General features: G+C 66.6%; 93 protein-coding genes, 1 tRNA gene and 2 pseudogenes (1 of these 96 running past the window's edge). 48 read left to right on the forward strand and 48 right to left on the reverse strand.

Annotation, left to right across the window (positions count from 1 at the left end; genetic code table 11):
- Nucleotides 1-747 carry the 3' portion of an SMP-30/gluconolactonase/LRE family protein gene (locus RMCN_RS03155; RefSeq protein ID WP_234787550.1) on the forward strand. Its footprint begins 207 nt before the window's first position, so only the last 747 of its 954 coding nucleotides appear in the window; its start codon lies beyond the left edge, outside the window; the stop codon is at nucleotides 745-747.
- A 7-nt stretch (nucleotides 748-754) separates the two neighbouring features.
- Here the strand turns inward: RMCN_RS03155 and RMCN_RS03160 are convergent, their stop codons facing one another.
- On the reverse strand, nucleotides 755-2,050 hold the full coding sequence (locus tag RMCN_RS03160) for an amidohydrolase family protein (protein ID WP_064403227.1): 1,296 nt from the start codon (nucleotides 2,048-2,050) through the stop codon (nucleotides 755-757).
- 114 nt (nucleotides 2,051-2,164) lie between these two features.
- Between RMCN_RS03160 and RMCN_RS03165 the strand changes: the two genes are divergently transcribed.
- On the forward strand, nucleotides 2,165-2,371 hold the full coding sequence (locus tag RMCN_RS03165; protein WP_064403269.1) for a hypothetical protein: 207 nt from the start codon (nucleotides 2,165-2,167) through the stop codon (nucleotides 2,369-2,371).
- A 1-nt stretch (nucleotide 2,372) separates the two neighbouring features.
- Here the strand turns inward: RMCN_RS03165 and RMCN_RS03170 are convergent, their stop codons facing one another.
- A complete protein-coding gene (locus tag RMCN_RS03170; RefSeq protein ID WP_067387203.1) occupies nucleotides 2,373-3,515 on the reverse strand; it encodes an acyl-CoA dehydrogenase family protein in 1,143 nt (380 codons plus the stop codon).
- 3 nt (nucleotides 3,516-3,518) lie between these two features.
- Nucleotides 3,519-4,565 carry an acyl-CoA dehydrogenase family protein gene (locus RMCN_RS03175; protein ID WP_067387205.1) on the reverse strand — a complete coding sequence of 349 codons (1,047 nt, stop codon included), beginning with the start codon at nucleotides 4,563-4,565 and terminating at the stop codon, nucleotides 3,519-3,521.
- Between the two features lie 167 nt (nucleotides 4,566-4,732).
- Here RMCN_RS03175 and RMCN_RS03180 point away from each other — a divergent pair, with 167 nt between their 5' ends.
- Entirely contained in the window at nucleotides 4,733-5,533 is an 801-nt protein-coding gene (locus RMCN_RS03180; RefSeq protein ID WP_067387207.1) for an SDR family NAD(P)-dependent oxidoreductase, read from the forward strand.
- Here the strand turns inward: RMCN_RS03180 and RMCN_RS03185 are convergent.
- The 4 genes from RMCN_RS03185 to RMCN_RS03200 are packed head-to-tail and all read right to left on the reverse strand — an operon-like array spanning nucleotide 5,526 to nucleotide 9,622.
- Nucleotides 5,526-6,719 (reverse strand): cytochrome P450, encoded by a 1,194-nt coding sequence (locus tag RMCN_RS03185; RefSeq protein ID WP_067387209.1) that lies wholly within the window; start codon nucleotides 6,717-6,719, stop codon nucleotides 5,526-5,528. The two genes, RMCN_RS03180 and RMCN_RS03185, sit on opposite strands and share 8 nt — an antisense overlap.
- Before the next feature lie 10 nt (nucleotides 6,720-6,729).
- A complete protein-coding gene (locus RMCN_RS03190) occupies nucleotides 6,730-7,182 on the reverse strand; it encodes a VOC family protein (RefSeq protein ID WP_067387211.1) in 453 nt (150 codons plus the stop codon).
- Complete coding sequence (locus tag RMCN_RS03195) at nucleotides 7,179-8,423, reverse strand: CoA transferase (protein WP_322788598.1); 1,245 nt, start codon at nucleotides 8,421-8,423, stop codon at nucleotides 7,179-7,181. Before RMCN_RS03195 ends, RMCN_RS03190 begins: the two co-directional genes overlap by 4 nt.
- A complete protein-coding gene (locus tag RMCN_RS03200; protein WP_067387213.1) occupies nucleotides 8,399-9,622 on the reverse strand; it encodes a CaiB/BaiF CoA transferase family protein in 1,224 nt (407 codons plus the stop codon). The genes RMCN_RS03195 and RMCN_RS03200 overlap by 25 nt, the downstream gene beginning before the upstream one ends.
- A gap of 78 nt (nucleotides 9,623-9,700) precedes the next feature.
- Here RMCN_RS03200 and RMCN_RS03205 point away from each other — a divergent pair, with 78 nt between their 5' ends.
- On the forward strand, nucleotides 9,701-10,933 hold the full coding sequence (locus tag RMCN_RS03205; protein WP_228768965.1) for a CaiB/BaiF CoA transferase family protein: 1,233 nt from the start codon (nucleotides 9,701-9,703) through the stop codon (nucleotides 10,931-10,933).
- 2 nt (nucleotides 10,934-10,935) lie between these two features.
- Here RMCN_RS03205 and RMCN_RS03210 read toward each other — a convergent pair whose 3' ends face one another.
- The 3 genes from RMCN_RS03210 to RMCN_RS03220 are packed head-to-tail and all read right to left on the reverse strand — an operon-like array spanning nucleotide 10,936 to nucleotide 14,344.
- Nucleotides 10,936-12,054 carry a thiolase family protein gene (locus RMCN_RS03210; protein WP_067387214.1) on the reverse strand — a complete coding sequence of 373 codons (1,119 nt, stop codon included), beginning with the start codon at nucleotides 12,052-12,054 and terminating at the stop codon, nucleotides 10,936-10,938.
- On the reverse strand, nucleotides 12,051-12,275 hold the full coding sequence (locus RMCN_RS03215) for a hypothetical protein (protein WP_067387216.1): 225 nt from the start codon (nucleotides 12,273-12,275) through the stop codon (nucleotides 12,051-12,053). Before RMCN_RS03215 ends, RMCN_RS03210 begins: the two co-directional genes overlap by 4 nt.
- Before the next feature lie 2 nt (nucleotides 12,276-12,277).
- Nucleotides 12,278-14,344, reverse strand: a complete 2,067-nt coding sequence (locus RMCN_RS03220; RefSeq protein ID WP_234787551.1) for a CoA transferase — start codon at nucleotides 14,342-14,344, stop codon at nucleotides 12,278-12,280.
- Nucleotides 14,345-14,474: 130 nt separating this feature from the next.
- On the opposite strand from RMCN_RS03220, the gene RMCN_RS03225 reads away from it, so the two are divergent.
- Nucleotides 14,475-15,689: a cytochrome P450 gene (locus RMCN_RS03225; protein ID WP_067387218.1), complete on the forward strand. Its 1,215-nt coding sequence runs from the start codon at nucleotides 14,475-14,477 to the stop codon at nucleotides 15,687-15,689.
- A 25-nt stretch (nucleotides 15,690-15,714) separates the two neighbouring features.
- On the opposite strand, the gene RMCN_RS03230 is transcribed toward RMCN_RS03225, so the two are convergent.
- Genes RMCN_RS03230 through RMCN_RS03245 form a run of 4 tightly spaced genes read right to left on the reverse strand, consistent with a single transcriptional unit; the run spans nucleotide 15,715 to nucleotide 19,729 of the window.
- A complete protein-coding gene (locus RMCN_RS03230; RefSeq protein ID WP_067387220.1) occupies nucleotides 15,715-16,770 on the reverse strand; it encodes an acyl-CoA dehydrogenase family protein in 1,056 nt (351 codons plus the stop codon).
- A complete protein-coding gene (locus RMCN_RS03235; RefSeq protein WP_067387222.1) occupies nucleotides 16,760-17,953 on the reverse strand; it encodes an acyl-CoA dehydrogenase family protein in 1,194 nt (397 codons plus the stop codon). Before RMCN_RS03235 ends, RMCN_RS03230 begins: the two co-directional genes overlap by 11 nt.
- A complete protein-coding gene (locus RMCN_RS03240; protein ID WP_084377081.1) occupies nucleotides 17,950-19,260 on the reverse strand; it encodes an amidohydrolase family protein in 1,311 nt (436 codons plus the stop codon). Before RMCN_RS03240 ends, RMCN_RS03235 begins: the two co-directional genes overlap by 4 nt.
- 46 nt (nucleotides 19,261-19,306) lie before the next feature.
- On the reverse strand, nucleotides 19,307-19,729 hold the full coding sequence (locus RMCN_RS03245; protein WP_067387224.1) for an SRPBCC family protein: 423 nt from the start codon (nucleotides 19,727-19,729) through the stop codon (nucleotides 19,307-19,309).
- A gap of 81 nt (nucleotides 19,730-19,810) precedes the next feature.
- On the opposite strand from RMCN_RS03245, the gene RMCN_RS03250 reads away from it, so the two are divergent.
- From RMCN_RS03250 to RMCN_RS03275, 6 genes are all read left to right on the forward strand, one after another.
- On the forward strand, nucleotides 19,811-20,707 hold the full coding sequence (locus tag RMCN_RS03250) for an enoyl-CoA hydratase/isomerase family protein (RefSeq protein WP_067387226.1): 897 nt from the start codon (nucleotides 19,811-19,813) through the stop codon (nucleotides 20,705-20,707).
- A gap of 65 nt (nucleotides 20,708-20,772) precedes the next feature.
- Entirely contained in the window at nucleotides 20,773-21,678 is a 906-nt protein-coding gene (locus RMCN_RS03255) for an SDR family NAD(P)-dependent oxidoreductase (protein ID WP_064403243.1), read from the forward strand.
- Nucleotides 21,679-21,698: 20 nt separating this feature from the next.
- Entirely contained in the window at nucleotides 21,699-23,081 is a 1,383-nt protein-coding gene (locus RMCN_RS03260) for an aromatic ring-hydroxylating oxygenase subunit alpha (RefSeq protein WP_067387228.1), read from the forward strand.
- A 9-nt stretch (nucleotides 23,082-23,090) separates the two neighbouring features.
- Nucleotides 23,091-23,573, forward strand: a complete 483-nt coding sequence (locus RMCN_RS03265; RefSeq protein WP_234787552.1) for a Zn-ribbon domain-containing OB-fold protein — start codon at nucleotides 23,091-23,093, stop codon at nucleotides 23,571-23,573.
- Nucleotides 23,573-24,751, forward strand: a complete 1,179-nt coding sequence (locus RMCN_RS03270; RefSeq protein WP_067387233.1) for a thiolase family protein — start codon at nucleotides 23,573-23,575, stop codon at nucleotides 24,749-24,751. The genes RMCN_RS03265 and RMCN_RS03270 overlap by 1 nt, the downstream gene beginning before the upstream one ends.
- A 67-nt stretch (nucleotides 24,752-24,818) precedes the next feature.
- On the forward strand, nucleotides 24,819-25,229 hold the full coding sequence (locus RMCN_RS03275) for a nuclear transport factor 2 family protein (RefSeq protein WP_234787553.1): 411 nt from the start codon (nucleotides 24,819-24,821) through the stop codon (nucleotides 25,227-25,229).
- Nucleotides 25,230-25,245: 16 nt separating this feature from the next.
- On the opposite strand, the gene RMCN_RS03280 is transcribed toward RMCN_RS03275, so the two are convergent.
- The 7 genes from RMCN_RS03280 to RMCN_RS03310 are packed head-to-tail and all read right to left on the reverse strand — an operon-like array spanning nucleotide 25,246 to nucleotide 34,027.
- Nucleotides 25,246-26,964 (reverse strand): MCE family protein, encoded by a 1,719-nt coding sequence (locus RMCN_RS03280; protein ID WP_067387236.1) that lies wholly within the window; start codon nucleotides 26,962-26,964, stop codon nucleotides 25,246-25,248.
- Nucleotides 26,964-28,154: an MCE family protein gene (locus tag RMCN_RS03285; protein WP_067387238.1), complete on the reverse strand. Its 1,191-nt coding sequence runs from the start codon at nucleotides 28,152-28,154 to the stop codon at nucleotides 26,964-26,966. Before RMCN_RS03285 ends, RMCN_RS03280 begins: the two co-directional genes overlap by 1 nt.
- Nucleotides 28,151-29,482 (reverse strand): MCE family protein, encoded by a 1,332-nt coding sequence (locus tag RMCN_RS03290; RefSeq protein ID WP_064412650.1) that lies wholly within the window; start codon nucleotides 29,480-29,482, stop codon nucleotides 28,151-28,153. Before RMCN_RS03290 ends, RMCN_RS03285 begins: the two co-directional genes overlap by 4 nt.
- On the reverse strand, nucleotides 29,479-30,549 hold the full coding sequence (locus RMCN_RS03295; RefSeq protein ID WP_067387240.1) for an MCE family protein: 1,071 nt from the start codon (nucleotides 30,547-30,549) through the stop codon (nucleotides 29,479-29,481). The genes RMCN_RS03290 and RMCN_RS03295 overlap by 4 nt, the downstream gene beginning before the upstream one ends.
- Complete coding sequence (locus RMCN_RS03300) at nucleotides 30,539-31,570, reverse strand: MCE family protein (RefSeq protein ID WP_067387242.1); 1,032 nt, start codon at nucleotides 31,568-31,570, stop codon at nucleotides 30,539-30,541. The genes RMCN_RS03295 and RMCN_RS03300 overlap by 11 nt, the downstream gene beginning before the upstream one ends.
- On the reverse strand, nucleotides 31,570-32,769 hold the full coding sequence (locus tag RMCN_RS03305; protein ID WP_263987701.1) for an MCE family protein: 1,200 nt from the start codon (nucleotides 32,767-32,769) through the stop codon (nucleotides 31,570-31,572). The genes RMCN_RS03300 and RMCN_RS03305 overlap by 1 nt, the downstream gene beginning before the upstream one ends.
- A 43-nt stretch (nucleotides 32,770-32,812) precedes the next feature.
- Nucleotides 32,813-34,027: a cytochrome P450 gene (locus tag RMCN_RS03310; protein ID WP_067387244.1), complete on the reverse strand. Its 1,215-nt coding sequence runs from the start codon at nucleotides 34,025-34,027 to the stop codon at nucleotides 32,813-32,815.
- A 192-nt stretch (nucleotides 34,028-34,219) separates the two neighbouring features.
- On the opposite strand from RMCN_RS03310, the gene RMCN_RS03315 reads away from it, so the two are divergent.
- From RMCN_RS03315 to RMCN_RS03335, 5 genes are all read left to right on the forward strand, one after another.
- The gene (locus tag RMCN_RS03315; RefSeq protein WP_064412654.1) at nucleotides 34,220-34,783 is read left to right on the forward strand and encodes a TetR/AcrR family transcriptional regulator; all 564 of its coding nucleotides are present in this window, start codon (nucleotides 34,220-34,222) and stop codon (nucleotides 34,781-34,783) included.
- Nucleotides 34,784-35,047: 264 nt separating this feature from the next.
- The gene (locus tag RMCN_RS03320) at nucleotides 35,048-35,821 is read left to right on the forward strand and encodes an SDR family NAD(P)-dependent oxidoreductase (protein ID WP_067387245.1); all 774 of its coding nucleotides are present in this window, start codon (nucleotides 35,048-35,050) and stop codon (nucleotides 35,819-35,821) included.
- A 66-nt stretch (nucleotides 35,822-35,887) separates the two neighbouring features.
- Nucleotides 35,888-36,676: an alpha/beta fold hydrolase gene (locus tag RMCN_RS03325; protein WP_067387247.1), complete on the forward strand. Its 789-nt coding sequence runs from the start codon at nucleotides 35,888-35,890 to the stop codon at nucleotides 36,674-36,676.
- A gap of 114 nt (nucleotides 36,677-36,790) precedes the next feature.
- Nucleotides 36,791-37,294: a DUF2505 domain-containing protein gene (locus RMCN_RS03330; RefSeq protein ID WP_067387249.1), complete on the forward strand. Its 504-nt coding sequence runs from the start codon at nucleotides 36,791-36,793 to the stop codon at nucleotides 37,292-37,294.
- Nucleotides 37,295-37,763: 469 nt separating this feature from the next.
- Nucleotides 37,764-38,030 carry a hypothetical protein gene (locus RMCN_RS03335; RefSeq protein WP_084377083.1) on the forward strand — a complete coding sequence of 89 codons (267 nt, stop codon included), beginning with the start codon at nucleotides 37,764-37,766 and terminating at the stop codon, nucleotides 38,028-38,030.
- Between the two features lie 11 nt (nucleotides 38,031-38,041).
- Here the strand turns inward: RMCN_RS03335 and ponA2 are convergent, their stop codons facing one another.
- Together ponA2 and RMCN_RS03345 are read right to left on the reverse strand one after the other, a co-directional pair.
- A complete protein-coding gene (gene ponA2 / locus RMCN_RS03340; RefSeq protein WP_067387253.1) occupies nucleotides 38,042-40,537 on the reverse strand; it encodes a transglycosylase/D,D-transpeptidase PonA2 in 2,496 nt (831 codons plus the stop codon).
- 90 nt (nucleotides 40,538-40,627) lie between these two features.
- Nucleotides 40,628-41,440: a DUF1906 domain-containing protein gene (locus RMCN_RS03345; protein WP_067387255.1), complete on the reverse strand. Its 813-nt coding sequence runs from the start codon at nucleotides 41,438-41,440 to the stop codon at nucleotides 40,628-40,630.
- A gap of 158 nt (nucleotides 41,441-41,598) precedes the next feature.
- On the opposite strand from RMCN_RS03345, the gene RMCN_RS03350 reads away from it, so the two are divergent.
- Complete coding sequence (locus RMCN_RS03350; RefSeq protein ID WP_067387363.1) at nucleotides 41,599-43,167, forward strand: serine hydrolase domain-containing protein; 1,569 nt, start codon at nucleotides 41,599-41,601, stop codon at nucleotides 43,165-43,167.
- 11 nt (nucleotides 43,168-43,178) lie between these two features.
- Nucleotides 43,179-43,904 carry a YwaF family protein gene (locus RMCN_RS03355; RefSeq protein WP_064415089.1) on the forward strand — a complete coding sequence of 242 codons (726 nt, stop codon included), beginning with the start codon at nucleotides 43,179-43,181 and terminating at the stop codon, nucleotides 43,902-43,904.
- Nucleotides 43,905-43,928: 24 nt separating this feature from the next.
- Here the strand turns inward: RMCN_RS03355 and RMCN_RS30765 are convergent, their stop codons facing one another.
- Nucleotides 43,929-44,219, reverse strand: a complete 291-nt coding sequence (locus tag RMCN_RS30765) for a hypothetical protein (protein ID WP_131808492.1) — start codon at nucleotides 44,217-44,219, stop codon at nucleotides 43,929-43,931.
- Between the two features lie 120 nt (nucleotides 44,220-44,339).
- On the reverse strand, nucleotides 44,340-45,104 hold the full coding sequence (locus tag RMCN_RS03365; protein WP_067387259.1) for an SDR family NAD(P)-dependent oxidoreductase: 765 nt from the start codon (nucleotides 45,102-45,104) through the stop codon (nucleotides 44,340-44,342).
- 164 nt (nucleotides 45,105-45,268) lie between these two features.
- Between RMCN_RS03365 and RMCN_RS03370 the strand changes: the two genes are divergently transcribed.
- A complete protein-coding gene (locus tag RMCN_RS03370; RefSeq protein WP_067387261.1) occupies nucleotides 45,269-46,498 on the forward strand; it encodes a TerC family protein in 1,230 nt (409 codons plus the stop codon).
- A 72-nt stretch (nucleotides 46,499-46,570) separates the two neighbouring features.
- Here RMCN_RS03370 and RMCN_RS03375 read toward each other — a convergent pair whose 3' ends face one another.
- Complete coding sequence (locus RMCN_RS03375) at nucleotides 46,571-46,834, reverse strand: hypothetical protein (RefSeq protein ID WP_064415085.1); 264 nt, start codon at nucleotides 46,832-46,834, stop codon at nucleotides 46,571-46,573.
- Between the two features lie 352 nt (nucleotides 46,835-47,186).
- On the opposite strand from RMCN_RS03375, the gene RMCN_RS03380 reads away from it, so the two are divergent.
- Nucleotides 47,187-48,038 carry an SDR family oxidoreductase gene (locus tag RMCN_RS03380; RefSeq protein WP_067387263.1) on the forward strand — a complete coding sequence of 284 codons (852 nt, stop codon included), beginning with the start codon at nucleotides 47,187-47,189 and terminating at the stop codon, nucleotides 48,036-48,038.
- Nucleotides 48,039-48,050: 12 nt separating this feature from the next.
- Here RMCN_RS03380 and RMCN_RS03385 read toward each other — a convergent pair whose 3' ends face one another.
- The 4 genes from RMCN_RS03385 to RMCN_RS03400 all read right to left on the reverse strand — a co-directional run bounded on the left by RMCN_RS03385 (nucleotide 48,051) and on the right by RMCN_RS03400 (nucleotide 50,676).
- Nucleotides 48,051-48,896 (reverse strand): mycofactocin-coupled SDR family oxidoreductase, encoded by an 846-nt coding sequence (locus tag RMCN_RS03385; protein WP_067387265.1) that lies wholly within the window; start codon nucleotides 48,894-48,896, stop codon nucleotides 48,051-48,053.
- Between the two features lie 67 nt (nucleotides 48,897-48,963).
- Nucleotides 48,964-49,179: a three-helix bundle dimerization domain-containing protein gene (locus RMCN_RS03390; RefSeq protein ID WP_067387267.1), complete on the reverse strand. Its 216-nt coding sequence runs from the start codon at nucleotides 49,177-49,179 to the stop codon at nucleotides 48,964-48,966.
- Between the two features lie 61 nt (nucleotides 49,180-49,240).
- Nucleotides 49,241-50,107, reverse strand: coding sequence for an alpha/beta fold hydrolase (locus tag RMCN_RS03395; RefSeq protein WP_409366031.1), 867 nt, complete (start codon nucleotides 50,105-50,107; stop codon nucleotides 49,241-49,243).
- Nucleotides 50,104-50,676, reverse strand: coding sequence for a TetR/AcrR family transcriptional regulator (locus tag RMCN_RS03400; RefSeq protein WP_067387269.1), 573 nt, complete (start codon nucleotides 50,674-50,676; stop codon nucleotides 50,104-50,106). The genes RMCN_RS03395 and RMCN_RS03400 overlap by 4 nt, the downstream gene beginning before the upstream one ends.
- Before the next feature lie 120 nt (nucleotides 50,677-50,796).
- On the opposite strand from RMCN_RS03400, the gene RMCN_RS03405 reads away from it, so the two are divergent.
- The 4 genes from RMCN_RS03405 to RMCN_RS03420 are packed head-to-tail and all read left to right on the forward strand — an operon-like array spanning nucleotide 50,797 to nucleotide 55,662.
- Entirely contained in the window at nucleotides 50,797-51,804 is a 1,008-nt protein-coding gene (locus RMCN_RS03405; protein WP_067387271.1) for an NAD-dependent epimerase/dehydratase family protein, read from the forward strand.
- The gene (locus RMCN_RS03410) at nucleotides 51,801-54,020 is read left to right on the forward strand and encodes an acyl-CoA dehydrogenase family protein (protein WP_067387273.1); all 2,220 of its coding nucleotides are present in this window, start codon (nucleotides 51,801-51,803) and stop codon (nucleotides 54,018-54,020) included. Before RMCN_RS03405 ends, RMCN_RS03410 begins: the two co-directional genes overlap by 4 nt.
- 19 nt (nucleotides 54,021-54,039) lie before the next feature.
- Nucleotides 54,040-55,248: a thiolase family protein gene (locus RMCN_RS03415; RefSeq protein WP_067387275.1), complete on the forward strand. Its 1,209-nt coding sequence runs from the start codon at nucleotides 54,040-54,042 to the stop codon at nucleotides 55,246-55,248.
- A 3-nt stretch (nucleotides 55,249-55,251) separates the two neighbouring features.
- The gene (locus RMCN_RS03420) at nucleotides 55,252-55,662 is read left to right on the forward strand and encodes a Zn-ribbon domain-containing OB-fold protein (RefSeq protein ID WP_067387277.1); all 411 of its coding nucleotides are present in this window, start codon (nucleotides 55,252-55,254) and stop codon (nucleotides 55,660-55,662) included.
- Nucleotides 55,663-55,675: 13 nt separating this feature from the next.
- Here the strand turns inward: RMCN_RS03420 and RMCN_RS03425 are convergent, their stop codons facing one another.
- Together RMCN_RS03425 and RMCN_RS03430 are read right to left on the reverse strand one after the other, a co-directional pair.
- Entirely contained in the window at nucleotides 55,676-56,308 is a 633-nt protein-coding gene (locus RMCN_RS03425) for a TetR/AcrR family transcriptional regulator (protein ID WP_234787554.1), read from the reverse strand.
- Nucleotides 56,286-57,626 (reverse strand): aromatic ring-hydroxylating oxygenase subunit alpha, encoded by a 1,341-nt coding sequence (locus RMCN_RS03430; protein WP_067387279.1) that lies wholly within the window; start codon nucleotides 57,624-57,626, stop codon nucleotides 56,286-56,288. The genes RMCN_RS03425 and RMCN_RS03430 overlap by 23 nt, the downstream gene beginning before the upstream one ends.
- 92 nt (nucleotides 57,627-57,718) lie before the next feature.
- On the opposite strand from RMCN_RS03430, the gene RMCN_RS03435 reads away from it, so the two are divergent.
- Complete coding sequence (locus RMCN_RS03435) at nucleotides 57,719-59,479, forward strand: N-acyl-D-amino-acid deacylase family protein (protein ID WP_067387281.1); 1,761 nt, start codon at nucleotides 57,719-57,721, stop codon at nucleotides 59,477-59,479.
- Nucleotides 59,480-59,546: 67 nt separating this feature from the next.
- Here the strand turns inward: RMCN_RS03435 and RMCN_RS31805 are convergent, their stop codons facing one another.
- Both RMCN_RS31805 and RMCN_RS30965 read right to left on the reverse strand, forming a co-directional pair.
- Entirely contained in the window at nucleotides 59,547-60,629 is a 1,083-nt protein-coding gene (locus RMCN_RS31805; protein WP_201028787.1) for a hypothetical protein, read from the reverse strand.
- A complete protein-coding gene (locus tag RMCN_RS30965; RefSeq protein WP_165604404.1) occupies nucleotides 60,532-61,140 on the reverse strand; it encodes a hypothetical protein in 609 nt (202 codons plus the stop codon). The genes RMCN_RS31805 and RMCN_RS30965 overlap by 98 nt, the downstream gene beginning before the upstream one ends.
- A 788-nt stretch (nucleotides 61,141-61,928) precedes the next feature.
- Between RMCN_RS30965 and RMCN_RS03450 the strand changes: the two genes are divergently transcribed.
- From RMCN_RS03450 to RMCN_RS03470, 5 genes are all read left to right on the forward strand, one after another.
- A complete protein-coding gene (locus RMCN_RS03450; RefSeq protein WP_067387369.1) occupies nucleotides 61,929-64,814 on the forward strand; it encodes an MMPL/RND family transporter in 2,886 nt (961 codons plus the stop codon).
- A 70-nt stretch (nucleotides 64,815-64,884) separates the two neighbouring features.
- Nucleotides 64,885-65,553 (forward strand): PAS and ANTAR domain-containing protein, encoded by a 669-nt coding sequence (locus tag RMCN_RS03455; protein ID WP_067387287.1) that lies wholly within the window; start codon nucleotides 64,885-64,887, stop codon nucleotides 65,551-65,553.
- Between the two features lie 112 nt (nucleotides 65,554-65,665).
- Nucleotides 65,666-66,016, forward strand: coding sequence for an STAS domain-containing protein (locus RMCN_RS03460; RefSeq protein ID WP_067387290.1), 351 nt, complete (start codon nucleotides 65,666-65,668; stop codon nucleotides 66,014-66,016).
- Nucleotides 66,013-70,179 (forward strand): SpoIIE family protein phosphatase, encoded by a 4,167-nt coding sequence (locus RMCN_RS03465; protein ID WP_067387292.1) that lies wholly within the window; start codon nucleotides 66,013-66,015, stop codon nucleotides 70,177-70,179. The genes RMCN_RS03460 and RMCN_RS03465 overlap by 4 nt, the downstream gene beginning before the upstream one ends.
- The gene (locus RMCN_RS03470) at nucleotides 70,179-70,499 is read left to right on the forward strand and encodes an STAS domain-containing protein (RefSeq protein WP_067387294.1); all 321 of its coding nucleotides are present in this window, start codon (nucleotides 70,179-70,181) and stop codon (nucleotides 70,497-70,499) included. The genes RMCN_RS03465 and RMCN_RS03470 overlap by 1 nt, the downstream gene beginning before the upstream one ends.
- 15 nt (nucleotides 70,500-70,514) lie before the next feature.
- Here the strand turns inward: RMCN_RS03470 and RMCN_RS03475 are convergent, their stop codons facing one another.
- On the reverse strand, nucleotides 70,515-71,948 hold the full coding sequence (locus RMCN_RS03475) for a glycoside hydrolase family 183 protein (protein ID WP_110765740.1): 1,434 nt from the start codon (nucleotides 71,946-71,948) through the stop codon (nucleotides 70,515-70,517).
- 228 nt (nucleotides 71,949-72,176) lie between these two features.
- Here RMCN_RS03475 and RMCN_RS03480 point away from each other — a divergent pair, with 228 nt between their 5' ends.
- The 4 genes from RMCN_RS03480 (at nucleotide 72,177) to RMCN_RS03495 (ending at nucleotide 75,672) form a co-directional block, all read left to right on the forward strand.
- Nucleotides 72,177-73,508: an APC family permease gene (locus RMCN_RS03480; protein WP_067387296.1), complete on the forward strand. Its 1,332-nt coding sequence runs from the start codon at nucleotides 72,177-72,179 to the stop codon at nucleotides 73,506-73,508.
- A gap of 354 nt (nucleotides 73,509-73,862) precedes the next feature.
- Nucleotides 73,863-74,720, forward strand: a complete 858-nt coding sequence (locus RMCN_RS03485; protein WP_084377091.1) for an extracellular catalytic domain type 1 short-chain-length polyhydroxyalkanoate depolymerase — start codon at nucleotides 73,863-73,865, stop codon at nucleotides 74,718-74,720.
- A 69-nt stretch (nucleotides 74,721-74,789) separates the two neighbouring features.
- The gene (locus RMCN_RS03490; protein WP_067387300.1) at nucleotides 74,790-75,218 is read left to right on the forward strand and encodes a VOC family protein; all 429 of its coding nucleotides are present in this window, start codon (nucleotides 74,790-74,792) and stop codon (nucleotides 75,216-75,218) included.
- Nucleotides 75,219-75,288: 70 nt separating this feature from the next.
- Entirely contained in the window at nucleotides 75,289-75,672 is a 384-nt protein-coding gene (locus RMCN_RS03495) for a DUF4267 domain-containing protein (RefSeq protein ID WP_064415067.1), read from the forward strand.
- 2 nt (nucleotides 75,673-75,674) lie between these two features.
- On the opposite strand, the gene RMCN_RS03500 is transcribed toward RMCN_RS03495, so the two are convergent.
- Nucleotides 75,675-76,868, reverse strand: coding sequence for a thiolase family protein (locus tag RMCN_RS03500; protein ID WP_067387302.1), 1,194 nt, complete (start codon nucleotides 76,866-76,868; stop codon nucleotides 75,675-75,677).
- Between the two features lie 128 nt (nucleotides 76,869-76,996).
- Here RMCN_RS03500 and RMCN_RS03505 point away from each other — a divergent pair, with 128 nt between their 5' ends.
- On the forward strand, nucleotides 76,997-77,392 hold the full coding sequence (locus RMCN_RS03505) for a Zn-ribbon domain-containing OB-fold protein (protein WP_067387304.1): 396 nt from the start codon (nucleotides 76,997-76,999) through the stop codon (nucleotides 77,390-77,392).
- A gap of 6 nt (nucleotides 77,393-77,398) precedes the next feature.
- Here RMCN_RS03505 and RMCN_RS03510 read toward each other — a convergent pair whose 3' ends face one another.
- The 4 genes from RMCN_RS03510 to RMCN_RS03525 form a co-directional block, all read right to left on the reverse strand.
- On the reverse strand, nucleotides 77,399-78,262 hold the full coding sequence (locus RMCN_RS03510; RefSeq protein ID WP_084377105.1) for a SigB/SigF/SigG family RNA polymerase sigma factor: 864 nt from the start codon (nucleotides 78,260-78,262) through the stop codon (nucleotides 77,399-77,401).
- A gap of 153 nt (nucleotides 78,263-78,415) precedes the next feature.
- Complete coding sequence (locus tag RMCN_RS03515; RefSeq protein ID WP_131808494.1) at nucleotides 78,416-78,619, reverse strand: hypothetical protein; 204 nt, start codon at nucleotides 78,617-78,619, stop codon at nucleotides 78,416-78,418.
- Nucleotides 78,620-78,667: 48 nt separating this feature from the next.
- Nucleotides 78,668-79,384 carry a Crp/Fnr family transcriptional regulator gene (locus tag RMCN_RS03520; RefSeq protein WP_067387373.1) on the reverse strand — a complete coding sequence of 239 codons (717 nt, stop codon included), beginning with the start codon at nucleotides 79,382-79,384 and terminating at the stop codon, nucleotides 78,668-78,670.
- A gap of 143 nt (nucleotides 79,385-79,527) precedes the next feature.
- Nucleotides 79,528-80,445: a LysR family transcriptional regulator gene (locus RMCN_RS03525; RefSeq protein ID WP_067387308.1), complete on the reverse strand. Its 918-nt coding sequence runs from the start codon at nucleotides 80,443-80,445 to the stop codon at nucleotides 79,528-79,530.
- Nucleotides 80,446-80,580: 135 nt separating this feature from the next.
- Between RMCN_RS03525 and RMCN_RS03530 the strand changes: the two genes are divergently transcribed.
- The 5 genes from RMCN_RS03530 to RMCN_RS03550 are packed head-to-tail and all read left to right on the forward strand — an operon-like array spanning nucleotide 80,581 to nucleotide 84,497.
- A complete protein-coding gene (locus tag RMCN_RS03530) occupies nucleotides 80,581-81,876 on the forward strand; it encodes an aromatic ring-hydroxylating oxygenase subunit alpha (protein WP_067387310.1) in 1,296 nt (431 codons plus the stop codon).
- The gene (locus RMCN_RS03535) at nucleotides 81,873-82,196 is read left to right on the forward strand and encodes a hypothetical protein (protein ID WP_064348968.1); all 324 of its coding nucleotides are present in this window, start codon (nucleotides 81,873-81,875) and stop codon (nucleotides 82,194-82,196) included. The genes RMCN_RS03530 and RMCN_RS03535 overlap by 4 nt, the downstream gene beginning before the upstream one ends.
- Before the next feature lie 6 nt (nucleotides 82,197-82,202).
- Nucleotides 82,203-83,033, forward strand: coding sequence for a TauD/TfdA dioxygenase family protein (locus RMCN_RS03540; protein WP_067387311.1), 831 nt, complete (start codon nucleotides 82,203-82,205; stop codon nucleotides 83,031-83,033).
- Nucleotides 83,030-83,893: a TIGR03619 family F420-dependent LLM class oxidoreductase gene (locus tag RMCN_RS03545; RefSeq protein WP_067387313.1), complete on the forward strand. Its 864-nt coding sequence runs from the start codon at nucleotides 83,030-83,032 to the stop codon at nucleotides 83,891-83,893. The genes RMCN_RS03540 and RMCN_RS03545 overlap by 4 nt, the downstream gene beginning before the upstream one ends.
- Before the next feature lies 1 nt (nucleotide 83,894).
- Nucleotides 83,895-84,497 (forward strand): carboxymuconolactone decarboxylase family protein, encoded by a 603-nt coding sequence (locus RMCN_RS03550; RefSeq protein ID WP_067387315.1) that lies wholly within the window; start codon nucleotides 83,895-83,897, stop codon nucleotides 84,495-84,497.
- Here the strand turns inward: RMCN_RS03550 and RMCN_RS03555 are convergent.
- Nucleotides 84,494-85,210, reverse strand: coding sequence for a TVP38/TMEM64 family protein (locus RMCN_RS03555; RefSeq protein WP_067387316.1), 717 nt, complete (start codon nucleotides 85,208-85,210; stop codon nucleotides 84,494-84,496). The genes RMCN_RS03550 and RMCN_RS03555 overlap by 4 nt on opposite strands.
- Before the next feature lie 71 nt (nucleotides 85,211-85,281).
- On the opposite strand from RMCN_RS03555, the gene RMCN_RS03560 reads away from it, so the two are divergent.
- Together RMCN_RS03560 and RMCN_RS03565 are read left to right on the forward strand one after the other, a co-directional pair.
- Nucleotides 85,282-85,734: an SRPBCC family protein gene (locus RMCN_RS03560; protein ID WP_067387318.1), complete on the forward strand. Its 453-nt coding sequence runs from the start codon at nucleotides 85,282-85,284 to the stop codon at nucleotides 85,732-85,734.
- The gene (locus tag RMCN_RS03565) at nucleotides 85,718-86,251 is read left to right on the forward strand and encodes a TetR/AcrR family transcriptional regulator (RefSeq protein WP_067387319.1); all 534 of its coding nucleotides are present in this window, start codon (nucleotides 85,718-85,720) and stop codon (nucleotides 86,249-86,251) included. Before RMCN_RS03560 ends, RMCN_RS03565 begins: the two co-directional genes overlap by 17 nt.
- A 3-nt stretch (nucleotides 86,252-86,254) precedes the next feature.
- Here the strand turns inward: RMCN_RS03565 and RMCN_RS03570 are convergent, their stop codons facing one another.
- Nucleotides 86,255-86,449 carry a hypothetical protein gene (locus tag RMCN_RS03570; protein WP_064348961.1) on the reverse strand — a complete coding sequence of 65 codons (195 nt, stop codon included), beginning with the start codon at nucleotides 86,447-86,449 and terminating at the stop codon, nucleotides 86,255-86,257.
- A gap of 19 nt (nucleotides 86,450-86,468) precedes the next feature.
- On the opposite strand from RMCN_RS03570, the gene RMCN_RS03575 reads away from it, so the two are divergent.
- Genes RMCN_RS03575 through RMCN_RS03585 form a run of 3 tightly spaced genes read left to right on the forward strand, consistent with a single transcriptional unit; the run spans nucleotide 86,469 to nucleotide 88,248 of the window.
- Nucleotides 86,469-86,837: a DUF488 domain-containing protein gene (locus RMCN_RS03575; RefSeq protein ID WP_067387322.1), complete on the forward strand. Its 369-nt coding sequence runs from the start codon at nucleotides 86,469-86,471 to the stop codon at nucleotides 86,835-86,837.
- Nucleotides 86,838-86,869: 32 nt separating this feature from the next.
- Nucleotides 86,870-87,565 carry a proteasome protein gene (locus RMCN_RS03580; RefSeq protein ID WP_067387324.1) on the forward strand — a complete coding sequence of 232 codons (696 nt, stop codon included), beginning with the start codon at nucleotides 86,870-86,872 and terminating at the stop codon, nucleotides 87,563-87,565.
- A 59-nt stretch (nucleotides 87,566-87,624) separates the two neighbouring features.
- The gene (locus tag RMCN_RS03585) at nucleotides 87,625-88,248 is read left to right on the forward strand and encodes a GNAT family N-acetyltransferase (protein WP_067387326.1); all 624 of its coding nucleotides are present in this window, start codon (nucleotides 87,625-87,627) and stop codon (nucleotides 88,246-88,248) included.
- 10 nt (nucleotides 88,249-88,258) lie between these two features.
- Here RMCN_RS03585 and mbtN read toward each other — a convergent pair.
- The 5 genes and pseudogenes from mbtN to crcB (RMCN_RS03610) all read right to left on the reverse strand — a co-directional run bounded on the left by mbtN (nucleotide 88,259) and on the right by crcB (RMCN_RS03610) (nucleotide 92,075).
- Nucleotides 88,259-89,433 (reverse strand): annotated as a pseudogene (gene mbtN, locus RMCN_RS03590) (mycobactin biosynthesis acyl-ACP dehydrogenase MbtN).
- Nucleotides 89,430-91,001, reverse strand: coding sequence for a long-chain-fatty acid--ACP ligase MbtM (mbtM, locus tag RMCN_RS03595; protein WP_084377107.1), 1,572 nt, complete (start codon nucleotides 90,999-91,001; stop codon nucleotides 89,430-89,432). Before mbtM ends, mbtN begins: the two are co-directional and overlap by 4 nt.
- Before the next feature lie 5 nt (nucleotides 91,002-91,006).
- A complete protein-coding gene (locus tag RMCN_RS03600) occupies nucleotides 91,007-91,276 on the reverse strand; it encodes a mycobactin biosynthesis acyl carrier protein MbtL (protein WP_082680925.1) in 270 nt (89 codons plus the stop codon).
- A gap of 65 nt (nucleotides 91,277-91,341) precedes the next feature.
- Nucleotides 91,342-91,719 carry a fluoride efflux transporter CrcB gene (gene crcB / locus RMCN_RS03605; RefSeq protein WP_234787555.1) on the reverse strand — a complete coding sequence of 126 codons (378 nt, stop codon included), beginning with the start codon at nucleotides 91,717-91,719 and terminating at the stop codon, nucleotides 91,342-91,344.
- Nucleotides 91,704-92,075, reverse strand: coding sequence for a fluoride efflux transporter CrcB (gene crcB / locus RMCN_RS03610; RefSeq protein WP_064348955.1), 372 nt, complete (start codon nucleotides 92,073-92,075; stop codon nucleotides 91,704-91,706). The genes crcB (RMCN_RS03605) and crcB (RMCN_RS03610) overlap by 16 nt, the downstream gene beginning before the upstream one ends.
- Nucleotides 92,076-92,140: 65 nt before the next feature.
- Between crcB (RMCN_RS03610) and pgm the strand changes: the two genes are divergently transcribed.
- From pgm to RMCN_RS03625, 3 genes are all read left to right on the forward strand, one after another.
- A complete protein-coding gene (pgm, locus tag RMCN_RS03615; RefSeq protein WP_067387328.1) occupies nucleotides 92,141-93,787 on the forward strand; it encodes a phosphoglucomutase (alpha-D-glucose-1,6-bisphosphate-dependent) in 1,647 nt (548 codons plus the stop codon).
- The gene (locus RMCN_RS03620) at nucleotides 93,784-95,076 is read left to right on the forward strand and encodes an MFS transporter (RefSeq protein ID WP_067387329.1); all 1,293 of its coding nucleotides are present in this window, start codon (nucleotides 93,784-93,786) and stop codon (nucleotides 95,074-95,076) included. The genes pgm and RMCN_RS03620 overlap by 4 nt, the downstream gene beginning before the upstream one ends.
- A 55-nt stretch (nucleotides 95,077-95,131) precedes the next feature.
- A tRNA-Ala gene (locus tag RMCN_RS03625) sits at nucleotides 95,132-95,204 on the forward strand.
- A 130-nt stretch (nucleotides 95,205-95,334) separates the two neighbouring features.
- Here RMCN_RS03625 and RMCN_RS31345 read toward each other — a convergent pair.
- Nucleotides 95,335-96,124: pseudogene (locus RMCN_RS31345) on the reverse strand (hypothetical protein); the annotation flags it as partial.

Genomic DNA, 96,124 nt, shown 5'->3' on the forward strand with positions numbered 1-96,124 from the left:
CGGCTCGTCGTCTGCCAGAACGGCGGCTCCACGTTCGGAATCGGGCCGTGGCCGTACGATTTCGACGGCTGCGCCATGCTGTTCCGTCCGATCGGAGCCGCGGCTGCACCGCTGACACCGGCGATCCAGATCGTCGACCCAGACGGTCGGGTTGGCACGCTGACCACCGAATTCATCGCCCGCGATGGCCAACGGTCACCGCTGGTCCGTCCAAGCGACGTGTGCGTCGACTCCTCTGGTGGCTTCTACGTCACCGATGGCGGGACGATCAGGGGTCGCACTCGCGATGTCACCGGACTCCTGTACGGCACCGTCGACGGCGGATTGCGCGAGGTGGTTTACCCGCTGGAGATGCCGAACGGGGTTGCGCTCTCGCCGGACGAATCCAAACTGTATGTTGCCGAGACCAGAACGCGCCGGATCTGGGAGTTCGACCTCGCCGCGCCCGGCGTCATCAAGGCGGCGCGCGGATTGGCGACGGTGCCGAGCGGAGGACCGCTGAATGTCGGTGGCGCCGACGGCCTGTGCGTCGACACGGCGGGTCGGATTCTGGTGGCGACGCTCGGCACCGGCGGGGTGACGATCTTCTCGGCGGACGGGGCACTGCTCGGCGCGATTCCCGCGGACGATCCGATGACCACCAACGTCACGCTCAGCGGTAACGAGGCGACGCTCTACATGACCCTCGCGTCGTCCGGGCGGATCCTGGTCGTCGAGGACTGGTTGGCCGCCGCGGGAATTCGGTGAGTTGCGGCTATTCCTTGTTGGTCATCTGGTCGGCGAGATTCTGGATGAAGGCGCCGTACCCGACGCCGCCGTGGTCGGACATCACGGCGTCGTAGTCGTACTCCGGTGGGTTGCCGGCGTTGGGCCGCCAGCCGGAGTCGGCCGTGCACGAGGCGAACCCCTCCTCTGGGAACGCGTACCACCGGCGGGTGTTCAGTTCGACGATCTTGTGCGCTTCTTCGTCGGGAACACCGGCCAGCATCTCCTCGGCGCGAGCCCGGCTCTTCGGCCAGAACGAGTCGGAGTGCGGATAGTCGCATTCCCAGGTGATGTTGTCGATGCCGATCAGGTGGCGCAGCCCGACCCCGACCTCATCCTCGATGAAGCAACCGGTGATGTTGCGGCGGAACAACTCTGACGGCGCGATCGTTGGATGGATGTTCTGGTAATACTTGTGTTTACGCCACACGTAGTCGGCCCGCTCGATGATGTACGGCATCCACCCGATGCCACCTTCGGAGAAGGCGACCTTCAAGTTCGGGTGTTTGTGGAACACCGGGGAGAACATCAGCTCGACCGCCGCCGACATCGACGTCGTGCCCATGAGCGTCACCATCACCGCGAACGGCGCTTCGGGCGCGGTGGCCGGTGGCATGCCGCCGGAGCCGAAGTGCATGACCGCGGTCAAGTTGGTCTCCTCCAAAGCGGACCAGACCGGATCCCAATGCGGGGTGTGGAAGCTCGGTAGACCGAGGTTCAGGGGGTTGTCGGGCAGGCCGACGGCGCGACACCCCTTGGCCGCCATGCGCTCGATCTCCTTGACCATGAGCTGGGTGTCCCACAGCGGGGTGATCATCATCGGGATGAAGCGGGCCGGATCGGTGGCGCACCACTCGTCGATCGAGAAGTCGTTCCATGCCTGCACGCACAGCAGTGCCAGGTCCTTGTCGGTGCCCTCGAGGAAGACCGTGCCGCAGAACCGCGGGAACGACGGGAAGCACAGCATCGCGTGGACTCCGTCGATGTCCATGTCCAGCAGGCGCGCCTTGGGGTCGTAGCACCCGGGAATCATGTCGTCGTAACGCACCGGGTCCACGCCGAACTCCTCGGGGCGCTTGCCGGCGACGGCGTTGAGCCCGATGTTGGGATACGCGCGCCCCTCGTAGACCCACTGGTGCATCGGCGGCTTGCCGTCCCGCGGGAACTCGACGATGCGCGGGCCGTCGTGCAGATACTTCTCGGGCAGGCGGTCGGACCAGACGTGCGGAGGTTCGATGAGGTGGTCGTCGACCGAGAGCAGCTTCATCGACGGTTGCAGTGGCATCGCTGGTTCCCCGTCCTTCCGGCTGATAGACTTTATAGAACAATTGAACAGATTGTGCTTAGTTGACTATAGCGCCCGGTGGTGTGGGAACTCAACCGTGGCAAGGAGGCGCCGATGGATCCCAGTGATCGCATTCCGCACGACGACTGGGCCGATCAGGACCTGCTGACCCGCGCCGAAGCCGCCGAACGGTTGGCCGCCGAGATCGCCGACGTCAGGGCCAGAGTGGACGGCGGCGAGACCGACGAGGTCACGCTGCGCCGCCTCGCGGCGCTTCAAGAGGCGCATGCCCAACTCGTTGATGGACGGGCGCCGAACTGAGTCACTTCGATCGCGGGAGGCCGAGCACCCGTTGCGCGACGATGTTGCGTTGAATCTGCGCGGTCCCGCCGTAGATTCCCGCGGCCCGCGACCACACGTAGATGTCCCACTCCAGCCCCTCGCGCAGCAGCGGTTCGCTGTCGGTGAGATCCATCATCGTGTGGCCGAACATCTGGTCGGCGCGGGCCATCAGCAGCTTGTCGACGGACCCTTCCGGACCCGGGAGGGCGCCACGCTGCCGCTCACTCAACGACCGCAACACCTTGACCTGCAGGGCACGCAATTCCGTGTACACGCGACCGAGCCGAACCCGGGTCATCGGGGAGTTCTCCAACTGCCCGGAGCGCACCTGCTGTTCTAAGTCGCGCAATTGCCTTGACAGCCTGCTGATCCAGTTGATGTCGCTGGGGCCGCGTTCGTAGGCGAGCAACTGGTTGGCGATCGCCCAGCCCTGTCCGCGCTCGCCGAGCAGGTTCTCCTCGGGCACCTCGACGTCGTCGAACGTCACCTCGGTGAATTCGCGGTTGCGTGCGGAGTTGACGATCGGCGTGACGGTGATCCCGGGTGTCGACATCGGCACCAGCAACACCGAGATGCCCTGATGCTTGGGGGCGTCGGGTTCGGTGCGGCACAACAGAAAACACCAGTCGGCGACCGCGGCGAAGCTTGTCCAGATCTTGCGCCCGTTGACCCGAAACACGCTCCGACCGCCGGTTTCGACGAGGTCGGCCCGGGTCTTGAGGCCGGCCAGGTCCGATCCGGCCTCGGGTTCGCTGAACCCCTGACACCACCGCACCCGGCCCGAGAGCAGGCCGGGCAGCAGTTCGGCGCGTTGGGTGTCAGAGCCGAACAGCCGCAGTGCGTTACTGAGGTGGCCGACCCCTTCGATCGGCGCCGCGCCGGCGCGGCCCAACTCGTCGTTGAGGATGGCTTCATAGATGGGGGGCAGGCCGTGGCCGCCGTACTCGACGGGAAACGACAACCCGATGTATCCGGCTTCATACAGGGTCTGATGCCAGGCGTTCTGGGCGTCCGCGCGTGCCGCGGGGTCGTCGGGGATTGCGGCGTCGGCGCTGTGGTCGCGCAGCCACTGACGCAGGTGTGCCCGGAATTGCGCTTCCTCAGGGGTGTCGTTGAAGTCCATCGCCTACGCCAACCCCTCGTTCGCCAACCGCAGGTGTGCGATTGCCTCGTACTGGGCCGTCTCGTCGCCGAACAGACGGCGGTTCAGCAGGGTTCGGCGCACACGTAGATGCGAGACGTGCTCCCAGGTGATGGCGATCCCGCCGAACACTTGAACGGCGGTCTCCACGACGTCACGGCCGGCCGCGGCGGCGTATGCCTTGGCCGTCATGGCCGCCAGCAAGGCCTCCTCGGTGGGCAGGTGGTCGACGGCCCACGCCGCGTGCCACACGCAGCTTCGCGCGCCCTCGACGCCGATCAGCGCATCGGCGAGCATGTGCTGCACCGCCTGGAACGAGCCGATCGGGACCCCGAATTGGACTCGCTCCCCGGCGTAGCGGACCGCGTCGTCGAGGGCGCCCTGCATGACCCCGAGCAGGTCGGCGGCGACGACGGTCAGTGCGAGTGCTTCGACGCGACGCCAGCGCTCCTCGGAGATCGGCTCGCCGACGGTGGCGATCGGCACCGCGCTGTCGGAGGGCAGTCGGCGCAGCGTCCGGGTGAGATCGAGGCCGTCGGCGGCCGCGCCGCCATCCAGTGGGGCCGTGCCGAGGTGGCGCAGCCCGTCGGCCTGGTTGGCCACCAGAACGTGGGTCGCGCCTGCGGCGTCGAACGCCACCGCGCCGCCGTCTGAGGCGCCGAACCGGCGCAGGTCAACGGTCAGCGCCGGGGCGATGCGCAGTTGTCCCTCGGCCAGAAGATCCAATTCCTTCTCGGCGCGCGCGGCTTCCAACAACTCGGCGGCGAGCACAGCTTGACCGGCGACCGGCACCGCGCACAGCGTGCGGGCCAGCTGCTCGATCGCCAGGACCGTCTCGACCCCACTGGCCTCCAGCCCGCACAGAGCGGGGGAGCGCAGGGTGGGAATGCCGATCTCGACCACCTGGCTCCACTGCCGCGCCAGGGTGTCACCGCTACCGATGTCGCTCGGATCCGTGGTCGCCAACTGATCCGCCAGCGCGGATACGGTGTCCCGCAGGAGTTTTTGCTCGTCGGTCAGGCCGATGTCCATCGAGCGATCAGCCGTCTGTCAGGGGACGTGTCAGCCCACACACCGCATTGGATTCGCAGCGCTCGCGATCCACTTCGACACGCATCCGGCTTCCTTCCTGGGCGTTCGGATACCATCATGAATGATAGAACGAATATTGTTCAACTGTTCACTCGAGGAGGCTCGTCTTGTCCCGGCTGGAGAATCGAAACGCCCTCGTCACGGGTGGTGCTCAGGGGCTCGGGCGCGCGGTCGCTCGTCGACTTGCGGCCGAAGGCGCGCGGGTGACGATCGTCGACCTGAACGAGGAGAAGGGTCGCGAGTGCGTCGGGATCATCGAATCGGCAGGCGGTAGGGCGGCATTCGTCCGGGCGAACGTGGCCAAGCGGGAGGACATCGAGGCCGCCGTGCGGGCGGCCTCCGTCGACGGGCGCCTCGACGTCCTGGTCAACGCCGCCCAGTATTTCGCGATGCCCAAGGCGCTGGAACTGGTATCGGACAAGGATTGGGAACTGTCGGAAGCCACAGGCCCGAAGGCGACGTTCCGGTTCATGCAGGCGGCGTTCGGCGCGCTGAAGGAATCCGGTAAGGCGTCGGTGGTCAACTTCGTCTCGGGCTCTGCGCTCGGCGGGATGGCTTACACCGCACCGTATTCCGCGGCCAAGGGGGCGGTTCAGGCGTTGACGAAGGTCGCCGCCAACGAGTGGGCGCGCCATGGCATCCGGGTGAACGCGGTGTGCCCGTTCGCGCTGACGGACGTGCAGCGCAAGATGATCGGCACCGAATGGGACAACTACACCCGCACCGCGGACGCATCGCCGATGAAGCGCGGCGCCGATCCGGACACCGAGATCGCACCGGCCGTGACCTTCCTCGCCAGTGACGACGCGGCGTTCGTCACCGGAACCGTGCTGCACGTCGACGGCGGCATGACCGAGTTGTCGACCGTGGACTATTCGCAGTCGCCGGGTGTGTTCAGCGCTACCTGAGCGTCATCTCCACGCTGGTGTATCCCCGCACGGTGGCGGTCAGCACGCGCTCGTGCGCCCCGATCGAGTAGTTCGGGAACTTCTTGGCGATGTACTCCAAGACGAGTTGAGCCTCCCGGCGGGCCAACCACTGGCCGAGGCAGATGTGGATGCCCCAACCGAAGTACACGTCCGTGCCGCGGGGACGGTCGATGATGAACCGGTCGGGGTCGGGGTAGCGGCGTTCGTCGCGGTTGGCGCTGCCGAGCAGCAGGAGTACCCAGTCACCGGCGGCCATTGTCACACCGTGCTTTTCGACGGGTCGGGTCAGGGTGCGCGCGACCCAGTGGCTGGGGGTGTCGTATCTGAGTGCCTCGTTGACGGCGGCCGGGATCAATGTCGGGTCGTTGACGATTCGGCGCCACTGGTCGGGATGCTCGTACAACGCCACCAGTCCGTTGGAGATCAGCTTCTGGGTGGTCTCCGAGCCCGCCGCCGACAACAGGTTCGCGAACATCAGCACCTCGTGGGGGGTGAGCGAGCGCTCGCCGCCGGCCTCGGGGTCGTCGAAGGTCGCGTTCAGCACGGTGCTGATGAGATCGTCGCCGGGATGCCGGCGGCGATGGTCGATGAGATCGCCGATATACGCGCTGATCTTGCGGTTGGCCTCGATGGCGCTGGCCGGCATCGCGACCTCGCCTTCGTGCCGGGTCAGGAACGCCTCCCACCACACTCGGAGCTGCTCTCGGTCGGCCTGCGGAACGCCGAGCAGGTCGCCGATCACATCGGTGGGAATGGAGAAGGCGAACGCCTCCATGGCGTCAACGGTGGTGTCCGGTCGCAGCTTGTCGAGGTGGTGTGCCACGACCGCGCGCAGCGCATTCTCCAAGGCCGCGACCGCCTTCGGGGTGAAGAATCCCTTGAGCACTCCACGGACCCGGTCGTGCCGTGGCGGATCCATGGAGATGATCGAGTACTTGCGCCCGTCGTTGTCCGGGTTCTCCGGCGCCGGGCCCTGCTTGGAGGAGTACGTCGACCAATCGCGCAGCGCGCCGGAGACGTCGTCGAATCGGGACAGCACCCACCATCGGTCTTCAGGATCCCGGTACACCGGCGCCTCGTCGCGCAACCGGCGGTACACGGGATAGGGATCATCGAAGATCGCCTTGGAGAACGGCGAATACGTCAGCTCGTTGATCGCTGGCACTATGATTTCGTCACCTGTCAACCGGGGGAGTTCGTTCGATGAGCTCGAGCAGGTTGCCGTCCGGGTCGGTCGCCATCAGACCGCGGTTGCCGGCGCCGAACGCGACGGTGCGGTCTGGAAGCGCTCGGCCCCCGTGCGCCACGATCGCGTCCACCGCCCGATCGGCGTCGTCGACCCGAAACGACAGGTGGGTGAAGCCGAGGCTGTTCATCGGGCGCGGCCTCGTTGCCCCCACGGTTCCCGGCCGGACGTAGCCGAGCAGTTCGAGGCGAAACCCGTCGCGCTGCAGGTAGACGAGTTCGAGCAACAGGCCGGGCACGTCGAGCAGCTGGGCGGTGGCGTCGTCGTCGACTGTCATCCGGCCGACGACTTCGAAACCCAGTGCCGAGCAGTAGAACTGCTCGGCACGACCGATGTCGCGAACGCACAGCCCGATGTGGGTGAGGCGGTGCCCGTCGCTCATCGCGGTCGTTCGGCGAGGTCGTCGAGCAGTGCGTTGTGCTCACCCAGCAGCGGCGGCCGCGTCGGTGCGGCCGGCGGGGTCGCGCTGAACAGGTACGGCGTGCCCGGGTAGGTGATGGTCCTGTCCAGGTCCGGGTGTGGCACCGGAACGTGAAAGCCCCGTGCGATCGTGTGCTCGTCGTCGAACGCCTCGTGGGGGGGAAGCACTGCGCCGCAGGGAAAGCCGCGGCGCTGACTGGTCACGAAGAACTCCTTGGCGGGCAGTCTTGACGCGATGAGGCGGATCGCGTCGCGCGCGGCGCTGAGGATCGCCGTGGTTTCGTCGTCGACACCGATCATGGCCAGGTCGACTGGTTCTTCCCGGCCGGCTGCCAATTCGAGGAACACCGCTTCCGGCAGTTCCTCGGAGAGGCCGAGTTCGTCGAGCCACGCCAGCAGCCGGGCGAAGTCCTCCTGCTTGCGGGGGAGCACCCCGGTGGTGGCGTAATGCCCGTCGGCGCACCGTACTTGCACGGGAGAGCTGCGTGTCGGGTAGGCGTGTCTGCCCGTCTGGCGCAGACAGATGTCCTGGTTCACCAGCCAGTGATACGTCGTCTGCTCGCTCGTCACGTTGCACGCCGCATTGACGTTGACATCGACCAGTTGGCCCTGCCCGGTTCGATCGCGGTGCGCGAGGGCCACGAGAGCACCGATAGCGCAGTACATTCCGGCGATGTTCGCCGACTGATCGCCGGCTCCCCGGATCGGCGGCAGGGTGCGGTCGTCGTATCCGCAGTTCCACACCGGGCCGCCACCCGCGAGCATCGTCAGATCGGTCGCCGGTTGGCCGCTGCGGACGCTGCCCAACCCGAACGGGCTGACCGACACCCAGACCAACCGGGCATCACGGGACGCGCATGCGGCATAGTCGACGTCCTCACACCGGTCGCTGCCCGCGATGACCACGTCGGCAGTGGCGATCAGCGCCGCAAGATCCCGCTGTCCGGCATCGGTGCGCAGATCGACTGTGACCGAGCGCTTCCCGACGTTTCCCGCCCACCAACGCAGACTCCGATCCACCCCCGGCAGATCGTCGACGAATGGCGGCCGGGCCCGGTCAGTCGATCCGGTCGGCGGCTCGACGACGATCACGTCGGCGCCCAACTCGGCCAGCGCCCTACCGCCGACCGGAGTGAACTGGTCGGCGATCTCGACGACCCGCAGGTCGCTCAGCGCGGTCAGATCACACCTCGCTGTGCCCAGTCGTCGAGTTCTGCCTCGGAGTGGCCGAGCAGATCCACGAGCACCTCGCGATTGTGTTGGCCAAGGCGGGGTGCGGCCGAGGTGATCTGCCACGGAGTGGCAGAACATCGCATCGGGATGCCCTCGACACGCACCTCGCCCATATCGGGATGGGTCACCGTGGGGAAGAGCCCCATCGCGGCCAGATCGGGATCGTCATCGATACGTTCCGACGGGCTTTTGACCATGCTCGCCGGTAATCCGGCGGCCACGAGGTCGTCGGCGAGCGTCGCCGCGTCGCGGGAGGCGGTGACGTCGCCGATCAGCGCGTCCAGTTCATCAGCGGCGCGCACACGCTGCTCGAGGGTGGTGAACCGATCCGACGACAGCTCGGGTTCGTTGAGGACCTTCGCGAGCACGCCGAGTTCACGCTCGTCGCGGCAGGCGATCGCGATCCAGCGGTCCGCGCCCGCACAGGGGTAGATGCCGTGTGGCGCCATCTCTGCGAAATCGGCGCGATTACCGGCGGCGGTCGCGGCGCGGCCGTTGACCGTCCAGTCGAGCACCTCCGTCGGCAACATCGCGATGCCCGCGGGCACGGTCGCCAGGTCGACGTGCTGGCCCTCCCCGGTCCTGTCGCGGTGGTGCAGCGCCGCGAGGATGGCCGTGGTCATGTACAGCGCCGACATGTGATCCATGTAGGAGAAGCCCCACCCGGCGGGTTCGGCATCGGGGAGGCCGGCGGTGAACGTCAAGCCGCTCATCGCCTGGACGATCGGCCCCCATGTCTTGAAGTCCCGATACGGGCCGGTGTGGCCGAACCCGCAGTTGGACACGTAGATGATGTCGGCTTTGATCTTCTGCAGTTCCGCATAGCCGAAGCCGCGCTTGTCCAGGACGCCGGCCGCGAAGTTCTCACAGACGACGTCGCTGATCGAGATCAGCTCGCGCAGCAGGTCTTTGCCTTCCGGCGTGCGCATGTTAATCGTGACGCCGTACTTGCCGACATTGTGGTTGTTGAACCCGGCACCGAAGTTCACCCCGCGGCGCTCGTCGACGTACGGGCCGACGCCGCGCAAGGCGTCCCACAGTCCCTGCGTGGCAGGGTCTTCGACCCTGAGGACCTCCGCTCCGAACGCAGCAAGGATCTTGGTGGCTCCGGCACCCGCCAGCTGACCACTCAAGTCGCACACTCGTACGTGGGACAACGCGCCCGTCACAGAAGCGACAATAGCAGCTGGACATAAAGTGTTCTATTGTTCAATTCGATGGTGTTGACCACAACGGAGGCTGTGCAGATGACAGCAGGTGTCCCCGCGCCGATGAAGGGTGTGCGCGTGCTGGAAGTCGCGCAGTGGACGTTCGTCCCCGCTGCGGGGGCGGTGCTGGCCGACTGGGGGGCCGACGTCATCAAGGTCGAACACCCGCGCACGGGCGACTCCCAACGCGGGCTGCGCAGCCTGGGCCACATCACCATCGAGGGCGACCGAAACCCGGTGATGGAACACGCCAACCGCGGCAAACGGTCGATGGCCATCGACATGTCGACGCCGGACGGCCACGCGCTGCTGATGGACATTGCGCGCACGGCCGATGTGTTCCTGACCAACTTCCTGCCCGAGGCCCGCAAGAAGCTCAAGATCGACGTCGATGACATGCGCGCGGTCAATCCCCGCCTCATCTATGCCCGCGGCAGTGCGTACGGGCCACTCGGCGCTGAGGCCGACACCGGTGGTTACGACATGACCGGATTCTGGAGCCGCGCCGCGGGGGCCATGGGGTCGACCCCTTCTGACCTGGAAGGTGTTGTCCCGCAGCCGGGCCCGGCCTACGGTGACTCGATCGGCGGCATGACCATCGCCGGCGGGATCGCGGCGGCGCTGTTCGAGCGTGAGCGCACCGGGCATGCTCGTGTGGTCGACATCTCGCTACTCGGCGTGGGTGTGTGGGCGTCGGGGGTGGCGATCAACGCGGCCCTCGTCAGCGGCGAACCCTGGGTGGCCAACCCCGCCGGCGCGAACGTCGCGCCGAACAATCCGCTGGTCGGCTTCTACCGGACCGCGGACGGCCGCTTCCTCGGCCTGTCGATGATGCAGGGTTTCCGCTACTTCGGCGAGTTCTGCCGTCGCGTCGGAGTGGGTGAGTTGGCCGACGACGAGCGCTTCGCGGGCCATGAGGCGTTGACCGAGAACGCCGCGGCGGCCGCCCAGATCCTACGGTCCGCGATCGCCGCGCGGCCACTCTCGCACTGGCGGGCAGCGCTGGAGGGCTTCGACGGCCAATGGGCGGTGGTGCAGAACACCGTCGAGGTTGCCGCGGACCCGCAGCTGCGCGCCAACGGCGGCATCGTCGACGTCGAAACCGATGGCGAGCGAGCCGAACTCGTCGCCAGCCCGGTGCTGTTCGACGAGACGCCGCTGCGGCTGCGCCCGATGCCGGAGTTCGCCGCCGACACCGAACAACTGATTCTCGAACTCGGTGGTGACTGGGACCGCATCACGGCGCTGAAGGAAAGCGGTGCGATCGCGTGAGATCACCCACGCAGTAGGGCAACCACGCACGAGCCGCCACCGCCGACGGCCTGTGTGAGGCCGATTCGCGGTTGTGGTACCTGGCGCGGACCCGCCTCTCCGCGTAGCTGGCTGACGATTTCGGCGGCCTGCGCCAACCCTGTCGCGCCGATCGGATGGCCGCGGGCGATGCAGCCGCCGTCCGTATTGGTGGGTAGGGAGCCGTCCGACGCCAGACCCGCGGACTCGGCAAGGTTCACCGCCCCGGCCGCGTCGGTCAGGCCCATGGCGATCAATGCGGTGATCTCCTCGCTGGCGCACATGTCGTGCAGCGACACCACCCCGATGTCCTGTGGATCCACGCCCGCGTTGGCGTACGCGCGTTTGGCGGTCAGGGTGATCTGGGAGGGTGGGCCCACGACCGGGCCGACCAGGGGCCAGTCACGGTCGGCCGGCCAGCTGGTCTGCTCGATCGACAGCACCGACACCGAACGCGGTGCCGGATCTGTCGAGACGACGATGGCCGCCCCGCCGTCGACCGAGGCGTGGCACATCATCTTGGTCAGCGGTTCGGCGACCATCCGCGAGCCGAGCACGTCGTCGACCGTCACCTCGTCCGGGTTACGGCGTGCGGCAAGAGGATTGAGACGGGCCTGGTTGTAAGACTTGGCGGCGACGGCGGCGATGACGTCTGGCCCGCAACCCGTGTCGTGCAGGAAACGCGCGGCCTCGATGGCGTAGTGCAGTTGCGGTGGGAAGCGGTCCCAGAAGCCGACCGCGGCCGGGACCACTCCGCCCGGTTCCAGTGCGGTGGTCTTCTCGTACCCGATGGCCAGCGCGGTGCGACAGCGACCGGACGCGACCGCCCAGACCGCATGCCTCAGGGCGACCATTCCGCCGGCGGACGCACTCTCGGTCGCGGTCACCGGTATTCCTGTACGGCCCAACCGGTGTGCCACACCGATGCCGGTCTGCGGTCCTGCCAACGCCGAGGAGGTGAACACCTCGCCGACGGCGTCGTACCCGACGCCCGCGTCCTCCAGCGCCTTCTCGGCCGCGGCGACGCCGAGGTCGGCCAGCGGGGTCTGCCCGTGCTTGCCGAATTCGGTGACACCGACCCCCGTGATGTGTACGCCGGTCACGACGCATCCGCCACGAACATCTCGACGGTGTCCTCGCCGAGCGTGGCGCGAATCAATCGACCGACGGTGCCCGGCGCGGGCCGGGCACCGTCGACCAGAACCTGGAACCGGCCGGTGTGGGTGTCGACCCACGCGACGCTGTAGCCGTCGCGACCGTAGTCGGGGTAGGGCGATTTCGACGGCACAAAAGTCGATGACCACACGGTCGCGATCTCGGACATCGTCAGACAGTTGTCCTCTCGTAAAGCGCACTGGAGGGTGTACTGCCCAGTGCGGGAGGTGGTGTCAGTGGCAGCGGTCCCGCGCCGGCGAACCGCCACGGCAGACCCACCAGCCGTCCGGTGCGCAAATCCGGGTCGGGGTGAGCGATTTCGGGGAAGAAGCCACGTGCGGCCAGGTGCGGGTCGCCGACCAGTTCGTCGGCGCTGCGTACGACGGCGGCGCGGACACCAGTGGCGGCGAGTTTCGTCGCGATGACCTCGGCGCGGGACGACCCGATCTGTGCGGTGAGCTCGGCCGTGTCGATGGACTCGTCGTCGGTCGACTCGACCGCCACCCACCGCTCGTCGGCGCTGCGGTACACCGCGCGGCGCACGGCCGAATCCGAGTCCACCAGTTCCGCTGATGCCGCGGCGAGGTATTCGGCGACGGTGTAGGCGACCACCTCCGACATCGACAGGTCGACGACCGCACCGGTGTCGGCGCGCGGTCCGACCGCCCACGCGGCGATGACGACCGCGGCCACCACGGACGACAACGGATCGGCCAGCACGGTGCCCAGCCGCGCGGGTTTCCCGTCGTCTCCCGTCGTCAGGCCCGCCAGGCCACCGTAGGACTGAACATTGTTCGCGTACACGCGATATCCGGCCAACGGCCCGTCCGATCCGAAGCCCGACACCCGCATCACGAGTCGCCCCGACGCGGCCAGTTGCTCCGGTGACACGTTCAGCCGATTCAGCCGGGACGACCCGACGTTCTCGATGACGACGTCGGCCTGCGACAGTGCCGCGGCGACGTCGTCGATTGCGTGATCCGGGTCGATCAGCACGCTCCGTTTGGAATGGTTGGCCACGGCGTAATAGGCGCCGCGTTCCAGCCCCGCGATCCCGTCGGCGAACGGACCGCTGCGCCGGTAGATGTCGAGGCGGTCGGGATCCTCCAGGCGTACCACGGTCGCACCCATCGCACCGAGCAGCGAGCCGACGATCGGGCCCGCCAGGACATGGGTGAGCTCGGCGATGCGCAGCCCACGTAGGCCATCGGTCCGGCGTTGACCGCTGTCGCCGAGATCAGTACGCCACGGCGGACCCAGCACGGTGACGTCGCGGTCCCCGATTCGCGCCGTGGTCAACGACTTCCGGTGGGCCAGCTGCGGCGACATCAGCAACTCACCGGGCAGATTCACCGGTGTCGAGGGGACGCCGTTGGCCTGCAGGATGGCTGCGCATTCGGCCTTGTCTCGGTCGCGGGTCCACTCGGTGACCTTGGCATTGATCAGGCCGGCGTTTTCGATCCGGGCGGGACGGTCGTCGAGGCCGGCCGCCCATTCGGGCTGTCCGAACGCCGCCAACAGGCCCCTCCACTGATGGTTCTCCACCGCCGTGATCCGCACCAGCCCGTCGCGGCACGCAAACACCCCCGACGGTGCAAGGTACCGACCGCTGCCCGCGCGACCCGGACATCGGTACATGACATGTGCGCACTCCGGCAGAGCAGAGGTGTAAATGACCGCTTCCTGGATCGACACGTCGACGCGTACAGGTGTCGAGGAGTCGCGCCGGTCCAGTCCGTGGAGCGCGGCCAGTGCCGCGACGGCTCCCGCGGACTTGAGGGCGACGTAGCCCGGCGCTGGAACTGGCCGCCCGTCACCGTCCTCGATCGTCGCGAGGAGTCCACCGCTGGCCTGGGCGACCAGTTCGCCTCCGGGGTGCGGTGGTCCGTCGGCGCCGAACGGGGTGAGTGTCACCACCACCGTGGGCCCGTCGACGGGTGGGGCTGCTGTGCCGTCGACGATGACGATGTCTGCGTCGCGGGCGTGTTGGGCCGGGTCGGCGGCCGGGTCGAGTATCCGCTTGCGGCGGTCGAGCACGAAGTCGACCGCAGCGACCGGACCCTCGGGTGCCGCCAACTGTGGGCCCTCCCGACGCGCGTTCTCGCCAGGAATCCTGGCGACGTCGGCGCCAAGGCTCGCCAGGAGCGCGGCGGCGGCCGAGCCGGCGACGCCATCGCCGACCTGCAGAACGGCGACGCCGGCCAGGACATCCGTCGTCGCGGGACGTTCCTGGCTCACCGTGCGCGCTCCTTCCCGCGGTTGCTGAACAATTGAACATTATTCGTTCTGTTGAGTCCACAGTGACCCGACCGACTAGCGCCGCGCCATGGGTTCACAGATTCACATGAAGTGTTCTATTGTTCATAATATGTCGACGATCGCCGGCCTGTCGGAAGCCCGCTTCGATGACCCCGCGTTCTACCAGGGCGACCCCAACGCGACATTCCGGCGGTTGCGCGAGACGGATCCGCTGCACTGGTACGACGAAGGTCAGTTCTGGGTCGTCACCAAGTACGACGACATCAAGGCGATCTCGGCGCGACCGGAGAAGTTCAAGTCGGAGCGCATTGCGATCATGATGGATTTGATCGCGCATCGCCAAGGGGTCGACCCGCAGGGATTCGGAAGTCGCGGGATCATGTTCATGGACCCGCCCGACCACCGTGCGCATCGCAAGGCGATCGGGGTCAGGTTCACCCCGGCGGCGGTCGCCAAGATGGAGGATCGCGTGCAGCAGGTCGTCGCTGAGGCGTTCGACAGTCTGCCCGACGGTGAGTTCGACTGGGTCGAGCACATCGCAGAACCGATTCCGGTGTACATCTTTTCCCACTTTCTCGGTGTGCCGGAGTCGGACTGGTCAAAGGTCGCGTCGTGGGCGACGACCATAGCGAAAGCGGGCAGCGGGCTGGCCAGCGACGAGGATTTTCAGCTGATCTTCGATCAGATCGCGCCCTACCTGTTGGCGCTGGCCGCAGAGCGAGCGAAGGATCCGCGTGACGACCTGTTGACGATGCTCACGCAGGTGAGTATCGACGGGGAACCGTTCAACGAGGTCCAGATCATGGTCTACGCGATGACGCTGCTGGCTGCGGGTAGCGAAACCACCCAGAGCCTGCTGGCCGGTCTCATTCACTGTCTCGATGTGCACCCCGGGCAGGCCGAGGCGCTGTTCGCCGATCCTTCGCTGGCGGAGAACACCGTCGAGGAGACGATGCGGTGGTGGACCCCCGTGATGAGCATGGCCCGGCAGGCCGCCGCCGACGTCGAGCTGCGGGGTAAGACGGTCCGCGCGGGCGACGGCCTCCTGATGGCGTACGCCTCGGCCAATCGCGACGTCGACCACTGGGGGCCGACGGCCGACGAGTTCGACATCACCCGCCCCGATGCGTCCGGCCATCTCGGTTTCGGTGTTGGGGAACACTTCTGCATGGGGGCGGCGCTGGCCCGCCGCGAGGCGCGGTTCGTGCTCGCCGAGGTGATCAAGCGGGCGAAGCGAGTTCGCGTCACGGGGCAGCGGGTGAAGCGGGAGTCGTCCTTGGTCAACACCTTCGACCGGCTGGGCGTCACGCTCGACTACCGCTGACGAGTACTGCTTCGCGACAACGGGATCAGCCGCGTCCGGCCAGCCAGTCGGTGACGAGTCGGCGATGCTGCGCACGCGAACCCAACGCCGCGATGAGCGTGGTGGCCCGCCGCAGGTACACATGCGCGTCGTGTTCCCACGTGTAGGCGATGCCGCCGAAGACCTGCATCGCCCCCTCCGGGACGGCGCGTAGCGCATCGATGGCCCAAAAAGCCGCCAGCGACACCAGCGCTTCCGCGTCGGGCTGATCGTGGTCACAGGCATCGGCGGCCCGATTGACCAGCGCCCGACCGACTTCGATCGCCCCGCGCTGGTCGACGAGCCGATGTTTGATCGCCTGAAACGCGCCGATCGGCCGGTCGAACGCGACGCGGACCTTCGCGTACTCGGTCGCGGCCTCGTTCGCGGCGGCGACGACGCCGACGACCTCGGCCACCTCCGCCACGCGCATGCGCATGACGGCTTCGCGGTGGCGGCGGACCGCTTCCCCGCCTCGGGCGATCGGCTCGAGCGGCGCCCGGTCGAGACCGATGCGCGCCGCGGGGCCGTGATCGAGGGGGGTGACCGGCGTGCGCTGCACTCCCGCGCCCGCGAGGTCGACGACACCCAGCACCTGCCCGCCATCCGCCTGGGCAAGCACGACGAGGTGGGTGGCGACGGCGCCGTACGGGACGCAGTCGAATGTGCCCGACACCGTCTGCCCGACGAGCGTGGCCGGCTCCGCAACCACGAGCGCGACGCCGTCGACCCTTCGGCCCTCGGACCAGGCCGCGGCCCCGGTCGCGGCCAGTGGCAGCGGTGCCGCGACGGATCCGGTCACCTCGGTCAACACCGCCAGCTCGCGCAGGGTGCCACCGGCGCCGCCACCGCTTTCGGGCACCAGCACGTCGGGCCAGCCCAGCCCGCGGATGGTCGCCCATAGCGCGTCGTCGAACGCGGGGGTCGGCCCTTCCAGCAGCGCGCGGCTGCGGTCGACCGACCACGCCCGGGCCACGATGTCGAGTGCGGAGCGACGCAGCTCGGCCAGTTCGGCTGCCGTGTCGGCTATCTCGGCGAGGGAGACGGTGGTATCAGGGGTCACGGGGCAGCCCCAGCAGTCGTTCGGCGATGACGTTGCGTTGGATCTCCGACGTGCCTGCACCAAAGGTGGCCGCCCGCATCAGCAGGTAGCTCGCGGCGACGTTGCCCCGCTTGGCGGCGCCGGGCGATCCGCGCTCCAAAACCCCTGACGCTCCGGACAGTTCGACACCGAAGTTGGCCATCGACTGGTCCACCTCCGAGCTGAGAAGCTTGGCGACGGAGGCCTCCGGGCCGGGAGCGACGCCCCGCACGCCGGCAGCGGTGGCCTGGGCGGCGATCTGACGCAACGCCTCGACCTGGGCCGCATACCGGGCGATCCGGTCGGCGACATAGCTGTCATCGAACCCGCTGTCGGTCAGCGCATTCGGCTCCTGCGCCATCTTCACCAGGATGTCGAGGCGACGCTCGATCCGGTGCGTGCGGCTTTGGCCCACCCGCTCGTAGCCCAGCGTCGACTTCGCCACCTTCCAGCCGCCGTGCAGCGGTCCGAGCACATTGGCCAGCGGCACGCGTACTGCGTCGAAGAACACCTCGGTGAACTCGGCGGCACCGGTGATCTGCCGAATCGGCCGTACCTCGATGCCCGGCGTGGACAGCTCGGCCAGGATGTAGCTGATTCCCTCCCGCTTCGGCGCGGTAGGGTCGGTCCGGGCCAACAGGTAGATCCGGTTCGCGTAGGAGGCCTTCGACGTCCAGATCTTCTGTCCGGTGATGACGAGTTCGTCGCCGTCGATGACTGCCTTGGTCTTGAGCGCCGCGAGGTCGCTGCCGGCCTCCGGCTCCGAGAAGCCCTGACACCAGACATCTTCCGCCGACAGGATGCGGGGGAGGTAACGCGCACGCTGCTCGTCTGTGCCCCACTGGATGATGGTCGGACCCAGTTGGTTGATCGCGCTGCGGTTGATCGGTTCCGGGGCGTGCACGGCAGCCATCTCGGTGTTGAAGATGAGCTGTTGGGTGGGAGTCGCGGCGCGCCCGCCGAATTCGGTCGGCCACGAGATGGCCGCCAGCCCGGCGACGTGCAGGCGATTCTGCCATTCCCGCAGTCGGTCGAGGCGAGCCGTTTCGTCTCCGTCGCGGCCGAGCAGGTCGGAGGTCAGCGACGACGACAGGAAGGCGCGCACCTCGTCGCGGAAGGTCCGGTCGGCGTCGGTGAGCACGACGCCGTAATCACGATCGGTCACGTGCCGCCGCGGATGATCGACGCCATGCGCTGTTTCATGTCACCGTAGGTGATCGCGGTGGTGCCGGCCTTGGGGGCGCGGCCCGCATCGACCTTCGGCGCGGACAGATCGAGTTCGGCGATCTTCTCGCGCAACGTCTTCACGGTGCAGTTCTGCCGCCCGAGACGCTCGACGGCGTCATAGCCAAAGGCGCGCGCGGCATTTCGCCAGGTGATGTCTTCGACCTCATCGGGCGAACAACCCTCCAACTGGGCGGCGAGCTGCTCGGGTGCGTCCGGCCAGCTGCTGTCGGAATGCGGGTAGTCCATTTCCCAGCAGAGGGTCTTCACGCCGATGCGGTCGCGCATCTCGACACCGACCCGGTCGCGGATGAAGCACGACATGAAATTGCGGCGGAAGACATCGGTCGGGGTCAGGCCGTCACCGAGGTCGTCACCCGTCCACGCGCGCTGGCGGGCGTAGAGGTCTTCGAACCGTTCGAGCATGAACGGAATCCAGCCGATGCCGCCTTCGGAGAGGGCGAACTTTATCGTGGGGAACTTGACGACGACGGGGGAGAACAACAGGTCTGCGGTGAACCGCATGGTGTCGATGGCCAGCATCGAGTTGTACGCGAGGTAGGTCGTCTGGTCGGAGGGGACGGGAACGCCGCCGCCGGTGCCGATGTGAATGTTGACGATCGTCTCGTGCTCACAGACCGCTTCCCACAGCGGATCCCATTGCGGGTCCTGCCACGGCGGCTGCCCGTAGTTTCCGATGTGTTGGGGCACCGTCACCGCGTGACAGCCGTTCGCCGCGAGCCGCGCCACCTCGCCGGCCGCGAGAACGGGGTCCCACAGCGGAAGGATGCCCAGCGGGATGAAGCGGTCCGGATGGCGGCCGCACCAATCCTCCAGATGCCAGTCGTTGTAGGCGCGGACCATCACTTCGGATACGTCGCGGTCGCCGCGGTAGGTGAACAGCGCCCCGGAGATGGTCGGAAAAGACGGAAAGCACAATGAGGCCAGCACCCCGGCCGCGTTCATGTCATCGACGCGGGCATCGACGTCAAAGCAGCCGGTGCGCATGTCCTCGAAGCGCGACGGTTCGAAGCCCCACTCGTCGTTGGGTCGGCCCGCCACGGCGTTGAGCCCGATGTTGGGCATCTGCAGGCCCGCGTACTCCCAAAAGCAGACGCCGTTGTTGTCCTGCACGATCTTTGGTGCGTGGTCTGCATAACGCGACGGCACCCTGTCCTTGAACATGTCGGGTGGTTCGACAGTGTGGTCGTCGACGCTGATCAGCACGAGGTCCAGAGGGTCGATCACCGGGAACAGTCTAGGCTATTGAACAAAGTATGTATATCTGTTCCAGCTATGCGGTGGAGTTCACCGCCGCCGCCAGCCAGTCGGCCATCATCCCGTAGACCGACTCGATGCTCTCTCGCGCGCTGGCGTCGTCGCCGGATGGTTCATAGTCCACGTCCCACTCGACCCGGCAACCGTCGGCACCGGACCCGATGACCGAGACGACGGTCTCGAAGCGGCTTACCGGCAGCGGGTTGTTGGTGATCCGGTAGGAGATCTGTCTCTGCTCGGGCCGTGCCCACAACAGCGTCTCGACCGTCGGGTCGCCGTCCGCGGTGCCGCGGATCCTGCGGCTCATGCCGGGCCCGTCCCCTTCGACCTCGACGTCGTTGATCACCGGAATCCACCGGACGTCGGCGAAGTCGGCGAGTAGGCGCCAGACCGCCTCGGCGCTCGCGGCGACGTCCTTGCTGACCGTGATCGACGCCATGTGGCGACCCTACCATCTATGTAACAATAGAGCGGAATATGTTCAGATGTGCAGTGTGCTGCCGGGTGGAATCGGGGTGTCGTGAGCGCTGACGATGGGTCCGCGGGCGATTTCGAGGTCGACGAGAACTGGGTGCGCTACGAACTTGTCGAACCACACATCGCGCAGATCGCGATCAGCAGGCCCGACCGCCGCAACGCGATCCTGTCGCCCGACATGCACGCCCTGTTCAAGGCTCACCTCGATCGAGCCGAGGCCGACGACGAGGTGAAGGTCGTCATCCTCGCGGCCGACGGCAAGGACTTCTGCAGCGGCGACGATGTCCGGCGGCTGCCCGTCGAACAGGCCGGCCTGAAGAAGGGCAAAAAACTGCCGCAGACCGCGCGGATGGGCAATGCCCGCCGGTTGCACCGCCACCTGACCAACTGGCTGGAGTTTCCGAAGACGGTCATCGCCGCGTGCCAGGGTGCGACGCTGGGAGCCGGGATGAACCTGGCGCTGGCCGCCGACATCCTCGTCGTCTCCGAGGACATGTACCTGGCGCGGCCGCAGGCGCGGATCGGGTTCGCCGGGTTCTCCACCGCGATGCCGTTGATCCTGCTCAAGCTGGGTCCGAACCGCGGCTACGAGGCGATGATCACCGGACGGAAGGTGCGCGCCGCGGAACTGCGCGACTGGGGGGTGGCCGCGTCGGTCGTGCCGGCCGACGGTCTCCGTGAGGAGGCGCTGCGCTACGCGCGTGCGATCGCCCACCACTCGGCCGACGGGCTGATGGTCGGCAAGCACGGGTTGATCACGTTCTGGCACGCGGTGGGGATGGCGCAGTTCGGGGACTGGGTTCCCATGGCGCACAGCGTTTTCAGCAACCTGTCCTGGCGGGACGACGAGTTCAACTTCATGAAGGAGCGGTCGGCCAGGGGCGGCCGTGAGGCGCTCGCCGAACTCGAGCGCCGGTACCGGGAGTGGGACTTCGAGTAGATAAAACAATTAAACAGAGACTGTGTTTGTGTTTTGTATGATGAACGTGCGGTGAGGAGAGACGAATGGGTGTGCTGGACGGACGGACGGCCTTGGTCACCGGTGCAGGTCGAGGGATCGGTGCCGCCGTAGCCGAGGGTTTGGCGGCCGAGGGGGCCACCGTCCTGGTCTCCGACGCCGGCGTTGCGGTGGACGGCACGGGGCACGACGCGGGGCCGGCGGAGGCGGTGGCAGCTGCCATCAATCAGCAGGGTGGCAAGGCGTTCGCCGACGCCACCGACATCACTGACTTCGCCTCCTGCGAGGACTTGATCGGCCGCGCCGCCGATACGCTCGGCGGTCTGGACGTCGTGGTCAACGCCGCGGGCATACTGCGCGACGGCATGGTCTTCAAGATGAGCGAGCGGGACTGGGATTCCGTCGTCGCCGTCCATCTCAAGGGCACGTTCAACATCACCCGGCATGCCGCCGCATGGTGGCGGGAGAACCGTGGCGGCCAGTACCGGCTGATCAACTTCACCTCGATGTCCGGACTACAGGGCGCACCCAGCCAACCGAACTATGCGGCCGCGAAGATGGGCGTCGTCGGTCTCACCTTCTCCTGCGCCAACGCCCTGCGCAACTACGGCGTCACGTCGAACGCGATCGCGCCGATCGCCGGAACCCGAATGACGCAGGGCATCAAGGGCGGTGGAAGCATGGACTATTCCGATTCGAACGTGCGTCTGTCACCGAAAAATTGCGTGCCCCCGGTGGTGTACCTGGCGAGCGCACAGTCCGACTGGCTCAATCGGCGCGTCATCTTTGCCGGAAACGGCCGCATCAGCCTGATGTCGAACCCAGTCGTCGAGCGAGAGCTCGTCTCGGCCACCGGCACCTGGGACATCCCCACTGCCTTCGCCGAGATCGAGACGTCGTTCAAGGAGGCCGTCCTGTGGCCCAACATCTTCGACAAGCCCCCTGCCAAGTGACCCGACGGGGGGGGTGACGAATGACTGAGATGACGACCCACCGCGTACCGCAGAAGTACGCCTGCGGCGAGACTTTCGTCCCCAAGAGCCGCTACATCGACCCGGAGTTCCTGCAACTCGAACTCGACCGGCTCTTCTCTTCGGTCTGGCAGCCCGCCTGCCGCGAGGAGGAGATACCCGACCCCGGCTGCTACTACGAGTACCGCATCGGCGGGCAGTCGATCGTGGTGGTGCGCCAGAAGGATCGCAGCATCAAGGCGTTCTACAACTCATGCGCACACCGCGGGATGAAGATCGTCTGCGGTACCGGCACCGCTACCGAGGGCGACCTGCGGTGCGGATTTCACGGCTGGCGCTACTCGCTGGACGGCCGGTCCTCCTTTGTGCCGTGCCGTGAGGAGTTCGCCCCTCGGCCGCGCGAACAGTGGGGGCTGACACCGGTCCACGTCGGGAGCTGGGGCGGTTGGGTATTCATCAGCATGGCGTCCGATCCGCCGGACCTGCTCGACTGGCTCGACCCGCTGCCCACCGCACTGGCCCCGTTTCGTCTGCAGGACATGCGATACGGGTGGCGTAAGCGGACGACACTGCCGGCCAACTACAAGACCGTCATCGATGCGTTCATCGAGGGCTACCACACGCCCGGCACGCATCCGCAGACGTTGCGCACCGCCAAGACTCCTCACCCGAGCACCGAGCCCGCACAACCCCAGGAGTACGTCTACGCGCCCTACACGCCGACAATCGCCTACAAGAACCACTCCCGGTTCATCTACACGCAGCGTCCCGAGACCACCGAACGCGACAAAGGGCGTCAGCAGCAGGCCTCCCGCCCGGAGGTGTTCGCGAACGCGATGCAGTACAACTACCTCGGCGTCAACGCGCTTGTCACAGAGCGCGATTACCGAGCCGCGCAGCGGTTGGCGACGATGGAGCCCAGCGAGATTCCGCCGTTCGTCCTTTACCACCAAATGTGCGAGGAACTGGCGCTGGCCGAAGGTGTCGACTTTCCGCGGATGTCGATGGAGGAGTATTTCGCGGGCAACGGCGACTGGCACATCTTTCCCACGTTGGTCATCCTCGTCGAGAAGTCGTGTCTGCTCGGGTACCGGATGCTGCCCGACGCGACGGATCCGAACAAGTGCACCTTCGAGATGTTCACGCTCGAACACTTCGCTCCCGGTGAGGTCCCCGACACCGACTGGCAGGAATTCGAGCGCTGGCAAGATCATGACGGCTGGGGTGAACTGCCCACGCAGGACCTGCAGAACATCGCCGCGATCCACGCGGGCATGCACTCGAACGGCTTCGAGGGACTCTGGCTGAACACCGCCCAGGAGATGACGATCCGCAACGAGCATGCAATCGCCGATCGGTTCCTCTTCGGCGCCGACGAGCGGTGAGCGACGGGGATGAGTGCCGGGGCGAGCGAAGCGACGGGAATGAGTGCCGGGGCGAGCGAAGCGACGGGGATGGGTGAGGCGATACCGCAGCGGCCGGTGCCGCTGCTCACCGAGCTGAACCGGCCCTATTGGACGGGCGGCTCCGACGGCACTTGGCGGATGCAACGCTGCCTCGGCTGCGAGCGCCTGGTCCATCCGCCGGCCCTGCGTTGCCCGCACGATCACGGTGTTCTCGAGTACGCGACGCTCAGCGGCCGGGGACGGGTCGAAACGTGGACCGTCAACGAGCATCCGTTCTTCCCGGGTTTCGCGCCGCCCTACCTGGTGGCGTTCGTGAATCCGGTTGAGGACAGCCGCGTTCGGGTGCTGACGAACATCGTGAACGTGCGGCCGGAAGACGTCACCGTCGGACTGCCGGTGCGCGTCACGTTCGAACGGCACACCGACGGAGACGACGAGGTGTTCATCCCGCTGTTCGAACCGGACCTCTGATGGGTTCACCGCTTGCCGAGAAGGTCGTCATCAGTGGGGTCGGCCAGTCCGAGATCGGTCGGCGGCTGGGCCGAGACGCCCTGCAACTCACCGCGGACGCGTGCCTGGCCGCCGTCGAAGATGCAGGACTCACGCTCGCCGACATCGACGGGTTGACGACGTATCCGGGTGCGTGCCAGGCCGGTCCGGGGTTCTCGGGGGCGTCGCTGCGGGATATCCACGACGCGCTCGGCGTCAAGCCGAATTGGGTGGCCGGAGGGGTGGAGTCTCCGGGCCAACTGGGCGCCGTGGTCGATGCGATGTTCGCCGTCGCCGGTGGCATGGCCAACCATGTGCTGTGCTGGCGCAGCATCTGGGAGGGCACCGCCCAGGGCGCGGGCCGACGGCAGGGCTACGGCGCGCGGGGCGGTCGACCGAGCGGGATGATGGCCTGGCAGCTGCCCTACGGCGCCACTGCGGCCAATCTGGCTGCAATGCAGTTGCGCGCCAGGATGATTCGATACGGCCTCAGGCGCGAACAGCTCGCCTCGATTGCGATCGTCGAGCGCGCCAATGCGCGACGAAACCCGTCGGCGATATACACCGACCCCCTCGACGTTGATACCTACCTGAATGCGCGGATGGTGTCGGAGCCGCTGTGCATGTACGACTGCGACATCGCCTGCGACGGAGCGACCGCGTTCGTCATCTCGCGGGCCGCGCATGCTCGAGCACTGGACCATCCCGCGGTCACGGTCGAGTCGCTGGACTGCGCTCATCACGACCGCTTCACCTGGGAGGGCGGCGAGGACATCACCCGGATCAGCTCGCGTTGGTCGACCATCTGGGACCGAACGGATTTCACCGTGGCCGATGTCGATTACGCCTCGTTGTACGACGGGTTCAGCGTATTCGTGCTGTGCTGGTTGGAAGATTTCGGCTTCTGCAAGGTGGGAGAATCCGGCGACTTCATTGCCGACCCGGCACGCATCTCGCTCGGCGGTGAACTGCCGATCAACACAGCGGGCGGCCAATTGTCCGGAGGACGGCTGCACGGATTCGGTCACCTGTACGAGGCGTGTTTGCAGATCCGGGCCGAGGCAAGCGGCCGTCAGGTTGACGACGTATCACTGGCAGCGGTCGGGGTTGGGGCTGCCAACAGTGGAACGACAGCCATGCTGCTGCGACGGACGCTGTAGGTGGGCAGAAGATCCACCGTGCTTCGAACACCCTGAGGCATGTTCTCGTCAACGTAGAGGAGCCACTTTGCACATCGACCTACAGACGTGTTTCGAGCTGGAGCAGGCCAAATCGAGATACTGCCGGCTGTTGGACACCAAGGACTGGGCCGGATTGGCTGAGCTGATGACCGACGACATCGTCTTCGATCTAGGCGGCGGCGATGAGGTGCCGCCGATCGTCGGACGCGACGCCACGCTCGAAGCAGTGCAGACGTCGGTGACAGATGCGGTCACGGTTCATCAGGTGCACAGCCCGGAGTTTCACCTCGACGAGAATGAGGCACGCGTGATCTGGGCGGCTCAAGAGCGAGTGAAGTGGAACAACGGGACGGGGTTGACTGCCTACGGTCATTACCATGACCGATGGGTGCGACGCGACGGAGTGTGGCGTATCGCCGAGCTTCGGCTCACCCACCTTCTCATCGACGTCGACTGATGGGGTCTCGCCGACGTCAACTGAGGCGGGGATAGGTCATGAGGTCCACCCAATTCTCGGCTATGGCCCTTTTAGCTGACCCACTGGCGTACAGGCTGATTCCGGCGTACGGGTCGAGAAACTTGCCGGTCGCCGGATCGTAGGTCGTCACGGCGGCGCCCGCCTGTGGTTGGGTTGCTCCCGCCAATCCGGCTTCAGCCGGTAACGGGTCGTTCCGGGGAGCGGGCGGCGCTGTGGGGCTTGGATCTACCGGAGCGGGCGGCGCCGACGGCCGGACGTATGGCGGGATCACCTGGTCGGGCGGCGGCTGAAATGGTAGAGGCGGTGGAGGAGGTCCGGGGGTCACCGGCGGGACCTGCGTCGGATACGGCGCGGTCAGTGCCGGCCCCGGCCCGGGCGGCACACCGGGCGGAAGCTGTACGGCAGGAGGCCCGGGATCGTAGTCCGCTTGCGGCGGAATGTAGGGATACTTGTTCTGCGGCAGGGTCATCCGAGGATCGGTTACCGGTGTTCCCACGGGCACCGGCGGTCCACGCCATGGGTTGCTTCCGACCGGCACATAACCCCGCGGATCGCGGCAGAGCTGCACCGTCGGCGCCCGTTTGCCGGGGAATTCCTGGCAGGGATAGTTGCGTGCGCCGCGAACGACTGTCGGATCGTTGTGCGGGACCTTGCAGTACATGTCTTTGGGGACGTCGCGAAGCGTGGTGTCGGCGGGCGAACGTATTTCGGCCGGAGGCACGAACCCGGTGATACACGGCGGCGGATCACCGAAATTCAGCTTGAAGTCCGCCTTGGCGCCTTCGTCCGCCGGGTACTGATTGGCGATCGTGATGACTGCCGCGGCAAGGGCAGGCATGATCACCAGAACCTGTTCGATCGACTTGTGATAGATGACGCCAACACGGCCGGCGTTGGCGAGGTTAGCCGCCAGCACCGGAAACGTGGGACGGATACCTTCGAAGAGGGCAGTTGCTTCGCCGGTGGCGCCGGGAGCCGACTGCAGAACGGCGCGTATCTCTGGGTCGGCTTCCCGAAGATGAGTCGTGAGGCGTGCCAGGCCATCTGCCACCGACCTGATGTTCTGCCCGGACGCACGCTGAGCGTCGAGCAGCGGTTGAGATCGTTCGAGGAGCTCAATTGTCTCACTGGACGTGTTGTCGGCTTCTTCGATCAGCGACCGTGACGATTCGATGAGCCGCGCGAGCTCGGGACCCGACCCGTCGAAAGCTGTGAATGCCTCCCTCAATACGTCCCGCAACCGGCTTCGATCAAGCGAATCGACCAGGCTTTGCGCCTCGCGCAGCAGGCCGGCGATGTCGCCGCTGATGTGCGTGCGGTCGCGATCGATGTGCCCATCGTCACCCAGGAAATCCGTGGACGCATTCGGCGGCGGCACCAGATCGACGTACAGCTCGCCGATGGCCGACACACTCTTGACGTAGGCGTCGACGTCGTCGGGAACTTTCATGGCATCGTCGATCCGCATCTCGACCAGGACATCGTTGTCGCGGGTCAGCGAGACCGATGTGACCTTGCCGATGGTCGTCCCGCGGTAGGCGACGTTCGCATTCGTATACAGACCGCCACTGGCCACGAAATTGGCCGTCACGGTGTAGGTTCCGAGGCCGAACGCCTTCGGCAACTGCACGTAGAACACCGCGATCACGAACACACTGACGAGCGCGACCAGAGAGAAGATGGTCAGTTGCAGGCGGACGAGGGGAGTGAGCATCAGGGTTGGCCTGCAGACTGTGGATCGGGAGGATTGAGGGGCGGGATCTGGAACGGATCGGCAGCCTGCCCGGACAACGACGATGTCGCTCCGACGAGGTAATCGGGGACGGAGACGACTTCAGAAAGACGTTTCATGTTGGGATCGAGAGTGCTTGTCGTGAAGAAATTCTCACCCATCCGCCGCACCGTGAGGTCAAACGTCGCGAAGACGTTGAGGAAGTCACCCCTGACCGCCCGCGGCAGTCCCTCGTTGAGCGGTATCGGAAACGCAGGCAGGATCGGCAACGCGTCGACGAGCGTTTCGGCGTTGTCGCTGAGAGCCTTGACCACGGCATAAGCGTGGACGAGATCAGCGGCGAAGTCCGCTTTCGTCTGGGCCAAGAGGGGGGCAGAGACGTCCGCGAGCCGCTTCAGAGCCGCAAAGGCATCAACGATGCGGTGGCCATTGTCGTTGAGTACGCGCGTGGCCGACGGGAGTGTCGCCAGTGCGCGCTCGATCTTGTCCCTACCACCGGCGAGTCGACCTGCTAGGCGATTGACCTTCTCCATCGCCGTTGCGATGTCGTGCGCCTGAGCATTCAAACCTGCGGCCAATTCGGCGAGTCTGGGCAGGAACGCGGCGAACTGACCGGCGCGCCCGGCAATGGCAGCGTACGTCTCATTCGTAATATCCTGCAGCACACCGAGGTTACCGTTGTTGACGACGATGGCCAGAGACGACAGCACATCCTCGGTGCTCGGATAATTGCCGGTGTTTTCAATGCCGATTCGGGAATTCGGGCCCAGGGAGCCGATGGGTCGTTCGGCGACGGGTTCGGCCAGTTCCAGGTGCCGCGAGCCCAGCAGAGATGTTTGACCGACGGTCGCAGTGGCGTTGGCGGGCAGATGCACCGAGCCGCCGAGGGACAGCTGCACCAGCGCATAGAACGTGCCGTCGTCACGCTGCACGGGCTTGATACCTGACACACTGCCGACGGTCACGTCGTCCACCTTGACGGGGGAATTCTGTGGCAGCGACGAAATATCGGGTAGCTCGACCGATACGGTGAACGAACCGTCGCCGTGGCCCGCGGTACCCGGCATGTTCAGTGAGTTCAACCCATTGAATTGGCATGCCGAAACCACCACCGCGAGTGACCCGATCGCCGTGGCTCGCCGCGCCCATCTGTGAAGGTGTCGGTTGATCATCTGCCGGCTCCCGCCTGTCCGTCGGGCTGGTGGGGCGCGGTTGGCGCGTCCGGCACCATGAGCGAACTCAGATCGGCGTCGGGCGGTATTGATGGCGGAGTCACCCCGGGCAGCGGGTGCCATTGCAGTTGTGCAATCGGCGTCTGCGCTTTGGCTTCCGTCTGTGGTGTGTCATAGATGATCTGCCCCTTGTACGCCGTGATGCTGGTTATCGGGCGAAACAGGAACGGCGGATAGTTCATCTGGAGCCGCTTGACCACCGGCGCCATCCGCTGACGGCAGATTTCGGCGCGCTTGTAATTCTCTGGCGTCTCCGCGGTCTCGAACATTCCCGCGCACATCAGTTGTACCGGGTTTCCGAAATTGGGCAACGTCACGATTCCCGCCAACGACGCCTGGGCCGGATTGTAGATGTTGTAGAAGTTGGCCAGCGCCGTCGGCGCCAGGTGCAGAACTTGTTCGATATCGTCGCTGCGTTCGTTCAGCAGGCTGGTGAAGTCGGCGAGTCGGTCGATCTGGCCGATCAATGCGTCGTTGTTGTCACTGAGCAGGCCCCGGACGTCGGAGAGTGCATTGTTCAGAGAGGCCAGCGCTTGATCGATGTCGAGGGAACTGTCCGCGAGCACCTGAGACACTGAGGCGACGTGAGATGTGAACGCCACGATCTGTTCGTTGCTCTCGGCCAGGGCGTTCACCACGATGTGCAGGTTCTTCACGGTGTCGAAGATGTCGGCACGCGAATCGCCGAGACGCCCTGCCACTTGCGATAGTTCACGGACTGCACTTCTGAATGACTCACCGGAACCGTCGAAAGTGTCTGCGGCTTGGTTGATCAACTCGCTCAGTGGCCCCTGCGCCGAGCCTGGTTTGGGCCCAAGCTGCGCGGACAACTTGGTCAGTTCGTCCTTGACCTGATCCCATTCGATCGGTACCGCGGTCCGATCGAGTCCAACGACTGCGTTGTCGGACAGCGTCGGGCCGCCGTCGTAGATCGGCGCGAATTCCACAAACCGAGCGGAGACCAGATTCGGCGAAACGATGAGCGCGGCGGCATCGGCCGGAATGGGGACTCCCGCCTCGACACTCATCGCCACCCTGGTGTGCTCTGGGCCTGGCTCGATTCCGGTGATCCGACCGACGGTGACTCCGGCAACCTTCACTTCGTCGCCGACGTACAGACCCACTGCCGAGGAGAACAAACCCGTGATGCTGCGCTGCTGCGCGCGCGGCCATACTGTGTACACCCCTGCAATGAGTGTCACGGTCAGCACCGCGGCGAGCACAGCCCTGGGCCATCGTCGGGGGTGGGCGAGTCCGAGCGCGGTCATGGCGTTTTCGGCCTGATCACGAGTCGCTCCCGGATGAATCCGCGGAGCATGTCGGCCAGACTGTCGGGCAGCTTGCCCGGCTGGAAGTAGGTGTCCAACAGCACGCCGGCGACGGCAGGAGTCGGCACACCCCAGACGTTGACGGAAAAGCCCGGGCCGGACCCCACAACTTCACCCAGTGTCGTGGAGAAGGCAGGGAGCCGCTTGAGCGCCTCGTCGAGATGGGCGCGACGGGAGTTCAGATTTTCGAGCACGAGGTTGAGCTTGACTAGCGCGGGACCGAATTCACGACGGTTGTCGGCGACGAACCCCGATATTTGCCGCGACACATCGCCGATTCCCGCGACGAGAGAGGCGAGCGCGGTGCGCTGTGCACTGAGCTCGGCGAACAGCGCGTTACCGTCGGTGATCAGCTGATTCAGTTGACGGGAGCGAGTGGCCAGGATGGCCGACAGCGACTTCGCGTGAGCCAGTAGATCGGCGAGATCCTCGTCGCGGGCGTTGATGCTGCGGGAAAGCGCGGTCACGCCGTCGAGTGCGCTACGCAGTTGGGGGGTGGCGTCACGCATCGTGGCGGTCAGAGTTTGCAGCGCGGTTTCGAAGGTGTCGGTGTCCAACTCGGCTGCGGAGTTTCCCAGATCCTGTAACGCGTCGGGCAGGGTGTACGGGGTAGTCGTGCGTCCGAGCGGCACGGTGTCGACCGACCCTGCACCACCCGGGGTGACCGCCAGGATCCGTTGGCCGAGAACGGTGTCGGTCTTGATCGCCACCAGCGTCTGGTCGCCGAGGCGCAGATCGCGGTCGACGGTGAAAATCACCTTTGCGGCGCGGGCGCTCACGTCGAGGTTGACCGAGCTCACTTTGCCGACGTTGTATCCGTAGATCTGCACATCGCTGCCGCTGGTGACTCCGGCGGCGTTGGTGAAGTAAGCGGTGTAGACCTTTCCCTGCGGCATGAAGGGCAGTGTGGAGTAACCGAATGAAACGAGCACCAGCAGGATGACGAGAATGATCCCGAAAATGCCTGTGCGTAGGGGGTTTCGGCGACCCCGCTCCTCAACCGTCATCGGAGCACCGTCCCTTTGACGAATCCGTCGGCCCGAGAAGCGGAATCAAGATGTCGCTCCCTGCGGGACCGTTTATCTTGATCTTCACCGCGCAGAAGAAGATGTTGAAGAAGGCGCCGTATTGACCGAGCGCGCTGAGTCGCAGGTAGTTTTCGGCGAGGGGTTCGATCACGGCGTTGACCTCGTCTTTCCGGTCATCGAGAACGGTCGCCAGGGGGCGCGCATTTTCGATCACCCCCTGCAGCGGACGTCGCGACGAGGTCAACAGATCGGTGAGGTCGGCCTGCGCGGAGGCGAGCGGCTGGATCGCCCCGGCAATCGGGCCGCGACCCTCCGATAGGGTTGTGGTCAGTTGCTGCAGGTGATCGATACTCGTGTCCAGTTGTGCCCCTTTGTCATCGATCGATGTGAGTACGGTGTTGAGATTGTCGATGACTTCGCCGATCAACTGGTCGCGTCCCGCCAGCGTTCGGGTGAAGGAGTCGGTATCGGACAGGACCTTGGCCAAGGTGCCGCCGTTGCCTTGGAGTAGTTCGATGATCGCGTTGCTGACCTCGTTGACCTTGCTCGCGTCGAGGCCTTTGAGGACCGGGCGCAAACCGCCCAGCAGAGCGTCGAGATCCACTGCCGGCACGGTATTCGAGCGCGGAATGGTACCGCCGGGCGCCAGCGGCCGCAGTTCCCCTGAGCCAGTCGAGATTTCGAGGTAGCGGTTGCCGACCAGATCTTCGTATCGGATCGCGGCACGGGTCGAGCTGTATATCCGGTATGTCTTGTCGATCGCGAACTCGACGTCGACATGGTCGCCGTTGATGGCGATGTCGGTGACGGACCCGACGGGGATGCCTGCGACACGTACGTCTTGGCCGGGCTTCAGGCGTGACACCGAGTCGAACTCCGCACGATAGGACACTGTCGAGCCCAGCCGGAACTTCCCGAAGGTCACGACGAGAAGGCCGAGGACGAGCAGCATCACAACGGTGAAGGCTGCAACCTTCATGCCGAGTCGGTCCCTGGGCATCAGTAATCGTCTCGCTCGGCATAGGCACCGTTGAACAGAAACTGGAACGTCGTCAGCGGATCGAATTGCAGTTCGGTGTTGGGCTGGTAGGGAATGTAAGCGTTGTCCGTCACCAGGAACTGCGGCCGAAACCACGATCCGTTCTTCATCTTTCCTGGCAGATTCGGCAACCCCCGACAATTGGGGCCGCCGGACGCGTTGACGATGGGCAGGCTCTCGGGGTAGGTGTACGGCGCGACGCCGGGAATGAAGAAGGCGTTCATGAAGACCCCGGGCACAGTGCCGCCCCAAGCGGGAGCGAATTCCTTGAGCGTGGTCGCCAAACCGGTGAGCAGGCAACCCAATTGCGGGGAGTAGTCGCCCAGGACCTTCAATGGGGCCCGCAACCGCTGAATCGCGGCGATCAAGTCGCGTTGGGAGGGCTCGAGCACGTCCGATGCGGTGTTCCCCAGCCCGACCGCCGCCATCAACGTCGTAGCCAGGTTCTCCTGCTGGTCGACAATGGTGTTGCTGATCGAATCGGTGTTGTCGAACAAGGTCAGTAGGTCCGGCGTCGCCTCTGCGTAGATATCGGCGACTTCGCCCACCTTTTGGATTCCCGACTGGAGCGTGGGCAGGTGCGGGTTGAACGTTCCCATGTAGTCGGTGAACGTCGAGATCGTGGTCCCGATGTCCCTCCCGTTTCCGCGCAACCCTTCGCCGATTGCGGTCATGGTGGCGTTCAGCTCCACCGGATCGATCTTCTTCAGAGTGTTGACAAGCGTTTCAAAGAGCGTGTTGGCTTCCACGGCGACCTCGGCGGCATGCAGATGCGAGTTGGCCGCGAGTGCGCTCTTGTCGGGGATCGTCGGGCTGAGGAACTCAACGGATTTCGCGCCGAACACGGTGTTGCTGGCGATACGGACGGTGACGTTGGAAGGGATGTAGTTCATCTGATCGCGGCGGATCTCCAATGTCAGTTCCGCCTGTGCCCCGTCGTATTCGATCGAGGACACTTTGCCGACTTCGACTCCCAGGTACTTGACCTTGGCGTCCCGGTCCATCACGAGACCGGCCCGCGCCGAGGTCACTATGACGGTGTCGACGGGAATGAACGCCCCCGAGTAAGCAAGGTAAGTCAGCGATGAGATCACTGCGAACACCGCGGCCATGATGAGCGCCGCTATCCGCAGCGCTCTCTTGCGGTGGATCTTGATCAACGCCCGGCATCCTGCGCGGGATTCGGCGGGAGTTGAACCGTGATCATCGGACTGCCAGTTCCAGACGTTCCAATCGGCGGACCAGGATGCTGGTCAGCCAGTCACCCACGTCGACAGCCTCGATCCAATCGGTCCGTTCGAGCAGCATGCGCAAGACGATCCGGGCCTCGAGCCGGGCAAGCGCTGCGCCCACGCAGAAATGAGCACCCTTGCCGAACGTGACGTGGCCCTTGCCGCTGCCGCGGTCGAGCCGGAACTCGTGCGGTGAATCGAATTGTGCGGCATCGCGATTGGCGGCGCCCCACAACAGCAGCAGATGTGAGTTGGCGGGGAGGTCGACCCCGCCCAGCGTGGTGTCGTGCAGGACGTGGCGGTAGTGGCCGCGGAATGGAGGCTCGTATCGCAGCGTCTCCTCGATGAAGGGCACCAGGAGGTCACGATCCTCGCGGACCTGTTTCTGTATGTCGGGTTGGCTGACGAGAACCCATGCGGCGCTGCCGAGCAGCGAGGCCGTGGATTCCCCGGCGGCGCTGAAGAGCGTGAGCATGATGCTCAAGGCGACCGGCTGTTCCACCTCGCCGGACGCGCAGCGCGCAGCGAGATCGCTGATCAGTCCCGGTTGTGGATCCCTGCCCGCCGCTTCGAAGTGTTCCAGCACATAGCCGCCGAGTTCCATTGCCGCCAGCCCGGCGGCTTCGAGTTGGTCCGGGGTGACGATCCCGTCGAGCAACGTGGTGGTGGCGTATCCCAGCCTGATGAGTTTGTCCACATCGTCGTGGGGCAAGCCGAGCAGTTGAGCGACCACCTTCATCGGGAGACGGTTGGCGATGGCGCTCATCCATTCGATTCGCCCGTCGTCCACCGACTCCGTCCACAGCTGGTGCGCAGTCTCCTCCGCGAACTCCTCGATCACCTGGACTCGTCTAGCCGACAGGTGCGGCAACAGAATCTTGCGATGCACGGCGTGTGCGGGGTCGTCTGCGGTGGCGAGCGCGTGCGCCGGGTCGCCGAGCGGCATCATCGGGAACGGGTTCACCGCGCCGCTGTGGTCGTAGACCACGGTTGCGGTGAGATTTGAGGAGAAATCCTGCACCCGGTTGGTCGCCTCGACGAGCGCGTCCCAGCCGCAGACCGCGTAGAAATCGGACTCACCGATGCGGTGCACCGGTGCTTCTGACCGCATCTGCTCGTAGAGCGGGTACGGGTCCTGGATGGCGGCATTTCCGAAGAATTGAGCAGGGTCATCCAAGATCGCCACGGTCCTAGCGTTCGTCTCCTGATGGAGACCGTCAACGCCGCTGGCCGAAGTTGAAATGCCTCTCGTGGAGCAGCCGAACCTGGCCTTCTCACGAACGCGCCCTCACCAGCGGCGTCCATGAGAGAATCGGCGCTGTCCTTCTCATCCTGAGAGATAGAGCCCTGAGGCTGTCGGCGACAGGAGACGCGTGCGGTGGCTGGTACCGATTGGCTGGTCGGTCGAGATCGAGCCTCCGAAGCGACCAGACGCATACACGCCGCCGCCGCCGATCTGATCGCCCGTCGTGGATGGGAGGCGTTCACCATCGACGCGCTGGCTGCGAAAGTGCACTGTTCGCCCGCCACGATCTACCGGCACGCCGGCGGCAAGACCGCGATCCGCGACGCCGTTGTCGCCATCCACGCGGCCCGCACGGTCGAGACCGTGCGCGAAGCCATCCGCGGCCTCTCCGGTGCGGAGCGGGTGGTGGAGGCGACGGCGTTGGCGTTGGAGCGGGCCCGGTCCGACCCGTTGACCAACGCGCTCCGCTCCGCCCATCCGCCCACCGAAACCGACTGGCTGACGACGTCTGAGGTCATCGCGCAGTTCGCCGCCGAGATGCTTGGACTCGAGGATCCCGACCCCCTTGCGGAGCAGTGGCTGATTCGGGTCTTCTTGGCGCTCTGGAGTTGGCCCATGAAGGATCCCGACGCCGAGTACCGAATGCTGCAGCGATTCCTCGGTCCGCCCTACCGTCAGGAGGCCCAGCAGTCCTGACCTGAGAGGTGAGGTACGCGGCAGGCGAGTGGTTGCCGCCGAGCGCGGTGCCGCCCTACGAATTTGGCCGTTTCGACCGGCGCCCCCTGCGTGTGGACATAGGCTTTGCGCGTCCAGCCCGAGGCGACTGTCCGATCGTGATGTCTCCCAGGGATTTCCGATTCAATCGCGCGACCGCAAGGTCAAGCCTGACGGCTATCGGGTCGGCGACGTCGGCGCACAAGGGAGGCTCGCAACGTTGTCGACGAAGGCGATGGCCAAGCGGTGACCCACGAACGAGGGCGTCTGCGCGGGAAGTCCGCCGTGATCACCGGGGCGGCGTTCGGCATCGGCCGGGCGACGGCGGTGCGCTTCGCGGGCGAGGGAGCCCGGTTGACCGTGACCGACATTCAAAGTGAACCGCTGCTGGCGCTCGCCGACGAACTGCGAGAGACCGGAACGGAAGTCGAGACGGTCGTCGGTGACGTCTCGGTCCCCGACGATGCGAAGCGGATGGTCACGGCGGCCGTCGACCGCTACGGACGGCTCGACGTGCTGGTCGCCAACGCCGGAATCATCCCGCTCGGCGACGCGCTTGAGGTCTCCGCCTCCGACTGGGAGGAGGTCATGGCCATCGATGGACGTGGGATGTTCCTGACGTGCAAGTTCGCGATCGAGGCGATGTTGCCCACCGGGGGCGGCGCCATCGTCTGCCTCTCCTCGATCTCCGGACTGGCAGGGCAGAAGCGGCAGGCGGCCTACGGGCCCGCCAAGTTCATCGCCACCGGCCTGACCAAGCATCTGGCGGTCGAGTGGGCCGACCGGGGGATCAGAGTCAATGCCGTTGCGCCCGGGACGATTCGAACCGAGCGAGTCAAGCAGCTTCCGAATGAGCCGGGTGGCTCGGAGTATCTGGCCGCGATCGAGCGCATGCACCCGATCGGCCGTATCGGCGAGCCCGCCGAAGTCGCCAGCGCCATCGCCTTCCTCGCCTCCGACGACGCCTCCTTCATCACCGGTGCCGTGCTACCCGTCGATGGGGGCTACCTAGCGCAATAGTGGTCGGCGCTCCGCCCCGCGCATCGATAGAGAAGGCGCCTCCGCTCGAGCAAAGGAGCTCCGAGGATGAAAGCGACACGAACCGGTTCTGGCGGCCCACCCTTGGTCTTCGTGCACGGACTTGCCTGCGATGCCACGGACTGGCAGGCCCAGGTCGACTGGTTTCGAACAAGAACCACCGTCGTCGTATGCGAGCTGCCCGGGCACGGTTCCGTCCAGAGCGCACCGGCGGACTGCACGGTCGAGACGTATGGAGCTGCGGTGGCCCGAGCCATGGTGGAAATGTCGCTGCCACCGGCGATCGTCGTGGGCCACAGCATGGGCTGTCGCGTCGCTCTCCAGGCGTACCGGGTACGGCCCGGCGCGGTGGCCGGCCTCGTACTCGTCGACGGCAGTCGGATCGCCGAGGGTGATCCTGCGGTCGCCGAGCGGGCCATGTCCGATGACCTCGCTGAGGATGGCTACGGGCGATTCATGAAGTGGTTTTTCGAATCGATGTTCGTCCCGTCCAGCGATCCCGTTCTGGCTAACCGGATAGTCGATCGAGGGGTCGGCTTTCCCGCGCCGTTGGGCAGGAATCTGCTGACAAGTCTGGCCGGTTGGGACGCCGGGGAGGTGGAGAATGCACTCGACGCTGTGCGGGTTCCGCTGCTGGCAATCCAGTGCACGACGCTCGACGCGGCACGCGAGCGTGTCTCGCTCGAATCGGGACAGAGTTCAGCCTGGATTGATCTGGTCCTCTCGCATGTGCCGCAGGCCACCGCGGTGGTGTTGCCCGGCGCTGGCCACTTCCCACAGATCGAACAGGCCGAGGAGATCACCGCGCTGATCGCCGACTTCTTTGACGCCATCTGAGTGTCGCCGAGCTGATTTCCGGTAGTTTCCCCGAGTCCATCGAGCGCCTGTCCGCCGTGATCACCGCGGCACCATTGGTCGGACGAGCCGCCCCGTGGGCGATAGCCTTCTGACATGTCAAAGTCGTTCGACTGCACAGTCGAATCCGCGGTCAGCGTCCAACAGATCCAGACCGCGTTCTCCGAGCGGGGATACTGGCTGGCGCGGTTGGAACCGCACAACGGCACCGCAGAACTGCGCTCCTTCGACGTCGGCGCGGGCGGCGAGGTGCGGGTGACGGTCGCCCAAGACCTGCGAAACACGGTGCTGCCCGGTGTCCTTGGCAAGCTTTACCCCGGCGGTGTGGAACTCGTGCAAAGCGAGACCTGGACGGTCGACCGTGGCGACAAGGTGCGGGGGATGATCCACGTCCGCGCCCACGGAGCACCGGGCTCCGGCCGCGGCACCCTCGAGATGACGCCGACGCCTGACAATAAGCGCCTCGAGTGCAGCGGCACCGTCAAGGTCAAGATCCCGATCGTCGGCGGCAAGATCGAAAGCTACTTCGGGCGCCAGATGATGGATCAGATTCCGGAGATACTTCGCTTCATCGGCCAGTGGACCCGCGAGCGCGCTTGACGCTGCGGCCGCAACTGGACGAGTAGAGCGCGAGACGGACGCTTCGGGTACCCCGGCGGTCGCTTCGCGTACCCCGGCGGTCGCTTCGCGTACCCCGGCGGCCGCTTCGGGTACCCCGGCGGCCGCTTCGCGTACCCCCGCGACTGCCTACCCCTATTGCCCAGCTCTGCGCGAATTATTCGCTGCCAGCGAATTATTCGCTCGTAGGCGGGCAACGGCAGCAGTGGTTCCGGCGGCGAGTGATGACGCCGGTGTCAACCGCCGCCCTCCGAACCCGCGTTGGGCAAATCACAGTCCCGGCGCGGGTCCCCGCGAATCCGAGGGATCCCGGGCACGATCCCCAGGGCGCGGCCGCTCCAGAAGGGCGCTGTCCGCAAACCGAAGTTTCTCCGAATTCCCCGCTCAGACGACGGCGATCGTGATTCACTGACCTCCACGCAAATTCTTGACGGGCGTCAGGAGGAATTCGGTGGCTGATCAAAGCGTCGACGATCGGGAGCAAGGCCACGACTCGGAGTTGGCCGTGGACGTCCGTGTCCGCGTCAACCCCGACACGGACGCCGAGGCTCGTGGCGTCATCGTCGAAGATTTCGGTGAAATGACCGCCGTGCCCGTCGACATCGGCTCCAACCACATCGCAGATGCCGCCCGTCGATGGGCGGTGATGCTCGACGAGGGCACGCTGCTGTTCGCCGACTCCGATCAACTCACCCGAGTAGCTCCGGTTGACCTCTGACCCCGCCGTCCTCACGCAGGCGGCGGGGGCGGCGGTGGCGGCGGCGCAATCGGCGGTGGAGGCGGAGCCGGCGGCGGCGGGGGTGGCGGTGGCGGCCCGAAGACGAACGGCGGCAGACCCGGGATCTGCATCACCATCGGATCAGGCGGCGGTGGCGGGGGCGGCACACCCGGGGGAGGTGGCGGTTCCTCCGGGCGCGGCGGCGGTGCCGGCGCGATCCCGGTGCTGGTGTTGATCGTGACGATGGAGCCCGGGATGGTTTGACCACTCGGCGTGGTGCCCACGACCGCACCGTAAGCGGCCGCGCTGTTGACCGGCGTCGTCTTCTCGGCGACCTGGAATCCGGCATCCTTCAGCCGTTGACGGGCCCGGTCGACGTTCATGCCTGTCACGTTCGGCACCTCGCTGCCGGGACCGCCCTCGACGTAGCGGGGATCGGTCGGCGGCAGACGCACCTCGCCGAGATCGGTCGCGATCGGCTTCATCGCCTCGAACCAGATGCGCGCCGGCTCGTTACCCCCGTAGAGGTCTCCGCTGTAGCACTTGCGCAGGGGGAACGAGCAGATCTCCGACGGTGAGTTGGAGTCGTCGAAGATGTACACCGCGCCCGCGAGCTGGTTGGTGAATCCCAGAAACCCCGACGACCGGTGAGACTCGGTCGTGCCGGTCTTACCGGACATCGGCAGATCCCAGCCCACTGAACCGGCGGCTCCGGCGGCCGTACCGGCGCCCTTGTCGTCCTTGCTCAGCGCGTTCGCGAGAGTGTTCGCCAACCCTTCCGGAACCGCCTGGTCGCACTTCTCGGCGGTGAACGTCACCTCGTTGCCGTGACGGTCGATGATCTTGTCGATCGGGTTGGCCGGGCACCACATGCCGCCGGAACTCAATGTCGCAGCCACATTCGACAGCTCGAGAGCGTTGAGCTGGAACGGCCCCAGGGTGAACGATCCGGCGTTCTGTCGCTTGATGTACTCGGCCAGGCTCTCGTTGCTTCCGCGATCGTATGCTCGCGCCGTCCCCGGAAGGGCGTAGGAGCGCAGCCCGAGGCGAACGGCCATGTCGACCGCCCGGGGCACGCCCACCTGCTGGATGAGCTTGGCGAAGGCGGTGTTGGGCGAGCTGGCCAGCGCGTCGGTCACGTTCATCGACCCGCGATAGTTGCCGGCGTTTCTCACACACCACGTCTCTTTCGGGCATCCGGGTGTGTCGCTGCTGCCGAGTCCCCGCGCTTGGAAGGATCCGGGAACGGCGAGTTGGGCATTGATGCCCATACCCATCTCGAGTGCCGCTGCGGTGGTGAAGACCTTGAAGATGGAACCTGCGCCGTCGCCGACAAGCGAGAACGGCTGTGGCTGCACCGTCTGCCCCGCGTCCTTGTTCAGGCCGTAGTTCCGGTTGCTGGCCATCGCGAGCACCCGATGCGAATCCTTGCCCGGCCTGATGACGCTCATCACGCTGGCGATTCCCTCCAGCGTGGGACTCGCGACCTTCTCGATCGCCCTTCTCACCGACGACTGGATCGTCGGATCGAGCGTGGTGCGGATCAGGTAGCCGCCACGGGCGATTTGTTCCTTGTTGATTCCCGCGTGGGCCAGATACGCCAGCACGTACTCGCAGAAGAAGCCGCGGTCACCGGCAGCGATGCACCCGCTCGGCAGCTCCTTGGGGCGGGGCAGCACACCGAGCGGCGCGGACTTGGCGGATCGCAGTTCGTCGGTGTGCTGGGGGAGATGTTCGATCATGGTGTCCAGCACCAGGTTCCGACGCTGTAAGGCGCCTTGGGGGTTGACGTACGGGTCCAGCGAGGCGGGCGACTGGACCAGGCCGGCCAGCAGCGCCGCCTGTTGCCAGTTCAACTGCGAGGCGTTGACCCCGAAGTAGGTCTGCGCGGCGTCCTGCACCCCGAACGCCCCGTTTCCGAACCCCACCAGGTTCAGGTAGCGCGTGAGGATCTCGGCCTTGGTGAACGTCTTGTCCAGCGTCAACGCCATGCGCATCTCACGGAGCTTGCGGGCCGGCGTCAGCTCGACCGCGGCGCGCCTCTCGGCGTTCGTCTGTGCGGTCACCAGCAACTGGAAGTTCTTGACATACTGCTGCTCGATCGTCGACCCGCCGCGGGTGTCGAGGTTGCCCGACAGGTATCCCGACAGACCCGTGAGTGTGCCCTGCCAATCGACGCCCGCGTGCTCGGCGAACCGTTTGTCCTCGATCGAGACGATCGCCAGCTTCATGGTGTTGGCGATCTGCTCGCTTTTCACCTCGAACCGGCGCTGGCTGTAGAGCCAGGCGATCGGCTTACCGGCGGCGTCGACCATCGTCGTCACCTGGGGAACGTCTTCCTCCACCAGCTGCGCCGAACCGTTGGCGACGACGTCGGAGGCCCGGTTGGACAACAGGCCGAACCCGCCCGCGAACGGGAACATCAGCGCCGCCACCAGCACCCCGGCCAGCGTGCAGCACAAAATCAGCTTGATGACCGTCCCCCCGGCCGGTACGCGCTCCGGCATGTCAGCAGCGTATTAAATGCGGTCTCGCGGCGAACGCTCCCGCGCCGATTTCAGCGCAACGACGGCGAAACGCTCTGGTAACGGGCACGGTCAGCCTCGGTCCAGATCCCACTGGCCGAAGTCGGGCGCGAGGACCTCGTCGACGTCGACGTGGGTGTCTCCGATGGGCACACCGGGCTCTGACGGACCGATCACCACGGCCTGATAGAGCACGGCCCGGGGGTCACGCTCACCGGCCGACCAGGCCTTGGTCTGCCACACCCACCAATGTCCGTCGCTGGTCGAGCGGCCGACGACCCCGTCGCCGATCGCCCACGAGCACGCCCGCGCGTGGCCGTAGAGGCCGGTGCGATCCACACCCAGAACGGAGTTGATTCCGCGGTACCACTCGCGCGCGACGTTCTCCCACGTCTCGGCGTCGATGTCCTCGTCGACGCTGAAGAAGATGGGTGCCGAATCAGGTCCACCCGCGGCATTGTGCAATCGCAGGGCGGTCAGGGCGTCCGCCACACCACCGTCGTACCCGCGCGTGTAATCGGACGGCGTCGGCCAGCCCGGCTTGCCGTACTGGTAGCAGCTGACGACGTGCAGACCCTCGGCCCGCAGCGAGTCGGCATATTCGCGCGTCACCGGTTTGAAGTCGAAGTCAGCGCCCGGCCGCAGCTCGGAGACGTAAACCAGCGCGCCGTCGAAGCCCGCCGCCTTGAGCTGATCGGCCGGCACCTTGCGGTGCGCGAAGTCGACGAGCCGCAGCGGCGCCGCCGACGCACTCGGGCCGAAGAGCGTCGCGGCCGCCGCGCCGAGAAAGAACAGCGGCGGCGCGGCGACGGCATACTTGAGGAGTTCGCGTCGTGAAGGAGAGTGCCCTCCGCCACGACCGGGTGACGTCGGGAAGTCCTGCACGGCGCGATGCTAACAACATTGACGACGCGCGGGTGCCGGTCAGTCGATTCCTCTGTGCTGACCCCGCTGGGCCGAAACACTTTCGCCCTATGCTGATGACCGAAACGCAGCTGTACCCGGCGGCGTCGCACCCGCATCTTCGACCGGACGGGGTGGCCATGCCCGCAGACCGACCCGCCACGCACGGCAAGCGGGCGTGGTCGAGGTGCCTTGCCATCGCCACGGTCGTCATCGCGCTGACCGCGGCCTCGGCGTGCGGTGGAGCCGTTGACGATCCGCCGGCGGACTCCGGTGCGCGGGCGACGCCGTACCCGTCGACCGCGACCCAGACGCCCACGCTTGCGGCGCCCGGCCTGCCGGCGGTTGACGAGTTGATCAACACCGCGATCGCCGCACACGAATTACCCGGCGCGGTGGTCGCGGTGGGACACCGTGGCAAGCTCGTCGTTCACCATGCGTACGGCTCGCGCAAACTGGCGGGCGAACCCGGCCTCGACGGGGCCCCGGCGCCTGCCGAGCCGATGACCGAGAACACGATCTTCGACGTTGCGTCGTTGACCAAGAGCCTTGCCACGGCGACCGCCGTCATGCAGCTTTACGAACAGGACAAGGTCGGACTCGACGAACCGGTGCAGACCTATCTGCCCGCCTTCAACGGTGCGCGCGATCCGCAGCGGTCACAGGTGACGCTGCGCATGTTGCTCACCCACACTTCCGGTATCGCGGGCGATATCGACCTGCGGGACCCGTGGGGTTTGGCGGCCCCCGACAGCACGGAAGGGATCCGTCGCGCGCTTGCCACGCCGCTGCGATTCGAGCCGGGTGAAGTGTTTCGTTACTCCGACATCAACTTCATCCTGCTCGGAGCGCTGATCGAAGAAATCACCGGCGAGTCCGAGGACGTCTACGTCGAGCAGAACGTGTTCACGCCCCTGGGCATGGCGGACACCCGCTACCTGCCCGCGACCAAGGCATGCGGCCCGCACCAGATCAGAGGAGCCGCGATCGCCTGGGCGTCCACGTCGGAGCCACCCGCACCGACCACCTGTCCCGAAGGTGCCTGGGACACAGACATTTTGCCCCGAGTCGCCCCGACAGCCCTCGACGAGGAAGGCAGAGCCCAGCCGGGCAGCAATCCTGACCTCGACTACCCGTTGCGAGGCACCGTCCATGATCCGACAGCACGCCGCATGGGCGGCGTCGCCGGGCATGCCGGGGTGTTCTCGACCGCGCGTGACATCAGCATCTTCGCCCAAGCCCTGCTGGATCGACTGGCCGGCCGCCCCAGCACGTTTCCGTTGACGCAGGAGACTCTGCGGCTGATGACCACGCCCCAGCAACCGGGACACTCACCCGGACAGATCGAGGCGGCCAACGATGCCGTTCGAGAGGCCCTCGCCGTGGCGCCGAACTCGAATCCGCTACTGGCCCCGAACTATCCGGCGATCGATGGTCAAGACCTGCGCGGGTTGGGTTGGGACATCGACACGGGCCACTCCAGGCCGCGCGGACTGCTCTTTCCCGTCGGCAGCTTCGGGCACACCGGTTTTACCGGGACGTCGATGTGGATAGACCCGGCTTCTGAGACGTATGTGATCCTGCTGACGAACGTCATACACATCCGCGGCAGCAGACCACTGTCGAACTTACAAGGAGAACTCGCCACGGTGACCGCCCGAACACTGGACCTCTACACCGACACGCAGCCGGCCCCCAAACCTCGCTGAACGAGCACGAGATGACCGAGTTGTACTACGCACAAGGGCAGTTCGAGGCATACGGGCCGTCGCACCTGGTGGTGCTGGCCATCTTCGTGGTCGGCGCGGTATTGCTGATCTGGTTGGGGCGTCGCCAGACCGAGGCCCAGGCGCGGGTGTTCTCGCGCGTGTTCGCGTTGCTGATCGTCGCGGCGTTCGTGGTGGCATTGGTCTACAAGGTGATCCGGCCCGACATTCAAACGTCCGTGCCGATACAACTGTGTGACATCGCCGAACTCACCGCCGCTTATGCGCTGTGGTCGCAACGGCATTGGGCTTTCGCGCTGACGTACTACTGGTGTCTGCTCCTGAGCTCGCAGGCGCTGCTGACGCCCGATGTGGGAACACCTCGAGACGGTGCACCGGATTTTCCACATCACCTTTTCCTCACGTTCTTCGTGCTCCACGTTTTCGCGGTATGGGCGGCCATCTATCTCACCTGGGGACGCGGGATGCGTCCGCGGTGGCGCAGCTACCGTTTCACCGTCGTCGTAACCCTGATATGGGCAGCGGCGACCTATACCTTCAACGCGATCGTCGGCACGAATTACGGCTATTTGAACAGGAAGCCACCGACCGCGTCGTTGTTGGACGTGTTCGGACCGTGGCCGATGTATGTGGCCGTCGAAGTGGCGATCATCGTCGCCGCCTGGGCCCTCATGACGTGGCCATGGGAGCGGAAACGGCGAACCGCCGGGGCGGTTTGAGTCGAACCGCCGGTGCCGGTCGGTCTAGCGTCCTATCGAGAGCCAGCGCCGCCGGGCCGGTCGCGAAGCAAGGGCGAGCCTGGTCAACGACCGAATCCCGCTGCGCCGCAGGACCGCTCGGGTTCTGCCGGCAGCGCTGTGCCGCCCGGCCACCGTCGCGCCGGCAAGGAATCCACAGAAGGCGCCGAGCGCAAAGATGCGCCCCGTATGCCGCTTGTTCCGCCGCATGGCCGTCGATGCGACAAATCCGCCCATCGCGCTGAGGATCGCGACCACCACCAGCAGACCCACCCAATACGGCACGAGCGAACCCATAGGCAACCTTTCGGCCCGTCATCCGCGAGCCGCCGGGGTCCATGGAATCACCGTGACGGCGGTGCCGTCAGTCCTGTACGCGTTTCGTGACCGAAGCGAACGCGAAGCGTTGCACGACGCCTACGTGATCGTCACGCCGCCGTCCACCACGATGGTCTGGCCCGTGACGTAGCCACCGGCTTCGGACGCGAGCCAGACGACGGCGGCCGACAACTCGTGCGGCTCACCCAAGCGTTTGAAAACCACGCGGCTGGCCAGGGTGCGCTCCAGATAGCCCGGCTTGTACTCGTCGGTCATCTCGGACTTGAAGAATCCCGGCGCCAGGGCGTTGACGCGGATCCCCTTGCGCTCTCCCCACTGTTGGGCGAGGTCGCGGGTGAGGCCGACGATCGCGGCCTTGCTGGCGCTGTAGGCGGCCTGGGGCAGCGCCGCGGTGGTCAATCCCAACACGCTGGCGATGTTGATGATCGAACTACCCGGCTGCATCACCCGCCCACACGCTTGGGCGGTCCAGTACGACCCGTTGAGGTTGACGTCGACGACCTTGCGGAACTCCTCGGGTGTTTCCCGAGTGGCGGGCACGGCGGTGCCCACTCCGGCGTTGTTCACCAGCACGTCGACGCGGCCGAACTCCTGCATTGCCGCGTCGACGAGCGCCGTGCACTGATCGGGCTCTGCGACATCGGTTTGGACGTTGAGAGCACGCCTGCCGGCGGCCCTGACGAGTTCTGCTGTGGCCTCGAGCTTTTCGACACGTCGGGCGGCCAGCACCACGTCCGCGCCGGCTTGTGCAACCGCCTCGGCGAACGACACTCCAAGCCCGGACGATGCGCCGGTGATGACGACGACCTTGTCGTCGAGTCGGAAGCGGTCCAGAATCGTCATCTCCGACGTTCTCCTGTCTATCGTGGTAGCTGTGCTCGACCAACCGTAATGCGTGGGGTTCGGGGTATCGGCCGGGCGGTGCGTCGACCCGGTCGAGGATTCGAACGGTCCATTGCGGGCACCACTAGGGGCAGTCGGTTCCGGTGAGAGATAGCGAGTAGCGCATGGTGGTTCCCGGATGGGTGTGGGCACTGACGATCGCCGCCATCGTCGCACTCCTGGCTTTCGACTTCTTCTTCCACGTACGGAAGGCCCACGTCCCGACCCTCAAAGAGGCGGCGATCTGGTCGGCGGCCTACGTCGGGATCGCGGTGCTGTTCGGGGTCGGCGTCCTGGTCTTCGGGGGCGTTGACCCTGGCGGCGAGTATTTTGCGGGGTATATCACCGAGAAGGCGCTGTCGGTCGACAACCTGTTCGTCTTCTTGATCATCATCAGCAGCTTCCGCGTGCCGCGCGAGGACCAGCAGAAGGTGCTGCTGTTCGGCATCGTGTTCTCGTTGATCGCGCGTACCGGCTTCATCTTCCTCGGCGCAGCGCTGATCAACACCTTCGCCTGGGTCTTCTACGCGTTCGGATTGATCCTTCTGCTCACCGCGGGAAACATGCTGGCGCCAGACAGCAGCGACTCTGAGACCGCCGACAACTTCATCATTCGGCTCGCGAGGAAGGTCTTCCACACCACCGACCACTACGACGGCGACAAGCTGTTCACCACGGTGGACGGAAAGCGCGCGATGACGCCGATGCTTCTGGTGATGGTCGCCATCGGCGGCACCGACATTCTTTTCGCCCTGGACTCGATCCCGGCGATCTTCGGTCTGACCCAGAACGTCTACATCGTCTTCACCGCGACGGCGTTCTCGCTACTGGGCCTTCGGCAGCTGTACTTCCTGATCGACGGCCTGCTCGACCGGCTGATCTACCTTTCGTACGGCCTGGCGGCGATCTTGGCGTTCATCGGGGTGAAGCTGATTCTGCATGCGCTGCACGAGAACAACGTGCCGTTCATCAACGACGGAGAACCCGTCAAGGTCGTGGAGGTCGGCACCGGCCTGTCCCTCTCGGTGATCATCGGGGTCCTCGTCGTCACCGTCGTCGCCTCGCTGTTCAGCAAGAAGGGGGTGGCCCAGACGGCGATCGCCAACGCTCGCCGGCACGCTCGGGCCTATCTCGACTCCGAGTACACCAAGAGCGCCGAGGAACGCGAACGCATCTTCACGTCGCTGCTTCGCGAACGTGATCAGATCCTCGCGCTCGGGCCCAAGTACCGGCAGTTGGTTCGCGACGAAGACGCCCTCATCGAACTGCTCGATCGCGCAGCCGCCAAGCACGATGAGGCAGTCGAGCGTGGCGAGGCAGCACCGTTCACCCCGAAGGGGCTCACGGCGCGATAACTGCTCGCGACCGCCGCGGAAGCCACACACGCCGAAAAGAGCCGCATCCGCTGCGGCCCCCTCCGGTCACGGTCAGGGTTGTTTGGCGTACCGGATCAGGAACGCGGCGGCAACGTAGCCAGCGGCGACACCGATCACGAGCCACAGCACGAGCGGCAGCACCAAGGAAACCGGTGACCATCCGACGCTGGAGAACGTCGCCGCCGTGTAGAAGAGCCAGAGCACGCGGTAGAGCGACCAGAGCGCAGTGAGCCCCGCGGAGATTCCGATCACCAGGCTGTACGTCCGGTCGACGCGGCTGACCTGCTCTTCGATGCGGGCGGGGACGATGTTCATTGCTGTTCCTCTTCGTCATCACGTTGCCGGGGTGGCTTCGTTGTGACTGAAGTACAGCCGGGGACCGGGCCTACCGATCCCAACAAGTTCAGCCCGCGGCGAGGATCGCCGACAGCAACACAAACGCGGACGTCCCGATCGCGATGCCCACCCAGATCGCCGAGCTGATTCGGTCGGTGGATGCATACGGATCATGGCTCATGGCACATCTGTGCCCGAAGGGAGCCGGTGCAAACCTCGCTTTCGAAGCGGCCTCGGAAAGCTCAGGGGGGTGACCGCTGAGCGGGCAGGTCCCTGCTCACCGTTACGCTGCCCGTCGACATTGGGTGAAACGAGAAAAGCGAGAGTCGAAATGGGCGTGTACGTGGTCACCGGGGCCGCCTCCGGCATGGGGCAGCAAGCCGCCACCAAACTGAGGGCACAGGGGCACACCGTCATCGCCGTCGACGTCAAAGAAGGCGACATCGTGGCCGACCTGGCGACCGCCGAGGGACGGCAGGCCGCCGCTGATCAGGTGCTGGCCCGGTCGGACCGACTCGACGGTGCCGTGTTGGCCGCCGGAATCGGGCCGACACCTGGCAAGGACAGCGCCCGGCTGATATTCGAGGTCAACTATCGCGGCGTGGTCGACCTGCTGCAGGCATGGCGCCCTGCGTTGGCCGCCGCTGACAGAGCCAAAGTTGTGGTGATAGGCAGTAATTCGACGACTACCACCCCAGCGGTACCCAGGCGCACGGTGCGTGCGCTGTTGGCCGGCGACACCGACAAGGCGGTGCGCTCACTGAAGCTGTTCGGGCCCGTCGCGCCGTCGCTGGGGTATGCCGCCTCCAAAATCGCGGTCTCCCATTGGGTCCGGCGCACCGCGGTGAGCAGGCAGTGGGCCGGTGAGGGCATCCGGCTCAACGCCCTGGCGCCCGGTGCCATCATGACGCCGCTGCTGGAGAAGCAGCTGGCCACACCGCGTGAGGCCAAGGCGGTCAAGGCTTTCCCGGTGCCCATTGGCGGTTTCGGAGACCCCGCTCAGCTGGCCGACTGGATGTTGTTCATGCTGTCGGACTCCGCCGATTTCCTCTGCGGCAGCATCATTTTCGTCGACGGCGGATCCGATGCCTACTTCCGGGCGCGAGACTGGCCGAAGTCTGTGCCTGCTCGGCGGTTGCCGTCCTATCTGTGGCGGTTCGGAAGGTTCGGCGCCACCAGGTAGGTCCCGCGAAAATCAGAACTTCGCCACGGCGCCGGCGTCGACGGGCAACGCCGCTCCGGTGATGTACTGCGATTCGTCGGAGGCGAGGAACAACACGGCGTTGCTCACGGCGCGGGCCTCGATGACGGGTTTCGGCAGCAGGTGGAAGTGCCCGATGACCTGCGTAGCGTCTTCCATCGTCGGATCGGCGAGGTCGGGCCGGACCGTGCGACGGAAGTGATCGTTGTCGATCATCGGGGTCAGGATGTTGCCGGGGTGAATCGAGTTGACCCTGATCCATTGTGGCGCAAGTTCATTGGCCAGGGAGTTCATCAACCCGACGACAGCATGCTTGGCTGAGGCGTAGTGGGCCATGTAGCCGCCGCCACGAAGTCCCAACATCGAGCTGACCAGGACGATCGAACCGCCGCCGTTGGTCATGTGCGGCAGTGCGGCTTTCACGGTGTGCCAGACGCCGGTCACGTTGATGTCGAGCATCGTCTGCCACGCGGATTCCCCGATCATCGCGGCCGGCGCCGGGTCGGCGCTGATGCCGGCGTTGGCGACGACGATGTCGAGCGGACCGAGTTCAGCGACTCCACGCTCGAGAGCGGTCTGAAGGCTCGCTAGGTCACGCACATCCGCCTTGGCGGTCACGATGCGGCGGCCCGACTTCTCGACCAGCGTCGCGGTGTCGGCGAGGTCTGCCTCCGTGGGACCGGGGTATTTGGCGGCGTCGATGTCGTCGCACACGTCGACGGCGATGATGTCGGCGCCCTCCTCGGCGAGTCGAACCGCGTGTTCCCGTCCCTGACCGCGTGCAGCGCCCGTGATGAACGCGACCTTGCCGGCAACCCGGCCGACCCTGTTCTCTGTCATTGCAGCCTTTCGCGTGCGGAAGGGGCGGTCCTTCAGGGCCGACGCTTCCCCGAGGCGGTCCCGAAGATCAGACCCGCGCGGCGGGGCGTTCGAGCCGCTCGAGCTCGGCACGTGCCTCCCGCTCGACGAACAGCGGGATGAAGTCGCGGATCGGGCGGCCCTCGAAGCGGGCGTGGTGTTCGCGGACCAGGCTCGTCACCGCATCCGTCGGGACGCTCGGGTAGGAGACCGAAAGGCGGTCGGCGATCTGATCCAGGATCTGTTGTTCACTCAACTCGATCACCAGCGAAGCTTGCTCTTAGAAGGGCTAACCGGTCAAGGGGCGACCGGATGAAATCTCGACCCTAAGTGTGCCGGATGACGAATTTCGCCACGGCCTCGGCGAAGGCATCGTTGCGATCCCCGGCCACCATATGTCCGGCGCCGCCGACATCGACGAATTCGACGTCGGGGAACCGGCCGAGGAACTCGCGGGCGCATTCTTCGGTCACGAGGTCGCTCATCTGCCCCCGCACCAGCAGCATCGGGATGCCGTTGCGCAGGATCGCCGCAACCGCAGAGTGCATCCGGTCCACCTCGGTCACTTCGATCGGCGGCAGCGCGGCGGTGCCGTCGATGAACTTCGGGTCCCAGTGCCAGTACCAGCGACCGTCGCGCTGGCGCAGGTTCGTCTTCAAGCCGTTGAGGTCGGCGGGCCTCGGCCGGTGGGGGTTGTACTGCTGGATCACGTCGGCGACCTCGTCGAGCGATGCGAAGCCCGACGTCATCTTCTCGGCCATGAATTCGTTAATGCGCGACGCGCCGGAAGGGTTCATGTCCGGCACGATGTCGACGAGGACGATCGCGCGCACCGCACCGGGCGCGAGTTCTCCGGCAAGAAGCATCGCGGTGATACCACCAAGAGAGGCGCCGACGATGACGGGCTTGTCGGGAAGTTCTCGAAGCACTTCGAGCACGTCTCCGGCGAACGTGGTGACGCGGTAGTCGCCGTCGGCCGACCAGTCGGACTCGCCGTGCCCGCGGAAGTCGACGGTGACGGCCTGCCATCCCCGTTCGGCAACCGCGGCCGCGGCCCGGCCCCATGACCGACGGGTCTGTCCGCCGCCGTGCAAGAACACCACCGCCGGTGCGGTCGCATCGCCGATTCGGTCTGCGACAATCGTCACGCCGCCGTCACCGACCACACGAAACACTCTGGGAGACATGGTCATCGGGATGCCCCGGCAATGACGGTCCGGGTGATCGCCTCGGCCCGGCTCCGGCGAAACGAGCGTCCTTCGGTGAGGATCGCGTAGACGATTCCGCCGACGATGGCGTCGGCCGCCGCCTGCGATGTCGCATCGTCGATTCCGTCAGCCGACAACCGCGCTCTCACGCCCTCGTGCAGAGGGGCGCTGAAACCCGCCTGCATGCGCGCCTTGACGTCTTCGTGTTCCATTCCCGCGACGGTGAGGATGCGCAGCATCGCGTTGCCGCGCTCGCCCGTGAGCGTCGCCGCGAGGCTGGCCGACCATCGGCTCAGGTCCGCCACGAGGTCGTCGGTCTGCCCGACGGGCCGCAGGATCTTGTCGGCATCCTCGAGCAGCACATCGGCGACGAGGGCCCGGCGGCTCGGCCACCACCGGTAGATCGTCTGCTTCCCGACACCTGCGCGCGCCGCGACCGCTTCGATGCTCAGCCCGTCGAACCCGCGCTGCAGCAGCAGTTCCTTGGTGGCCGAGATGATCGCCGTTCGGGACCGCTCGCTGCGGCGGCGGGGCGCTCTGGCCTCGGTGACCATCGGTTGACTCCGCATCTGACGGGGGGCGGCTTTACAGATGGTGACAGCACTGCATAATCTTGGCAAGACGAGACGTTGCGTCTCGTGAACGTGGAGAGGAACGCGATTGGCCGGCCACCGGTGAGGCCCAGCAAGCTCGTCATCGGCGCCAGCGGTTTCCTGGGTTCGCATGTCACCAAGCAGTTGGCCGCCCGCGGCGATGACGTGCGGGTGTTGATCCGGCCGACCAGTTCCACGCGCGGCATCGACGGTCTGCCCGTCGACATCCGGCGCGGGGACATCTTCGACGCCGACGGTGTGCGCTCCGCGATGCGGGGATGCGATGTCGTGTACTACTGCGTCGTCGACGCCCGTCCGTGGCTGCTCGACCCCGCGCCAATGTGGCGCACAAACGTCGAGGGGCTGCGAGCCGTGCTCGACGTCGCCGTCGACGCGGGACTGCACCGCTTCGTGTTCACCAGTTCGATCGCCACCATCGGCCGTTCCAGCGACGGCCCCGCCGACGAGACCACCGCCCACAACTGGCTCGACATCGGCGGTGACTACGTCCGCAGTCGGGTGCAGGCCGAGCAGATGGTGCTGCGCTACAGCGCCGAGAAGGGCCTTCCCGCGGTCGCGATGTGCGTCTCGAACACCTACGGGCCGGGAGATTGGCTGCCGACCCCGCACGGGGGCCTGCTGTCGGCGGCGGTGCGGGGCAAGCTGCCGTTCTACATCGACGGTTTCGAGAGCGAGACCGTCGGCATCGAGGATGCCGCGCGAGCGATGATCCTTGCCGGTGAACGCGGCCGGGTCGGCGAGCGCTACATCATCTCCGAACGGTGGATGAGCGCGCGGGAGATCTTCGAAGTCGGTTGTGCGGCAGTAGGAGTCGAACCTCCACGGCGCGGCGTCCCGATCAAGTTGATGGCTGCCGCCAGCTATCCGAGCAGCTGGATCGCCCGGCTCCGCGGCCGTGACACCATGTTGACGCCCCTGAACATCCGGATGATGAACATCATGTCTGAGACGGACCACTCAAAGGCGGTACACGAGTTGGGCTGGCAGCCGTCGCCGACGCCCGACGCGATCGCGGCGGCCGCGCAGTTCTTCCGAGCGTCACGCCGGTCGGGAAGGGATTCCGCATGAGCCTGGCGCTGAGCCCTGAGCAACGCGAACTCAGCGAAGCGGTGGCACAGTTCGCCGCGCGGCGTGCCCCGGTATCCGCCACTCGCGAGTCATTCGACCTGCTTGCGCAGGGTCATCTGCCGTCATGGTGGGAGGAGTTCGTCGCCAACGGCTTTCACGCCGTGCACCTGCCCGAGCGATACGGCGGCCAGGGTGGCGGCCTGCTCGACGCAGCCTGTGTGCTCGAGGCGGCGGGCAGGACATCGCTTCCCGGGCCGCTGCTGTCGACCGTGGCCACCGGCGCGGTCGCGCTGCTGGCCGAACCGACCCCCGCGGCCGAAGCGGTCCTGACCCGCCTCGCCGAGGGTGCGGCGGCCGCGGTGGCGTTGCCCGGCCACTCGACGTTCACCGCTCGCGACGACGGTCAGCGCTGGTTGATCGACGGCGACTCGGATCTGCTCGCGGGAATCTGCACGGCGACAACCGCTTTGGTCTGCGCCGTCACCGACCGCGGGGATCGGGTCTGGCTCGCCGCCGATACGGCTCACCCCTCGGCGACAGTCGAATCCGTGCGCGGCACCGACCTGCTGACCGACCTCGGCAGGTTGCGTCTGGCCGACTATCCGGTCGAGAAGACCGACGTTCTCGACGGTATCGACGCCGAGCGGGCCGAGTGCCTCACCACCGCGCTGACGGCGAGCGTGGCCGCCGGTATCACTCAGTGGTGTGTGGAAGCCGCCACCGCACATCTGCGTACACGCGAACAGTTCGGCAAGCTCATCGGTACGTTCCAAGCGCTGCAGCACAGCGCCGCAATGCTTCTGGTCAACAGCGAGTTGGCCGGCGCGGCGACCTGGGACGCGGTGCGCGCGGCTTCCGAACCGATCGACCAACACGCGATGGCCGCGGCCGGTGCCGCGCTGATGGCCGTCGCGCCGTGCCCGGACCTTGCCCTGGACACGCTGACGATGTTCGGCGCCATCGGCTTCACCTGGGAACACGACCTGCACCTCTACTGGCGCCGGGCCACCAGCCTGTCGGCGTCGATCGGCGACAGGAATCGCTGGGCCAAACGGCTGGGGGAACTGACCGCCACCGGCGAACGCGACTTCTCGGTCGACCTCGGTGACGCCGAAGCCGCGTTCCGTTCCCGCATTGCCGAGACCCTCGACAAGGCTGCGGCGCTGCGCAACGACAGCCCGGGCCGTCAGGGCGACTACGAACACTTCGCCACGGGCCCTCAGCGCACCGCCATCGCGGACGCGGGGTTGATCGCACCCCATTGGCCGCCGCCCTGGGGGATCGACGCCAGCCCGCTGCACCAACTGATCATCGACGAGGAATTCGGCAAACGGCCCGCCGTGGTACGGCCGTCGCTGGGAATCGCCGAATGGATCCTGCCCTCGCTGATCAAGGCAGGTTCGGAAGAGCTGCAGCACAAACTCATCCCGTCCACCCAGCGCGGTGAGCTGGCATGGTGCCAGTTGTTCAGCGAGCCGGGCGCGGGGTCCGATCTCGCCGCGTTGGCCACGCGCGCGACCAAGGTCGACGGCGGATGGCGCATCCACGGACACAAGATCTGGACCTCGTCGGCGCACCGGGCCGACTATGGGGCGCTACTGGCCCGGACCGATCCGGCCGCCCCCAAACACCGTGGTATCGGTTACTTCATCATCGACATGCGCTCACCCGGAATCGAGATTCAGCCGATCAAGCAGGCCAGCGGGGAAGAGGAGTTCAACGAGGTCTTCCTCGACGACGTCTTCGTGCCCGACGAGATGCTTCTCGGTGAACCGACCGGAGGATGGGCCCTGGCGATCGCCACGATGGCCGAGGAGCGTTCGGCCATCAGCGGTTACGTGCAGTACGACAGGGCCGCGCCATTGCGTCGAATCGCCGCGGCGCCCGAGGGCGCATGCGATGACGCGCTGCGCGAACTCGGCGAACTCGACGCCTACGCCAACGCGATCAAGGCACTCGGCGTGCGCGAGACCATCCGGTTGCTCGACGGGCAGGCCTCGGGCGCGGCCTCCAGCATCGCCAAGGTGGCGATGAACGTGCTTCTGCGACGCACATTCCCGGCGACGCTCGGCTCGGCGGGTCGATCGGCGATGGCCGCCGATTCCGATGTCGTCACGCCGTATCTGCGAGTGCCCGCCGAACTGATCGGCGGCGGCACCAAGGAGATTCAGCTCAACATCATCGCCCAGATGATCCTCGGGCTTCCCCGCAAGTAATCAACCGAGAAGGACACCCATGGGACTACGTGGTGAAGCCGCGATCGTCGGCTATGTCGAACTCCCGCCGGAGCGGATGAACAAGGCCACCCCCGCGCCGTTCACCCTCGAGCAGTGGGCGGAGTTGGCGTCGGCGGCGCTACAGGACGCCGGACTGTCGGCGGAACTCGTCAACGGCATCGTCACCTCGCACCTGGCCGAGTCGGAGATCTTCGTACCGTCCACGATCGCCGAATACCTCGGTGTGCGAGCCAACTTCGCCGAACTCGTCGACCTCGGCGGGGCGAGTGCGGCGGCGATGGTGTGGCGGGCGGCCGCGGCCGTCGAACTGGGTTTGTGTGACGTGGTGCTGTGCGCGCTGCCCGCGCGCTACATCACGCCGATGTCGGAGAAGAAGCCGAAGCCGTTGGTGGACGCCGTGTTCTTCGGTTCGTCGAGCAACCAGTACGGCTCGCCACAGGCGGAATTCGAGATCCCCTACGGCAACCTGGGGCAGAACGGGCCGTACGGTCAGGTGGCCACCCGTTACGGCGCGGTCTACGGCTACGACGAGCGGGCGATGGCCAAGATCGTCGTCGATCAGCGCGTCAACGCCAACCACACCGAAGGCGCGATCTGGAAGGACAAACCACTCACCATCGACGACGTGCTGGACAGTCCGGTCATCGCCGACCCGTTGCGCATGCTCGAGATCGTGATGCCCTGTGTGGGGGGCGCCGCGGTGGTCGTCGCGAACGCGGACATCGCCAAACGGACGCGCAACAGGCCGGTGTGGATCAAGGGTTTCGGCGAGCACGTCCCGTTCAAGACGCCCACGTACGCGGCCGATCTCCTGCACACCCCGATGGCGGAGGCCGCCGCAACCGCGTTCGGCATGACCGATCTGACCCGCGCCGATATGGACATGGTCTCGATCTACGACTGCTACACGATCACCGTGCTGCTCTCGCTGGAGGACGCGGGGTTCTGTGAGAAGGGCAAGGGCATGCAGTTCGTCGCCGACCACGACCTCACGTTCCGCGGTGACTTCCCGCTCAACACCGCCGGGGGTCAACTCGGTTTCGGCCAGGCCGGTCTTGCCGGCGGGATGCATCACGTCTGCGATGCGACCCGCCAGATCATGGGCAGGGCCGAGTCCGCACAGGTGCCCGACTGCAACCGTGCGTTCGTCTCCGGTAACGGCGGAATCCTGTCCGAGCAGACCGCCCTGATCCTCCAAGGAGACTGATCCGTGACCACCTTCGAGCGGCCCATGCCGGTGAAAACCCCGACCACCGCGCCCTTTTGGGATGCACTGGCCCAGCACCGCATCACGATCCAGTACTCGCCGTCATCGAATGCGTACGTGTTCTATCCGAGGGTGCGGGCCCCGCGGACTCTCGCCGATGACCTCGAGTGGCGTGAGATTTCCGGGATGGGCACGCTGTACTCCTACACCGTGGCACGGCGACCCGTCGGGCCGCACTTCGCCGATGCGGTGCCGCAACTGCTGGCGATCGTCGAATGGGATGAGGGGCCGCGGTTTTCCACCGAGCTGGTCGACGTCGAACCCGGCGAGCTGAAAGTCGGGATGCGGGTCAAACCCGTGTTCTTCGACTACCCCGAACACGACGTGACGATGCTGCGCTACACACCCGCGTAGTCGGCTCAAACGGTTACCTTCGCCGCAGCGGGGTCAGCAGCGCTTCAAGGCCGTAGGCGAACACCGCGTCGTAGTCGGTGGGTGACTGCAGCGCTTCGACGAGGGCACGGTCGGGCCAGTCGTCGGTCCACAGCGACGGGTCCTCCTCGTCGTGCTTCTCACCGCGCACGGCCGAAAACTGCATCACCGCAGACGAAATGACATGCACCTGCACCGCGCGCAGCACCAGGGCCGCATCCTGGCCCGTCACCCCGAGCTCGGCGAGTTGGGCCGCCAACGCCTGTTGAACCGGCAGGAACAAGCGAGGCGTCTGGTCGCGTTCGTGGGCGATCGCGAGCAGATGTTGTCTGTTGATGAGTGCCCGCCGTTGAGCATGCGCGAGGGAGGCGATGCGGTCGACCGCGCTGTTGCCGTCGGTGGGCAGATGTGCCATCTCGTCGAGCAGCCGGTCCACGAGGCTGTCGAACAGCTTGTCGCGGCCGCCGACGTGCCAGTAGATCGACGTCACCGCCACATCGAGCTGCTCGGCCAGCCCGCGCATGGTGAACCCGTCCACCCCGTGCAGTTCGATCATCCTGGCGGCGGCGTCGAGGATGACCTCTGCGCTGATGGCCTCCTGTGCCCTAGCGGCCCGCCGTGATGTCACCGGGCTCACCTCCGGTCATCCGTTCCGAATCGGGCAGGTCCAGGTAGCGCTCGAGGTTGCGGTGCATGTTGATCACGCGGCGCTCCTCGTTGGACAGCGTCAGGTGCGTCAAGCCCGGCTGGTGCAGGCCTCGCTGCAAACCGGCCAACACCGAGATGTCTTGCGTGAGAACCAGTCCCGGGTGCGCATCGTCGGCCGTCATGCGCACGTCGACGGGCGTGGCGCGGGGCGCGCCGGGCGTCATCCGTGTCCACAGCAGCATCACCAGTTCGCCGTGGTCCGGATCCGATCCCGGATGTGACGTCATCACCGTCAGATGGTCGGCATTCATCAGCAGCGTCATGTTCGGGAAAACGTTGTACTGGTGCAGCCGCATGATCTGCTCGGTGTCGGCCCATTGCAGGTCGACGCCGCGGGAGGCGGCGAACGCGCGCGTGCGGGCGGCGATGACGTCGGCCACCGATGCGCCCGGTTCGCGGTCGTCGGGCAGGGGGGTGCCCTCCTCCACGCCCATCAACGCGCCCTGCGTGCAGACGTACGCATCCCACACCTCGTCGTCGCTGATGGGCTGCTTCAGATGCGGGCTCGGAATCCCGTACAGCTGTTCGGATTTGCCCGTGTGTCCCCAGATCTTCTGTGGGGCGTAGACATCGTCCATACACCGGTGCAGCTCGGGGTGCAGGGTCTGAATGTGGTAGGTCTCGCTGTATCCGTCGGCGATCGTCTTCCAGTTGGCGTCGACGTCGATCGTCATCGTGGCATAGCAGCGGAAGTCGGCGAGCTTGCACCACTTCACGTCGGCGGGCAACTCCTCGAGGTAGTCGAGCAGCGGCATCGCGTCGACATCCAGATTGACGAAGACCAGCCGCTCCCAGGTGTCGACGGCAACCGGGAGAAGCGGGAGCTCGGACATCTGCAACGCGCCGAACCCTTTGCGGTTCGGCACCCGCCGCAGCGACCCACCGAGGTCCCAGGTCCAGCCGTGATACCCGCACCGCAGTTCGCGCAGGCCCGAGCCGGCGCCGGAGCACAGTGAGTTGCCGCGGTGCCGGCACACGTTCTGAAACGCCCGCAGAACGCCGTCGTCCCCGCAGACGATCAGCACGGAGTATGGGCCGCACCGATATTCGAAGTAGTCGCCGGGCTCGGCGACGTGGTCGAGCGTGCAGGCCAGCTGCCACACCCTGGGCCACATGCGTTCGTTCTCGAGCGCGGCGAATCCGGCGGAGTAGTACCGCTCGGCGGGCACCAGCGTGGGCCGCGCGGGTGGGGCGCCGATCGCATCTTCGCGTCGGATTTGTCGCGCTGTGTGCGTCACGAACGGTCCTTTCCGAAGTCGCCGCGAAGCCTCTGTAACGGTGTTACAGTGCCCGACACTAGCGGCTGAAATCCGGATGCGGAGGGCTTATCGTGTTCGACCTGAAGATCACCGGCGGAACCGTCGTCGACGGCACAGGAGCGGACCGGTTCGGCGCGGACATCGGCATCAGGGACGGCAAGATCGTCGAAGTCCGTCGTCGTGGACCTGGCGACGCTCCGCTCGAGGGCGAGGCCGCGGAGACGATCGATGCGACCGGGAAAGTCGTCGCGCCCGGCTTCGTCGACATCCACACGCACTACGACGGGCAGGTCAGCTGGGACAGCCTGCTCGAGCCCTCGAGCGGCCACGGGGTGACCACCGTGGTGACCGGCAATTGCGGGGTCGGGTTCGCACCCGTGCGGCCGGGCCACGAGGAATGGCTGATCGGGTTGATGGAGGGCGTCGAGGACATCCCGGGAACCGCGCTCACCGAGGGCATCTCGTGGGGGTGGGAGAGTTACCCCGAATACCTCGATGTCGTCGAAAAGCAGGACTTCGCCATCGATGTGGGCAGCCAGATCGCCCACGGCGCGGTGCGCGCATATGCGATGGGGGAGCGCGGAGCCCGCAACGAGCCCGCCTCACCGGAGGACATCGCGGCGATGGCCCGCCTCGTGCAGCAAGGCATCGAGGCCGGCGCGCTGGGTTTTTCGACATCGCGCACGTTGGGGCACCGGGCCATCGACGGCGAACCGGTCCCGGGCACCTTCGCCGCCGAGGACGAACTGTTCGGTCTCGGCCGCGCCATGGCCGCGGGTGGGCGCGCGGTGTTCGAGCTGGCGCCGCAGGGAGTCGCCGGCGAGGACATCATCGCGCCCAAAAAGGAACTCGAATGGATGAAGCGTCTCGCCGCCGAGATCGACCGTCCGATCTCGTTCGGGATGATCCAGGTCGATGCGGCTCCCGACCTGTGGCGCGAACAGCTCGACATCTCGGCGCAGGCACATGCGGCAGGCAGTGAGCTCTATCCGCAGATCGCCGCGCGTCCGTTCGGGATGCTGTTCGGCTTCCCGGGCCACCACGCCTTCACGCACCGGCCGACCTTCCGCAAACTGAAGGCCGAAAGCAGCCGCGAGGAGTTGGGCGCACGCCTGGCGGATCCGGCGGTCAAGGCCGCGATCCTGGCCGAGAAAGACCTACCGCCGGACCCGAATGTGTTGTTCGACAACATGTTTGCCCTGGTGCAGTATTCGCTCGGCCGCATCTATTCGCTGGGCGATCCACCCGACTACGAACCGACCGTCGAACGCACCGTGGAGAAGATCGCCAGCGAACGTGGGGAGGATCCGCTGGCCACGTTGTACGACCTGATGCTGGAGGACGACGCGACGGCGATGCTGATGCTGCCGTTCTACAACTATTTCTACGGGAACCACGACGCGATCCGGGAGATGCTGCTGCATCCGGCGGGTGTGGTCGGGTTGTCCGACGGCGGCGCGCATTGCGGAATGATCTGCGACGCGTCGTATCCCACCTTCTTGCTCACGCATTGGGCGCGCGACCGCCACCGCGGTGACAAACTTCCGCTGGAGTACGTGGTGCGCAAGCAATCCCACGACACCGCGCAGCTGTTCGGGCTGAGCGATCGCGGCGTCATCGAGGTGGGAAAGAAGGCCGACGTCAATGTCATTGACATGGACGCGCTGACTCTGCATCCCGCGCGGATGGCCTACGACCTGCCCGCCGGGGGTCAGCGGCTGGTGCAGGGCGCCTCCGGTTACACCGCGACGATCGTCAGCGGCGTGGTGACGCGGCGCGACGGCGCCGACACCGGCGCCCGGCCGGGCCGGCTTGTGCGCGGCGCTCGCTGACCTCGCAATCACCGCAGACGAGAGACGGCCCCCTCGTTGCCGAGGGGGCCGTCACCGTCGTACTTACTTAGTTGCTGCTGCCGGAGCCGGAGCCACTGCCCGAGCCAGAGCCGGAGCCACTGCCCGAACCGGAGCCGGTGCCCGAGCCGGAGCCGGTGCTGCCGGTGGAGCCGGTGCCGGTGGTCGATCCGGTGCTGCCGGTGCCGGTGGTCGAGCCGGTGCTGCCGGTGGTGCCGGTGGTCGATCCGGTGCCGGTGCCCGAGCCGGAGCCGGTGCTGCCGGTGGTCGAGCCGGTCGAGCCGGTGCCGGTGGTCGAGCCGGTTGTGCCGGTCGAGCCAGTGGTGCTGCCGGTGCCGGTGCCGTCGCCCCGGCTGGTGCTGATGCCCGAGGTGTTGCTGCCGGTGTTGGTGCTGCCGCTCGCGCCGGTGCCTTCGCTCGGTGTCGCGTCGGTGCCTTCGCCCGTCTCTTCGCCCGAGGTCTCACCCGACTCCTCGCCGGTGCCTTCGCCCGACTCTTCGCCAGCGCCTGCGCTGACGTCCTCGCCGACGCCTTCGCCCGACTCCTCGCCGGTGCCTGCGGTGACGTCCTCGCCGACGCCTTCGCCCGACTCCTCGCCGGTGCCTGCGGTGACGTCCTCGCCGGTGCCGGCAGTAACGTCCTCGCCGGTGCCTTCACCGGCGCCTTCGCCGACACCTTCGCCAGCGGCCGAACCTTCGCCTTCGCCTTCGCCTTCGCCGGTGCCTTCGTCCTCACCCTCACCCTTGTCGGCGAGGCTGACCGGAACGAGGTCACCACCGAAGCGGAACTCGCCCGGGCCGCCCAGGGCACTGAGGGTCGACGGGGCCGGAGGCGCGATCGCATTGGCAATCTGGTTGGGCAGCGTGACCGCGAGGTAGGTGAACAGACCACGGTCGAGCAGACCCTGCCACTCCGAGGGGGAGGTGGCCGGCGTGAACCCGTTGACCAGAGCGTTGAGCGCCAGCACCGGCAGGTTCACCAGGTTGGTGATGGCATCCGTGATGTTGCCCGCGGCCAAAGCCTCGCGCGTGGCATCAAAGATCTCCGTCGACTGGACGATCGAGCCGATGATCGGTTCGAAAATCGCCTTGGTGACCGCGAACTCGGAGATCACATCGAGCAGCGCGGGCAACTTCTCCGCGCCGGGAAGGGCTCCCACAAAGTCGGCGGGGATGGAGAAGACGTCGATCAGCGGCCGTACCTCCACCGAGCACCCGGAGCACGAACCAGCCATTGACCTTGGAGAACGCTTCGAAGAACTCGCCCTTCGACAGGTGAGTCAACGACTCGGTGATCACGCCGGGGAACTGCTCGGCCGCCAACCTCAGCCCCTCGAAGGTGCCCTCCAGGGCCGAGGTGATCACAGGTCCGAAGTTCGAGTTGAAATTGAGGACCTGATCGAGCAGAGGACCCGGGTTGAGGGTGTTGAGAATCAGGACATTCGCTGCCTCCCGGAAGATGTAGCCGGTGCTCAACTCCCGCAGAAGGTTGAGGTTCGCGTTGGTCGCGTCGCCGGTCAGCGTCTCCAGGCTTCCGAATGTGTTGGCGATGGCCTGCCCCCACACGAGGAGCGGATTGCTGGCCGCCGTGAGCTGGACCGCGGCGTGCGCCACGCGCTCCTGGACATCCTGAACGGTGGGCATCGGGGGGCCACCGGGCTGACCGCGATCACACCCGCACTTGCCATCGCGACGCCAGCAACCAACAGCTTGGAGTTGCGTCGGCTCGACGGCGAGTAACTGGGTGGGAGGTCCTGAACCGGCGGACCGGCCTGAACTGCTAGTTGCACGTTTTCTCCTGTTGTGCCTGTGAATTTGCCAAATGGCAGCTGAAGATTAGCTGAGCCTATCCTAAGAGGCAAGTGATTCGTCCCACTAAATAGCGTGGGTTACGCTAGCCGGCTTGATGATGGCGCGAAGGCGTCATAACTCGGCATATCGCAGCTGAGGCACGGTACTTGCCGATTCACGCAACGATCTCAGGGAAACCTACACGAGAGGCGCTCGTCGTCCAGGCCTACCCCATGCTCCGCGCCGTGATGTGCGCCACGTCGTAGCTTCCGTCTGCTGATCACCGACCGCGGAGTTGCTGGGGCATCGGCCGCGACGTCGCCGGAGTTTCTCGCGACCGCGGCGTGAAGATTTCGCCCGCGCAACATCCTCACGCGCAAGTGCGCATATCGGGCAAAGCGAAGTCAGCAGCACGGGCCGGCAGCCCGCACGATCGCGCGCCGAGCGACGACTTCACCTCCGCCGAGCCGCAAGACCAGCCTCGTGGCATCGCGGCCACACGAACCCGCTACGAGCTGCCCTTTACCGATTGACAGCAGATAATTCGACAGGCTAGATATACGACACGCACGGTGGACGGGGTCATGGGGACGCGGTCGGCGTGCGACACGCGCGCGCCATCGAAGGGTCATGGGATGAGCATGATTCGACCAGCCCGCACTCCGCCCGGAACGCAGGCCGAACGTTCGCGCATTGCGCATGCCATCCGAGTGCTCTCGGTGCCGATCATCATCGGTTGGCTGGTGCTGACCGCGGCCACAAATGTGTTCGTCCCGTCGTTGGAGAAGGTCGGCGAGGCCAACACCGTCTCGATGAACGCCCACGACGCACCGGCTTTCATCGCGATGCAGCGCGTGGGCGCGAACTTCAAGGAGTTCGACTCCGACAGCAACGCGATGGTCATCTTGGAGGGCGACAAAGCGCTCGGCCCGGAAGCGCACCGCTACTACGACGACTTGATCTCCAGGCTCCGCGCCGACCCCGAACACGTCGAGCACATCGCCGATTTCTGGAGCGACCCGCTGACCGCCGCGGGGGCGCAGAGCGCAGACGGCAAGTCCGCGTATGTGCAGATCTATCTGCGCGGGAACATGGGCGAGACGATCGCCAACGAATCGATCCAATCGGTTCGCGACATCATCGCGCAAACGCCTGCACCGCAAGGGGTCACGGCATACGTGACCGGAGGAGCGGCGCTGAACGCCGACCAACGCGTCGCCGGCGACAAGGGGGCCGTTAAAGCGACCGTCGCCACGCTGATCGTCATCGCGGTGATGCTGCTGTTCGTCTACCGCTCGATCACCACCATGGTGCTGATCCTGTTCATCGTGTTCGTCGAACTCGGCGCCTCGCGCGGCATCGTCGCCTTCCTCGGCGACACCGGATTCATCGGGCTCTCGACGTTCGCCACCAGCCTGCTCACCCTGATCGCCATCGCCGCGGGCACCGACTACGCGATCTTCCTCATCGGCCGGTACCAAGAGGCCCGCCAGGCCGGCGAGGACCCCGAAACCGCGTACTACACCATGTTTCACGGCACGGCCCACGTCGTGCTGGCTTCGGGGCTCACCATCGCCGGAGCGCTGCTGTGCCTGAAGTTCACAAGGCTGCCGTGGTTCCAGACCATGGCGGTGCCGTGTGCGGTGGGCGTACTCGTCGCGGTGATCGCCGCCTTGACACTCGGTCCGGCCGTCACCGTCGTCGGCGGTCGGTTCGGACTCTTCGAACCGAAGCGGCCCATCAACTCGCGCGCTTGGCGACGGGTCGGCGTCGTGGTCGTGCGGTGGCCAGGGCCGGTGCTCGTGGCGACCTGTGCGTTGTCACTGGTCGGGTTGCTCGCACTCACCGGATACAAGGTCGACTATGACGGGCGGCACTTCCTTCCCGCAGACACCCCGGCCAACATCGGATACGACGTCGCCGAACGACATTTCGACGCCGCCCGGATGAACCCCGAACTGCTGATGGTCGAAAGCGACCACGACTTGCGCAATTCCGCCGACTTCCTGGTGATCGACAAGATCGCCAAGGGGATCTTCCGCGTACCCGGCATCGCCCGCGTGCAGACCATCACCCGCCCGCAGGGTAAGCCGATCGAGCACACGACGATCCCGTTCCTGCTCAGCATGCAGGGCACCACGAACCAGCTCAACCAGAAGTATCTGCAGGACCGGATGGCCGACATGCTGGTCCAGGCCGACGAAATGCAGTCGACCATCGACCAGATGGAAAAGATGGCCAGCCTGATGCAGCAGATGGCCGACACCACCCACAGCATGGTCCAGAAGACCAAGAACACGACGATCCACATCGCCGATTTGCGCGACCACATCGCCGATTTCGACGACTTCTTCCGGCCTGTCCGCAACTACTTCTACTGGGAACCGCACTGCTACAACATCCCGATCTGCTGGTCGCTGCGTTCAATATTCGACACCCTCGACGGCATAGACACGCTGACCGATGACATCCAGCGCCTCGTGCCCGACCTCGAACGCCTCGACAGCCTGATGCCCCAGCTGATTCTGCTGCTGCCCCAGCAGATCGAGACGATGAAGACGATGAAGACCATGATGCTGACCATGCACTCCTCGCAGAAGGGGTTGCAGGATCAGATGGCCGCGATGCAGGAGAACTCGCATGCGATGGGTGACGCGTTCGACGCATCCATGAACGACGACTCGTTCTACCTGCCGCCAGAGGCGTTCGCGAACAAAGACTTTCAGCGCGGTATGGACAACTTCATCTCGCCCGACGGCAAGTCCGTGCGGTTCATCATCGAGCATGAGGGCGATCCGGCCACCCCCGAGGGCATCGACCACATCGACGCGATCAAGCTCGCGGCCAAAGAAGCCATCAAGGGCACACCCCTGGAGGGCTCCACCATCTACCTCGGAGGGACCGCCGCCACGTACAAGGACATGCGCGACGGCTCCAACTACGACTTGATGATCGCCGGATTATCCGCCGCGGCATTGATTTTCATCATCATGCTGATCATCACGCGGGCGGTCGTGGCCGCCGCGGTGATCGTCGGAACGGTGCTGCTCTCGCTGGGCACGTCGTTCGGACTGTCTGTGCTCGTGTGGCAGCACCTGCTTGGCATCCGCCTGCACTGGATCGTGCTGGTGATGTCGGTGATCCTGCTGCTGGCGGTCGGCTCGGACTACAACCTGCTGCTGGTGTCCCGGTTCAAGGAGGAATTGCACCACGGGTTCAAGGTCGCGATCATCCGTGCGATGGCCGGCTCGGGCAAAGTGGTCACCTCGGCGGGTCTGGTGTTCGCCGCGACGATGGCCTCGTTCGTGGTCGGTGATCTGCGCAGCATCGCCCAGGTCGGCACCACGATCGCGTTGGGTCTGCTGTTCGACACCCTGATCGTGCGTGCGTTCATGACACCGTCCATCGCGGCGCTGCTGGGCCGATGGTTCTGGTGGCCGCAAAGGGTGCCCACACCCGCGTCACGGCGCAGGATGGCCGCCGTGTTCCCTGACCGGGCAGCCGCGCCGACCAGCGGTGGCCACTGAAGCCGGACCGGAGTTACGGAGCTTTCCCAACGCGCTCCTTCTCGTGCGCCTGTGGTGCCATGATGGGCAGATGACGAACCCGGACGTCGCAGACAGCCCTCTGCCGTCCGCCTCGGACTGGGCGATCGCCGACCGCAACGTCGGCACGTTCCGGTTCTGGTTCGTCGGGCAGCGTTGGGAGTGGTCGGACGAAGTAGCCCGGATGCACGGCTATGAGCCCGGCGCCGTCGTGCCGACGACCGAGCTGCTGCTGTCGCACAAGCATCCCGACGACCGACAGCACGTCCAGGACCTACTGGACCACGCCCTGCACTTGGGTGGCTCGTTCTCCAGCCGCCACCGGTTCATCGACACCGCGGGCAGGTTGCACACCGTGATCGTGATCGGCGACCGGATGCTCGACGACCAGGGTGCGGTGGTCGGCACCGAGGGCTACTACATCGACCTGACCGACACGTTCGCCCATACCCGCCGCCAGGCGCTGAGCGAGTCGCTGCCCGAGCTGTTCAACGCCCGAGCCGCCATCGAGCAAGCCAAAGGCGCCCTGATGCTCGTCTACCGCATCGACGCCGAGGCCGCGTTCGAATTGCTGATGTGGCGCTCACAGCACACCAACACGAAATTGCGCGCGCTCGCGGCGCAGATCGTCGCCGAAGTCGGCACGATCGATCCCCAGCGTGACGACCTGCGAAGGCAGTTCGACCACCTGCTTCTCACCGCGCACACCCGCGCCCGGTAGGTGATCGAGGGCCGTGGATGCGCGTCGTAACTGAAGTCGTCCCAGCCGGGGTATCACCAGGGCATGACAAGACAGACGCGCAAACCGCTTGGCCGCTGACGGGTGAGATGACGTGGCGCAGATAGAGGTGGGCCTGGACGTGCGCGACACCGCGGTGGTGGTGTCGGTAGCCGGCGAGATCGACTCGAACAGCGTCGGAGCTCTGCAACCCCATTTCGACCGCGCCGTCGAGGCCGCCGATGGGCATCCGGCCAAATTGCTGATCGTCGAACTGTCCAGGGTCGGGTACTTCGGTAGTGCGGGACTCAACGCCGTACTCGAGTGTTACGAGAAAGGCTTGGCCGCCGGAGTCGCGGTGCGGTTGGTGGCCGCCAACCCCGAGGTGGTCCGTCCCATCGAGGTCACCAAGCTCGACAAGGTTCTGCGACCGTACGGATCCGTGGCCGATGCGGTCGACGGATGAGTGACCCGAGCGGGCAGCAGAACCGACTGACCACGGTTTTCGATGCAGACGGCGAGGTCGGGCCCGATATGGCCGGAGTTCGGTGGGCCGCCACGCCGTTGGGCGCGCCGGACGGCTGGCCGCAGAGCCTGCGAACCGCGGTCAGCATCCTGCTGTCCTCGCGATTCCCGATGTGGATGGCGTGGGGGCCCGATCTGACGTTCTTCTGCAACGCCGCCTATCGGCGGGACACGTTGGGCCGCAAGTATCCCTGGGCGCTCGGCCGACCGGCGCGCGAGGTGTGGGTCGAGATCTGGCCCGATATCGGCCCGCGCATCGACCACGTGCTTTCCACCGGAGAGGCGACTTGGGATTCGGCGCTGCTGCTCTTCCTCGAGCGCTCCGGCTATCAGGAGGAGACGTACCACACCTTTTCGTACAGCCCACTGCGTGACGACGACGGGCTGGTCGTGGGCATGCTGTGCGTGGTCAGCGAGGACACCCAGCAGGTGATCAGTGAGCGCCAGATGGCGACCCTGCGTGACCTCGGATCGGACCCGAGCGTCGTGCGCACCGAAGAAGAGATCATGGCGTTCGCCGAACGCCAGCTCGGTCAGAACCTGCGCGACCTCCCGTTCACGTTGACCTACCTGTTCGATGCCGACGGCGGTGCCCGCCTCGCCGGATCCACCGGCGGCATCGCCGAGCATCCGATCGCGTGGGCGCATGTGGGCGCCGGCCACGACGGCAGTTGGCCGCTGGAGGAACCCGCGCGCGGTGAGACGACGGTGGTCCCACTGATCGGCGACCGGTACGCGGACCTGCCGACCGGGGACTGGCGGGATCCACCGCAACACGCGCTGATCGTCCCGCTACAGCAGCAGGGCGGTTCCCCGATCGGCTTCCTGGTCGCCGCGCTCAACCGCTACCGCCCGCTCGACGACACCTATCGCGGCTTCGTGACACTCGTGGCAGGGCACGTCGCCGCGGGCATCGGCAGTGCGCGCAACTACCAGGCACAGCAGCAGCGCGCCGAGGAACTCGCCGAGCTGGACCGCGCCAAGACGGCGTTCTTCTCCAACATCAGCCACGAGTTCCGAACCCCGCTGACGTTGATCCTTGACCCGGTCGCCGAATTACGGACGCGCGGCGCCGACTTCGACGAGCTGGCCCGCGACGAACTGGACATCGTGTGGCGCAACGGATTACGGCTCGCCAAGCTGGTCAACACGCTGCTCGACTTCTCGCGGATCGAGGCCGGCCGCATGCGGGCGAACTTCGCGCCGGTCGACCTCGGCGGCGTGACCGCCGAACTCGCCAGCGTCTTCCGGTCGGCAATCGAGCGTGCCGGCCTCACCTTCACCGTGGACTGTCCTTCCCTCGGCGACACCGTCTACATCGACCGCGACATGTGGGAGAAGGTGATCTTCAATCTCCTGTCCAACGCGCTGAAATTCACGTTCACCGGCGGTATCTCGGTCACCGTGTCCCGCGACGGCGACGAAGCCGTGGTCAGAGTCTCCGATACCGGTGCGGGGGTCGCCGCCGCCGAAATACCCCGACTGTTCGAACGATTCCACCGGATAGAGAACGTGCGGGCGCGGTCGAACGAGGGCAGCGGAATCGGTCTGGCCCTGGTCAAGGAGCTTGTCGAACTCCACAGCGGCAGCATCACCGCCGACAGTGCCGAGGGTGTCGGTACCACCTTCACGATCCGCGTGCCGATCGGCGCCGCACACGTTCCGCCCGACGCGCTCGCCGCGACACCCGACGGGCGGACAACGGATCCGGGCGCCGAACCCTATCTTCAAGAGGCGCTGCGGTGGCTGCCGGCCGACGGAGAGGGCCCGGCCCCCGATGTGCCGTCGGGGGTGGGCGGCCCAACATCGTCGCCTCTCGCTCCGGGCTCCACACCGCGGGTGCTCATCGCCGACGACAACGCCGACATGCGTGAGTACGTCGCCCGGATGCTGCGCAACGACGGATACCTCGTCGACGCCGTCACCGACGGCCAGCAAGCGCTCGACGCGGTCCGTACCGAGCTGCCCGACGTGGTGATCAGCGACGTCATGATGCCGCTTCTGGACGGCCTCCAACTCGTCAGCGCATTGCGGTCGGACCCGCGCACCGCGGCCATACCGGTGCTGCTGTTGTCGGCCCGCGCCGGACAGGAAGCCGCCATCGAGGGTTTGCAGGCCGGTGCCGACGACTACCTCGTCAAGCCGTTCGCCGCAGCCGAACTGCTGGCGCGCGTGCGCGCGAACGTCAAACTCGCCAGGATCCGCAATCATCACGCCCGCTGGCGAACCGCGCTGATCGACTCGCTGCAGGAAGCGTTCTTCGTGGCCGACGAGCGCGGCACGGTGATCGAGATCAATGCGGCGTTCACCGACATCCTCGGGTACGGCGTAGATGGGTTGCCGTACGAGTCCGTGCAGCCGTGGTGGCCGACGGCGGAGTCGGATCCCGACGCGCACCGTCAGGCCAGCGAGATGTTGGCGCAGATACTGCGTGAACCGCATGGCAGGCACACGGTTCCGGTCACACATCGCGATGGGCACCGACTGTGGGTGACTCTCACCTACAACCGGATCGAGGAGATCGACACTGGCAGGCCCGTGATGGTCGGCACCTTCCGCGACGTCACCGCTGAGCACTACACAGTGCAGCGGGAGGCCGCCCTGGCCGCGCTCAATCAGCAACTGGCGCAGGCGGACACGCTCGACGATGCGGTGCGCACCACGGCCGAAGTCCTGCGCCAGGTGTGGCGCGCGCACCGCGTCCTGGCCGTCACGTTTCCCATCGACGACGGCACCACGACGATCGATCCGTCAGCCCTGGTCTGTTCCGGCGAGCCGGTCCAGTGGCACGACCTGCCCGCGGCGACAAGACTGGCCATCACCTCGCTGCGCACCGCAGACTCACTCGTCGCCGACGCGTCGGACACCGGATCCGCGAGCATCGCACTGCAGCATCCTCGCGGGGTTCTGGTCGTCTACCTCGAACTGCCCGAGCGCCGACCGTTCACGCCCGAAGACAAGACGCTGTTGGCGGTCTTGGCCGGCCGGCTCGGCCAGGGGCTGCAGCGCGTTCACCTACTGGACCAGCAGCGCGAAACCGCACTAGCGCTACAGCACGCGATTCTCGGTCCCACGGTCTCGAGTGGCTTTGCCGTGCGGTACCAGCCGGCCGCCCGCCCGCTGCAGGTCGGTGGTGACTGGTACGACGTCGTCGACCTCGACGACGGCCGTATCGCGTTGATCGTCGGCGATTGCGTCGGGCATGGATTGACCGCCGCCACGGTGATGGGACAGCTGCGAAGCGCCTGTCGGGCACTGCTTCTCGAACACCCCGGACCGGCCGCTGCGCTGACAGCCCTCGACCGGTTCGCCGCCAGGCTGCCGGGCGCGCGCTGCACGACGGCGTTCTGCGCCGTGCTCAATCCGGACACCGGTGAGTTGCTGTACTCCAGTGCCGGCCACCCGCCTCCGGTCATGGTGCTTCCCGACGGCGCGAGCCGCTTGCTCGACGACGCCTCGGTCACCCCGCTCGGCTTGCCCTTCGATCACATCCGCCCCGAGGGCAGGCAGGTCATGCCCGCGCGCGCGACGCTGTTGCTCTACACCGACGGCCTGGTGGAGCGTCGGCGCGAGTCGTTGGACAAGGGCATTGGCCGGGCCGTCGACGTGCTCGAAAGCCACTCCGCGACAGGGCTCGACGACCTGGCAGACGAGATCATGACGCAGTTGGCGCCCATCCACGGATACCAGGACGACGTCGCGCTCATGCTGTACCGCCAACCGGCGCCGCTGGAGATCGAATTCAGCGCCGATCCCGCTGAGTTGGCCGGCACACGCAGCGCGCTGCGGAAGTGGTTGGTGCGGGCGGGCGTGGATCCGAGCCAGACCCTCGACGTGCTGATCGCCACGGGGGAGGCGCTCGCCAATGCGATCGAGCACGGACACCGTGACCGTCCCGGGGGGACGGTACGTCTGCGCGCGACCGTGCTGGCGAACCGGCTTCACCTGACCATCGCCGATACCGGGGTGTGGAAAGTGCCCCACGTCGATCCCGCGTCCCATCGCGGGCGCGGAATCGCGCTGATGCGGGCGTTGATGCACGACGTCACGATCGAGACAGGCGATTCCGGTACGACGATCGACCTGCACGCCAGGATCGCGTGATGCCCACACCGCTCACCGTGCGCACCGACCGCCGGGTCGACGGCACCATGGTGCTGAGCGCAGCCGGCGAACTCGACCTGAGCAACATCGACGCGTTCACCGACGCCATCGCCGCCACCGTCGGCAGGCGAAGCCAGGAGACGGCGCGACTGACCATCGATTTGTCCGCGGTCGAATACCTCGACAGCGGGGCGATCAACGCGCTGTTCGAGCACGCCGCGCAGATCCGCACGATCGTTGCCAATCCGATCCTGATGCCGGTACTGACGATCAGCGGGCTGACATCGGTTGCCGAAGTGCAAGCGGCAGAGGGTGACTGAACGGGCCAGCCGGTCTCACGGCAGCACCGTGCGCATCAACATGACGTTGTAGGCCGACCACAGCGACAGGTTGAAGTACAGCTCTTTGCCGGTCGACCACGGATGCAGGAACGGCGCGTAGATGCCGCCGGGGACATCCCAGGACCGCACCAACAACTGCTCGGGGCCATACGGTCCCTGGGGGGCCGGCGCCATCCTCGCCACCACGTCGTTGGCGCCGTTGCAGTACAGCACCACGTACTGCTTGAGGTAGGTGTTGTACTGGGCCGACATTTCGCCGACCGGGCCGGGGATCACCACTGTCGCCGCTCCGGGATCCCCTGGCACCCAGGCGTTCTGATCGACATTCCAGTACTCGTAGCGGTTGAGATCGGGCACCGCGCCCTGCGGGATGCGCGCGATGTACGCCGCGCCCCCTCTGCCCGCCGGCGTGCCGAACGTATACAGGTACGGATCGCCGGGACCCGGCTTCAGGAACGCGCCTTGCTGGAAGTTCTCGTTGCCGCGCACGTACCGCGCATCGGGGACGTCGCCTTCGCGCGCGGCGCGCACCGTGCCGGGGTAGACGCCCCAGTGCTCACCGTTGTCCGGGGAGACCGCGATCGCCGAGAAGTTGGTCGTCCAGCGCCCGTCGGCGTCCCAGCTCTTGATCGACATGAAGTTCACGAACTGATTGCCGCCCACGGCGACACCGGCGGTGGGAATGATGCCTTTCTCATTCGGCGCCCACTTGGTGCTGTTGATGATCTGCTTGGACAGGCCGGGCGCCCACAGTGGGGAACCGGAGTAACGGTTGGCGAGGGCGCCGTCGGGCACGGCGACCGTCTTCGACAGCGCTCCGTCCTGCGTGCGCAACAGCGCGTTGTAGCGCCACTGCTTTCCGCGCACGCTGCAGTAGCCGTACGTGTCGCCGAAAGCCATCAGAACCTGGCGATTGCCGGGATCGCCGTTGTCCCACATGATCCCGAGGTCGGTGCCGGTGATCGCGAACCGCCCGATGGTGTTGTTCGGGCTCTCGGGCCCGGTGACCCACCCGACCAACGTCGTGCCCGGGGGCGCGGGCGGGGGAGGCGGCTCGGGAGCGGCAGCGGGAACCTGTTGTGCGACAGGCTGGTCCGCTGCGGGTTGGGGTGGTGTTGGGCGTACGGCGGCCTGTTGGTCCACGGTCGCCGACTGCGGCGTAAGCGACTGGAGGATTTCGGCGGGCAGTCGGCCGAGGCGCGGCAGCGGGGCCTCGTCGTTGGTGTTGCGAGGCCGGTGGCCGACCGGCGGGCCGCCCGGCAGCGCCGGCGTCGCTTCGGAGTTCGGAGCAGCGGGCGGTTGTGCGGCCGCCGCGGCGCCGGTACACGGTTCGGCCCAGGCCGCGGGCGCGACGCCGAGTACGGCGCTCAGTGCGATCACGGTTGCGGACGCCACCGACAACGAGGCGATGCGCGGAGGCGGCGACATGTCACACCTTTCGGAGGCGGACGCCCGACGAGGCGTCAGCGATGGCGGATGTGACATTAGTGACGAAAGTGACTCATGTGATCTTGATGCACAGATAGGTATTCACCTGTGACCGTGTCGCAACCTCGTCAACCCACCTGATTTGTGAGTGATTGCGTTCGCCAGCCGATCGTTTTCACTCACAAGTCGCGGTGTGTCGATTCTCGGTGCCGGGGTATCAAAACCGGCATGACCTCCCCGGCCAAAGCGCAAACCGGCGAGCCCGACGAGACGACCGGCGGCAAGCTCAAACGCAAGATCACCGGGCCGCTGCTGTTCCTGTTCATCCTCGGCGACGTGCTCGGCGCCGGTATCTACGCGCTGATGGGCGTGCTTGCGGGCGACGTGGGCGGCGCGCTGTGGGCACCGCTTCTGCTGGCTCTGCTGCTGGCGCTGCTCACCGCCGGCTCCTATGCCGAACTGGTGACCAAGTATCCGAAGGCGGGCGGCGCGGCGGTATTCGCCGAGCGGGCGTTCGGTCGGCCGGTGGTGTCGTTCCTGGTCGGCTTCTGCATGCTCGCCGCGGGGGTGACCAGCGCGGCGGGTCTGTCTCTCGCCTTCGCCGGTGACTATCTCACGACGTTCATCGATGTTCCGGCCGTACCGGCGGCCATCGTTTTCCTGGCGCTGATCGGGTGCCTCAACGCGCGGGGCATCAGCGAGTCGGTCAAGAGCAACGTCGTGATGACGGTGATCGAGCTGACCGGTCTGCTGATCGTGGTCATCGCGGTGTCGCTGATGGTCGGCGACGGCCGCGGCGATCTGGGCCGCGTCACCGAATTCCCCGAAGGCGCCACGCCCGCGCTGGCCATCCTCAGCGGAGCGATCGTCGCGTACTACTCGTTCGTCGGCTTCGAGACATCGGCGAACGTGGCCGAGGAGATCCGCAATCCGAGCAAGGTGTATCCCACGGCGCTGTTCGGCGCCCTCATCACCGCGGGCGTGCTCTACGCGCTTGTGGGGGTGGCGAGCGCGGTCGCCCTGCCCGCCGAGGACCTCGCGAAGTCCTCCGGTCCGTTGCTCGACGTGGTCGCGGCGGCCGACGTCGGGGTTCCCGACTGGGTCTTCAGCGCGATCGCCCTTGTCGCCGTCGCCAACGGCGCGCTGCTGACGATGATCATGGCCAGCAGGCTCACATACGGCATGGCCGAGCACGGCCTGCTGCCCAGCGTGCTCGGCCGCGTACTTCCGAAAAGGCGCACACCGTGGACGGCGATCATCGCGACAACCGCGGTCGCCATGGTGCTGAGCCTGCTCGGCGATCTGTCGACGCTCGCCGAGACGGTGGTGCTGCTGCTGTTGGTCGTCTTCATCTCGACGAACATCGCGGTGCTGGTGCTGCGCCGCGACCCGGTCGATCACCCGCATTTCCGAGTCTGGACGGGCGTGCCGGTGCTGGGGGTGGCGTCCTGTGTGCTGTTGCTGACCCAGCAGACCGCGAAGGTCTGGCTCTTCGCCGCGATACTGATCGCGGTGGGCGCGGTGCTGTATCTGGCGGCCCGGGCAGCGACGCGTCGCTGACGTCAGCGCTTGTGCACGGTGTCCCGCAGGAATTGGCTTTTGGCGCTTTGGGTTTCGTCGATGAGGATGGCGGCGGCCTCGGCCCACCCACGCGATCCACTCCGGCCACCGCTGGGCCGCGAGCGATCCAATCGTCGATAGGCATTCGGTGGGGAAGGTTCCGCACGCGATGCTCGGCGCCTTTGCGGTCGGATGCATGAATACGGCCGACCCGGGATAAAAGGTGAACGCGGCATGCGACGGTGGTTTACGTTCGCGCCGGTGATTGCAGTTCGAAAGGGGGGACGAACAATGGTCGGGCTATCGGCTCATCTCAGAGGCGCCCGTCGCACGGGGCCCGCGGCCAAAGCGATCATGCGATCGTCGGTCGTACTGGCGGCGGTGTGTGTGCTGTTCGGCTTCGGCGGGGGACAGGTTGCGGCGTTCCCGGGAGGCGATGCGGCCGGCGCCTTGACGATCGGCGGGCTGAACCGCACCTACACGGTGCATTCCCCGCCCGGCCTCGACCGCCCCGCAGGGCTCGTCCTCAACCTGCACGGCGCCGGGATGACCGGTCCGGCGCAGGCCGGAGCCACCAACTACAACGCGATCGCCGATCAGTACGGGTTCGTCGTCGCGTATCCCGACGGGGTCGACATGAGCTGGGCCGACGGCCGCGGCGCCGCACTGCCGGACCGCCAGGGCGTCGACGACGTCGGGTTCCTGGTCGCGCTCGCCGAGCGGCTGCGCGAGGAGTACGGCGTCGACCCCGGCCACGTCTTCGTGACCGGGACATCGGCGGGCGGCTTCATGGCCTCGCGGCTGGCATGTGAACGCGCCGACGTCTTCGCCGCCGCGGCACCGATCGCGGGCACGCTCGCGTCGGGTTTCCCCTGCGCACCGTCGCAGCCGGTGTCGGTGTTGGCGGTGCACGGAACGGCCGATCCGGTGGTGCCGTTCGCCGGTGGCCCGATGGTCGGCCGCGGCGGGCCCAGCGACATCGTCGCGCCCGCGGTGATGGCGCAGCGCTGGCGTGAGCTCGACGGCTGCCCGGCACCGGTCGAGGAGGTGCAGGGCGGCGTCCACCGGTTCGTGGCCGCCGGGTGTGCCGGCGGAACCGAGGTGGTGTTCGTCCAGATCGACGGCGGAGGTCACGTCTGGCCCGGCGGTTTGTTCGCCCCGTTCGACGCCTCCCAGTCCAGTGGTCAGTTCTTCGCGACCCACGGCAGGTGAGCCGCCGCTTCTGCCTACGGTTGGTGTGACGGCACACTGGAGCCGGCGCGAAACGAACAGGAGATCGGAATGAGCGACGACGTCCCGGGTATCACCGGCATCCACCACATCTCCATCACGGTGACCGATCTCGAGGCCAGCCTTGCGTGGTATCAACGGCTGCTCGGGGCGGACCGGTTGCCGATGAAGTTCCCCCACTACGAACGGGAGGACACCGGATACGGTGAGCTGCTGATCGACCCGCGCTCCGGTGTCGTGATCGGCTTGCACACCAACACCGGCAACGACGGAAGCCGATTCGACGAAGCCCGAACCGGTTTGGACCACGTCGCGTTGAACGTGGCGTCACGAGACGAATTGGACGCGTGGACGCGACGGCTCGACGAACTCGGCATCGAACACTCCGGTGTCCGCGCGGCCGACGAGCCGTTTCCCTTTGCGACCGTGGTGTTCCGCGACCCCGACAACATTCAGCTCGAGCTGTTCACGCTCGGCTGAGCAGGCCCGGCTGAGCGGGCTCGGCCGGGAAAGTCGCTCGTCGCACACGACTGCGGCCTAGGCTGCGGCCATGTCATACGACCGCGCCGCGCTCGTCGCGGGCAGCATCCGATTCGCGTCCGGTGTGTCGTTTCTGGTCGACCCCCTTCGGGCCAACCGGCTGTGGGGCGATCCGGATGAGCCGGCGCCGACGACGCAGCTGCTGCTGCGCTCGATGGGGTACCGCGACGCGCTCATCGGCGGTCTGCTGCTGGCATCGGCACTGCGGGGCCGCGACACCCGAGGATGGTTTCTGGCCTCGGGCGGCGCCGACGCCGCCGATCTGCTGGGCGGCTCGAGTGTGCACCACGAGATGAGACGCTCCCAGCGGGTCATCGGACTCGGCGGCGCGATCATCGGCATCGGCGTCGGGTTGTGGGGCGCACTGCGCCGGCCCCAGCGTGCGGAGGACTGACCTCAGCGGGTCAACAGCAGGCAGCCGGCGATCGGCCCGCCGCCCGCCGCGGCGACCGCCACCTCGGGCCGGCGCGACACCTGCCGGTCACCGGCCTGCCCGCGCAGCTGAAGGCACGCTTCGTGCAGCAGCCAATAGCCGTGCATCCGCCCAGCCGAGAGCTGTCCACCGTAGGTGTTGAGCGGCAACTCGCCGTCGAGCGCGATGCGCGTCGCGCCTTCGATGAACGGACCCGCCTCGCCGTCCGCGCAGAAACCCAGCGCCTCCAGCCATGCGAACGTCAGAAAGGTGAAGCCGTCGTAGAGCTCGGCGAGGTCGACGTCGGATGGCGTCAGATCAGTGCGCGACCACATCTCGGCGGCCGCGTCGGTCGACGCCATCTTCGGAAAATCGTCGCGGTGAAACCAGCCTCCCGAACCATAAGCGCCGCCAACGGCTTCCACCGCCACCGGTGGTTGGGGGCAGTCTCGTGCGTACTCGGCCTGCGAGATCACGAACGCGACCGAGCCGTCGATGGGCACGTCGCAGTCAAACAGCCCGAACGGTGTGGACACCGGCCGCGCCGCCAAGTAGTCCGCCATGGTCATCGGGTCCCGGTAGGCGGCAAGGGGATTCAGCCCGGCATTGCGTCTGCTGTTGATCGCCAGCCAGCCCAGCTGCTCCTTGGTCGTTCCGTACAGCTCCATATGTCGACGGCAGTGCATGGCCAGCCAGTTGGCCGCGGAATAGGCGTGCGCGGCCAGCAGTTCGTCGATGTCGCCGAACGGCGCGAGCTTGCGCGGGGACCCGGGGGCGCGGGGTTCGATCGGCGGATTAGCCAGCGGGTTGGGCCCGGAGGTGGGCGGTGCCTGCGTCATAGTTCCGCCGAGCATCTGCACGGTCCGGTACACCAGCACGTGCCGCGCGCGCCGCTCGGAGACCGCCACCATCGCCGACATCACCGGGGTCAACACGCCGCCGGTGGGGAAACCGTAGCCCTGGTCCACAGCCGGACCACCCAGTGCGGCAACGACTTCGGCCAGCGGCGTGTCCCCGAAGGTGACGATGCCGTCGATGTCATCCGGCGTGAGCCCGGCATCGGCGACCGCGGCGCGCACCGCCTCCATCGTCAGATCGATCCCGGGGATTCCGGTGCGGCGCCCGATGCGGGAGATGCCGAGCCCGCTGATGATCGCGTCCTTCTCGAACGTGCTCAACCGGCCACCGCCTCGCCTTCGTGCCTCTCGGGAGTTCGCCTCACGCGGAGGTCCCTGTGATGATGCCCGCTGCAGACTGTACTTTCCTAGACGTGTCCGACGACGTGTCACCTGCCTCCGCGGCCAGAATGGTGCCGGCTCTCGATGAGCACAACCGGGCCTTCTGGACCGGGGGACGAGATGGCCGACTGCTGATCACCCGTTGTGAGCGTTGCCATTTGTGGGTGTCACCTCCAGCTGGGGACTGTCCCGAATGCGGCGGACGACTTCGCCCACAACCGGTTTCGGGACTCGGCACGGTGTTCACCTACACCGTCAACCACCAGCCGTTCAACCCGGCTGTCGCGGTGCCGTACGTCATTGCCATCGTCGAACTCGATGAGCAGCCCGGCCTGCGCATCGCGGCCAATATCGTGGACTGTCAACCGGATTCGGTGCACGTCGGTCTTCCGGTCGCGGTGCGCTTCGAGCGTCAGGATCTCGACGGCGAGATCGCATTCGCACCCGTATTCGCACCGCGCTGACGCGACTCAGGCCCCACGCTTGAGGTGACGCACCGTTGCGGGCGGGGCCGGAGAACGGCGTCGCCGACGCGGCGCGGGCGTCTCGACCTCCACACCGTCGACGCCCGGTTCGAGCACCTGCTCGCGGAGCCTGCGAAGGGCCTGCGCGAGCAGACGCGACACGTGCATCTGCGAATAACCCATCCGTTCGGCGATCTGGGTCTGGGTCATGCTCTCGAAGAACCGCAGGAGCAGCACGGTCCTTTCACGCTCGGGAAGCGCAGCGATCAGCGGCCGTACTGTCTCCAGGTCGACCACCTTGTCGATGTTCGGGTCGACGTCGCCGAGGGTGTCACCGACCGACCGGAACTCATCGTCGGCCGAGGCCTGAACGTCGGTGGACAGCGTGGAGTAATTGCTGCTGGCGATCGTCGCTTCCATCACCGCTTCGCGCTCGATCCCGAGGTGTCCGGCGACTTCGGACGGTGTCGGCGCGCGCCCGATCTGCTGCGACAACTCCGCACGCGCCTTCACCAGCTGCCCTTGGAGGTCTTTGAGCCTGCGCGGAACCTTGACCGCCCAGCCGTAGTCCCGGAAGTGGCGGCGTACCTCGCCCATGATGGTCGGGATCGCGAAGGACAGGAAGTCGGCGCCGTTGTCGGGGTCGAAGCGGTTGACCGCGTTGACCAGGCCGACCCGCGCGGCCTGCACCAGGTCGTCGATCGGCTCACCGCGGTTGCGGTAGCGGCGAGCAACATGGTCGGCCAGTGGCAATGTTCGGTCGACGATCGCCTCGCGCTGGCGACGGTAGGGAAGTGATCCTTGGTCCAGCGCTTTGAGGCGGCGGAACATCTCGGTCACGTCTGCGTATTCAGAATTCGCCTCGGACACCACACAGGCTCCTCACTCCCGACCCTGCCGTATGGATCACACGGCTCGGATCTGAACCTGTGGCTGCTGCGGTTTACCCTCTCGGACGGGTGGTCAAAACATCGCCCGGCGGGACCCTTGTCCCAGGGTAGCCGTCGGCGGGCGCTGCCGTGGTCAACCGGCGAACTCGCGCGCCTTGCTGGTCGTGCCGACGGGCATGGCGTGTTTGCCATAGGGCCGCTGCTGCCTGCCGAGCCGCGCCGGTGCCGAGACCAACGGGCTGTCCCAGATCGCGCCCGTGAACACCGCGGCGCCCAGCGCCGTCAAACCTGCCATCGCCACCAACGTGTCGGGGTCCATGCCTTCGTGGTTACCCACCGACGGCCGTTACCACGCCCACCGCCGCCGAAAAAGTTTGCTCGCGCGTCAGCGGGCTCGCCGGGCGAGCAGTTCGGTCTGGTGGATGATGAGGCTCTTCCCGCAGACCGTGATCCAGCCGCGCTGGACGAACTCCGACAACACCTTGTTGACCGATTCCCGTGACGCGCCGACCAATTGGGCGATTTCGGCCTGGGTGAGGCCGTGGTCGAGGCGCAGTTGCCGATCTTGTCGGACACCGAAACGCTGCGCGAGGTGGAGAAGCTGTTTGGCGATCCGGCCGGGAACGTCGGTGAAGTTGAGGTCGGTGATCAGGTCTTCGGCGCGCTGTAGGTTGCGCGCCAACAAGCGCATCAGCTGCTCGGTGATGTGCGGGTTGCCGTCGATGCAAGCGTGCAAAGCGTCACGGTCGATGACCGCGACGAGCACCGCGGTGAGCGCTGTGGCGGAACCGGTCCGGGGCCCGCAATCGAACATCGACTCGGCGCCGAAGATCTCCGAGGGGCCGAGGACGGCGAGCAGTTTCTCGGGGAACTCCGCCGACCGCCAGCCGATCTTGACCTTGCCGTCGACGACGATGTAGAGGCGGTCATCGGTTTGGCCTTCGGGGTATATGCACTGGCCCGGCCCGAAGCGGGCGTAGGCGAATCGGTTGAGCAAAGCCCCCATATCGGCGGGTGCTAGCCCCCGCATGATGGCCGAGCGGTGCAGCGCGGCTTCACTGTCACGATTCACGCCCGTTTCGGCCGTGGCGCCGGCGACCATCAGCATGCCCACTCCCAACCCCGTCGGTGCGGGGCTACCCGGCCGTGACCGGGGTAAACGCTAACCGCGTAGGCGGAATCGGACTACGCATTCGCGCGCGACGGCGGGGCATGCACGTGGCGAAGCGCGGCCGGCACCCACGGTTACTGGCGCGCAGAGTTCTCGACGATGATCTCGCGGGCCGTCTCGTAGAACGCGCTGATGAGCGTGGAGAAGGACAACTCGAACGGATAGATCATGTGCACGTCGAGCGACTCGAGGCGCCACTCGGGTAACACCGAAACGAGGGTGCCCTCGCGCAGCTCGTTGGTGCAGATGATCTGGGTGGGCATCGCACCGATCCCGAGGCCCTGCATGATGTACTGCTTGCACACCTGAAAGTTGTTGGCGCGCGCCCGGACTGGTGGCGTCAGCTCGTGCTGGCGGGCGCCCGCGGTGACCGTCAGCTTGCGGGGCCCCCCGAAGCCGAAGTCGATGAACGGAATCGCGTTCAACTGCGTGGGCTCGCGGAGCGGTTCGGGTAGCCGGGCAAGAAAATCCGGTGACGCGCACAAGAACAGCTCGAGGTCGAACACCTTGCGCGCGATCAGCGTGGAGTCCTGTAGCGGTCCGGTGGAGAACACCACATCGAAACCGTCCCGCACCGGGTCGACCACCCGGTCGACCAGTCGGATGTCCAGCGCTGAATTCGGATAGTGCTGCAGGAATGCCGCGCCGACGCGGGAGGCGTAATCGATGCCGACGAAGACCGGGATCGCCACCCGCAGTTCGCCCTGGGGCTCCTGCCTGCTGCCCTCGACGAGCGCGCGGACACCGTTGGCTTCGGCCAGGATGTTGACCGCGTGGGCGTACACCTGCTCGCCGAGATCGGTGACGGTGAGCTGGTGGGTGTTCTTGCGCAGCAGTTTGATGCCCAGGTCGGACTCCAGCCGGGTCAGCTTGCGGCTGACGGTCGACTTCGGCATTCCGAGCAGTGCCGCGGCCTTCGACAAGCTGCGGTTCTCCACCACCTTGCCGAAGATCAGCAGGGCGTGGACGTCGAAGGGCAGGTTTTGTTCCATTGTTTTCGAGCACCTTCCTCAATCGCCGGCGGCGTTCCAAATATGCAACAGGGTGTTGCGCTCGCGGGTCTGTTTCGGCCATATCGGCGGCGGTACCTTCGGCCTACCGTCTTCAGCCCGACGGAGGAGAGACCGTTGAGTCGCGACAGCCTGGTGACCAAACCCGCGAGCGGACACTGGACCGACGCCTACCCCGAACTGGGTCGTGGCCCCATGTCGCTTCAGGACTGCGTTTCCGAGGAGTTCTACGAGAAGGAACGCGAGCACGTCTTCAAGAAGACATGGCTCTACATGGGGCGTATCGAGCGCGTGCCCAAGTCCGGCAGCTACTTCACCCGCGAGCTGACGTTCCTCAACACGTCGGTGATCATCGTGCGGGGCAAGGACTCCGTCATCCGCGCCTTTCACAACGTCTGCCCGCACCGGGGCAACAAGATGCTGTGGGAGGACGACCCTTTCGCGGAGGTCGAGGGCCGCGCACCGCTGCTCTACTGCCGCTTCCACGGCTGGCGCTACAAGCTGGACGGTTCACTGCACTCGGCGACCCGCAAGGATCTGTTGCTCGACTTCGACGCGGACAGCTGCCGGGTGCCCGCCATCCAGTGCGAGGTGTGGGAGGGCTTCATCTTCATCAACCTCAACCCGCACAACACCGAGCCGCTGCGCGATTTCCTCGGCGAACTCGCGCACGAGATCGAGGGATATCCGTTCGCCGGACCCCATCAGGTGTACAGGCTCAAGGCCGAACTGCAATGCAACTGGAAGATCTTCCTCGACGGGTTCGCCGAGAGCTACCACGGGCCGTACCTGCACGCGTCGTCGTTCGGCGCGCTCACCGCCGAGGCCAGGGACGCGTTCGACCAACCGAATCCGTTCACCGACGCGCTGGCCTACCGGCTGAAGGGCCCGCACCGGATGTTCTCGTTCTCCGGTGAACCGTCGCGCAAGACCCCGTACTCCAAGCCGATCGAGTGCGTGTTCGAGGCCAGCGCCGCCGGCCCGTGGACAAAGAAGGCCGACCGCGGGCCGATGCCCACCGGCATCAACCCGACACGGTCGGAGAAGTACGGTTTCGACTCGTTCCAGTTCTTCCCCAATTTCGTGCTGATCTTCGGGGCGTCCGGATTCACCGTGCACACGCACTGGCCCACCGGACCGCACTCGCACATCTTCGAGACGGAGGCGTACTACCAGCCGCCGACGACCCACAAGGAGCGCCTGGGTCAGGAGCTCACGGTCACGTTCCTCAACGACATCATCCTCGAGGACGCCAGCCCGTCGGAGGGTCTGCAGGCCATGCTGAACAGCGGCGCACTCACCCACTTCACGTTCAACGACGAGGAGATCCTGCTGCGCCACTTCCACAAGGTCGTGAGTGACTACGTAGACAATGGAGTGAAGGCCGGCGAAGAACAGAAGGCAACGCGATGAATCCAGTTCTGCCACCGGAATTCTCCCACCTCGAACACCTCGTGCCCGAATGGGCCATCGAGGACGGCCACGCGCGCTACGTGAAGCGGGTCAACAGTTCCATGGAACAGATTCGGGCCTTCTACGACGAAATCTTCCCGTACGCCGAGGAAGCTCTTGCCTACGTCGACAAGTTCGACTACGCCGAGCCGCTGCCCGAGGACGTCGCCAACCTGCGCAACCTGCTCTACTCACTGATCACCGTCTCGCTCGCGGTCGAACTGTGGAACCAACCGCGAGTTAAACATTCGGCCAACACGATTCTGACGAGGGTGAGCTGAGCCACCGTGAGCCTGACCTCCGCACAACTCGACATCGTCGACCGGACTCCCCGGATCGGCAGCGAGATCAGAACCGACCTCGAGACTCTGCTGAGCGGGCGCGCCGCCGAGAAGATCAGGGACACACTCGACCAACGCGGCGTGGTGTTCTTCCGCGGGTTGCAGATCAGCGACGAGCAGCAAGTCGCGATCGCCGCAACGCTGGGTACCGTCGTCGCCAATGAGGGCGAGGACGGGATCTACAAGATCTCCCTCGACGAGAACGTCAACCAGCGCGCTAAATACCTGAAGGGCTCGTTGTTCTGGCACTTCGACGGCTCCCTGCAGCCGTATCCGAACCTGGCCACGCTGCTGCGAGCGGTGAAACTCTCTGACACCGGGGGCGATACGGAGTTCTGCAACACCTACGCCGCGTACGACGATCTGCCGCAGTCCGACAAGGACCTCATCGCCGATCTTCGAGTCGTGCACAGCGCCGAGCGGTCTCAGTACTATGTGACACCCGAGATGAGTTACGACGAGATCGCGTTCTGGCAGAAGTCGCCGACCAAGGCGTGCCCCATCGTGTGGACGCACCAGTCCGGCCGCAAGTCGCTGCTGCTCGGCGCGACCGCCGACTACGTGGTCGGCATGCCCGTCGAACAGAGCCGCGCTCTGCTTGCGCGGCTTCGTGATTGGGCCACCCAGCCGCAATACGTCTATCGGCACGAGTGGGCGGTCGGCGACCTGCTGATCTGGGACAACACGGGCACAATGCACCGCGCCCTGCCCTACGCCGCCGACAGCGGTCGGCTCATGCACCGCACCATCCTGGCGGGCGAAGAGCCACTGAATTGAAGCTGGGCATCGCGACACCGGTCGTCACCAACGTCGCCGGGGCGGCATTGACGTGGGAGCGCGACGCGGGAGTCGAGGACATCGGGCGCGTCGCAGAAGCCGCCGACAGGCTCGGCTATCACCACCTGACCTGCAGCGAGCACATCGGCATCCCGGCATCGGAGGCCGGGCGGCGCGGCGCCAGGTACTGGGATCCGCTTGCCACATTGGGATACGTGGCGGCCCGCACCGAACGGATCCGGCTCGCCACCATGACGCTGGTGCTCGGATACCACCATCCGCTGGCCATTGTGAAGCGTTACGGGACACTGGATCACGTCAGTCGCGGCCGTCTCATCCTCGGGGTCGGCGTCGGATCGCTCAAGGAGGAGTTCGACATCCTCGGCGCGCCGTTCGAAGATCGCGGTCCGCGCGCCGACGACGCGCTGCGCGCCCTGCGTGCCGCGCTGACCAGCAATGAGCCCTCCTACGACGGCGAGTACTACTCGTTCGGCGGCCTGATCGTCGACCCGTGCGCACTGCAGCCCCATATGCCGATCTGGGTGGGCGGCCGGACCAAGCGGTCGCTGCGGCGCGCACTCACGCTCGCCGAAGGTTGGGCGCCGTTCGGTATCTCGGTCGCGACCGCGGGGGAGTGGCTCAAGGCGCGCGAGGTGCCGCCCGGCTTCGAGGTCGTGCTGGCCGCCGACCGTCCGCTCGACCCTGTCGACAACCCCGGGGCGACGCGGGAAGCCTTGCGCGCGATGGCAGCCGCGGGCACGACGACCGTATCCGCGCGCTTCGTCCACCGCTCGCTCGCGCACTACCTCGAGCAGATCCACGCACTCGCGGAACTGCACAGCGAAGACAACGGGAGGTGACATGACGCAAGACACCGCGGGCCATCCCCTGCTGATGCCGCTGACCGCCGACGAATGGGGCGAGGCCGAGTACGCCGCCGTCGGCGCGCTGATGGGGGTTCCAGGCGACGACGTTCCACGGGCCGGCTCGGGGGAGACCAGGGATCCGCTCAACTTCGACATCATCGGTGTGCTGGCTCGGCACCCGAAGATGGCACAGAAGTTCCTCGGCTACAACGCGTTTCTGCTACAGCGGGGCGAGCTGCCGTTGCGGCTGCGCGAGCTGGCGGTGTTGCGGCTCGCGCATGCGCGGCGCTCGTCGTTCTTCTGGGGTGAGCACGTCAAGATCGCCAAGGGTGGCGGCCTCTCGGATGACGAGATAGCCCGGATCGCCCGCGGTAACGCCGAGTTCGACGGAGTGGACCGCTTGGTGCTCGAGACGACCGACGAGTTGCTCGCCCACGGCCGGGCCACACCCGACGCGTGGCGCCGTCTCGTCGACGAACTCGGCACCCACCAGGCGATGGAACTGATCTTCGTCGTCGGCACCTACGCGATGCTCGCGATGGCCTGCGAGACTTGGCAGCTCGCCCCGCCACCTGGCAGCGCGACGCTTCCGGACTAGGAGTCCTCGGCTTCGGGTGCCGGTTCGCTGTCGGCGCGCCGGGCCCGGCGCCAGCTGCGCACACCCCGGTGCGCGGCGAACGCACCCACGATCCCGGTGGCACACCACACTGCGATCGCGACATAGGTCAGCGGCGAATTCAGATCCGAAATCGAGGCCCCCAGCGCCGTGTACACGAACGCGCGGGGAACAGACCCGATGAATGCGCCGACGGCCATCTGCCACAACGGGACTCCGAACGCACCGAAGGCGTAGGACGCGAGCGCATCGGAGATGCCGGGAACGAAACGCTGGCCGACGACGGCCCACAGCCCGCCCCGCGCGATGAGAGCGTCGAGACGCGTCGCACGTTCCTCACCCAGGAGTGCCCGCGCGCTGTCGCGTCCGGCCCGCCTGCCGAGCAGGCTGGTGACGCACGCGGTGGTGACCGTCGCGCCGAGGGTGGCGAATGTGCCGACGACCGGACCGAACAGCACCCCGCTGGCGGCGGCGAGGATCGGTCCGGGCACGAACACGGCGCCGAGCAGTCCCGACACCACGACATAGACCAGGGGTGCGACGGGGCCGGTGGAGGCCACGGTGCGGCGGACGTGGTCGACGTCGATCACACCGGTGACGGCGACCAGGTAGAACAACCCGAGCAGGAACGCCGCGAACAGCACGAGTCGGAGGATGTGCCACCGGCGGGTGACGGGGCGGTCGCTGAGGGTCATGTCCAGGCAATCTTGCCGTACTCGCGGGACGCCCCTTCCCCGACCGGCGACGTGGATGTACCATTTGGTACATGATTACCGAGTGTGGTGCCGAGATCGACGCACCCGCCGCCGCCGTGTGGGACGTGTTCAGCGATGTCGAGCGCTGGCCGGAGTGGACCGCCTCGGTGACTCGGCTCGTGGCGCTCGACGATCGAGATCTGGTCGTGGGCAACCGGTTCGAAATCAAGCAACCCCGCATGCCGAAGTTGGTGTGGGAGGTCACCGAGGTGACGCCACCCACGTCGTGGACGTGGGTGCAGCGCTCACCCGGCGGGCTCACGGTGGCTCGCCACGACGTCACCCCCGTGCGCGCTTCGCCGCCGCGGACCCGGATCCACCAACGGCTCGAACAGCGCGGCCCGGTCGGGGCGGTGGTCGGACTCCTGATGCGCTCGATGACCCAGCGCTATCTGGAGCTCGAGGCCGAGGGTCTGAAGGCGCGCTGCGAGCACTTGCATCGGCTCGATGGCCCGGCCTCCTGATCTTCAGCGTCGCCAGGAACTGCTGGACGGGGTCGTCGCGGACGTAGCGCGCAACGGCATCGGCGACCGGTCGTTGCGCGATCTCGCGGCGGCGGTCGGCACCAGCCATCGCATGCTGCTGCACCACTTCGGATCTCGCGACGAGCTGCTGCTGGCGATCGTCGGCGAGGTCGAGCAACGCCAGATGGCGATGGCAAGTGAGTTGCCCGCGGATCCGGCCGAGGCCGTCGCTGCGATGTGGGCGAACCTGCGGCGCCCGGAGCTGCGACCGTTCGAGCGGCTGTTCTTCGAGTGCTACGCCCGCGGAGTGCAGGGTGAGCAACCGTTCGCCCGGATGCTGCCCGCCGCGGTCGAGGACTGGCTGGCGCAAGATCCGAGTGGCACGGCCGACCCGGCGATGATGCGCCTCGGCCTCGCGGTGGCGCGCGGTCTGCTGCTGGACCTGGTCGCCACGGAGGACCTCGACGGTGTCGACGCCGCCGCCGCGGCGTTCGCCGACCTGATCCGCCGTCGGTGAAGTTCAGTCTTGACTGCTTCGGCGCTCGCCGATGAACGCGAGCAGCCGGGGGTCCTCGGAGGTGAACACGTCGACCTCTTCGCCGCCGTCGCAGCTCAGCAGCGCGACGGTCACGCTGCCTTCGCGTCGCATCCGGACCTCCCAGACGGCGCCCGAATCCTGCCATCGCTGCAGATCCGCCACCCGGTCCTCCGCCATGCCCCTACCATCTCACCGCATGGGTGGCCGACCAAGCGTCGAGGTGGCGCGCGTCTATGACCCGCCCGGTGACGACGACGGCACCCGGGTTCTGGTGGATCGGCTGTGGCCGCGGGGATTCCGCAAGGACGATCCGCGGGCCGGTCGGTGGCTGCGGGCGGTGGCGCCGTCGACCGAATTGCGGCGCTGGTATTCGCACCGGCCGGAACGGTTCGACGAGTTCGTCGCCCGCTACACGGCCGAACTGGAAACCGGGGAGGGTGCCCAGGCGCTGGATGAACTCCGCAGCCTGCTCGCCGAAGGGCCGGTGGTGCTGGTGACCGCCACCCGCGACGTCGAGGTCAGCCACGCCGCGGTCCTTCGCGACCTGCTGACCCGAGCGGCGTGAGACGATCGGCGCATGCCGTCGAAACAGCCGCGATGACCGTCGTTCTCGCCATCCGCTGCGCCGACGGCGTCGCGATGGCCTCCGATTCGCAGATCACCGATCCCGAGCGCGGCCTGAGCTATCCGGCCCAAAAACTGCATCCGCTCGGTAAGCACGCCGCATGGGGTGGTAGCGGGTCGCGCGCCGTGCTCTACGACCTCGAGCAGATCTTCACCAACGAACCGGACGCGATCGTCGAAGCCCCCGACATCGGCCACGCCCTTCAGGGCCGCGTGCTGCCCGTGCTCGAGCACCACTACAAGAACTTCATCGAAGACGTGCCTGCGGGTAAGCCCGGCGCGACCCCGGCGACCTACGTTCTGGCGGCCGGCTACGTGAACGGGCACCCGTTCATCGTCGACTTCGATCCGCACGGGCTGATCGGCCACTACGAGGAGATCGGCTTCCACGCGGTGGGCAGCGGGTCTCCGATGGCCCAACAGGCCCATGCGCTTCTGGCGCACTTCGAGATGGGCGAACGCAGCGTCGACTACGGCGTGGTGGCCGCACTGCGGGTGCTCGACGCGCTGGATGCGTCGTCGCCCAGCGTCGGTGGGCCGATGGACATCTGCCGAATCACGCCCGACGGCGCCCAGCATCTCGACGAAGAAGCGGTCGCCGAGGTACGACGCACTGTGCGCCGGTGGACCGAACTCGAACAGCGGGCCCTCGACGACCTGTTCAGCTGAATACCGCAGGCAGAGGAAGGTAAGTCTTGCCTTAGTCGGTCCGGTAGGCTCGACGGGCGATGACCGAGATCGACGATGCACCCTCGCCCGTACTTCCGCGGGAGCTGACCGACATTTCCGATGCGGTACGTCAGGTCGCGGCGCCGCCCACGCCGGTGCTCGCCGAGCCGTACCTCATTCGGCTGGCCGATCCGGACGCGGACGCGGAGATGATCTCGGAGTGGATGAACCGCCCGCACCTGGTGGAGGCGTGGGAATACGACTGGCCGCCGCAGCGGTGGCACCGGTATCTGACCGCACAGTTGGCGGGCGAATACTCCAGGCCGTTCGTCGGGTTTTTCCGGGGGCAACCGTTCGTCTACATCGAGTTGTACCGGGCCGCCAAGGATTCGATCGCGCCCCGCTACGACGCCGACCCCCATGACATCGGGATGCACGCGGCGATCGCGGAGTTGCGCTTCGTCAACCGCGGTATCGCGCCGATCCTGTTGCCGCGGTTGACCGCCAACATCTTCGAGCTCGACGCGCGGTGCCGTCGCATCATGTTCGACCCGGACCACCGAAACAAGGGCGCGCGCGACGTCTGCGAACACGCCGGCTGTGAGTTCCTGGGGGAGCACGACATGTCGAACCGGCGTATGGCGCTGTACGCACTGCCGCGCACACCCGCCGACGCGCCGTAGCCCAGCGCTATCAGGGCAGCTGGTTGAACTCCGCGTAACCGTCGTGGTCGGGCTTCATTCCGGCCGCGACCAGCTCCCACAGCACCTCGTCGGTGCCCCCGCCGACCCGGGCCAGTTTCATGTCGCGCCACCATCTTCCGAGCGGAGTCTCCTCGACGAGATAGCCGGACCCGCCGAAGAGGTGCATGCACTCGTTCGTCACCTCTTCCCCGAGGCGCGCGGCGTTGACCTTCATCGCGGCGGCGGTGCGAAGGTCGAGCTTTCCGGTCGCGGCGATCCCGTCGAGCGCGAAGCGCAGCATGTCCACGCGTGCCTGAAGATCGGCCATCCGCAGCCGCAGGGCCTGATGCTCCCACAGGCTGCTACCGAACTGCTTGCGAACCATCATGCGCGCCTGGGTGATTCCGATGGCCCGCTGCGCCGACGTCGACACCAGGCCTGCCACCGACATCCGCTCCTGAGCCAACCCCCAGGAGATGGCGGCCAGCCCGATGCCCGCGCGCGCGACCAGAGCGTCTGCGGGCACCCAGGTGTCGATGTGCACGGCGGCGGTGTCGAGGGGCCTGCGCCGACCTTGCGGTACGGCGTCTGGATCTCACACTGCGCGAGCGGGACGGCGATCACCACGACGCTGCCGTGCTTGCTGTCCGGATCGTGGTCGACGCTGCGGGCCACGCACATGACGTGGTCGGCGATGGGGGACAGCGAGACGAACTTCTTGATGCCCTTGACTGCGAAACCGTCACGCACAGAACGCACTTCGGTGCCCACGATCTGCAGGTCGGATCCGCCGGACTGCTCGGAGGCGCCGATGCACAGCACGGTCTCACCGCGGATCGCCTGCTCGGCGATCTCCTTCAGGTAATCCGACTTGCCGAAGCGGCGCAGGATCGCGATCGCCGAGTCGTGCAGACCCACACCAACCCCGATACCGGCCGAGCCCAGCCCACCCAGCTTGCGAGCGAGCTCGATGACCTTCGCGACGTCGGGATGCTGTTGTCCGGGTGGCCACTTGCCGGCGAACACCCCGGACTCGCCGAGGTACTCGATGAGTTTGCGTGGGAATCGTTCCGTCTCTTCGGCTTCGGCTGTCCAGGCGGTGACGCGGTCGTCGAACACCCGGTCGAGCAGGTCGCGGTAGTCCTCGATCGGCGGTGCATCCGGCGCTTCGGAAGTGGCCGTCATCGGCTTGCTCCCTCCAATGTGCGCTTGACTTCGAGCCGGCGCAGCTTGCCCGATGAGGTGCGGGGCAGCGCACCGGGTTTGAGGAACACCACGTCGGCGGGCACCACGCCGCAGTGTGATGCGACACGGGCCACGATCTGGCTCCGGGCGCTGGGTTCGTCGTCGCCCTTGAACTCCGCGGCGATCACCAACCCGGGCCGCGCCGAGGACTCGCCGGTTCCGACGGCCACCACACAACCGTCACGGACACCGTCGATCTCGCCTGCGATGCGCTCGATCTCATTGGGGAACACGTTGCGACCCGCCACCGTGATGAGTTCCTTGGCCCGGCCGCAGACGACCAGTCCGTCGTCGGTGAGATAGCCCAGATCGCCGGTGGGCAGCCATGCGTTCCGGTCGATCGGGGCCTCGCCGACGTATCCGGTCATCAGCGACGTGCCGCGGACCTCGACCTCACCGACCTCGCGACCGGTCACCTCGGTGGTGTGCTCGGCGTCGGCGTTGATGCGGATCTCCATACCGGGGATCGCATGGCCGAGCACGGCAAAGCGGCGGTTGGTCTCGCTACCGTCGGTGATCACCTGGACATCGTCGACGCGAAGCCCGGTGAAGGGCACGGGAACGCTGACCGCACAGGTGGATTCGGCCAACCCGTAGGACGGGGCCAGCGAGTTCGGGTTGAACCCGAACCGGGCCATCCCGTCGGCGAAGCGCTGATAGCCGGCGCAGTCCACCGGTTCTCCGCCGTTGAGCGTGAAACCGAGGTGGCTGAGGTCGAGGTCCTTGAGGTGGCCCGCGTACTTGCCGATCAGGTTGAAGGCCATGTTCGGCGCGGCGGTCATGGTGGCTTTGCTGTCCATCAGCCACTGAAGCCAGTTGAACGGGGACGCGGCGAATGCTGAAGTCGGGGCCTGCCACAGGTCGGCCTGGCCCAGCGTGGCGGTCAGGAGGAAGGCCAATCCCATGTCGTGGTAGATCGGCAGCCAACTGTGCAGTCGGGAGCGGTCGTTGACGTTGACCCGCTCGATGAGCCCCCGCAGATTCGCCAGCGACGCGGCCGGCGAGATCTGGGCCGTACGAGGCGTTCCCGTCGACCCCGCGGTGCCCTGCAGAATCGCGACGTCCGCGGTGTCGGGTCCGCGGAAGGTTGTGGAGCGGCGCGAGTGGCCGACTTCGAGGAGGTCGTGAACGGCGATCGCGTCGGAGTGCTTGCGCAACAACGCCAGTTCGGTGCCGTGGCTGAATACCGTCGTCACTCCGATGGAGGCGAGCCGGTCCAGCGTGGTCTGCGCCCATTGGTCGGGATCGGCGCGCCGGATCGGTCCGGGCAGGATCGACAACCCGGCGCCGGCGAAGAACGCACCCGGAATGGCAGCGATGAACTCAACGGTCGGATCGCCGATCAGGCCGACGGCGTTGGCCTCGTCGTCGGTGATCCGCTCGGCAACGTTTTCGGCCCGCGCGTGGACCTCGGGCCACGGATGATGTACCCACTGGCCGGTTTCCGCGTCGAGGACGGCCAACTTGGTCGGCGCCCCCGACATCGCCGCCGACAGGGCTGCGGCCAGTTCGGTCACGAGTTCGTGGATGTGGCAGCCGATTTGGCCAGGATGGCAGCTTCCAGGTCGCCGACCGTGTCGCAGCTGAGCAGGTCCTCTTCGCTCAGCGCCACGCCCAGCCGATCCTCGATGGCCACCATCCCCACCGCGAACGCGACCGAGTCGAGGCCGACGTCGTCGATCAGGCGGGAGTCGCGGGTGACTCGTCGGACATCGACGTTCATGTCGTCGCGCAGGATCTCGGCCAGCGCGAGGCTGACGGCTTCTGGAGTAGACGGGTTCACGGCACGCGACGGTACTACGTCGCATCAGGTTAGGCTAGGCTTACCCCCGCTGCTCGCGGACAATCTCACAGCCGCATTCCGATCCACCATCCCAACGCGGCGGCGGCGATGCCGAGGGCCAGGCTGACGACGATGTTCGCGGTCGCGAGTCCGACCCGGCGGTCTGTGCCGAGTTCGAGCGTCTGCAGCATCCACGTCGAGAATGTCGTGTACGCGCCGAGGAGCGCGACACCGGCAAGCAGCGCGGTGGTGGGGCCCAGTTCGAGGCCTGCGAGCAGGCCGAGCACCAGCGCGCCGGAGATGTTGACGACGAAGATGCCCGAAGGGAACGCCCCACTCAGCCGGTGTGACACCGTGCGGTCGACGAGGAAGCGCAGCACCGCCCCGACTCCGCCGAGGACCGCGACACCCAGCCACACCGCGACCATCATCTCCGTGCCCATTCCGATGCCAGCCAGGCGGCCGCGAGGCCGACGACGATGCTGGCCGACGCGTATCCGGCCGCCAGCGCGAAATGCTCGCGTTCGATCATCCTGAGGATCTCGACCTGCATCGTCGAGAAGGTCGTCAGCCCGCCGCAGAACCCCGTTCCGAGCAGGGGCCGACGGTAGCTGTCGTCGGGGAGTCGGGTGGCGACGTATCCCAAGACGAACGCGCCGACGATGTTCACGGCGAATGTCGGCCACGGCCAGTGCCCGGGTTCGGGCGCGACCAGTGTCTCGATCGCGGCGCGCGCGAGGGTGCCCAGCGCGCCGCCGACGAACACGGCAAGCAGCTCGCGGCCGTCGTAACCAAGCACGAGGGTCAGTATGGCCCGGGTGGCTCATGAGACGCCGCATGACGGCAAGGAGCAGAATCGGGTTCATGGCGCCCAACCCCCGAGCCGGTCAGCCGGCGCAGCCCGAGGATCTCATCGACATCGCTTCGGTGGTGACGGCGTACTACACCCGAGAACCCGACCCAGAGAACGTCGATCAGCAGGTGGTGTTCGGCACCTCGGGGCATCGCGGGTCCAGCCTCGACGCGGCGTTCAACGAGGCGCATATCGTGGCCACGACGCAGGCGATCGTCGAGTACCGCGCCGCTCAGGGCATCACCGGTCCGCTGTTCATCGGTCGCGACACCCATGCGCTCTCCGAGCCGGCCTGGGTGTCGGCATTGGAGGTGCTGGCGGCCAATGACGTTGTCGCGATGATTGATTCGGCCGATCGGTATACGCCGACGCCTGCGATCAGTCACGCGATCCTGACGTTCAACCGGGGCCGGGAGGGCGATCTGGCCGACGGGATCGTCGTCACGCCGTCGCACAACCCGCCGCGGGACGGCGGGTTCAAGTACAACCCGCCCAACGGGGGGCCCGCGGACACCGACGCCACGGGTGCGATCGCCAACCGGGCCAACGAACTGTTGCGCGACGGGCTCAAAGGGGTCAAGCGGGTGCCGCTGGCCCGGGCGCGCCAGACCGCGCAGCGCCACGACTACCTCGACGCCTATGTCGCCGGTCTACCCAACGTCGTCGACCTGCACGCGATCAGCGCCGAGAAGATCCGCATCGGCGCCGACCCGCTCGGCGGCGCCAGCGTCGACTACTGGGGCGCGATAGCCGAACGCCACAACCTCGATCTCACCGTGGTCAACCCGCTCGTCGACGCGACGTGGCGGTTCATGACGCTGGACACCGACGGCAAGATCCGGATGGACTGCAGCTCGCCGAACGCAATGGCCGGCCTGCTTCGGACGATGAGCGCCAACCCCGACGCCTATCAGATCGCCACCGGAAACGACGCGGACTCCGACCGGCACGGGATCGTCACGCCCGACGGCGGGCTGCTCAACCCCAACCACTACCTGGCCGTTGCGATCGACTACCTGTTCTCGCACCGGCCGTCGTGGCCGGCGTCGACCGCGGTAGGCAAGACGGTGGTCAGTTCGTCGATCATCGACCGGGTGGTCGCCGGGCTGGGCCGCGAGCTGGTCGAGGTGCCGGTCGGGTTCAAGTGGTTTGTCGATGGGTTACTCAGCGGGACAATCGGTTTCGGCGGTGAGGAGAGCGCGGGTGCGTCGTTTCTGCGCCAAGATGGGTCGGTGTGGGCGACCGACAAGGACGGCATCATCCTGGCGCTGCTGGCCTCGGAGATCTTGGCGGTGACGGGTGAGACGCCGTCGCAGCGCTATGCCAAGCTGGCCGAAAAGTACGGCGCCCCAACGTATGCCCGCGTCGATGCGCCCGCAGGCCGCGAGCAGAAGGCGCGGCTGGCCAAGCTGTCGGCGGAGGAGGTCTCGGCGACCGAGCTGGCGGGCGAGCCGATCACGGCGAAGCTGACGACCGCACCGGGCAACGGCGCACCGCTGGGCGGATTGAAGGTGACGACGGAGAACGCGTGGTTCGCGGCGCGGCCGTCGGGCACGGAGGACGTGTACAAGATCTATGCCGAGTCGTTCAAGGGGCCCGAGCACCTGGGCGAGGTGCAGGAAGCGGCGCGCGAGGTGGTCAATAGGGTCATCGGGTGAGTTCTGAACCGGAGGGCGACAGTTCGACGGGGCCCGATGCGGCGGCGGCCGACCGGGCGGAAACCAAGCCGAAGCTTCCGCGCGAGGTCTGGCTGCTCGTCGGCGCCAACGTCGTGGTGGCGCTCGGCTACGGCGTGGTGGCGCCCGTGCTGCCGCAGTACGCGCGTCACTTCGGGGTGAGCATCAGCGCGGCGACGTTCGTCATCACGGCGTTCGCGTTGATGCGGTTGATCGCCGCGCCGCCCGCCGGGCTGCTGGTACAGCGGCTGGGGGAGCGTCGCGTCTACATCAGCGGGCTGATCATCGTCGCGCTGTCGACGGCGGCGTGCGCGTTCGCACAGACGTACTGGCAGCTGCTGGCGTTCCGCTCGCTCGGCGGGCTGGGCTCGGCGATGTTCACGGTGTCGTCGCTGGGCCTGATGATCCGGATCTCCCCGGAGAACGCGCGCGGCCGGGTGGCGGGCCTGTTCTCGACCGGGTTCCTGGTCGGTTCAGTGGGGGGCCCGGTGCTGGGAAGCCTCACCGCGGGTTTCGGGTTGGCGGCGCCGTTCGTGATCTACGGGGCGGCGCTGCTGGTCGCGGCCGGCGTGGTGTTCGTCAGCCTGCGCGGCAGCACGCTCGCGGCTCCCGAAGAGACGGAGGGCGCGGCGGTTTCGGTGCGTCAGGTGCTGCGCCACCGGGCCTACCGGGCGGCGTTGTTCTCGAACTTCAGCACGGGCTGGGCGGCGTTCGGGTTGCGGATCGCGCTGGTGCCGCTGTTCGTGGTCGAGGGGCTCGGCTACGGGGCGGGTGCCGCGGGCCTGGCGCTGGCGACATTCGCGATCGGCAACGTCTCGGTGGTGATCCCCAGCGGCTATCTGTCCGATCGGATCGGGCGGCGCACGCTGCTGATCGTCGGGTTGACGGTGTCCGCGGTTGCGACAATTCTCGTCGGCTTCACGACGTCGCTGCCGATCTTCCTGGTCGCCGCGTACGTCACCGGTGCGGCGACGGGCATCTTCGTCTCGCCGCAGCAGGCCGCGGTGGCCGACATCGTCGGGAACAAGGCGCGCGGCGGCACCGCGGTCGCGATCTTCCAGATGATGGCCGACCTGGGTTCGATCATCGGGTCGCTGGTGGTGGGCCAGATCGCCGAGCGGACGTCCTACGCCTGGGCGTTCGTGGTCAGTGGGGCGATCCTGGGGGTGGCGGCGCTCGGATGGGTGTTCGCGCCGGAGACAAGGGGCCGGCCCGCCGCGCACACGCCGGCGCGCGCGATCGGGCCGGAAGCCGGTGGCGAAGTCCCGTAACCAGCGATTTTGAGCGCTTCCAGCAGGTGGTGTAACTTCGATGGGCACGACTTCAGGGGCTATGGCGCAGCTGGTAGCGCACCACACTGGCAGTGTGGGGGTCAGGGGTTCGAGTCCCCTTAGCTCCACTCGATCGAAAGCCCGCGTCGACCATCGGTTGGGGCGGGTTTCGTCGTTTCTTGGCGCTCGATGCAGGCACGCTGTTTACGCACCCCGCTGATCATCAGAGGAGCATGCCGCACTTTCTCGCGCCGGCCGTCAGGCCGCCCGACCTCCGGGGGGCGCCGGCCCGCCGGGTTCACTTGCGCCGTCGATGGGTGGCGCGGCGCTCGATTGGGTCTCGCCGGTCTGGCTGTCGTCAGCAGATTCGGACGGTGCAGCGGTGTCGTCTATCCGGCCACCGTCATCGGGTTCAGGCGACGCAGCGGTGTCGTCTATCCGGCCACCATCATCGGGTTCGGACGACGCAGCGGTGCCGTGGTCGACTTCTCGGCTGTCGTCAGCAGCATCGGGTGACGCAGCGGTGTCGTCTGTCCGGCTGTCATCATCGGGTTCGGGCGGTGCAGCGCTGTCGTTCTCGTCTATCCGGCCACCGTCATCGGGTTCGGGCGACGTAGCGGTGTCGACTATCTGGCTGTGGGTTTCGTGTTCTTCGGGTGGGCGCAGGAGCCGTTCGGGTCGGTGGTAGTAGTTCAGCCGTGCCTGGCCGGTGTCGAGTCCGGGTGGGGGAAGCCATTCGACCTCGCAGCGCTCGTTCATTTGGGTGGTCCAGCCGCCGTCGTCGTCGACGCTGCGGTTGTCGGTTCCGCAGGCCAGGCCGAGTTCGTCGACGTTGGTGTTACCGCCTTTGGACCAGTCGGCTTCCACGTGATGCACTTGGCAGCCGTAGGCGCCCACAGTGCAGCACGGCTTGGTGCAGCCGCCATCGCGCGCGATGAGCATGATCCGTTGCGCTGGGGTGGCGATGCGCTTGGCGCGGAACAGATCCAGGGCTGATCCGGTCGCGTCGTCGAAGACCGCCAGGTAGTGGTTGGCGTGGCCGGCCAGC

It is taken from the genome of Mycolicibacterium novocastrense, from assembly GCF_001570485.1.
GTDB classification, from domain to species: Bacteria; Actinomycetota; Actinomycetes; order Mycobacteriales; family Mycobacteriaceae; genus Mycobacterium; species Mycobacterium novocastrense.

Coding starts and splice junctions, on each gene's coding strand:
- RMCN_RS03160 (WP_064403227.1), bottom strand. CDS start 2,050: ATGCCACTGCAACCGTCGATGAAGCTGCTCTCGGTCGACGACCACCTC.
- RMCN_RS03165 (WP_064403269.1), top strand. CDS start 2,165: ATGGATCCCAGTGATCGCATTCCGCACGACGACTGGGCCGATCAGGAC.
- RMCN_RS03170 (WP_067387203.1), bottom strand. CDS start 3,515: ATGGACTTCAACGACACCCCTGAGGAAGCGCAATTCCGGGCACACCTG.
- RMCN_RS03175 (WP_067387205.1), bottom strand. CDS start 4,565: ATGGACATCGGCCTGACCGACGAGCAAAAACTCCTGCGGGACACCGTA.
- RMCN_RS03190 (WP_067387211.1), bottom strand. CDS start 7,182: ATGAGCGACGGGCACCGCCTCACCCACATCGGGCTGTGCGTTCGCGAC.
- RMCN_RS03205 (WP_228768965.1), top strand. CDS start 9,701: ATGACAGCAGGTGTCCCCGCGCCGATGAAGGGTGTGCGCGTGCTGGAA.
- RMCN_RS03215 (WP_067387216.1), bottom strand. CDS start 12,275: ATGTCCGAGATCGCGACCGTGTGGTCATCGACTTTTGTGCCGTCGAAA.
- RMCN_RS03225 (WP_067387218.1), top strand. CDS start 14,475: ATGTCGACGATCGCCGGCCTGTCGGAAGCCCGCTTCGATGACCCCGCG.
- RMCN_RS03245 (WP_067387224.1), bottom strand. CDS start 19,729: ATGGCGTCGATCACGGTCAGCAAGGACGTCGCCGCGAGCGCCGAGGCG.
- RMCN_RS03255 (WP_064403243.1), top strand. CDS start 20,773: ATGGGTGTGCTGGACGGACGGACGGCCTTGGTCACCGGTGCAGGTCGA.
- RMCN_RS03260 (WP_067387228.1), top strand. CDS start 21,699: ATGACTGAGATGACGACCCACCGCGTACCGCAGAAGTACGCCTGCGGC.
- RMCN_RS03265 (WP_234787552.1), top strand. CDS start 23,091: ATGAGTGCCGGGGCGAGCGAAGCGACGGGAATGAGTGCCGGGGCGAGC.
- RMCN_RS03270 (WP_067387233.1), top strand. CDS start 23,573: ATGGGTTCACCGCTTGCCGAGAAGGTCGTCATCAGTGGGGTCGGCCAG.
- RMCN_RS03280 (WP_067387236.1), bottom strand. CDS start 26,964: ATGCTCACTCCCCTCGTCCGCCTGCAACTGACCATCTTCTCTCTGGTC.
- RMCN_RS03285 (WP_067387238.1), bottom strand. CDS start 28,154: ATGATCAACCGACACCTTCACAGATGGGCGCGGCGAGCCACGGCGATC.
- RMCN_RS03290 (WP_064412650.1), bottom strand. CDS start 29,482: ATGACCGCGCTCGGACTCGCCCACCCCCGACGATGGCCCAGGGCTGTG.
- RMCN_RS03295 (WP_067387240.1), bottom strand. CDS start 30,549: ATGACGGTTGAGGAGCGGGGTCGCCGAAACCCCCTACGCACAGGCATT.
- RMCN_RS03300 (WP_067387242.1), bottom strand. CDS start 31,570: ATGCCCAGGGACCGACTCGGCATGAAGGTTGCAGCCTTCACCGTTGTG.
- RMCN_RS03325 (WP_067387247.1), top strand. CDS start 35,888: ATGAAAGCGACACGAACCGGTTCTGGCGGCCCACCCTTGGTCTTCGTG.
- RMCN_RS03330 (WP_067387249.1), top strand. CDS start 36,791: ATGTCAAAGTCGTTCGACTGCACAGTCGAATCCGCGGTCAGCGTCCAA.
- ponA2 (WP_067387253.1), bottom strand. CDS start 40,537: ATGCCGGAGCGCGTACCGGCCGGGGGGACGGTCATCAAGCTGATTTTG.
- RMCN_RS03350 (WP_067387363.1), top strand. CDS start 41,599: ATGCCCGCAGACCGACCCGCCACGCACGGCAAGCGGGCGTGGTCGAGG.
- RMCN_RS03355 (WP_064415089.1), top strand. CDS start 43,179: ATGACCGAGTTGTACTACGCACAAGGGCAGTTCGAGGCATACGGGCCG.
- RMCN_RS30765 (WP_131808492.1), bottom strand. CDS start 44,219: ATGGGTTCGCTCGTGCCGTATTGGGTGGGTCTGCTGGTGGTGGTCGCG.
- RMCN_RS03365 (WP_067387259.1), bottom strand. CDS start 45,104: ATGACGATTCTGGACCGCTTCCGACTCGACGACAAGGTCGTCGTCATC.
- RMCN_RS03370 (WP_067387261.1), top strand. CDS start 45,269: ATGGTGGTTCCCGGATGGGTGTGGGCACTGACGATCGCCGCCATCGTC.
- RMCN_RS03375 (WP_064415085.1), bottom strand. CDS start 46,834: ATGAACATCGTCCCCGCCCGCATCGAAGAGCAGGTCAGCCGCGTCGAC.
- RMCN_RS03380 (WP_067387263.1), top strand. CDS start 47,187: ATGGGCGTGTACGTGGTCACCGGGGCCGCCTCCGGCATGGGGCAGCAA.
- RMCN_RS03385 (WP_067387265.1), bottom strand. CDS start 48,896: ATGACAGAGAACAGGGTCGGCCGGGTTGCCGGCAAGGTCGCGTTCATC.
- RMCN_RS03395 (WP_409366031.1), bottom strand. CDS start 50,107: ATGACCATGTCTCCCAGAGTGTTTCGTGTGGTCGGTGACGGCGGCGTG.
- RMCN_RS03400 (WP_067387269.1), bottom strand. CDS start 50,676: ATGGTCACCGAGGCCAGAGCGCCCCGCCGCCGCAGCGAGCGGTCCCGA.
- RMCN_RS03410 (WP_067387273.1), top strand. CDS start 51,801: ATGAGCCTGGCGCTGAGCCCTGAGCAACGCGAACTCAGCGAAGCGGTG.
- RMCN_RS03415 (WP_067387275.1), top strand. CDS start 54,040: ATGGGACTACGTGGTGAAGCCGCGATCGTCGGCTATGTCGAACTCCCG.
- RMCN_RS30965 (WP_165604404.1), bottom strand. CDS start 61,140: ATGCCCACCGTTCAGGATGTCCAGGAGCGCGTGGCGCACGCCGCGGTC.
- RMCN_RS03450 (WP_067387369.1), top strand. CDS start 61,929: ATGATTCGACCAGCCCGCACTCCGCCCGGAACGCAGGCCGAACGTTCG.
- RMCN_RS03455 (WP_067387287.1), top strand. CDS start 64,885: ATGACGAACCCGGACGTCGCAGACAGCCCTCTGCCGTCCGCCTCGGAC.
- RMCN_RS03465 (WP_067387292.1), top strand. CDS start 66,013: ATGAGTGACCCGAGCGGGCAGCAGAACCGACTGACCACGGTTTTCGAT.
- RMCN_RS03470 (WP_067387294.1), top strand. CDS start 70,179: ATGCCCACACCGCTCACCGTGCGCACCGACCGCCGGGTCGACGGCACC.
- RMCN_RS03475 (WP_110765740.1), bottom strand. CDS start 71,948: ATGTCGCCGCCTCCGCGCATCGCCTCGTTGTCGGTGGCGTCCGCAACC.
- RMCN_RS03480 (WP_067387296.1), top strand. CDS start 72,177: ATGACCTCCCCGGCCAAAGCGCAAACCGGCGAGCCCGACGAGACGACC.
- RMCN_RS03485 (WP_084377091.1), top strand. CDS start 73,863: ATGCGATCGTCGGTCGTACTGGCGGCGGTGTGTGTGCTGTTCGGCTTC.
- RMCN_RS03490 (WP_067387300.1), top strand. CDS start 74,790: ATGAGCGACGACGTCCCGGGTATCACCGGCATCCACCACATCTCCATC.
- RMCN_RS03495 (WP_064415067.1), top strand. CDS start 75,289: ATGTCATACGACCGCGCCGCGCTCGTCGCGGGCAGCATCCGATTCGCG.
- RMCN_RS03505 (WP_067387304.1), top strand. CDS start 76,997: ATGGTGCCGGCTCTCGATGAGCACAACCGGGCCTTCTGGACCGGGGGA.
- RMCN_RS03520 (WP_067387373.1), bottom strand. CDS start 79,384: ATGGTCGCCGGCGCCACGGCCGAAACGGGCGTGAATCGTGACAGTGAA.
- RMCN_RS03525 (WP_067387308.1), bottom strand. CDS start 80,445: ATGGAACAAAACCTGCCCTTCGACGTCCACGCCCTGCTGATCTTCGGC.
- RMCN_RS03535 (WP_064348968.1), top strand. CDS start 81,873: ATGAATCCAGTTCTGCCACCGGAATTCTCCCACCTCGAACACCTCGTG.
- RMCN_RS03550 (WP_067387315.1), top strand. CDS start 83,895: ATGACGCAAGACACCGCGGGCCATCCCCTGCTGATGCCGCTGACCGCC.
- RMCN_RS03555 (WP_067387316.1), bottom strand. CDS start 85,210: ATGACCCTCAGCGACCGCCCCGTCACCCGCCGGTGGCACATCCTCCGA.
- RMCN_RS03560 (WP_067387318.1), top strand. CDS start 85,282: ATGATTACCGAGTGTGGTGCCGAGATCGACGCACCCGCCGCCGCCGTG.
- RMCN_RS03565 (WP_067387319.1), top strand. CDS start 85,718: ATGGCCCGGCCTCCTGATCTTCAGCGTCGCCAGGAACTGCTGGACGGG.
- RMCN_RS03570 (WP_064348961.1), bottom strand. CDS start 86,449: ATGGCGGAGGACCGGGTGGCGGATCTGCAGCGATGGCAGGATTCGGGC.
- RMCN_RS03575 (WP_067387322.1), top strand. CDS start 86,469: ATGGGTGGCCGACCAAGCGTCGAGGTGGCGCGCGTCTATGACCCGCCC.
- RMCN_RS03580 (WP_067387324.1), top strand. CDS start 86,870: ATGACCGTCGTTCTCGCCATCCGCTGCGCCGACGGCGTCGCGATGGCC.
- RMCN_RS03585 (WP_067387326.1), top strand. CDS start 87,625: ATGACCGAGATCGACGATGCACCCTCGCCCGTACTTCCGCGGGAGCTG.
- crcB (WP_234787555.1), bottom strand. CDS start 91,719: ATGGGCACGGAGATGATGGTCGCGGTGTGGCTGGGTGTCGCGGTCCTC.
- pgm (WP_067387328.1), top strand. CDS start 92,141: ATGGCGCCCAACCCCCGAGCCGGTCAGCCGGCGCAGCCCGAGGATCTC.